The organism is Amycolatopsis sp. NPDC049868 (assembly GCF_044461365.1).
In the GTDB taxonomy this organism is placed as follows: Bacteria; Actinomycetota; Actinomycetes; order Mycobacteriales; family Pseudonocardiaceae; genus Amycolatopsis.
Genome location: NZ_JBITKV010000002.1, coordinates 1 through 109621, shown reverse-complemented (window position 1 = coordinate 109621; position 109621 = coordinate 1). Strand labels below are relative to the sequence as shown.

Here is a 109621-nt window from a genome sequence, read left to right as displayed (position 1 = left end):
AGCCCGTCGCACATGATGCTCTACATCGGAACGGGCATCATGCAGGCCGGCGTGATCATGGGCTGGCTCAAGTACGCCAAGCCCGGCCGCCTGCGCACCGGTGTCCTGATCGGACTGTGGGCCTTCTTCCTGGAGAACACGTTCTTCCCGAACGGTCAGCAGGAGTACGGCATCCTCGGCCTGCGCGCCTGGGAGCGCGGCACGCCCGAGGCCGAACCCGAGCTGCTGAACTTCGCCGCCGACCAGATCGGGCATCCGGTCGACCGGGTGGCCGTCGAGTACTTCACGATGCCGATCGACGACTGGGTGTACCCGCTGTGGGGTATCGGCGTGATGGCGCTGATCTTCGCGCTGGCGCGGCACACGACCGGCTTCCGCTGGGCGGGCACGACGGTCGCCGCCGCGTACCTCGCGTACCGGCTGGTGATGTGGCCGCTGCTGCTCGGGATGGGCTTCCCGGTCTCGGTCGTGCCGTTCTATCTGCTGGCCGTCGGTCTCGCCGTCGACCTGGCGTTCCGCATCGGCCGGGGGCATCCGATGCTGACGGCGGGCGCGGGCGCGCTGCTGGTGACCGCTTTCGGCTACGGGATGCTGTGGGTGCAGTCGCAGTTCCGGCCGTGGATCCTCGGCGACGCGCACACGGAGTCGGCGCCGCCGGTGGCCTACTGGACGGCCGTGGTCTGCCTGGCCGGGGTCGGCGTGCTGTGGGCCGCCGCCGGGCCGGGGACGCGGGCGATGAACTCGGTGCTGGAGAAGCGTCGCGCACGCGCCGCCTGAGGCTCCAAGTACGTGAAGGCCCCCTTCACTGCGTCTAGCGCAGTGAAGGGGGCCTTCACGTACTTCCGCATTCAGAGGACTAAATGCGGGAAGGTCAGAGCTTCTTGCCGGCCGACCCCAGCGACTGGGCCGCCTCGACGACGCGCGTGGCCATGGCGGCCTCGGCGGCCTTCAGGTAGCTACGCGGGTCGTAGACCTTCTTGTTGCCGACCTCGCCGTCGATCTTCAGGACGCCGTCGTAGTTCTTGAAGAAGTGGTCCGCGATGGGCCGGGTGAAGGCGTACTGCGTGTCGGTGTCGACGTTCATCTTCACGACGCCGTAGGACACCGCCTCGCGGATCTCCTCGGGCAGCGAGCCCGAACCACCGTGGAAGACCAGCTCGAACGGCTTCGAACCGGCCGGGAGGCCGAGCTTCTTCGACGCCGCCTCCTGGCCGCCCTTGAGCACGTCCGGGCGCAGCTTCACGTTGCCGGGCTTGTAGACGCCGTGCACGTTGCCGAAGGTCGCGGCCAGCAGGTAGCGGCCGTTCTCGCCGGAGCCGAGCGCGTCGATCGTCTTCAGGAAGTCGCCCTCGGCGGTGTACAGCTTCTCGTTGATCTCGGCTTCGACGCCGTCTTCCTCGCCGCCGACGACGCCGATCTCGACCTCGAGGATGATGTTCGCGGCCGCGGCCTTGGCGAGCAGCTCCTGCGCGATCTCGAGGTTCTCGTCGAGGTCGATCGCGGAACCGTCCCACATGTGGCTCTGGAACAGCGGGTTCTGGCCGTTCTTGACCCGCTCCGCGGAGATCTCGATCAGCGGGCGGACGAAGCCGTCGAGCTTGTCCTTCGGGCAGTGGTCGGTGTGCAGCGCGACGTTCACGTCGTACTTGGCGGCGACGACCTGGGCGAACTCGGCCAGCGCGACCGAACCGGTCACCATGTCCTTGACCTTCTGGCCGGACGCGAACTCCGCGCCGCCGGTGGAGAACTGGATGATCCCGTCGCTCTCCGCCTCGGCGAACCCGCGGATGGCGGCGTTCAGGGTCTCCGACGAGGTCACGTTGATGGCCGGGTAGGCGAATTCGTTCGCCTTCGCCCGGTCGAGCATCTCCGCGTAGACCTCGGGGGTGGCGATGGGCATCGTTTACTCCTCCTCGAAGCAGGCTGGTGCACCTCTCGGCCGCATCGTACGAGGTCGGCCGGGAGGTGCCTACAGCCGTCGCGTCAGAGGAGTACCGCGGCGAGCGCCCGATAGACCGGCAGGGGGTCGGAGTTCAGTACCTGGATGTTGACGTGGTCCGCCCCGGCTTCGATATGCGCGGTGACGCCGCGGGCGACCGTCTCGGCGTCGCCGTGGACCGCCAGCGCGTCGACCAGCTTGTCGCTGCCCTCGCCTGCCAGGTCTTCGTCGGTGAAACCGAGTTTCCGCAGGGAGTTCGTGTAGTTGACGAGGCCGAGGTAGAACTTGACGCTCGGCCGCCCGATCTCGCGGGCCTTCACCGGATCGGCCTCGAGGACGACCTTCTGCTCGGGCGCGAGCAGCGGTCCTTCGCCGAGGATCTCGCGTGCCTGGCGGGTGTGCTCGGGCGTCATCAGGTACGGGTGGGCTCCCGCCGTGCGGTCTCCTGCGAGTTTGATCACCTTCGGGCCGAGGGCGGCGAGAACGCGGTTTTCGACGGGCACCCCGGCGGCGTCGAGAACGTCGAGGTACTCGACCAGCGCCGCGTACGGCTTCTTGAACTCGGCGGTGTGCTCCCGGTGCCCGGCACCGATGCCGAGCAGGAAGCGGCCCGGGTGCTTCGCTTCGATCCGCTTGTACGACTCGGCGACCGTGGCCGCGTCGTCCTTCCAGATGTTGACGATGCCGGTGGCGACCTTGATCGTCTTCGTGGCGTCGAGGAGTTCCTCCGCCTTGACGAGGTCGCCCGACGGTGAGCCGCCGATCCATATGGCGCCGTAACCGAGTTCCTCCACCTCACGCGCGAGCTCCGGGGTGAGCACGCCTTCGAGCTGCCAGATGCCGATCCTGCCGAGTTCGATTCCCATGTTCCGAGCCAACACCACAGGCGTGCGATGTCTTCCCTTATGTTCGAACCATGGCGAAACTCGGGAATACCGACCTCGACGTCCATGGGATCAACCTCGGCGGCAACGTCTTCGGCTGGACCGCGGACAAGGAGCAGTCCTTCGCCGTCCTCGACGCCTACACGGCGGCGGGCGGCAACTTCATCGACACCGCCGACCTCTATTCGGGTGGCGGTTCCGAGACGATCATCGGCGACTGGCTGACCGAACGCGGCCGCCGCGACGACGTCGTCATCGCGACCAAGACCGGCATGTGGGACCAGCGCAAGGGGCTGTCGGCGGCGAACATCGCGGCGGCGGCCGAAGACTCGCTACGACGGCTCCGGACCGATCACATCGACCTCTACTACGCGCACATCGACGATCCGGACACCCCGATCGAGGAGACGCTGCGGGCCTTCGACGCGCTCGTGCGCGCGGGCAAGGTGCGCTACGTCGCGGCGTCGAACTACTCCGCCGAACGACTGAGCGAAGCACTGTCCATTTCGGACCGCGAGGGGCTGGCGAAGTACGTCGCGCTGCAGCCGCACTACAACCTCGTCGAGCGGGACTACGAGCAGGACCTGGCACCGACGGTCGAGCGGGAAGGCCTGACCACGCTGCCGTATTTCTCGCTGGCCAAGGGTTTCCTCGCCGGAAAGTACCGGTCGAAGGACGATATCGGGGACAGCCCGCGCGCCGCCCGCGCTTCGTCCTATTTGGACGAACGGGGTGAGCGGGTGCTCGCGGCGCTCGACGGGATCGCGGCCTCGCGCGGCGTCCCGGTCGCCGCGGTGTCGCTCGCCTGGCTGTTCGCCCAGCCCACCGTCACCGCGCCCATCGCGAGCGCCCGCTCGGTCGAGCAGCTGAACGACCTCCTGCCCGCCGCCGACCTCGCGCTGACCGCCGAAGAGGTCGGCGCCCTCACCGCCGCCTCGCGCTGACCACCCCCGCGTTTCGTCCTCTGAATGCTGTAGTTGGCACCACGAACTACCGCATCGAGAGGGCGGAACGCGGACTTACTTGCGGGTAGCTTACTCCGGGTAGGTTGAGGTACCGTCCGAAAGCCGTAGGGCTCGGACGAGGAGGCAACGTGGCCAAGAACAGCGTGAACGGCAAGGTCGTCCTGATCACCGGCGCCGCGAGGGGCATCGGCGCGGGGCTCGCCGAGCGCCTGGCCGCGCAGGGCGCGAAGGTCGCCTTGGTCGGCATCGAAGCCAAGGAACAGCAGGCGGTCGCCGACAAGATCGGGCCCACCGCACATGCCTGGGAAGCCGACGTCACCAGCTGGGACGACCTCGAACGCGCCACCGCGGGCGTCGTCGAGCACTTCGGCGGGATCGACATCGTCATCGCGAACGCCGGCATCGCGACCTCCGGTTTCGTCCGGTCGGTGGATCCGGCCGCCTTCGAGAAGGTCATCGAGGTCGACCTCCTGGGCGTTTGGCGCACCTTCCGCGTCACCCTTCCGCATGTCATCGACCGCAAGGGCTACCTGCTGGCGATCTCCTCGCTGGCCGCGATCACCCACGCGCCCGGCATGGCCAACTACGCCGCCGCGAAGGCGGGCGTCGAGGCGTTCTGCAACAGCTTCCGGGCCGAAGTCGCCCACCTCGGCGTGAAGGTCGGCGTCGCGCACCCCACCTGGATCCGCACCGACCTCGTCGAGAGCGCCGACCAGCACCCCGTCTTCGGCAAGCTCCGCGCCGGTATGCCCGGCCTGCTCGGCAAGACCTACCCGCTGTCGGTCGCCCTCGACCACCTCCAGGCCGGGGTCAACAAACGCGCCCGCACCGTGCACGTGCCCCGCTGGGTCGGCGGGCTGAAGCTGATCCGCGCGTTCCTGCCGCCGATCATCGAGATCGGCGCGAAGGGCCGGATCAAGAAGGCCGACGCCGCCGCGCTCATGGACATCAAGGAGCGCGGGGCGTACGAATCTTCAGTGACCGGCCAGGCAGGCCGGGCCGCCACACGAAAGGGCTGACAACGTATGTCCCGTCGCGACCAGATCCGCATGTCACCTGACGAACTCGCCGCCTACCTCGACGAGCAGAAGGTCATCAACGTCGCGACGATCGGCCCGAACGGCCGCCCGCATCTGGCGCCCCTCTGGTACTACCCGCACGAGTCCGGCGTCGCGACCTGGACCTACGGCACGTCGCAGAAGGCGAAGAACCTGGAGCGAGACCCCCGCGCCACCGTGCTCATCGAGGACGGCGAGAGCTACGAGAAGCTGCGCGGGGTCTCCCTCGAAGCCGACGTCGAGGTCGTCACCGATACGGCCGCGGTCACCCAGATGGGTATCAGCCTCATGCAGCGATACGCGGGCGCGAAGCCCGGGGACCCGGTACCCGACGAGCTCTCCGGCTTCATCGGCAAGCAGGCCCCGAAGCGGATCGGGCTGATCTTCCGGCCCACCAAGATCGTGAGCTGGGACCACACGAAGCTCGGCGGTACGTACTGATGGGTAGGTAGTACTAGCAAGTAACTGTTACTTCAGGTAACGTCATCTGCGCAAGAAAGCCTCGACGTGGAGGGCGCAGATGACCGAGCGATTCAAGGTCGTGATCGTGGGCACCGGATTCTCCGGGCTCGGCCAGGCCATCCAGCTCGAAAAGGCCGGGATATCCGACTACGTGATCCTGGAGAAGGCGGACGAAGTCGGCGGTACGTGGCGCGACAACTCGTACCCCGGCTGCGCCTGCGACGTGCAGTCCCATATGTACTCGTTCTCGTACGAGCAGAACCCGGACTGGTCACGGTCGTTCTCGCCCGCCCCCGAGATCTTCCAGTACCTCAAGGACGTCACCGACAAATACCGGCTGCGCCGCAAGATCCGGTTCGGTGTCGAGCTCACCGGAGCCACCTGGGACGACACCAAGCGCCGCTGGCACGTGCACACCAAGTCGGGTGAGTTCGAAGCCCAGTTCCTGGTCTCGGGTGTGGGCGGCCTGCACATCCCGCAGGTGCCCCAGCTGCCCGGGATCGAGAAGTTCAAGGGCCAGACCTGGCATTCGGCGCAGTGGAACCACGAGTACGACCTGCGCGGCAAGAAGGTCGCCGTGGTCGGCACCGGCGCGAGCGCGATCCAGTTCGTGCCGCAGATCGCCCCCGAGGTCGACGAGCTGACCCTGTTCCAGCGGACGCCGCCGTGGATCATGCCGAAGCCCGACCACGCGATGCCCGGCTGGGCCAAGACCGCGTTCCGCCGGATCCCCGGTGTGCAACGGCTTTACCGCAACGCGCTGTACTGGTTCCTCGAAGTGCGCGCCGTCGGCTTCAACGGTCACCCCGCGATCATGAAGGCCGGCGAGGTGATCGCGAAGCGCCATATCGGCAAGGCCATCAAGGATCCGAAGCTGCGCAAGAAGGTCACCCCGGACTACACCATGGGCTGCAAGCGGGTGCTGATCTCCAACGACTACTACCCGGCGCTGAATCGGTCCAATGTGGACGTCAACACCGAGGGCGTGCGTGAGGTCAAGGCGCACGGTGTCGTCGACGGGAACGGCGTCGAGCACGAAGTCGACGCGATCATCTACGGCACCGGCTTCAAGGTCACGGATGCCTTGGAATACCTGGACATCACCGGGATCGACGGCCGCGACCTCGCCAAGGAATGGGCGGCCGAGGGGATGCACACGCACAAGGGCATCAGCGTCGCCGGTTTCCCCAACCTGTTCTTCCTCCTCGGCCCGAACACCGCGCTGGGCCACAACTCCGTGGTCTTCATGATCGAGTCGCAGGCGCGGTACGTCGTCGACGCGATCAAGCTCGCCGACTCGCGTGGCGCCGCCGCGCTCGACGTCCGCCCCGGCGTGCAGGAGAAGTTCCAGCGCGAGATCCAGGACAAGCTCGTCAAGGGTGTGTGGACCCAGGGCGGTTGCAAGAGCTGGTACCTCGACGCGAAGGGCGTCAACCGGACGATCTGGCCCGGCTTCACCTGGCGTTACTGGCTCGACACCCGCAAGGTCGACGCGAGCGACTACGAACTCAGCGGGAGGTCGTCGTGACCGACCACGAGCAGATCGTCCTGCACGCCCGCGACGTCGAGTTCGACTGGGCGTCGCTGCCGATGCACTGGATCCCCGGCGAACCGCAGGCGACGCACACGATCAACGTGCTGCACCTGGCGCTGCCGGAGGGTGAGCGCTGGTTCGTCGAGGTGTTCAAGCAGGCCGTGCCGCTGATCCGCGACGAGCGGCTCAAGGAGGACGTCCTCGGCTTCATCGGCCAGGAGGCCATGCACGCCGAAGCACACGACGGTGCCGCGGAACACCTCGAAGCCGCGGGCGTCCACGTGCGGCCGTACATCGCGCAGATGGAGTGGATGTTCCGCCGCCTGCTCGGCGACCGTGAGCTTTCCGCCAAGCGGCGCGAAGAGTGGCTCATCGAACGGCTCGCCGTCATCGCCGCGATCGAGCACTACACGGCGTTCCTCGGCCAGTGGATCCTCGACGCCGAAGCACTCGACAAGGCCGGCGCCGATCCGACGATGCTGGATCTCCTGCGCTGGCACGGCGCCGAAGAGGTCGAGCACCGCTCGGTCGCCTTCGATCTGTTCATGCACCTCGACGGCCGCTACGCGCGCCGCGTGCGCAGCATGCTCGTGGTGACGCCGGTGCTCGCGTGGGTCTTCTTGCGGGGCACCAGGTTCCTCATGAAGAACGACCCGACCCGGCCCGGCAAGACGAGGTTCCGGACCTATCTACGCGTGGCGAAGCTCGGCCTGCTGCCCTCGGGCAGGCAGTTGCGGCGCGAAATCCGGCCGTACTTCCGGAAGTCTTATCACCCCACCGAAACCGGCAACACGGATCAGGCCGTCGCGTACCTCGCGAACTCCCCGGCCGCGTTGGCCGCCGACGAACCCCGATGAAGACGCCGCCGCGGCCGCTACGGCTCGACGGCAGCGGGCGCACCGACCGCGCGATGGCGTCGCTGACCGGTGTCGTCGCGCTGTACCGCAGGCTCAGCGGGGTGAGCGGCCGTCGCCGTCCGCCTGTGGTCGCCGTCGACCGTGACCTCCCGCTGGTCGTCGACGACCTCCGCGCCCAGGCGGACGGCGTCGCCGTCCTTCGGCTGGTGCACGAACACGGCGGGCCGCTGCCCCGGTGGCGGCCCGGCGCGCACATCGATCTCGCGCCGCGGCCGGGACTGGTCCGTCAGTACTCCCTGTGCGGCGACCCGGACGACCGCTCGGCCTACCGCGTCGGAGTCCGGTTGCTCGGCGAGGGATCGGCGGCGATGCACGCGTTGAAGAAGGGCGCGCGGATCACCGCGCGCGGCCCGCGCAACGCCTTCCCGTTCGTCGCGAGCCCGGCTTATCTGTTCATCGCGGGCGGTATCGGGATCACGCCGATCCTGCCGATGGTGCGGCGGGCGGCCGCTTCCGGCGCGGACTGGCGACTGGTCTACACCGGTCGCGACGAGGCTTCGATGCCGTTCCTGGAGGAATTGTCCGAATTTGGGGACCGGGTGTGGATCCGGCCGGACACGGACTACGGAATCCCGGCCTCCGGCGCGGAATTGCTCGAAGGGGCACCGGCAGGCGCGCCGATCTACTGCTGTGGCCCGGTTCCGATGATCGTGAGCGTCCGGACGGACGCGGCGCTGCGCGGTGCGGGACCGGTGTTCTTCGAACGGTTCTCGACACCGCCGATCGTCGGCGGCAAGCCGTTCCGCGTCGAACTCGCCCGCAGCGGCGTGACACTGGACGTGCCGGCCGACCGGACGACGCTCGACGTCCTGCGCGAAACCGTGCCCGGCATCGCTTATTCGTGCCGCCAAGGGTTCTGCGGGACGTGCGAACTGCCGACGGTGACCGGCGACCGCGTCCGGGTCTGCGTCGAACGCGAGCCGGTCACCCTTGATCTCTGAGCCGTCAGGCTTCCTTCGGGATCCAGGCGCCGATCACCGGCTTGAACTCGCGCACGGTCCGCTCCGCCACGACACCTTCGAGGTGGTACGGGTCCTGGTCGATGATCTCCAGCAGCGCCGCCTCGTCGGCCGCCTGGTACATCGAGATACCGCCGGAGCCGTCGCCCAGCGGGCCGCCGAGCGCGACGACGCCCTGGTCGGCGAGGTCGGAGAGGAACTTCCGGTGCCGGGGACGCACGTCCGCCAGCTTCTCCTGCACGTACGTGATCTCCACCAGGAACCAGGCCATCGACATCTCCAAGGTCGTTCCGACAGACGCCACCCAGCTTCTCAGGATCCGACCAGGCAGGACTCACGCCCCACCCGATACGCTGATCGAGCGCCATGCACAGGTTGTGCTTCAAAGGGGTAAATGAACAGGTAGGGGTACATGCTCGAGGGCAATGCGGAACGCAGTGTCGAGGCGACCCTCGGCCACCTGCGCACCATGGACGGACCGGTCACGCCACCGCCGCCTGCGGCACCGCTGACCCTTGAGGATCTCTATCGCCAGCACCGGATGCGGCTCGTGCGGCTGGCCATCCTGCTCGTGGACGAACCGGCGACCGCCGAAGACGTCGTCCAGGAGGCCTTCACCGGGCTGCACCGCAACTGGGGACGCCTGCGCGACGCCGCCGCGGCCGTCGGATACCTGCGCACCGCCGTGGTCAACGGCTCACGCAGCGTGCTGCGCCGCCGCAAGACCGCGCGCGAGTACGTCGCGCCGCACGCCGTCAACGCGCGTTCGGCGGAAAGCCTCGCCATGCTGTCGAGTGAACATCAGGCCGTTGTGAGCGCTTTGTCCAAACTGCCCCCTCGCCAGCGCGAGGTTCTGGTCCTCCGTTACTACGGTGGGCTGAGTGAGGCCGAAATCTCCGAGGCCGCCGGGATTTCGAAAGGTACCGTTAAGTCAACCGCCAGCCGGGCACTCGAAGCACTGCAGAAAGCGATGCAGTCACCGAACTGATGCCCGGCCTTCATCTCGACCGCTGGGTTGTGCCGCCATGCTTGGTCCAGACCAATATATGCTGGGGGGCGTGAGAGGCGCCGGAGATTTCGTGATCGTGGGCGGCCGGGTCGTCGCCCCGGACCGTGTACTCGACGACGGCTGGCTGGCTATCGCCGGCGGCAAGATCGTCCAAGTCGGTTCCGGGACACCCCCGGACATCGATCGCGTCGAGGTCGACGGGTGCCTGGTCGTGCCGGGCTTCGTCGACACCCACTGCCACGGCGGTGGGGGCGGATCGTTCTCCAGCGCGAACCCCGAGGAGCTGTTCCGCGCGGTCCGCGCGCATCGGCGGCACGGGACCACGACCATGCTCGGCAGTCTGGTCTCGGACCCCATCCCGGTGCTCAAGGACCAGATCGCGGCCCTGCGTGAGCTGGTCCAAGAGGGTGAACTTGCCGGAATTCACCTTGAAGGCCCCTTCATCTCGAAGGCGCGATGCGGGGCGCACGACCCGGCGACGCTGATCGAGCCGGACACGGCGACGGTCAACGCGCTGCTCGGCGCGGGCCGCGGCGACATCCGGATGGTCACCCTCGCCCCCGAACTGCACGGCGGGATCAAGGCCGTCCGGCAACTGGCCGAATCGGGGGTCATCGCCGCCATCGGGCACACCGACGGCGTCGAGGACCAGATCATCCCCGCGATCGACGCGGGCGCCTCCGTCGCGACGCACCTCTTCAACGCCATGCGCCCGCTCCACCATCGCGAGCCGGGCCCGATCGGCGCCCTCCTCGACGACGAGCGCATCACCGTCGAGCTGATCTGCGACCTCGTCCACGTGCACCCCACCGTGCTGCGGCTGGCCGCGCACCACGCGGGCAAGGGCCGGACGGTGCTCATCACCGACGCCATGTCGGCCACCGACGCCGCCGACGGCAGCTACATCCTCGGCCGCCTCGAGGTCGACGTCCGCGACGGTGTCGCCACCCTGGCCGGGAACGGTTCGCTGGCCGGCAGCACGCTGACCATGGACGCGGCCTTCCGCAACCTCGTGCGCGGCGCGGGTATCGACCTGCTCGACGCGGTCCGCGCGACCTCCGGGCGCCCCGCCGAACTGCTCGGCATCGCCGACCGGACCGGCTCGCTGCGGGCCGGGCTCGCGGCCGACCTCGTCGTGCTCGACCGCGACCTGCGACCGGTCAAGGTGCTTCGTCAGGGCGAGTGGGTCGAAGACGGCGCTGCGGCTACATTGAGCGCCACGGCCCCGCTCAGCGGCGCGGTCGAAGGCGGTGTGTCGGTCAGCGACGGGTAGCGGCGAAAGGAGTCCCGGATGAGCGAGCCCAAGGACCCGGAGAAACTCCTAGCCGACGCCCTGCGCGCTCAGGCCGTCTTCGCCCCTTCGGCGGAGCGGCTCTCCGAGACGACCTCCGACAAACCGGCCGAAACGGACACCGAGCGTAATCTCAGTTCCGCCGGGGAACACGAACTGCCGCTGCAGTACGGCCTGCTGTCCGGTGCCGGCGCGGACTCGCTCGAACGAGAACGCGTCGCGCTGGAGGACGCGGAAACGGCCAGGCTGGCGGAGCGTCCGGCACCGCCGCCGTCGCCTTCGCCCGGCAGCGCGCCGCTGCCCGCGTACTGGGTGTTGCTGCTGGCCGTGTTGCTGGGGCTCGCCGCCGGTTCGGTGATCGGGCTGCTCACCCTGATCTGAGCGGCGTCTTCCCGCCGGGTCAACGCACTCTGCGTCACCCTGTACCGTTTTGGTGTGATCCTGGCGCAGAACAACGTGACGACGATGGGCCTCCTGCCGGAGTGGCTGGACCCGCAGCACCTGCTGAGCGGGCTGACCGTTCCGGTCATCACCGTGCTCTGCCTGATCATCTTCATCGAGAGCAGCATCTTCCCGGTGCTGCCCGGTGACTCACTTCTCTTCACCGCGGGCCTGTTCATCGCGAACGGTTCGATCGAGGCGCCGCTGTGGCTGGTGTGCGTCCTGGTCACCGTCGCCGCGCTGCTCGGCAACGCGGTCGGTTACGGCCTCGGCTGGAAGGTCGGCCCCTGGCTGTTCCGCAAGCCGGATTCGAAGTTCTTCAACCAGAAGTACGTGGACCAGACCCACGCCTTCCTGGAGAAGCACGGGCCGAAGGCGGTCGTGCTGGCGCGGTTCGTGCCGTTCGTGCGGACGTTCATCACCTGGATCGCCGGTATCGGCAAGATGGACCCGAAGAAGTACTTCACCTACACCGTCATCGGCGGCATCCTGTGGGCCGCCGGGATCACCGCGCTCGGCCACGTGCTGGGCGGCGTCGCGTTCATCCGCGACAACGTGGACGCGATCTTCATCCTGATCGTGCTGGTTTCGGTGGTACCGATCGTGATCGAGTACCTCAAGGCACGCCGCGAGAAGAAGCACGAAGCCGCCGCCCCGGTCGCGGACATGGACGCGACGCAGCAGATCCCGCGCATCCGCGACTGACCCCGCTTCCGGACGTGCCATGAAAGGTCCTTTCCTTGCAAATTTCGCAAGGAAAGGACCTTTCATGGCGTTCAGAGGGCGAACTCTCGTTCAGAACGTCACAGCCCCACCAAACCGCGGTGGTTCCCCGCGTGCTCATGGTCGAGCCGTGTCGCGAAAGCCACTTTCGCGACGTGTTATGTCCCGAAAGCCACTTTCGCGACACGGTTGCCGGAGTCTCGCCCGGGGCGAGCAACTCGTCACGCCGAGCGGACGATTCCCGCACCCCGGCGTTCAGAGGGAGAACATCGAGCCCGGGTTGAAGAGGTTCCCCGGGTCCAGCGCCTGCTTGATCTGCCGGTGCACGCGGATGCCGACCTCACCGATCTCCTTGGCCAGCCACTCGCGTTTGATCCGGCCGATGCCGTGTTCGCCGGTGACCGTCCCGCCCAGCGACAGGGCCACGTCGAGGATCGCGTCGAAAGCGACCCGCGCGCGGGCGAACTCCTCCTCGGAGTCGGGCGCGTAGACGATCGTCGGGTGCATGTTGCCGTCACCGGCGTGGCCGACGACGGCGATCCGCAGTCCCACCTCTTCGCTGATCCGCTCGCAGCCGGCGATCAGTTCGGCGATCCGTGTGCGCGGCACGCAGACGTCGTCGGTCAGCCAGACGCCGTACATCTCCAGCGCGGTGAGCACGACCCGCCGCGCCTGCAGCAGCATCTTGCCCTCTTCGAGATCCTCGGTGGCATAGGCCAGATCCGCGCCGCAGTCGACGCAGATCTGTTCCAGCACGGCGAGTTCCCGCCGCGCGACCTCGCCGCCGGAGTCGGATTGCGCGAGCAGCAAGGCTTTGCACTCCGAGCTCGTGCCGAGGTCGGTCTTGAGGTAGGCCTCGGCGGCCTTGATCGACGTCGCGTCCATGATCTCCATCAGCGACGGCACCAGGCCCTCACGCACGACCCGCGCGACGGCCTCACCCGCGGCCTCCGTGCTGTTGAAGGCGGCGACGAGGGTGGAAGGCAGCTGCGGCAACGGTTTCAGCGCGACGGTCGCCTGGGTGATCACGCCGAGCGTGCCCTCACTGCCGACGAAGAGCCGGGCGAGGTCGTAGCCGGCGACGCCCTTCACCGTGCGGCGCCCGGTCTTCAGCACCGAGCCGTCGGCGAGCACGACTTCCAGTCCCAGCACGGAATCCGTGGTGACGCCGTACTTCACGCAGCACAGTCCACCGGCGTTGGTGGACAGGTTCCCGCCGATGGTGCACCAGTCGTAGCTCGACGGGTCCGGCGGATAGAACAGGCCGTGCTTCTCCACCGCGTTGCGGAAATCGAGGTTCACCACGCCGGGCTGCACGACGGCGAGCCGGTTGCCTTCGTCGATCTCGACGATCTGGTCGAGCTTCGTCAGCACCAGCACGACACAGCCGTCGATCGCGTTCGCGGCGCCGGACAGACCACTGCCGGCGCCGCGGGGCACGATCGGCACCTCGAACTCCGCACAGGCCTTGACCACGGCCTGCACACCTTCCACGTCGGACGGCAGGACCACCGCGAGCGGTTTGCCGCTGGCCGCCAGCGGCATCATGTCGCGCGAGTAGGCGTCCGTGACGTCGGTGTCGGTGAGCACCGCGGCGTCGCCGAGCTGCTCGCGGAGGCGGGTGACCAGGCCATGGTTGTTCATTCCCTCATCGTAGGCCGGATCAGCTCCGCACTGCGGAATTTTTTTTCCGATCTAGCAGAACAAAGGCTTGAACACCTGTATAGACGAGCACGGCGACACCTGCCCATGCGGTCACGTGCATCCCCTGGGTGAAGGCCTCGCGAGCCGATTCCAGGAGCGCCTGTCCCGCGGCGGGGTCGAGCTGCTGCGCGGTCGCGACCGCGCCGCCCAGCGTGTCCCTGGCGGACTCGGCCGTCCCCTCCGGCAGACCGGACCGGTAGACCGCGGTCGCGACACTGCCGAGGATGGCCGTGCCGAGCGCGCCACCCAGCTCGAAGCCGGTCTCGGAGATCGCCGAAGCGGCGCCGGCCCGTTCGGCCGGAGCGGCCGAAATGACCAGGTCGTTCGTCAGGGTCTCCGACAGGGCGACACCGCCCCCGAGCAGCGTGAACGCCACCACGACGTACGCGAGCCCGCCGCCGGACGACACCTGGGTCAAGGCGAGGAAGCCGACCGCCGCGACCAAGAGACCACCGCTGACCAGCAGGGAGACCCGGATCCGCTTCGCGAGCCAAGCCGCGAGGAGCGCTCCGGCGATACCGGCGACCGTCGCCGGCAGCATCCACAGCGCGGCGACGACCGGGCTCAGCCCGAGCACCAGCTGCAGGTACTGCGGCACCAGGAACAGCAGGCCGACCATGGCGAACACGCCGAGCATGTTCGTCACGACGGAGCCGCTGAAGGCCCGGTTCGAGAACAGCTTCAGGTCGAGCATCGGCTCGTCGAGGCGGTTCTGCCTGCGGACGAACACGACGCCGAGCCCGAGCCCGATCAGGACGCTGACCGCGGCCTTCAAGGTGAAACCGTGTTCGGCGACCAGCTTGATGCCGTAGACCACCGGCAGCATCGCGGCCAGCGACAGCAGCGCCGACAGCGGGTCGAAGCGGCCCGGCTTCGGGTCACGCGCCTCCGGCAGCACGAACGGTCCGACGACCAGCAGCACCAGCATCACCGGGACGTTGATGAGGAATACCGAGCCCCACCAGAAGTGCTCCAGCAGCCAGCCGCCGAGCACCGGCCCGAGCGCCATCCCGCCGGAGAACCCGGCACTCCACACCGCGATCGCGATCCGGCGCTGTTTGGCGTCGACGAAGATGCTGCGGATCAGCGACAGCGTCGACGGCATCAGCGTCGCGCCACCGACACCGAGCAGCGCCCTGGCGACGATCAGCATGAACGCGCTGGTCGAGAAGGCCGCGAGCACCGACGCGGCACCGAACGCCGCGGCGCCCATGAGCAGCAGCTTGCGACGGCCGATGCGGTCGCCGAGCGTGCCCATCAGGACCAGCAGCCCCGCCAGCATGAACGAGTAGATGTCGACGATCCACAACTGCTCCGCACCGGTGGGCGCCAGATCCTCGGACAGGAACGGCAGCGCGAACCCGAGCACCGTCATGTCCACGCTGATCAGCAGCACCGGAAGCACCAGTACCGCCAACGCCCACCACTGCTTGCGCCCCGCCATGGCGCACTCTCCTTAAGCTAAACCGTCTGGACGGTACAGTTACCGCCTCGTTCGAAAGTAAACCGTCCAGACGGTATAGTCAACTGATATGGCGAAGCCCACCGCGAAGGAACGCATCCTCGACTCGTACGAGGAGATCCTCATCGAGCAAGGCCCCGGCGGGGTCACCCTCGACGCCGTCGCCGCACACGCCGGGGTGTCGAAGGGCGGCCTTCTCTACCACTTCGGCTCCAAGGAAGCCCTGGTCGACGGCCTGATGGAACGTCTCGCCACGCTTTCGGAAGCGGATCTCGAAGAGGCACGGAAGGCGCCCGAAGGTGTCGTTTCCTGGTATCTGCGGACGGCGATCACCGACGTCACCCAGCAGAAGGCACTGCACCGCACGACCATGGCGACGATCCGGATCATGCTCAACGAGCCCCGGGTCTCCGAGGTCGTGCAGGTCTACAACCAGAAGGTCCACGACCTGATCAGCGAGCACGTCGACGACCCGCTGACCGCCGAACTGGTCATCCTGGTGGGCGACGGTCTCTACCTGCGGGCGGCGCTCGGCCGGGACGACGCGACCCCGCTGCTCGACCGGCTCGACGAGATCAAGGCCCGCATCCAGCGCTGACTCACATCTGGATCCCGTAGACGCGCTCGATCGGGATGGTCAGCAGCACCCGCTGGTCGGCGACCATGGCGTCGCGGAACTCGTCCCAGTCCGGATGCTCACCCCGCGCCCGCCGGTAGTGGTCCACGAGCGCGTCGACGGTCGCGTCGTCACGCGAAGCGGCGGTCGGCGTGAGTACCGCCGGCCCCTCGACGACGACGTAGCCATCGCCGCTCTCGGTCGAAACATGGAAGGTCGCCCGCGGGTCGCGCTGGAGGTTCTTGGTCTTGGCCCGCGGCGCGGTGATCGAGATCAGGATCGCGCCGGCGTCCGCGTCGTAGAGGTAGTTGACGGTCGACAGCTGGGGCCGCCCGTCACGCTTGATGGTGGCGAGGGTGCCGAAGTTTCGGCCGGCGAGGATCGCGTAGAGCGCGGAGTCGGTCATGACTCCATCAAAGCAAAAGTGCAGCTCAGGGCGAACCGGACAAACATGCACGAATAAATGTGCTTGCATGCGGCAACTAAAGTGTTATCCGACACACAACGCCGCTTTCTTCTTGCGAACCCCCTTTGAGAGGAACATCCTTGCTCTAGACAACTAGTTGCAGTGACCAAGCAACCGGCGAGAGAGACCACCATGACACCCACGACACCCGGCACCAGGTCGAAGTCCGACCTCGATCTGGCCGACACCCTCGGGCATGAGCTCGTGCGGCTCGTGCGCCTGGTCAACCGGGCCAAGTCCCAGGTGTCCAAGCAGGGACCGGACGGCATCGAGCGGGCCGCGTACGCGATCCTCTTCTGCCTCATCCACGTCGGCCCCCAGCGGACCAGCAAACTCGCCGAGTTCCTGCACTCCGAGATCTCGACCATCAGCAGGCAGTCGAGCTCCCTCGTCCAGCACGGGCTGGTCGAACGCCTGGCCGACCCCGAAGACGGCCGCGCCTGCCTGCTCGCACCGACCGCCGAAGGGCTCCGGGTGTTCGAGGAGAACCGCAAGCAGCGGAACCAGTGGCTCGCCGAGGTGCTCGGCGACTGGTCCGACGACGACCGGAAGACCCTCAACTCGCTGTTCCACCGGCTGAACGACGACCTCGAAAAAACATCTCCACAGTTCGCCGACCCCGCGTCGGCGTCGAAGGCCAAGGGGGCCTGAAGCAATGAGTTCCACCGTAGAAAGTCCGCCAGCCATCCACGAAGATGGTCCCCGGCTCAGTCACCGTCAGATCGTCACGATCCTGATCGGCCTGATGTCGGGCATGTTCCTCGCCGCGCTCGACCAGACGATCGTGGGCACCTCGATCGTCCGGATCGCGAACGACCTCAACGGGTTCGACCTGCAGGCCTGGATCACCACGGCCTACCTGATCACCTCGACGATCGTCACGCCGATCTACGGCAAGCTGTCCGACATCTACGGGCGCAAGCCGTTCTACATCGCGGCGATCTCGATCTTCCTGGTCGGCTCGATCGCCTCGGCGTTCGCGACGTCGATGTACGAGCTGGCGGCGTTCCGCGCGATCCAGGGCCTCGGCGCCGGCGGTCTGATGTCGCTGGCGATGACGATCATGGGCGACATCGTGCCGCCGCGGGAACGCGCCCGCTACCAGGGCTACTTCCTCGCCGTGTTCGGTATCTCCACCGTGCTCGGCCCGGTGCTCGGCGGCTTCTTCGCCGACTTCGACAAGCTCGGCAGCGTCTTCGGCTACGACATCGCCGGCTGGCGCTGGGTGTTCCTGATCAACGTGCCGATCGCGATCGTCGCGCTGTTCGTGGTGGCCCGGGTGCTCAACGTGCCGCACCAGCGCCACGATCACAAGATCGACTGGTGGGGCGGGCTCGCGCTCGTCGTCGCCGTGGTGCCGTTCCTGATCGTCGCCGAGCAGGGCAACAAGTGGGGCTGGGGCTCGCAGAACGCGATCGTCTGCTACATCATCGGCGGCATCGGCGTGATCGCCTTCATCTTCATCGAGAAGCTGATGAAGGACGCGGCGCTGATCCCGTTGCGGCTGTTCAAGAACTCGACCTTCACGGTCGCGATCGTCGGCGGCGTCATCGTCGGTGTCGCGATGTTCGGCGCGATCATGATGATCCCGCAGTACATGCAGGTGGTTCAGGAGTTCTCGCCGACCGAATCGGGTCTGCTGATGATCCCGCTGATGGCGGGCATCATGAGCGGTTCGATCATCTCGGGCCAGATCACCAGCAAGACCGGCCGCTACAAGGTGTTCCCGGTGGTCGGCACGCTGCTGATCGCGGCGGGCGCGTTCTTCTTCGCGCAGGTCGAGTACAACAGCGCGCTGTGGCACCCGCTGGTCGCGGCCGCGATCATCGGTCTCGGCCTCGGTGCCTGCATGCAGACGCTGATCATCGCGGTGCAGAACGCGGGCCCGCGCAGCGACATGGGCGTCTCGACCGCGTCGGCGACGTTCTTCCGGCAGATCGGTGGTACCGCGGGTGTCGCGGTGTTCCTGACGATCCTGTTCAACGTCCTGCCGGGCAACATCACCAAGGCGTTCGGCGGCAACGCGCCCACCGGACCCGGCGCGGCGGCACTGGGCGACATCCAGTCGAACACGAGCGGTATCGCGAGCCTGCCCGAGGCCATCAAGACCCCGGTGTTGATCGGCTTCACCGAGTCGATCACCACGGTGTTCTACGTGGCGGGCGCGGTCGCGCTGCTGGCGACGCTGGTGCTGATGTTCATGAAGGAGATCCCGCTGCTCGGTGGCTCGGCTCCTTCGGCGGCTTCGGCGCTCGAAGGCGGCGAAGCACTCCTCGAAGAGGAAGACGCGCCTGCCGAAACGGCTTCCGAGAAGACCGTGGTGACCGCGCCCGTCGAGCCGGGCAAGCACTCGCTGGCCAACGGGAACGGGGCCTATCGGGCCGGATCCGCGCAGATCAGCGGGCACGTCCGCCGGGACGACGCCACGAACGTCGCGGGTGCGGCGCTGACCCTGATCGACCACAACGGCAATCAGGTGGCCAGGACGCACACGAACGAGAGCGGCGTCTACTCGTTCCCCGGCATCGTGGGCGGGCGGTACACGATCGTCGCCAGCGGCCGCTGGTTCCGGCCGGTCGCGGCGACGCTGACCGCCACCGGTTCCGGGATGCTGCGCCACGACATCGAACTGGTCAGCACGATCCTGCTGAGCGGGGTCGCCCGCACCGACGGGGACCGGGTGGTGCCGGACGCGCGGATCACCGTGCTCGACTCCTCGGGTGGCGTCGCCGCCGTGGCGAGGACCGACGCGGAGGGCAACTACACGGTCAGCGACCTGCCCGCCGGGACCTACACGGTGATCGCCAGCGGCTACCCGCCCGCGACCAGCCGGCTGGACCTGCTCGGTGGTGACCAGGCCGAACATGATGTCCGGCTGAGCTACGACCAGGCGCTCGACGAACTCGTGGAGCACTAGTCACCAATGCTATGAACGGTCCGTTCCTTGCGAAATTTGCAAGGAACGGACCGTTCATAGCACTCGGAGAAGGCTTGACCGGGACAGTCCGGACACCACGATTCCACCGTTCGGTGAAGTGCGGTTCGCCGAGTACACGTAGGCTCGGGTCGTGAGTGAGGTGTACACCGAGGCCGCGGGCATCGGGGTGAGCTGGCTCGACACCGCCGGGCCGGTGCTCGTCTGGGTGATCGTGCTGAGCTTCATCTTCGTGGAGTGCGCGCTGATCATCGGGCTGTTCCTGCCCGGCGACTCCCTGCTGTTCGCGGCCGGAGTCGTCCTCGCGCAGCACGGCTCCGACCTGAACGCGTGGCTGCTCTCGGCCGCCGCGCTGCTCGTCGCGATCCTCGGCAACCAGGTGGGCTATTACATCGGCCGGGGCACGGGCACGAAACTGATCGCCCGCCGCGGCGGCAAAGTACTGAACCGGCACAACCTCGACCGCGCCAGGGCGTTCCTGGATCGCAAGGGCTTCTTCGCCATCGTCGCCGCGCGCTGGATCCCGTGGATCCGCACGCTGGCGCCGCTCATCGCGGGGACCGCGCGGATGGATCCGCGGCGGTTCGCCCTCGCGACCGCGCTCGGCGGGCTGCTCTGGGTGCCGACGTTGGTGCTGCTCGGCTACTACGGCGCCGGTCTCCTGGACCAGCTGCCGTGGGTCAAGACGGCGGCCTTGTGGGTCAGCATCGCGTTCTTCGTCGTGGGCACGGCCTACGGCTTCATCCGCTACCGCCAGGAGATGCGGCGTCCAGCCGAGGAGCCCGAAGAGAGCACTGCTTAAACCTCGGGATCCGCCCAGATCTCCAGCTGGATCCCGTCGGGGTCACGGAACACGATGACCGACGAGCCTTCCAGGGTCCGCGATCCCTTCGACGGCGAATGGACGACGCCGTATTCCGAGAGCCGCGCTTCCCATTCGGCCAGTTCCGACCGCGACGAGACCTTGAACGCCACGTGGTCCAGACCTGTCCGTCGTTCGTCGAACCGCGGCCGCTCGGTGTCCTGATGCTCGACGAGCACCACGGCGAAACCTTCGCTCGGCGACCTGAGCACGACCTTCCGCAGTCCCGTCTCCGGGTCTTCGCGGCGCGTGAACTCCTCGAGTTCGAGCACACGGGCGTACCAGGGCACGCTCCGGTCCACATCGGTCACGGTGAGTGCCAGGTGGTGCACAGACATGAGCTTGGACATCGGGGATGACCGTCCTGATCAAGAAGCTTGGGGGCGCCACCAGGGTGACACAGGCGCCTCGGGCCACGAGGTGATCCGCCGACTTCCCACATGAATCGTGATATCCGCCGGGAAACAGTGTTAAAAAGTGGCTGAACCGCACGCGGACCCGATATCGCCCCGTGACCGCGCCGTGGCCCCGGGTGTCAACGTCCTCCGCTGACGGTCAGCACCGTCCCGGTGGTGTACGACGCCGCCGGGGAAAGCAACCACAGCACGGCTTCCGCGACTTCGCCGGGTTCACCGGCCCGTCCCATCGGGATGCTGGGGGCGATCCGGTCCATCCGGTCGGGCATCCCCGCCGCGGCGTGCAGTCCGGTGTGGATCATGCCCGGTGCGACGGCGTTGACCCGGATGGACTCTTTCGCGACTTCTTGCGCGACGCCGTAGGTCATCGTTTCCACCGCCGCCTTGGTGCCCGCGTAATGGACCCATTCACCGGGCGAGCCGGTGCGCGCGGCGGTGGAGGACAGCGTCACGATCGCGCCGCCCTCGCCGCCGTACCGGGTGGACATCCTGCGGATGCCCTCGCGGACGCACAGGAAGACTCCCGTGATGTTGACGTCCACCACCCGGCGGACGACGTCGACCTCGTACTCGTCGAAGCGGCCGGGGGTGTTGCCGGTGATCGCCGCGTTCGCGACCACCCCGGCGAGCGGGCCGAGTGCGACGGCGGCGTCGAACAGGGCCACCACGTCGTCTTCGGACGCGACGTCACCGCGCTGGGTGATCGCCTGGACGCCGTGCTTCCGGACGCGCGAAGCGACGTCTTCGGCCGCTTCGGTGTCACCCGCGTAGTTGACGACGACGTCGTAACCGTGCGCGGCGGCCAGTTCGCAGACCGCCGCGCCGATGCCCTTGCTTCCGCCGGTGACGACGAGAACACCACTCATATGGCGAAGTTAACCAGGGGCAGGTTCTCGAGGACCAAGTCGGCCCGGCCACTGGTGGACGCGATCAGATCGGCGTTGCGCTGATCGGAACCGAGCGCGCGGCGACGCGCTTCGACCAGCGAACGACCGTAGCGGCGATGCCGCGAGACGAGCCGCTCGATGCGTTCGGGTTCGTCCGGCGCGAGGAACCACGACTCGGCGAGGATCGGCTTCACACCACTCCACGGGTCGTCCTGCATCAGCAGGTAGTTGCCCTCGGTGATGACCAGCGGGACGTCCGGCGTGACCGCGACGGCGCCGGCGATCGGCTCCTCGATCTCCCGGCGGAACTCGGGCGCGTAGACCGTCTCGCGGCCTTCGGCGAGCCTGCGCAGCAAGTGCACGTACCCGGCGGCGTCGAAGGTGTCCGGCGCGCCCTTGCGTTCCACCCGCCCGAGCCGCTGCAGTTCGACCTGCGCCAGGTGGAAACCGTCCATCCCGACCACGGCCGCCCGCGTGCCCAGCGCCTTCGCCAGGCCCCAGGCCAGTGTCGTCTTGCCGGACGCGGGGGCGCCGACGATGCCGAGCACACTGCGCTGTCCCGGCTTCGCCAGCGTCTGAGCCCTGCTCAACAGGTCCTCGAACACCGGAGGCATGGCACTCATGGCTGTCCTTCTCCCATCTTCGCGACCGCGGCCGTCCACGACCTCGGTCCTTCATGCCGCACCCGTTCGGCGGCCACCTCGTTGGCGAACGCGATCCAGCCCGGGACATCCCCTGTGCCCCTGGCGACCGCGTACGCGAAAGCTCCATGCCAGACGTCGCCCGCGCCCAGCGTGTCACGCGCCCGGGTGACGGGAACGGGAACCGCGCCGGATCCGTCCGTCGCCGACCAGCGGACCGGCTCGGGCCCGGCGGTCGTGATCACCACCGGCACGCCGTGCTCGCGGGGATCGTCGCCCCGGTACAGCGACGAGCACGCGGCGACGTCGACCAGCGGGAGGAGCTCGGGGAAAACCGGCTTCCAGCTCCCGGCGTCGAGGACCACCGGCACCTTCCGGTCCCGCGCCCAGCGCGCGACCGCCAACGCGACCTCCGGATGGTGCCCGTCCAGGAGCACACACCCGGGCATTTCGTCCTCTGAATGCGGTAGTCGCGCGTGCAAGGACCGCATCGAGAGGACGGACCGCGAGGAGGCGTGGGCGTTGCGCGAGACGACGGTGCGTTCCCCGTCGGAGTCACGGACGACGATGGCGCTGATCGCGGGCGGATCGGGCCGTTCGGGATCGAGGTCGACCAGGTCGACGCCGTGCGCTTCGAGGTCGGCGCGGGCGAGTGCCGCCAGCGGATGCGCACCGGCGACCGTCAGCAACGTCGCCCCGGCGCCGAGCGCGGCCACGGTCACCGCCGCGTTCGTCGCCGGCCCCCCGGCGGCGACGTCCATCGACAGCGAACGCACCTTCTCGCCCGGCGCCGGGATCTCGGCGACGCGCTGAATCTGGTCGACGGTGCACAGGCCCGCCAGCAGCACTCTCACTACAGGCCCGTGTGGACGGCTGAAGCGACCTCTTCGACCTCACCGTTCTCACCGATCTTCAGCGCACCCGTGAGCAGGCCGACGACCTGGTTCATAGTGTGCGTCTTCGGCGAGACGACCGCGACCCGCTTGCCGAGGCGGTGCACGTGGATGCGGTCGGCGATGTCGAACACATGCGGCATGTTGTGGCTGATCAGCACCACCGGCAGGCCGCGTTCGCGGATGCGGTTGATCAGATCGAGCACCTTGCCGGATTCGGCGACGCCGAGCGCGGCGGTGGGTTCGTCCATGATCACCGCCTTGGTGCCGAAGGCCGCCGCCCGCGCGACCGCGACACCTTGGCGCTGCCCGCCGGACAACGTCTCCACCGGCTGCGTGATGGATTTGATGTTGATGCCGAGCTCGTCCAGGATCCGCTGCGCGTCGGCCCGCATCGTCGCGGTGTCCAGCTTCCGGAACAGCTGCCCGAACAGGTCCGTGCGCCGCTTTTCCCGGCCGAGGAACATATTCGACGCGATGTCGAGCGCGGGGGCGACGGCGAGATCCTGGTACACCGTCTCGATCCCGTAATGCCGAGCGTCCAAAGGGGACTTGAAGTGGACGGTCTGACCGTCCACTTTGATCTCTCCGGCGTCCGGGATCACCGCGCCCGAAAGGGCTTTGATGAGGCTCGACTTCCCGGCGCCGTTGTCGCCGACGACGGCGAGCACTTCACCGGGGAACAATTCGAAGTCGGCGCCGTCGATGGCGGTGACCCGGCCGTAGCGTTTGACCAGTCCCTGAGCGGACAACGTGGGTGTCGTCATGACTGCCGCCTCCTCGCGAACCGGTCGACGCAGACCGCGCCGATGAGCAGGGCGCCGGTGGCGACGTCCTGGTAGAGCGCGTCCACCCCGAGCTGGGTCAGCCCGGACCGCAGGACCGCGACGACCAGCGCGCCCATCATCGTGCCGAGTACCGAACCCCGGCCACCGAACAGGCTCGCGCCGCCGAGCACCACCGCGGTGATGGAGTCGAGGTTGCCGAGCTGGAAGGCGTTCGGGTCGGCGTTCGGCACGCGGCCGAGCGCCTGCCAGGCGGCGATCCCGACGATCACCCCGGCGACGATGTACACCGAAAGGATCGTGCGGTTGACCTTGATCCCGGACAGCCGCGCGGATTCCGGCGCGTTGCCGACCGCGTAGACGTGCTTGCCCCACGGCGTCCGCGTGAGCGCGTACCAAAGTCCCAGGTACATCAGCAAAGCCAGCGTCATGCCGTAGGTGATCGGGATGCCGCCGAACAGGTACCGGCGGGTGCCGAGCCACTTCAGCAGCTCGTCGGCGACCGGGACGGCCTGTCCGCTCGCGAACAGTTTCGCGGCCGCGGTGAGCACGGTCAGCAGGCCGAGCGTGACGATGAACGGCGGCAGTTTGATCCGGGTGACCAGCGAACCGGTGACCATCCCGATCACCACCGTCGCCACGATTCCCAGCAGCAGCGCCCAGATCCCGGAGACGCCGCCGACCACGAGCTTCGCCATGATCAGCGTCGCGAGCACCATCGCGGCCGCGTTGGCCAGGTCGATACCCGCGGTCAGGATGATCAGCGTCTGCCCGAGTGCGAGCGTGCCGACCACCAGGGACTGTTGCACCACAAGGGAAAGGTTGTCGAGATCGAGGAAGGTGTCCGTCGACAGCGAGAACACCACGATCGCGACGAGCAGGGCCAGCGCGGGCCCGACCGCCGGTGCGCGCAGGAAGAACTCACCGATCGACGGGCGTTCGTTGCCTTTCAGGGTCGCGGTAGTCACTTCGTCCCCCAGCAGTTCTCGAGGCCCCACTTGGTGTCCTGGCTCTCCACACCGGGAATCGGCTTGTCCGTGATCACCGCGGAACCGGTGTCGACGAACCCGCTCGGCTTCTTCCCGGTCTTGGCGTATTCGACCGCGGCGAGGACGCCCTGCTCGGCCATCTTCTTGGGAAACTGCATGACCGTGGCGGCGTACTGGCCGTCGCGGACGTTCTTGACGCCTTCGCAGCCTCCGTCGATCGAGCCCATCACGATCTGGTTCACCAGGCCGCGGGCCTGGAGCGCGGCGTACGTGCCGCGGCCCATCGGCTCGTTCATCGTGTAGACGGCGTTGATGTCGGCGGTGCGCTGCAGCAGGTTCTCCACGCCCTGCTGCGCGAGACTCTGGTCGCCGTTCGCGGGCGTCTTGCCCTTGATCTCCGGCGACGCGTCGGTCAGCCCGATACCTTTGAGGAACCCGGTGTGCCGCTGAGTGTCCACTGTGGACCCGGCGGTGCCGTCCACCATGAACAGCTTCGGCGGTTTGCCGTTCAGGGCGGCCTTGACGTACGCGCCCTGCTGACGTCCGGCTTCGAAGTTGTCCGTGGCGAAGGTGGCGTCGACGGCGGTGTCCGGTTCGGTCGCCGTGTCGAGCGCGATGACCAGCACCCCGGCCTTGCGGGCGCGGTCGATGGCGTCGAGGACACCGGTCGAGGAACTCGGCGTGATCAGGATGGTGTTCGCACCCTGCTGCATGAGGTTCTCGATGGCCCGGACCTGGCCGTCGTTGTCGCCGTCGAACTGGCCGGCGAGCGCGCTGAACTCCGCGCCGTTGGCCTCGGCGGCGGCCTTGGCGGCCGCTCTCAGCTCCACGAAGTAGGGATTGGTGTCGGTCTTGGTGACCAGGCCGACCTTGGCCTTGCCACCGCCGCCTGCGTTCGAGCCGCCACCCCAGTGGCGTTCGACGGTGCACCCGGCCGAGGTCACCGCGAGTGCGGCGGCCAGGCCCAGCGCTAAGAGACGTCGCTGTCTCATGGGGGATGCCCTCCGATTCAAGGCTGTCCGTGATGGACCGGAAGGTAGACAGGGTTATGCTCAGTCGCAAGCGTTTGCGCAAACGCTTGCCAGCTGACTTCACGAGGATTGGTAATGCCGCCGTCTCGCTCGTCCCGTCCCACCCAACGCGACATCGCCGAGCTGGCGGGAGTCTCGATCACCACCGTTTCCCATGTGGTCAACGGGACGAGGGCGGTGGCCGAGGACACCAAGCTGGCGGTTCTCCGCGCGATCGAGCAGACGGGCTATACCGGCGACGCCATCGCCCGCTCGCTGGTGACCGGCGGGACGCGGTCGATCGGCGTCGCGATCTCCCTGGTCGCGAACCCGTACTTCGCCGTGCTGATCCAGGCGATCGAGCGCGAGGCCGCCTCGGCCGGGTACACGGTCTTGCTCGCGGACACGCACGACACCGTCGACACCGAACGTGAGACCGTGCGGACGCTGCGTTCGCGCCGGGTCGACGGGCTGCTGATCACGCCGTCGCCGGGCGACGGTTCGGTAATCGGCGAGCTCGTCTCACTCGACGTCCCGACCGTGCTCATCGACAGGCTTTCCACCCGCACCGACGTCGACCAGGTCGGCGCGGAGAACATCCAATCGACGTCGGCGCTGACGGCGCATCTGGCGTCGCTTGGGCATCAGCGGATCGGCATGATCAGCGGCACGGCCGGGCTGAGCACCAGCGAGGAGCGGATCCTCGGCTATCGCCTGGGGCTCGGGCGCTCGGGTTTGACCTGGTCGGAGGACCTGGTCGCGTGCGGGCAGTCCTCGCAGGCCGGCGGGGCCCTCGCGCTGAGCACGCTGCTCGCGCTGCCGGAGCCGCCGACCGCGCTCGTGGTGGCCAACGACACCATGATGGTCGGGGTGCTGCACGAGTTGCGGCGCCGCGGCCTGCGCGCGGGCGTCGACCTGCCGGTGGTGGTCTACGACGACGTCGAATGGGCCGATCTGGTCGATCCGCCGCTGACCACGATGGCCCAGCCGATCGAGGAGATAGGCACACAGGCGGTGCGCCTGTTGCTGGCCCGCATCAACGATCCGGCACGCAAGGCCCAGACGATGCGGATTCCGCCTACGCTCCGCCATCGCGCGTCCTGCGGATGCGCTCTCGTTCACTCACATTGATGATTGTTGGGAGACTTTCCGGTCTCACCGCCGAGTGACGCTCCGTCAGCCGTTACCGTCATTCAAGCTCGGATGAAGGCGTGGAGCGATGACCGCATTGTCCCCGGCGTTACCCCTGTGGGAGGACACCCCTGTCACCCACCGGTTCGGGGTGGCCATGGCAATGCACGCGAACCCGTATTCGGGGGAACTCATCCGCGCCATCCGCCGCGCCGCGCGCCGTCACGGCTGCGAGATCACCCTCGCCGACACCGGCGACAGCGTCGCCGAAGAGGCCGCGGTCATCCGCGCCCTGCGGGCGGACCGCGTCGACGGTGTCCTGCTCGTCCCGGCGGCCGGCGACGAAGCGGTGATCAACGGACTGGTCCGGATGGGCGTGCCGACCGTGCTCGTCGACCGGATGGCCGGACGCAACGACGTCGACCAGGTCGGCTCCGAGAACATCCAGGCCGTGTGCGCGCTCGTGCGGCATCTCGCGGGGCTGCGGCACCGCAAGATCGGCTTCATCTCCGGCGAAGAGGACGTGACCACCTACGAGGAGCGGGCGCTGGGCTACCGCCTCGGCCTCGGCCGCTCCGGTCTCCGGTGGACGTCGCAGCTGGTCGCGTGCGGGCGGTCGACCCCCGGCGGAGCGGCCGCCGCGACCGCGAAACTGCTCGACAGCTGGCCGTCGCCGACCGCGCTCGTGGTGGCGAGCGAGGCGATGATGATCGGCGTCCAGTACGAGGCGCACCGGCTCGGCATCCGGATCGGGCGTGACCTCGCGATCGTCGGCTACGGCGACATGGAGTGGGCCGGGCAGGTGACCCCGGCGGTCACCACGATGGCGCAGCCGATCGAGGAGATCGGGCGCAAGGCCGTCGAGCTCCTGCTGGCCCGGATCACCGACCCTGAGCGACGACCCGAATCCGTACGGCTCGCACCGCGCTTCATACACCGTCAGTCGTGCGGCTGCTGAGTCACAACTCGCTGGTCAGAACGCCGCCGCCGGGTGAAGATGGCGGAATGACCGACCTGTGGACCGTGCACACCGCCGACCTCGAAGCAGGCGTGCTGACCGCGGCACGTGCTCTGCTGGACGACGCTTTCGACGGCGATTTCAGCGACCACGACTGGGAGAACGCCCTCGGCGGCATGCACACGCTCGTCTGGGAGGCCGGCGAGCTGATCGGGCACGCGTCACTGGTCCAGCGGCGGCTCGTGCACGACGGCCGGGTCCTCCGCACGGGTTATATCGAGGCGGTCGCCGTCCGGTCGGACCACCGGCGGCGCGGGCACGGTGCCGCGATGATGGACGCGCTGGAGCGGGTCTTGAGGAAGGCGTACGACCTCGGGGCGCTTTCGGCCTCCGACGAGGCGCTGGAGTTCTACGCGTCGCGGGGCTGGCTGCTGTGGCGCGGGACGTCGTCGGCCATGACGCCTTCGGGTATCGAGGCGACGAAGGAGGACGACGGGTCGATCCATGTGCTGCCGGTGGGGGTCACCCTGGATCTGGACGGGGAGATCACCTGCGACTGGCGGTCCGGCGACGTCTGGTGACCCGCATTCAGTCCTCTAAATGCGGTGATCCAGGGTGGCCGCGGCTTCGAGCAGCATCCACGCGCTCACCTGGACGGACAGGTCGCGTTCGGGAGCGTCGGCGGCGAGAGGCAGCGAAGGCGCCGGAGTCGCCCAGTCGGCGCTGAAGAGCGGCCCGTGCGGCGTCTCGGTGGCACCGGACCAGCACGCGTCAGCCGACCGGATGACCAGATCACGCGCCACCCCGCTCGGCAGGAGCGGCGCCGCGAGCGCCAGGTACCTGGCCAGGATCCCGGCGAACAGGCCGCCGTCGCCGCCTTCCTGCCCCCGGATCACCCCGTTCGGCGCGACATGTTCCGCGACCGCGTGGATCGTGTGCTCAACTCTGTCCATTTCGGACATTTCCAGGCAGGCGCCGAGGTAAACCCCTTGGCAGTACGTGAAAATATGCTTCACCAGTTCGCCGCTGCCGACACGCAGGCCGTCCCACACCAGCCCGGATCCCGGGTCGACGAGCCGTTCGGTCATCCAGTCGGTCAACCCGCGAGCGTGCTGCGTGGAGCCTTCGCGGGCGTGGAAGATCGCGGCCGGGCCGTTCGCGGGCGCGTTCTTGAAGTCGTCGCCGACGCGCCACCAGATCCCGCCGCCCGCGTCGTCGGTCCAGCCTTCGCGCAGCCGCGAACTGATCGCCTCCAACCCACCGCGGACGTCGAGCCCGAGGTGCCCCACGCGTTGCAGCGCGAGGCCGAGCCAGGCGATGTCGTCGTAGTAGTCGTTGATCCACTTGCCGAAGTTGCGCAGCCGCACGGACACCACGAACCGGTCGATCAGCTTCAGCCGACTCGGTGACGGCGCGCGCAGCTGGGCGTCGACGAGGGTCTCCAGCAGATGCGCCTGCCACCAGTAGTTCCAATGCCAGTGGACGCGCTGACCCGTCGAGGGCGGCCAGCCGCTGCGGCCCAGCACGGTCCCCGGCAGCCCCCACACCCGGCGCAGATGCCGGTCGCGGATCGCGCGCTCGGCGATCGCGGCCCGGTCGGCGAGAGCAGTCATCGGGCCATCATCCCTTGCCCGCTGACATACCGCTCAGTATGTTGGGATGATTCCCGGACCCGCGAGGTGCTTCATGACCACGGCGCACGTGACCTGCCCGCTCTGCGAAGCGACCTGCGGTCTGGAGGTGACGATAGACGAGAAGAGCCTGGTCACCCGGGTTCGAGGCGACAGCGAGGACGTCTTTTCGAAGGGCTACATCTGCCCGAAGGGTGCTTCGCTCGGCGCACTGCACCACGACCCGGACAGGCTCACCGCGCCGTTGGTCAAACGCGACGGCGAGTTCGTCGAGGTCACCTGGGACGAGGCGTTCGCCGAGATCGACCGGCGGCTCCGGCCGATCATCGACGAGCACGGCAAGAACGCCGTCGCCGTCTACGCCGGCAACCCGACGGTGCACAACGCGGCACTGGTGCTCTATGGCCGCGTGTTCTTCAAAGCCTTGGGCACCAAGAACTTCTACACCGCGACCACGGTCGACCAGATGCCGAAGCACTTCTCCTCCGGCTACCTCTTCGGCGACCCGCAGACCATCCCCGTCGCCGACCTCGACCGCACCGGACACCTGCTGATCCTGGGCGCGAACCCGTTGGTGTCCAACGGAAGCCTGATGACCGCAGCCGACACTCGCGGCCGGTTGCGCGGGATCCAGAAACGCGGCGGCAAGATCGTCGTCCTCGACCCGCGCCGCACCCGGACCGCCCAGCTGGCCGACGAGCACCACGCGATCCGGCCCGGCACCGACGCGTTGTTCCTGTTCGCGCTGGTCAACGTCCTGTTCGCGGAGAACCGCGTCCGTCCCGGCGAGCACGTCACCGGTGTCGACGAGGTCCGCGTTCTCGCGGAGCCGTTCACTCCGGAGGCGGTCGCGCCCGCGACCGGAATCGACGCCGCCGAGATCCGCCGCATCGCGCTCGACCTCGCGGACGCCGAGCGGGCCGCCGTCTACGGCCGGATGGGCACGACGACCCAGGCGTACGGCACCATCGCGAGCTGGCTGGTCGACGTCCTCAACACCCTCACCGGCAACCTCGACCGCGAAGGCGGCGTGATGTTCCCGCTACCCGCCCTGTGGCGGCCGCGCCGGTCCTCGCCGTTCACCAGCGGCCGCTGGACGAGCCGGGTGCGCGGGTATCCCGAGGTGCTCGGTGAACTGCCGGTGGCCACGCTCGCGGACGAGATCGAGACGCCCGGTGAAGGCCAGGTGCGGGCGCTGGTGACCATCAGCGGCAACCCGGCGCTGAGCACGCCGAATTCCGCGCGGCTCACGGAAGCGCTGCGGCAGCTGGACTTCATGGTCTCGCTCGACGTGTACCTCAACGAGACCACGCGGCACGCCGACGTCATCCTGCCCGGGCCGTCGCCACTGGAGCGGCCGCACTACGACGTCGCGCTGTACACACTCGCCGTGCGCAATGTCGCGAACTGGACGCCGCAGACGCTCGAAACGGACCTGCCGCAGGAGTGGGTGACCCTGCTGCGGCTGGCCGGGATCGCCGCCGGCCAAGGCCCGGACGTCGACGTCGCCGCCTTCGACACGATGGTCGCGGGCGAAACGGCGCGGCGCACCGGCGTCGACCTCTCGCTCGCCGAAGGCCGCACGGGACCGGCGCGGATGATCGACCTGATGCTGCGTGGCGGACCGTACGGGCTGAGCCTGGCCGACCTCGAAGCCGCCCCGCACGGCATCGACCTCGGCGCGCTGAAGCCCCGGCTGCCCGAGGCGCTCGCCACCGCGAGCGGGAAGGTCGAACTGGCGCCGGAGGCGATCACGAAGGACGTGCCGCGGCTGCGCGCGGAACTGGCCAAGGCCCCCGACGGCGGGCTGCTGCTGATCGGGCGGCGGCATCTGAGCTCGAACAACTCGTGGATGCACAACCTGACGCCGCTGGTGCGCGGCGGGAACCGGTGCACCGTCCAGGTGCATCCGGACGACGCCTCCCGGCTCGGGCTGACCGACGGCGGGCTCGCGTCGGTGACGTCGCGGGCGGGGAAGCTCGAAGCGCCGGTGGAGGTCACGGCGGACGTCCGGCCCGGAGTGGTGAGCATGCCGCACGGCTGGGGGCACGACCTCGACGGAACGCGGACGAAGGTCGCCACCGCGCACGCCGGGGTCAACTCGAACCTGGTCGCCGACGAAACCCTGCTCGACGTGCCGTCCGGGAACGCCGTCCTGAACGGGATCCCGGTGGAGGTGACCCCCGTCTAGCGTGGGGTCACCAGGCCTGGGTGAGGTCGGCGTGCTGCCGGACCCAGGCGTGCATGACGATCCCGGCGGCGACACCGGCGTTGATCGAGCGGGTCGTGCCGAACTGCGCGATCGAAACGACCAGTGACGCCGTCTTCTGCGCCTCGGCCGACAACCCAGGCCCCTCCTGGCCGAACAGCAGGACACACTCGCGCGGCAGTTCGGCGGTCTCGACGGGCTGCGAACCGGGTGTGTTGTCGACGGCGACCACGGCGAGCCCTTCCGTCGCGGCGAAGGTCAGCAGCCCGTTGACGTCCTCGTGGTGGAGAAGATGCTGGTAGCGGTCGGTCACCATGGCGCCGCGCCGGTTCCAGCGTCGCCGCCCGACGATGTGCACGGCCGCCGCGGCGAACGCGTTCGCCGTCCGGACCACCGTGCCGATGTTGTGGTCGTGCTGGAAGTTCTCGATCGCCACGTGGAACGGATGCCGACGGCCGTCCACATCGGACACGATGGCCTCGCGCCGCCAGTAGCGGTACTGGTCGACGACGTTGCGGCGATCACCTCCGGCCAGGAGCTCCGGGTCGTAGCGCTCGTCCGCGGGCCATTCGCCCTCCCACGGGCCGACGCCGACCTCTTCGCGCGCCACCCATTCGGTGGGCCCGGCCTCTTGCTCAGTCACCGGGTGATTGTCACTCAGTGGTTGCCATCGGAAGTCCTTCGGGGGTATTCGGCGGATTCAGGTTTCCGCTGGGCGCGCGGCCGCGAGATCCTCGTACCGGGTTGTACTCGGGTCTCGCGGCCGTGCGTCCAGCGGGAAGCTGGGCCGTCGAGACCCCCGGAGGACTTCCGATGGTGACCACTCAGCCCATGCTGACGCGGTGCGCCGGTGCGTCCCCGTCGTGGTGGCGGTGGCGCCAGCGCTGGTACGCGCCGATGTAGGAGATGATCACCGTCGCCATCGCGATCACGACGACCACCGGCAGCGACGAACGCGGGAACACGGTGTCGTAGAGGTAGTAGGCGTTGAAGCCGCCGGGCAGGTCGCCGAGACCCTGCTGGTGCCGGAAGTAGTTCTCGGCCGCCGTCAGCGGGCAGGGCCACGGGAAGACGTTGACGAGGACGCCCCATGCGGCGAAGAACACATGCACGAAGATCACCTTCGGCCACCGCCACGCCAGAAAACCGCCGAATCCTATGAACAACAGCGCGAAAATATGCACCGCGACTGTCACGTTCGCCAGGAAACCCGCCACCTCAAGCCCCCTTTCACGCCCCTACCAGCGACGTTACCCCTCTCGTATTGAGAAACGCTCACGAAAAAACGGGGCATCCTCCGTTCGTACGGAGGATGCCCCGTTTGGGACGCGTTAGTCAGGACAGACCGAGATCGTCCTTGTTCAGGATGTAACGGTATTCGAGGCCTTCCTTCTCGATGGCCTCGCGCGCCCCGGTGTCCCTGTCGACGACCGTCGCGACACCGACCACGTTCGCCCCGGCCTCACGCAGGGCCTCGACGGCGGTGAGGACACTGCCGCCGGTGGTCGAGGTGTCCTCGACGGCCAGCACGCGCTGCCCCAGCACCTCGACGCCTTCGATCCGGCGCTGCATGCCGTGTTCCTTGACGGCCTTGCGGACGACGAACGCGTCGAGCACGACGCCGTCGGTCGCCGCGGAGTGCAGCATCGCCAGCGCCACCGGGTCCGCGCCGAGGGTCAGGCCGCCGGCGGCGACGTAGTCCCAGTCGTGGGTGAGCTGCCGGAGCAGCTTCCCGATGAGCGGCGCGGCCGCGTGATGCAGCGTCGCCCGCCGGAGGTCGATGTAGTAGTCGGCTTCCTTGCCAGAGGACAAGGTCACCTTGCCGTGCACGACGGCGAGTTCGCCGACCAGTCTCGCCAGTTCGAGTTTCGCCGCTTGATCAACACCGGGGTACGCCACGGCCGAGAGTCTTACACACGGCCCGCCGGGTCCTTCGACGGTAGCTCTAGTCATTGCCGGACGTCGCCGCGTCGACGGCCTGGCCGCGGGTCGCCGCCCAGGCCGGGACCAGGGTGGCCGCCAGCGCGAGCGCCGCGGCGAGCCCGATGATGGTCAGGTAGATCAGCGGCGAGCCCATCGGCAGCAGCGAATCGGCCGCCACCAGGCAGAACGGGACGATCGCGCCCGCCGAGACGACGGTGCCGAGCACGATCCCGACCAGCGCGACGAGCCCGCCTTCGAAACCGGCCATCCGCAGCACCTGCGCCCTCGTCGAGCCGGTGAGCCGCTGGAGGCCGAACTCGCGGCGCCGCCGCACGGTCGCCATCACGAGCGTGTTGGCGACCGAAATCACCGTGTAGGCGATGATCATCCCGACCAGCAGGTAGTTCACCCACGCGCCGACGGCCTGGTCCTTGTCGTGCGCCGCGACGAGCGCCGCCCGGTCGCCGACGGACACCGGCAGTCCGGCCGTCGCCTCGCGCAGCCGCTCGGTGAGCGCCGCCGGATCGACGTCCGGGGCGGCGCGGACCAGCATCTGCGGCGCGAGTCCGGCGGTGGTGTGCGGGGCGAGGAGACCCGCCGGGAGCAGCAGGCTTTCGAAGCCGGGGCGCTGGCTGGTCACCGCGACGACCTTGACGTCGACCGGGGCGCCGTCGCCGAGCCTCAGGCTGAGCGTGTCGCCGACGCCGCGGCCGAAGTCCTTCGCGAAGACCTCGGGGAGCGCGACGGTCAGGCCGGTCAGCGCCGTCAAGTCGCCCTGGGTCACCTTGGTGTCGGTCGTGGCGGCCGCGCCGGAGGCGGTGAGGCCGATCGCCGGGCGGCCCTCGTCGGACGAGTCGTACGGGTTCTCGAGGAACACGCTGCTGGTGACGTACTCGGACGCACCGGCGACGCCGGGCACGGCCTGGATCCGCTGAACGAGGTCCGGCGACAGCCCGGTTTGGTGATTCGCACCGATCACGGCGTCCGCCCGGACGTCTTCGGTGAAGGCCTGGTTCGCCAGCTCCTGCTGGGTGGTCTGCAGGTAGATGTTCGCGGTCGCGATGCCGACGGCGAGCATGATCGGGGTGACCGCGCCCGCCGCCCGGACGATGCCGGCACGGGTGTTGAGCACGGCGAGCCGGGCATCGATGCCGCCGAGCAGGCGCATCGGCCACTGCAGGATCGCCGTCATCACCTTGGCGACGCCGGGCGTGATCATCGCGACGCCGATCGCCCACAGGATCACCGCGGGTCCGGCGGTGCTGGCCGCGATCGGCCCGGTCATCACCGCGACGGTCACGATGGCCAGCGCGGTGCCGCCGCCGAAGCAGAGGGCGGCGACGATGAACCGCGTCGGGGTCAGCCAGCGGCGGGTGACCGCCGCCTCGGCGAGCGCCTCGGTCGGCCGGATCTTCCCGGCGCGGCGGCCCGCGACGAAGGCGGCGATGAACACCGCGAGCATCGCGGCGCCCGCGCCGACGACGGCGGGCAGCCAGCCCTGGTAGAACCGCAGGACCGGGGGCACCACACCGTTCTCGACCAGCTGCCCGAACAGCCACTCGCCGAGGATCGGTCCCAGCAGCGCGGCGAGCGCGGTAGCGAGCAGGCCGACGGCCAGCGCTTCGCCGAGCACCATGCGCCGGAGCTGGCGCGGAGTCGTGCCGATCGCCCGCATCAGCGCGAGTTCACGCGAGCGCTGCTGGGTGGACAGGCTCAGCGTGCTGGCGACGACGAACATCGCGACCATCACCGAAAGCCCACCGGACACCGCGGCGATGACGATCAGGTTGGCCCCGCTCGCGTCGGCCTCGGGGAACTCCGCGACACCGCGGTCGATGCCGGTCAGAACGTTCGCCCCAGCCACGACCTCCGCGACCTTCGCCTGCACCGCTTCGACGTCGGCGCCCGGATCTGTGAAGACACCGATGACGTCGGCCTTGCCGGGGTGCCCGGAGAGCCGGGCTGCGTCGGCGGCGGAGAAGAACACGGCGGCCTGCGTGATCGAACGCGGCGCACCGGCCACCCCGGCGACGCGGAACGATTCGGTCTTGCCGCGCGCGGCGATCTCCACGACGTCACCGGGCTTCGCGCCCGACGAGGACTCGACGACGACCTCGCCCACGACGGGCGCGGCACCCGCGACCAGCGCGTACGGCGTCAGCGCGGCGGAGTCCCAGGCGTGGCCGAGTGCGGGCTCCTTGCCGAGAGCGAGCGGGAAGCTCACTTCGCCGACAACGTCCGAGACACCGGGGACGGACCGCAGCCGGGAGACCAGTCCGCTGTCGAGCCGGACACGCTCGGGAAGCCGCGCGTCCTCGAACTTGCGCTTGTCGTCGGGTTCGAGGGAGGCGGGGTCCTCCTTGGGCAGCTCGAAGGTCTGGCCGCCGGTGACGAGGATCGGGGCGGCCGCGAGCCGCTGCGGTTCCGCGTTGCCGCGGATCCCCGTCTCCATCAGGCCACCGCAGGAGGCGACGATCAGCGCGCCGAAGAAGACGGCGATGAAGGTGCCGATGAAACCGCCCTTGCGCAGGCGCAAGGTACGGAAGGCGAGTCGCAGCATCACGCACCCGCCCTGGCCGGGCTGCCCCAGGCGCCCAGGTGGGTCATGCGTTCGGCGACGACGTCCGCGGTCGGCGCGTGGAGTTCGTCCGCGATCCGGCCGTCGGCGAGGAAGATGACCCGGTCCGCGTAGGAGGCGGCCATCGGGTCGTGGGTCACCATGATCACCGTCTGGCCGGTCGTGCGGACCGAAGCGCGCAGCAGCTCGAGGACCTCGGCGGCGGTGCGGGTGTCGAGCGCGCCGGTCGGCTCGTCGGCGAAGACCACCGCGGGCCGGGTGACCAGCGCCCGCGCGATCGCCACGCGCTGTGCCTGCCCGCCGGACAGTTCACCGGGAAGATGCTTGCGACGGCCGGAAAGCCCGACGCGGGCCAACATCTCCTCGACGACGCGACGATCCGGCCTGGCTCCCGCCAGCTGCTGCGGGAGCGTGACGTTCTGCTCGACGGTCAGCGCCGGAAGCAGGTTGAAGGCCTGGAAGATGAAGCCCACCCGGTCGCGGCGCAGCTTCGTCAGCTTCGTCTCGCTCATCCCGGCCAGCTCCTGCCCGTCGAGCACGACGGAACCCGACGTCGGCCGGTCCAGCCCGGCCGCGCAGTGCAGGAAGGTGCTCTTGCCCGAGCCCGAAGGGCCCATCACGGCGGTGAAGCCGCCGCGCGGGAACGTGAGTGTCACCCCGTCCAGTGCGACGACGCCCTTGCCGTATTCCTTGCGGACGCCGTCGAGCCGGACCGCGTCTCCGTTCCACCCAGAGTTCATGGTGAAAACCCTAGGAATCCCAGGTCGGAAGCACCCTGGGGCGAGCGTGCGTCTCCTTGGTAGGGCGGGCCCTACCTGACCGCTCCGGTCTTGGCGTCCACGTCGAGGTCGTGCTCGATCCCCTTGCCGTCACGCAGCCCGACCTGCCAGACGAGGGCACCGTCGGTGGCGCGGTCGATCTCCATCTCGTCGAGCACACCCGGCTGACGTTGCTGCGCGGTCCGCAGCGCCTTGACCGCGTCGACCTCCGCCTGTGCGATCTTCGCCATGTCGTCGCTCGGCTTCGCGGTCTGCTGGTCGCCGAGGACCTGACCGCCGTCGGGGCTCACGCGGATCTTGTGTTCCTGCCCGTTCGACGCGACCTTGATCTCCCAGCCTTCGTTCGCGGGCTCCACGTCGAACACCCGCCCGCCGGGCACGGCGGCCGCCGCGGCTTGGATCGCCTTCACCGGCTGGGCTTCCGGCCCCGGAGCCGCGGGTCCTGGCGGTTGTTCGGTGGAACAAGCGGCCAGCGTCAGCGCGGCCGCGATGACGAGAAGTGATGACTTCATGATCCACGCGTACCCGCCCGGCGCGAGCTCGAACCGTCGCCGGGCCGGATGGCACTGTGGGGTGATGGTCTCGAACGGACAGGGCTGGCTCCAGATCGGCGAGCTGACGACGGCGTTCGCGCTTTCGGCGGCGATCGGGCTGGAACGGCAGATCAGGGGCAAGAGCGCCGGGCTGCGGACCCAGACGATCGTGGGAACGGCGTCCGCCCTGATCCTTTTGGTCAGTAAGTACGGTTTCGGCGACATCCTCGCGGCCGGGCAGGTCGTACTGGATCCGTCCCGGATCGCGGCGCAGATCGTCTCCGGTGTCGGCTTCCTCGGCGCCGGGCTGATCATCACCAGGCAGGGCGCGATCCGGGGACTCACCACGGCCGCCGCGGTCTGGGAGACCGCGGCCATCGGCATGGCGGCGGGTGCCGGGTTGCTGCTGCTGGCGGTCGTGGTGACGGCCATGCATTTCGTGGTGGTACTCGGTTTCACCTGGCTGACCGGGCATCTGCCGGGCGGCACCGGCACGACCAGGCTGCGCGTGAGCTACGCGGACGGAAAGGGGGTCCTGCGCGACCTGCTGGCGCTCTGCACGAGCCGCCGATGGTCGATCACGTCCTTGCGGATCACCGACGACCGCGACGGCGAGGTGACGGTCTCACTCGACCTCACCGGCCCCGATCACGCCGCCGCCCCGGCCGTGCTCGCCGCGACCGAAGGTGTGCGGTCCATCGAAACCGCCGATGACGATTAGGTACGGCCCTTGCCGCCGAAACCGCCGCCGAGTTTGCGCAGTACCGCCCTCGGCAACAGCCCGCCGACCGCGACGAGTGCCTTGTACTGCAGGCTCGGCACCGAGATCACCTTGCCGCGGCGCAGATCCGCGAGCGCCTCGTCCACGACCTGGTCGACGCCGAGCCAGAACGCCTTCGGCCCGGGCTTGTCCAGCCCCGCCCGCTCGTGGAACTCCGTGGTGGTGAACCCGGGGCACAGCGCCATCATGCGGATGTTCTTCGGCAGCGAGGCGGCGATGCCTTCGGTGAACGAGGTGACCCAGTTCTTGCTCGCGGTGTACGTCGAACCGCGGCCGCTGAAGAAGCCGGCGACCGAGCTGACGTTGATGATCGCGCCCTCGCCGCGGTCGATCATGCCCGGCAGCGCGGCGCGGGTCAGCCGCAGGACGGCCGTGACGTTGACGTCGAGCTGACGTTGCAGCGCGTCCGGCGGGATGGTCCAGAAATCGCCGTTGAGACCGAAGCCCGCGTTGTTCACGAGCAGGTCCACCGGCTCGCCTTCCAGCCGGGCCTCGACCAGCGCCCGTCCGTCCACTTCGGACAGATCGGCGGGCAGGACCACGACGTCGACACCGTGCGCTTCGATCAGTTCCGCCGCGAAGCTCTCCAGCCGGTCGACGTCGCGGGCGACGAGCACGAGGTCGTACGCCTCGGCGGCGAGCCTGCGCGCGAACTGCGCGCCGATGCCGGCGGTGGCGCCGGTGATCAGGGCGGTCTGTGTCATGTCGCCGAACCTACTCCTCGGTCGGATTCCGGGAAGATGCTCGGAAGAGCCGAATGTGGGGGTCACCCACCGTGGGGATTTGACGTGCGACCGCGCTGGTCGGGAAGTATCGTCCGGCCCCATGGGGAAGCACAGCAGGCGCAAGCCGAGCTACCTGCCCAAAGTCGCGGTCGGCGCGGCGCCGCTGGCGTTGTTGCTCGCCGGCCCAGCCACCGCCATCGCCACCCAGACCGACCCATCGATCCCGCTGCCCCTCGACCACCAGCGCGAAGGCAGCCTCGACCGCGGAGCAGGCTTCACCACCGAAGGTGACACGTCCGTCTTTCGCGGTTTCTTGAACAGCACCGAACGGAACGTCTTCGGCAAGGACCTCGGAGACGCGAAGGCCGTCGCGGACGTTCGCCGCTCGGTGAGCGAGACCGTCGAGACCCGCGAGAGTGTCACGGCCCGCCCGGACAAGGTCGGCGCGCTCGGCGCGGCGAAGACCGCCGAGACCCTCAATCAAGGCCAGCGGGAAGCCGTGAAGGTCGACCGCTACGGCAGCGTCGTCGCCGGGAACGAGACCGGAATCGAGCGGACCGGCGCACGGACGACCGAGGTCGCGCTCGACCCGCGCACCGGCGTCCCCACCCTCGTCTCCCAGGACGGTCGCGCTCTCCGCGCGTCCGAGGGGACTTACCACGCCGTCCGCCCGCTGCCCAGGGTCGGCGTGATCAACGAGACGGACCAGCGAGCAGGCGGAGCACTCGACAGGACCGCCCGGCTCGACGGCGCTTTCACGGGCGACCTCGGCGGCGTTCTGGAGGCCGGGCGGTCGTCCGGGCACGCGGTCGACATCGGCGACCTCGCGGCCTTCGGGACGACCTCGACGCAGCACGGCAATGGCCGGTTCAAGGGTGTCCTTCCGCTCGACGTCGGCTCGGGCACCGCCTTCGGCCAGGACCATGCCTTCGGCGGCACCGTCGGCCCGGGAACCGGGCTGGTGACCACCGGGCAGGACGTGGACCTGGCGCAACGCGGCGCCGGCCTCACCGGCTCCGGTTCGCAGACGATCAGCGGCGACCTCGGCATCGGCGGGGTGGCGTCCGTCCGCGGCACCACGGCGTCGTCCGTGCGCGGGGTCCTGCCGACCGCCGATCCGGCGCGGGCGGGGCAGCTGACGCAGTCCGGGACGCTCGACCTGACGCTGCTCGGTCAGCCGGCGCACACCGGCTACACCGCCGGGGCGCTCCCGCTGGAACTCAAGCCGTCCTAAGCCTGCGGCTCGATGTCGTCGGCGGCCTCGGCCTGCCAGTGGCGGCCCGGGGTCGGGGCGTTGTCGTACTCCTCGTCGAACGGGTCGACGATGTCCGCGATCTCGCCGAGGTCGCGCAGCAGCCGCTCAAGCCGCGACGGCCCGGCGGTCGGGGCGACGCTCGCGAGCACCCACTCGTTCTCCAGCCACGCCACGCCGACGTCGCCGCCGAGCGAGTCCGCCGCGTCGACGAGTTCCTGCGTGATCACCTTGCGGGCACCCTCGGAGTCGTCCGCGAAGGCGTAGCGCTGACCGATCGGGCCGAGCATCTCGGGCATGTCCTGGCGCTGGAACGGCACGCTGGACAGCCACATCTCCAGCGGCGTCTCGTGCACCCGGTTGCAGCGCACGGCGACCACGACCGCCGGGATCTGGCCCTCGGTCTCGATGTCGAAGATGAAGACGGGGCGCCGCCCGTCGGAGGTGAAGGTGGACCCGGCCACGACGTTGACCGCCAGCTGCGCGCCGAAGTACCCGATCGCGCCGTTGGACCACTGCCGAGGCAACCGCTCGTCCTCTTCGACGAACTGCCAGCCGCGCAGCTCGGCCCAGCGCATGCGCTCGCGATTGCGCGAGCCCTCCTTCGCCCGGTCGGCCGCGAGCAGCGCCAGCCCCGCCACCAAGGCGACGGCGGCGATGACGAACCAGATCCACGCCGGAATACCCACGACGGTCAGGGTATCCCCCTGCCCTCACCGGATGTGATCGCCGGGCGCCGTGTCGCGCGCCCCTTTCGGTGCGGTGCCCGGGAAAGACCACGAAAGACGCAGGTAAAGGTCGACAAATCGCTGTGTCGCCAACGCTATGAACGGTCCGTTCCTTGCGAAATTTGCAAGGAACGGACCGTTCATAGCGTTCAGGAGCGGAGGATCAGTCCACCCGCGTGACCGTCAGCGCTTCCGACGCCTCCTGGGCCGGGATGTCCACCCGGACCGTGTCGCCGTCCCGGATCTCACCGGCCAGCAGCTGTTTCGCCAGCTTGTCGCCGATCGCCGACTGCACGAGCCGCCGCAGCGGCCGCGCGCCGTAGATCGGGTCGAAGCCGTTCAGCGCGAGCCACTCGCGCGCCCCGTCGGTGACCTCCAGCGTCAGGCGACGCCGCGAAAGCCGCGTGGCGAGCCGCTCGATCTGGATGTCCACAATGGACGTCAGCTCGTCGGTGCCCAGCGCGTGGAAGACCACGATGTCGTCCAACCGGTTCAGGAACTCCGGTTTGAACTGACGCTGCACCACCGACATCACCGCGTCGTTGCGCTGACGCTCGTCGAGCGCCGGGTCGGCGATGGCCTGCGAGCCGAGGTTCGACGTCAGCACCAGGATCGTGTTGCGGAAGTCGACCGTGCGGCCCTGGCCGTCGGTGAGCCGTCCGTCGTCGAGCACCTGGAGGAGCACGTCGAACACGTCCGGATGCGCCTTCTCGACCTCGTCCAGCAGCACCACCGAATACGGCCGCCTGCGCACCGACTCGGTCAGCTGCCCGCCCTGGTCGTAGCCGACGTAGCCCGGCGGCGCCCCGACCAGGCGCGCCACCGAGTGCTTCTCGGCGTACTCGCTCATGTCGATGCGCAGCATCGCGCGCTCGTCGTCGAACAGGAACTCGGCCAGCGCCTTCGCCAGCTCGGTCTTGCCGACGCCGGTCGGGCCGAGGAACAGGAACGAACCGGTCGGCCGGTCGGGGTCGGCGACGCCCGCCCGGGTGCGGCGCACCGCGTCCGAGACGACCTGCACGGCCTCCTTCTGCCCGACGACCCGCTTGCCGAGCTCCTCCTCCATCCGGAGCAGCTTGCCCGTCTCGCCTTCCAGCAGCCGTCCGGCCGGGATGCCGGTCCACGCGCTGACCACGTCGGCGACGTCGTCCGCGCTGACCTCCTCCTTGAGCATGACGTTCTGCTGGCTGACCTCATTGGCCTCGGTCGCGGCCTGGAACTCCTTCTCCAGCGCGGGGATCCGGCCGTAGCGGAGTTCGGCGGCCTTGCCGAGGTCGCCGTCGCGTTCGGCGCGTTCGGACTCGCCGCGCAGCTGCTCCAGCTGCTCCTTGAGCTCGCGGACGCGTTCGATCGAGCCCTTCTCGTTCTGCCAGCGCGCTGTCAGCGCCGTCAGCGTTTCCCGCTTTTCGGCCAGTTCCGAGCGCAGCGCGGCGAGGCGCTCCTTGGAGGCAGCATCGTCCTCTTTGGACAGTGCCATCTCCTCGATCTCCATACGCCGCACGGCGCGCTCGACCTCGTCGATCTCGACCGGCCGCGAGTCGATCTCCATGCGGAGCTTCGAGGCGGCCTCGTCGACCAGGTCGATCGCCTTGTCCGGCAGGAACCTGGCGGTGATGTAGCGGTCGGACAGGGTCGCGGCGGCGACCAGCGCGGCGTCGGTGATACGCACACCGTGGTGCACCTCGTACCGCTCCTTGAGCCCGCGCAGGATGGCGATGGTGTCCTCAGGGGACGGTTCGCCGACCAGCACCTGCTGGAAGCGCCGCTCCAGCGCGGCGTCCTTCTCGATGTGCTGGCGGTACTCGTCGAGCGTGGTCGCGCCGACCATCCTCAGCTCACCGCGGGCGAGCATCGGCTTGATCATGTTGCCCGCGTCCATCGCGCCCTCACCGGTCGCGCCGGCGCCGACGATGGTGTGCAGCTCGTCGATGAAGGTGACGACCTCGCCCGCGGAGTCGGTGATCTCCTTGAGCACGGCCTTCAACCGCTCTTCGAACTCGCCGCGGAACTTGGCGCCCGCGACCATGGAGCCGAGATCCAGCGCCACCACGCGCTTACCGCGCAGCGACTCCGGCACGTCACCGGCGACGATGCGCTGGGCGAGCCCTTCGACGATGGCCGTCTTGCCGACGCCCGGCTCGCCGATCAGTACCGGGTTGTTCTTGGTGCGGCGCGAGAGCACCTGCACCACGCGGCGGATCTCGGTGTCGCGGCCGATCACCGGGTCCAGTTCGCCGGCGCGGGCGCGCTCGGTCAGGTCGACGCCGTATTTCTCCAGCGCCTTGAACGTGCTTTCGGGATCCGCGCTGGTGATCCTCGCGGAGCCGCGCACCTTGGCGAACGCCTCGCGCAGCGCGTCCGGCGTGGCGCCGTGCCGTTTGAGCAGCTCGGCGACCGGCCCGCCTTCGGTGGCGAGGCCGACGAGGAGGTGCTCGGTCGAGACGTACTCGTCGCCGAGTTCGGTCGCGAGCTTCTGCGCGTGCGTCAGCGCCTTCACCGCGTTCGTGTCGAACTGCGGGCTCGACACAGTGGCGCCGGTCGCCGACGGCAGCGCCGCGATCAGCGGCTCCAGCTCCTTGTGCACCTGCGCCGGATCGGCCCCGACCGCGGTCAGCAGCGGAGCGGTGAGCCCCTCACCCTGCGCCAGCAGTGCGCCGAGCAGATGCGCGGCCGCCACATGCGGATTCCCCGCCATCGTGGCCGCCTGCGCCGCCGACGAGATCGCCTGCTGGGTCTTCGTGGTCGGGTTGAAAGCGTCCATCCCTCACCTCGTACTAGGTCTTGCGAATCCTTCTCGACTGGTTCAACGTCAGAAAAGTTGAGTCTGTTCCGCTCAACTTCGAAAAGTTCAACTTCCCGTCGGAGAGACGGCCTCCGCGGGCAGACGCGGACCCACCCGGCCGAGGCCGACGACGGCCGTGCAGGCGCACGCGGCCACGAGCACCCACGGGATCCAGACTGCCACGGAGAACAGCGCGACGACGGCCGGAGCGATCACCGCGGCGAGCGTGAACGCGTATTGGAAGGCCGCCAGATACCGGCCTCGCGCCTCCGGTGGCGCCGCGGCTTCGGCCAGCGCCCCGGAGCGCGGACCGAACGCGAGATCGCCCGCGGCCAGCACGAGGGTCGCGCCGAGCAGGTAAACCGGCTGGAACACCTTCGGCACGAACACCACCACCAGGCAGGCCAGGCACCACACCGCGAACAACGCCGAACCCGCGCGCATCGCGGCGATCCGGGTCAGCTTCCTGGTCAGCCGCAATCCGAGGACTCCACCCAGACTGGTGACGACGGTGAGCAGCGCGATGATCGCACCGGGAAGCCATCGAGGGCCCTGCAAGGCGTTGAAGACGTACACCGGCATCCCGATGAGGAAGAAGTCCATCGTGAGCGCGAAGAGGCCGCTGAACACGATGAGCGCCAGGTACGGACGGTTCCGCCAGACCCGCGCGGACCCCGGGCACCGCGACAGGTGCCGCGGGGGTGGCGTGACGAGCGTCGAGAGGATCGCCGCGGCGATGACGAAAGTCGCGACGTCCAGCATCACGGCGACATAGAGGCCTTCGCGCCCGATCCACACCAGCAGACCCGCCGCCGCGAGCCCACCCAGCCCGAAGCCCGCGGAGCGGACCATCGCGGCTTCGGCGAACGGCCGGTCCTTCGGCCCTTCGCCCGCGACGTCGGCGATGAGCGAGAACTGCGAGCTGTAGAACAGCTGCTGCCCGGCCGAGAGCATGACGGACGCGCCGACGACGCCGGCGAATCCGCCGGCCAGCAGGAAAGCACTCACCCCGGCGGCCTGCAGGACGTGGGCGCAGATCATCACCGTCCGCGGGCCGATCAGGTCGACGAGCCGTCCGGCGAACGCGGGGACGAGGAGGCCGGCCAGTGCACCGAGAGTGACCGCGGCCCCCGCCTGGGCGAGCGGGAGGCCCACCACGCGGACGACGAAGACCAGCCCGAGCGGGAGGAACAGTCCCGAGCCGAAGTTGTCGATTCCCAAGGCGACCAGCAATGCGACCCGGTTACGCACAGATACGACGCTACCGGCGTCACGACGCTACGAAAGGTCCGTTCAGTCAAGACCGGCGGGTAGGAACGGCCGACGTCAAACGTCGCATGCCGGCACGGACAGGGCCGCGCGGACATCGGCGTTCATCTCCGCCAGGCGCGTGGTCAGTTCGAGCACTTTTTCGTCGTCCCAGTCACCGAGCGCACGCTCCATGAACTCCAGATAACCGGCCCGCCTGCGCCCCAGCTCCGCGCGCCCGCGCTCGGAGATGCTGATGATCGACGCACGGCCGTCTTCGGGTGCGGGACGGCGGTCCACCATCCCCGCCGCGGACAGCTGGGAAATTTGACGACTTACGACCGAAAGGTCCACAAAGCGTCGTTTGGCCAACTCGGAAGGCCGCGCCTCGCCGTGCTTCGCCAGGTCCGACAGCAGCATCGCGGCCGCCGGATGCAGACCGGGGTCGTCCTGCCACGCCTGCATTATCCAGGCGTGCTGCAGCTGGGAGGCGGCCTTCAACTCACGCATCAGCTCGACCCTGGCGTCGTCCGCGGAGCTCATCGGTTCCTCCTGGCTACTTGTACAGTACAACTTTATTTGGCGACACTTGCGTAAGACAACTATTTACCTCGTGAGATCGCCCACTACCGGCCGGTTTCGAGTACACCCGTCCGGAGCAACGATGCAGGCAAAAGGTCTCTCGGCGGCTAGTCTCGCGAACGAGCCGGAAAGCAGCCGACCGGCCCGACAGCCACTGACCGGAGAGGTGAATGATCCGTGAATTCTTCTCCAGTGGTCCCTCGTTCGTGAACCTGGGGAACTGTCTTCCGGTATGCGCTTCCCGATCAGCGACTCCCAGCCCGTGACGGCCGACGCGGTCAGCCCGGTCCCGCGGTCTTCGGCGCCGCGTGAAGCCCCGCCCGCGGTCACCGCGATGGTGCGGCTCATCCGGGACACCTGGGCGAAGTCGGAACCCTTCATCCCGGAGATCTCGCAGTTCTTCTACGGGATGCTGTTCACCCTCGCGCCCGCCACCCGCGACTTCTTCCCGATCAACATGGAGGTCCAGCGCGGCAGGCTGGTCCGCGCGCTGGTCCACATCGTGCAGATGGTCGACCGGCCGGACGACCTCGTCCCGTTCCTGACCCAGCTCGGCCGCGACCACCGCAAGTTCGGTGTCATCCCGCGGCACTACGAGGCCGTCGGCACCGCGCTGCTCGCCTCGCTCAAGAACCACCTCGGTCCGGACTGGACTCCCGAGGTCGAACGGGCCTGGGCGGAGGCGTTCACCATCGTCGCCCGCGCGATGCAGGAGGCCGCCGCGGCCGACGTCAACCCGGCGTCGTGGTCGGCGACCGTACTCGAACACCGGCGGCTCACCTGGGATCTCGCGCTGGTCCGCGTCCAGCCCGAATTCCCGGTGCCGTATCAGCCCGGTCAGTACATGAGCGTCGAAGTACCGCAGCGGCCGAGACTCTGGCGCTACCTTTCGCCGGCGAACGCGCCGCGCGAGGACGGCGGTATCGAGTTCCACGTGCGCGCGGTCGACGGCGGCTGGGTCTCGCGCGCCATCGTGAGCCACACGCAGCCCGGTGACGTCTGGCGGCTCGGGCCGCCGCTCGGCAGGCTTTCGGTCGACCGGACCGACGGCCGCGGCGTCCTGATGATCGCGGGCGGCACGGGTATCGCGCCGCTGCGGGCCATTCTGGACGACCTCGCGCAGTGGGGCGAGAACCCGAAGGTCCAGCTGTTCTACGGCGGACCGTCGCGTGAGGACCTCTACGACCTCGACGAGTTGCGCGCCCTGGCGGCCACGAACCCGTGGCTCACCGTGACCCCGGTGGTCGAGCACGGTGAGGAAGCCCCCGGCTGCGTCCAGGGCACGCTCGCGGAAGCCGTTACGCAGCAAGGATCCTGGCCGGGGCACCGGATCCTCGTCGCCGGTTCGCCCGCGATGATCCGGGCGACGGTGTCCCGGATGCTGGTCGCGGGCAGCGCGCTCGACCAGATCGAGTACGACCCCTTCACCATCGACTAGCGAATTCGATTCCACAATGGCGATCAGTCGCGGGACGCATACCGTTACGTGACCCGGTAATCACGCAGAAAAACCCACCCGATCGGCGGATCACGCTTTCCCACAGACGTGGCGAAAAACCCTGGTGGGCAAGGGAAAATTCCGCATGCTTGATCACCTTTACTTAGTGCCAGACGGTGTTGACGGCGCGTATATCGTCTGCTCCGTTCGAGCGGGAAACAAACATTCTTGGATCCTTTGGTGACATTCGGGCATACAGTCGAGAACCCTCGGGGGAACACGAGCCCGGGTCTGGAGAATATGCCCGATCCAACTGGAGAAAATCGTTCACCCATGCCTGCCGAAACAGTGAAGTACGAGCATCCACCGAGTCCGTCCAGATCTTCACCGATTCCCGTCCCGCCCTTGATCGAGACGCCGACGGCGGACAAGTCCGTCCAGCTGGCCAAGCTCATCAGGAAGAGTTTCGCCGCCGTCGAAACGAAGTCCGAGGAGTTGTCCCAATACTTCTACGGGGCGCTCTTCGCCGTTTCGCCCGACGCCAGGGCGTTGTTCCCGATCAACATGGCCACCCAGCGGAATCGTCTGCTGCGCGCCCTCGTCTACGTCGTGCAGATGGTGGACCGGCCCGACGAGCTGGCCACTTTCCTCGGCCAGCTCGGCCGGGACCACCGGAAGTTCGACGTCCTCGGCCGCCACTACGACGCCGTCGGCGTCGCACTGATCGCCGCGTTGAAGAGGTTCCTGAAGGACGACTGGACTCCCGAAGTGGAAGACGCCTGGGTCACCGCGTACGGGGTCATTTCGAAGAGCATGCGCGAGGCCGCGGGCAAGGAGGTCGGGCCGGCGTGGTGGAAGGCGACGGTCGTCGAACACCGGCTCGCCTCCCGCGACGTCGCCATCGTCAAGGTACGCACGGACCAGCCGCTCCCGTACCGGGCCGGCGGCTACGTCAGCGTCGAGGTCCCGCAGCGGCCGCGGATGTGGCGGTACTTCTCGCCCGCCACCGCGCCGCACGCCGACGGGACGATGGAGTTCCACGTGCACGCCGTGCGCGGCGGCTGGGTCTCACGCGCGATCGTGCACCACACCCGGCGCGGCGACGTCTGGCGCCTCGGCCCCGCACTGGGCGCGCTTTCGGTGCACCACACGGAAAGCCGTCCGTTGCTGATGATCGGCGGCGGCACCGGTGTCGCACCGCTGCTCGCCCTGCTCGACGACATGTCGCGCTGGAAGAACAATCCGCCGGTCCACCTGTTCTTCGGCGGCCGCCGACCGGAGGACCTCTACGCCCTCGACGAGCTCCGCGGGCTGACCGTCACCTGCCCTTGGCTGACGGTGACCCCGGTGACCGAGGAAGGCACCATCACCGGCGGCGACCGCGGCACGCTGGCCACGGCGGTCACGCAGCGCGGTGACTGGAAGGAGCGCGACGTGTACGTCGCCGGGTCGCCGTCGATGATCCGGGCGACGGTCGCGAAGCTGCTCGCCGCGGGCACGGATCTGGGGCGGATCAAGTACGACCCCTTCACCCTGGACTGAGCCGATGCTTCGTTCGTATTAGGCCGATCGGCTGTTCCACCTGGGCTCGACGCAGCAGTAGGTCAGTGAATCATTGACCACGGTCACCGGCGGATTTATGGTCTAGACCACATTGCTCCCCTTCACGGGAACACCGTCGTTCCATCCCCAGGAGCCGGCATGACCGTCAAACGCAAGCTCGTGGCAGCCGCCGCCGGTGCGATCCTCGCCCCGATCGCCATCGTGGCCATCCCGCAGGTGGCCAGCGCCCATGGCTACGTGCTGTCCCCGCCCAGCCGCCAGGCGAACTGCGCCCAGGGCAAGGTTTCGGGCTGCGGCAGCATCGTCTACGAACCCCAGAGCGTCGAGGGCCCCAAGGGTCTCCGCAGCTGCAACGGCGGACTTCCCCAGTTCGCCGAACTCAACGACGAGTCGAAGCCGTGGCCCGCCGCTTCGGTCGGTAACAGCGTGACCTTCAACTGGAAGTTCACCGCCTACCACCGGACCACGAACTACGAGTACTACATCGGCGGCACCAAGATCGCCGACATCAGCGGGAACAACTCCGCGCCGAAGGACCCGACGTCGCACACGGTGAGCCTGAACGGCTTCAGCGGCCGCCAGAAGGTCCTCGCCGTGTGGAACATCGCGGACACGCCGATGGCCTTCTACAGCTGCATCGACCTGCAGATCGGCGGTGGCAACCCGCCCACCACCAGCAACCCGCCGACCACCAGCAACCCGCCGACGACGTCGAACCCGCCGACCAGCACCAGCAACCCGCCCACCGGCGGCACCTGGGCGGCCGGGACGGCCTACGCGGTCGGCAGCACGGTGACCTACGGCGGCGCGACCTACCGCTGCCAGATGGCGCATACGGCACTCCAGGGGTGGGAACCGCCGAACACCCCCGCGCTGTGGACCCGGCAGTAAAGGAGACGCGCCGGTGAAGCTGGCCCTCGTTCTCGTCGCCGGTCTCGTGGCCCTCGCGGGCTGCGGGACCGGTGATGGCTCACCCGGTACCGCCGGCGCCCCGATCTCCCCCGTCCCCCAGTCGGCCGGGGCGTCCGCGGAGTACAACGACGCCGACGTGATGTTCCTGCAGATGATGATCGCGCACAACAACCAGGGCGTGGAGATCGTCAAGCTGGTCAAGGACAAGCAGGCACAGAAGCAGGAGCTCAAGGATCTCGCGGCCGCGATCGAGGCGACGCAGCAGACCGAGAGCACCGACATGCGGAACTGGCTGAAGGCCTGGGGCAAACCCGAGACGGGCTCGATGGACCCGAAAGCGCACCACCATCACGGCGGCGACGGGCTCACCGACAAAGGCCTGCTCGAAGCACTGTCCAAAAAGGATGGTTCGGAGTTCACCCTCGACTTCGCCGACATCTTCGTCGCGCATCAGCACAACGGGGTCGCGCTGGCGAGGACCGAACTGAAGGACGGGAAGAACCCCGAGTCGAAGGCATTGGCCCAGCGGATCCAGGACTCGCGCACCGGCGAGGTCCAGCAGATCCGGAACCTGGTTCCCGGCCAGTAACGCATTCTGGTTTTGGGTGCGGCTTGATCGCGTGCCAGGTACATGAAGGCCCCCATCCTTGCGCCTAGGTAAAGGAAGGGGGCCTTCATGTACCTCAGCTCGGGTCGTGAGGCATTCAGAGGACTAATTGCGTTCTTTGGGCTTCCAGACCACGAGTGCCGTCTGCTGCCGCAAGGGAACGAGATCCTTGCGGTACGAGGCGTGCACGGCCGCGGCCGTCTGTTCGGCGGTGAGGTACGCCGCCGTGAGCTCCTCGGTCAGTTCGGCGATCCGCGCACGGAGCGCGTCGACCTGGTTCTCCAGCTCGATGATCCGCTTGATGCCCGCGAGGTTGACACCGTCCTCTTGGGACAGTCGCTGCACTTCGCGCAGCAACGCGATGTCCCGCATCGAGTAACGCCGTCCACCACCGGAGGTCCGGCCCGGCGACACGAGACCCTGGCGGTCGTAGGACCGCAGGGTCTGCGCGTGCAGGCCGGAAAGCTGCGCCGCCACCGAAATGACGAACACCGGGGTGTCCTCGTCCGCACCGTGCGGCAGCCCGCCGAACATCGTGCTCACCTGCCTTCGAGAAGTTCGGTGATCTCCGGTCGCGGGTCGTGGCCGGACACGGCCTCCGCGTACGCCTCCAGCGCCGCACGGGCCTTGTCGTCCAGTTCGGCCGGGATGGCCGCCTGCAGGGTGACCAGCAGATCGCCCTGCGAGCCGTCACGTTTCGCGATTCCCTTGCCGCGCACGCGAAGCACGCGACCGCTCGCCGTACCCTGCGGCACCTTCAGCGAGACCTTGCCCTCAAGCGTCGGCACGGTGATCGTGCCGCCGAGGGCCAGTTCCGCGAAGGACACCGGCACGGTGATCGTCAGGTCGAGGTCCTTGCGCCCGAACAACGGGTGCGGAGCGACGTGCACACGGACGTACAGATCGCCCGGCTGCGCGCCGCCACGGCCCGGTTCGCCCTGGCCTGCCAGCCGGATCCGCTGGTCGTCGGCGACGCCCGGCGGGATCCGCACGGTCAGGGTGCGGGTGCGCGTGCTGATGCCCTCGCCCGCGCATTCCGGGCACGGGTCGTCGATGATCTTCCCGCGGCCGCGGCAGTCACGGCACGGCTCGGAGAACGCGAACGCGCCCTGGCTGCGGCTGACCAGCCCGCTGCCCTGGCAGGTCGCACACGTCCTCGGGGAAGTCCCCGGCTTCGCGCCGTTGCCACCGCAGGTGGAACAGGTCGCCGGGCTCGACAGCCGCAGCGGCAGGGTCGCGCCCTTGACCGCCTCGGCGAAGTCGATCCGGACGTCGGTCTCCACGTCCGCGCCGCGTTGCGGCCGGTTCGCCGTGGCACCGGCCGCGGCGCCGCGGCGGCCGAACAGCCCGCCGAGGATGTCGCCGAGACCGCCGAAGCCGCCCTGCTGCTGACCCGCCTGGCCGAAGATGTCGCCGACGTCGAAACCGCCGCCGCCACCGCCGCCGGGGAAGCCGAAGCCACCGGGACCGCCGGAGCCGAAGAGGCGGCGAGCCTCGTCGTACTCCTTGCGCTTGGACGCGTCGGACAGCACGCCGTACGCCTCGGAGACCGCCTTGAACTTCTTCTCGGCCTCCGCGTTGCCCGCGTTGGCGTCGGGGTGGTTCTCCTTGGCCAGCTTGCGATAGGCCTTTTTGATCTCGTCCGCGGTGGCGTCGGAGGAGACGCCCAGTTCACGGTAGAAGTCCTTACCGATCCATTCCCGTGCACTCACCGAACGTCTCCTCCTTTCACGCCGTATCGCCGATCAGCGGTTGTTCTCATCGAAAAGTTCGCCTTCGAGCGGCAGCTCGCCACCCACAGGCGGGTCCACCGGAGCGGCACCCGGCTCGTGGTCGGTGACCCCGACCATCGCCGGGCGCAGCACGCGCTCGCCGAAGCGGTAACCACGGCGCATGACCATGGTGACCGTCGGGCCGGTGACGTCCGGCGACGTGCTGTGCTGCACCGCCTCGTGAACGCTCGGGTCGAAGGGCTCGCCCTCGGTGCCGAACGGCTCGAGACCCGACCGCTGCAGGCTCCCGACCAGCTTCTCGCCGACCGCCTTGAAGGCACCGGTCAGATCGCCGTGCTGCTCCGCGCGCTCGAGGTCGTCGAGCAGCGGGAGCAGATCACCGACGACCGACGCCTTCGCGCCGACGACGACCTGCTCGCGGTCGCGGTCCACGCGCTTGCGGTAGTTGGCGTACTCCGCCTGGAGGCGCTGGAGGTCGGCGGTGCGTTCCGCCAGCTCCTTCTCCAGTCCGGTGGCCACCGACACCGAATCGTCCACAAGGGACTCCCCGAGGCCGGGGCCCGCGTGGGCCGCGGGCTCCGGCTCGGTCGGTTCGGCAGGGTCCTGCGACGGAGCGGCGTGCTTCGGGCCGTCCTGGGGTTCGGCGGCCGGGGCGGCCGAGCGGACCTCACCGGTCAGCGGGTCGATCCGCCGACGATCCCGCACGACCACCGGTTCCTCCGGGCCCCGGCCCTCGGTTTCGTCGTAGCGTCCCGTCACTTCTTGTCCTTCTCGTCCTCTTCGACGATCTCGGCGTCGACGACGTCGTCCGCCTTGGCCTGCGAACCGGTGCCCGCGCCCGCCGCACCGGCGGCGCCTTCACCGGCGGCACCTTCGGCGCCCGGGGTGGCGTTGGCGTAGAGCGCAGTGCCCAGCTCCTGCGAAGCCGTGTTCAGCTTCTCGATGGACTCGCGGATCTTCGCCGAGTCGGTGCCCTTGAGCGCCTCGTTGGCCTCGTCGATCGCGGACTTCACCTTGCCCTTGAGCTCGTCGGGCAGCTTGTCCTCGTTGTCCTTGACGAACTTCTCGGTCTGGTAGACCAGCGTCTCCGCCTGGTTGCGGGTCTCCGCCTCCTCGCGGCGCTGCTTGTCCTCCTCGGCGTGCGCCTCGGCGTCCTTGACCATGCGCTCGATGTCGTCCTTCGGCAGCGCGGAGCCACCGGTGATCGTCATCGACTGCTCCTTGTTCGTGCCGAGGTCCTTCGCGAGGACGTGCACGATGCCGTTGGCGTCGATGTCGAAGGTGACCTCGATCTGCGGCACGCCACGCGGGGCGGGCGGGAGACCGGTCAGCTCGAACATGCCGAGCTTCTTGTTGTGCGCCGCGATCTCGCGCTCACCCTGGAACACCTGGATCTGCACCGACGGCTGGTTGTCGTCCGCGGTGGAGAAGATCTCCGAACGCTTGGTCGGGATCGTGGTGTTGCGCTCGATGAGCTTGGTGAACACGCCACCCTTGGTCTCGATGCCCAGCGAAAGCGGGGTCACATCGAGCAGCAGGACGTCCTTGACCTCGCCCTTGAGCACACCGGCCTGCAGCGCCGCGCCGACGGCGACGACCTCGTCCGGGTTGACGCCCTTGTTCGGCTCGCGGCCGCCGGTCAGCTCCTTGACCAGCTCGGACACGGCCGGCATCCGGGTGGAACCACCCACGAGCACGACGTGGTCGATGTCGCCGACGGCGACACCCGCGTCACGGATGACGTTGTTGAACGGCTTGCGGGTGCGCTCGAGCAGGTCCGAGGTGATCTTCTGGAACTCGGCGCGGGAGAGCTGCTCGTCGAGGAACAGCGGGTTCTTGTCCGCGTCCACGGTGATGTACGGCAGGTTGATGCTGGCCGAATTCGAGCTGGACAGCTCGATCTTCGCCTTCTCGGCGGCCTCACGGATGCGCTGGAGCGCCATCTTGTCCTTGGTGAGGTCGATGCCGTTGGACGACTTGAACTTGTCGACCAGCCAGGTGACGATCCGCTCGTCCCAGTCGTCACCGCCGAGGTGGTTGTCACCGGAGGTCGCGCGGACCTCGACGACGCCCTCGCCGATCTCCAGGAGCGAGACGTCGAACGTACCGCCACCGAGGTCGAAGACCAGGATGGTCTGTTCCTTCTCGCCCTTGTCGAGGCCGTACGCCAGCGCCGCCGCGGTGGGCTCGTTGACGATGCGGAGCACGTTCAGGCCGGCGATCTGCCCGGCTTCCTTCGTGGCCTGCCGCTGCGCGTCCTCGAAGTAGGCGGGGACGGTGATGACCGCGTCGGTGATGGTCTCGCCCAGGTACGCCTCGGCGTCGCGCTTGAGCTTCATCAGCACGCGGGCGCTGATCTCCTGCGAGGTGTAGGCCTTGCCGTCGATCTCGGTCTTCCAGTCGGTACCGATGTGCCGCTTGACCGACCGGATGGTCCGGTCGACGTTCGTCACGGCCTGGTTCTTCGCCGGCTGACCGGTCAGCACTTCGCCGTTCTTGGCGAAGGCGACGATGGACGGGGTGGTGCGTGAACCTTCCGAGTTGGCGATGACCGTCGGCTCGCCGCCCTCAAGGACAGCGACGACCGAGTTGGTCGTGCCGAGGTCGATGCCGACCGCTCGCGCCATGGTGTGATCCTCCTGCTAGTTCGTGACCTGCACGTTCTCGCCCACCTTGAGTGGGCTCAACGCAAGTTGTATCGGGATGGTGGGGCTGCCGTCAAGCCGGACTTGAGTCACCCTCACTCAACCTTGTATCCGGCTCAACGTGCGGCACGATCGTCTTGTTCCCGGACTACCGGCAGACCGTGCCCGGAGCGGGTGTGACGCCGCTCACCAGGTACTTCGTCTCTTCGGTGCGCACGCAGGCCGAGTTCAGCAGGCCCGTGTGCCCGTACCCGGCGTCGACGAGCAACGTCGAGTTCTCGATGTTCCGCGCGAGCCCTTTCGCCCAGACGAGCGGCGTCGCCGGATCGTGTTCACCGCCGACCACGAGGATCGGCGCCGTACCGGTCACCTTCTGCGGCCGCGGCAGGTACGCCGACGGCACCGGCCAGCCCGCGCACCCGCTCGCCATGTCCCAGAACTCCGAGTACCGCCAGCCGTGCGGCGAGAGCGTCTTCACCAGTCCCTGCATCGCCCTCATGTCGGCGTAGGAGGTGAACGGCGAGCCGAAGTCGTGACAGCCGATCGCGCGGTACGCGCCGTAGGACGGGTCGAGTTGGGAATACGGCAGCAACCCGTCCGCGTCGCCCGCCGTCGCGGCGTCGATCGCCTTCGCCAGACCGGGCCAGAACGCGGGCAGGATGAGATTGCCGTAGACCCCGGACGCCATCTCCTCGGCGGTCACGTTCCGGCCGAGCTGTTTCGACGGCACGCCGCCGGGCGTCCGCATCAACGCGTCATAGGTGGCGAGGACGTCCTTGCCGCGAAGCGCGCAATCGGCCGACGTCGTGCACCACTTCGCGAAGTCCTTTAACGCACCTTCGGTCGCGACGGCTTCTTCGAGGACCGCCTGCCTGGTCGGCCGCGAGTGGTCGACGGCGCCGTCGAGCACCATCGTCCGGATGCGGTCCGGGTACTTCTCCGCGTACACGGCACCGAGTTCGGAACCGTAGGAGACACCGAGCCAGTTCACCTTCGGCTCGCCGAGAGCGCCCCGGATCGCTTCGATGTCGTCCGCGGCATGCCAAGTGTCCATAACGGACAGTGCGCGCCCGGTCCGCTTCAGACATTCCTCACCCGAGGCGCGGTTGTGCGCGAGAAGCTTTTCGTGATCCGCACGGCCGCGCGGGAAACGGCTGACCGCCGGATCGTGCAGATCCGGCCCGCAGGCGATCGACGGCGTGCTTTCGCCGACGCCGCGCGGATCGAACCCGATGACGTCGAACCGCTGCCGCACTTCGGCCATTTCCGGCTTGTCCAGCGCGAAACCGCGGCCGCCGTACTTGAGCACGGTGACCCCGGCGCCGCCCGGTCCTCCCGGATTCGTCAGCAGCGAACCGACGCGGCGGGCGGGATCGGTCGCGGGCAGTTTCGCCAGCGCGATCGAAAAACCACCGCTCACCCGGAGGTTCGCGCATTCCAGCGTCGGCGCGTACTCGGTCGCGCACGGCTTCCAGTCGATCCCGGACGCGGCGGACGCCGGCAGCGCGGTGAGCGGAAGCAGGGTCAGCGCGGCGAGGGCGGCAAGGGCCTTCATACGGGCTTCACCGTGATCGAGCCGGTGCCGGACTGGAGGTCCAGGACGTTCGCCGAAGCCCGGTCCTGCCGGACGCCGCCGGTCTCGACCGTGCCGACCTCCGCCTTCGCGCGGACCTGATACGCGCCATCGGGAACGGTGACGACGACCTTGCCGACCTCCGAGTTCGCGGTGACCGCGCCCGGCTTCGCGAGGCCGACCTCGATGTCGCCGGTGCCGGTGCGCAGGTTGACCGGCCCGGACGTGCTCATCACCTTGAAGTCGCCGACGTCGCCTTTCAGATCGACCGAGGCGGCGCGGGCGAGGGTGATCTTGCCGGTGCCGATGAACCCGGAGATCGCCAGCTCGCGCGGCACCACGACGTCGTAGTCCACGCCGCACTGCTGGCAGCCGCCGAGGACCAGCGTGCCGTTCTCGACGCTGTACGTCTTTCCGGGATTCTTGCCGTTATAAGTCACTTCGCGGCGCAGCGAGACGGGCGCGCCGTCCTCGACCCGGAGCGTGACCGCGCCGACCGGGACGTCCACCCGGATCGCGGTGACCTGCTCGGTGACGGGTGCGCCGTCGCTCAGCTTCTGCTCGGTTTCGCTTGTGCAGCCGACGATCCCGAAGGCGGTCAGCGCGCCGAGAGCAATCGCGCCGAGGACGCGCCGTTCTTTGGTGAATACAGCCTTGTTCCCCATGAGAAAGTGTTTCCCCCGATAAGTCCGTCAGGCCGCTTTGACCTTGACGCTTCCGCTGTCGGTGTTGAGATCGAGCTTGTGCTGTGCCGAACCGGACTGGTTCACGTCGATGTCCCGGCTGCCGCTGTCGCTGGTGCCGGTGACGTTGTACTCGCCCGCCGGGACCGTGACCTCGACCGAACCGCTGTCGGCCTGCGCGGTGACGTCTGCCCCCTTGAGGAGTTCGAGTTCGATGCGGCCGCTGTTGGTGCGGGCTTCGACGTTGCCGCCGAGCCGTTCCCCCTTGATGGCACCGGAAGCCGCCTGCACGGTGACGGCCTGGCCGATGTTCGCCAATTCGACGCGCCCGGAGTCGGACCGCACTTTCACGGTGCCCGGCACGTCGCGGACCTCGACCTGGCCGGAGTCGACCGTGACGTCCACAGTGGACACTCCGGCGATGTCGAGCGCCCCCGAGTCCAGCTTGCCCGAGACCGGGACGCCCGCCGGGACCACCACGTCGTAGCGGACCTCGCAGCTGGTGCCGCAGCCGGCGAGGACCAGGGTGTCGCCTTCCACGCGGAAGGAGTCGCCCGGCTTGTTCCAGCGGTACTCGAACTCCTGGTGGATCCGGACCGGCCCCTCGCCGGCGCGGATCTTGACCCGGCCCTCGTCGTTGTCGATCCGCACGCTGCGGATCGGCTGGGTCACCTCCGCGGTGGCCTCCGCGTCGGACGGCCACCACCAGCCGAGGCCGGTGAGGACACCGACGCCGATCAACGCGATGCCTCCGATCGCGAGGAGTGGGCGCGCCATGGTCTTGAGTCCCTCCAGAGCAGGTTTTCGTGTAGCTCGACGCTAAGGGCGGCGCGGCGGGTTGGACATAGGGGTAACCCCCGGATTCGTCCCTGAACCCGCGCCAGGGTCCTCGGGGTCATAACCTGGCTCCGTCATCTGTTCAACGACCAGGAGGACGCATGCCGCAGGCACCCGACCCGTACGACTTCCTGCCCGATCTGCCTGCCTTCACCCTGAGCAGCACCGACATCGAGGAAGGCGGCTTCCTGCCGACGCCCCAGCTTTCCGGGATCTTCGGCGCGGGTGGCGAAGACCGTTCCCCGCAGCTGTCCTGGGAGGGGTTCCCCGCGGAGACCAAGAGTTTCGCCGTGACCTGCTACGACCCCGACGCCCCGACGGCGAGCGGATTCTGGCACTGGGCGGTGTTCGACATCCCCGCCTCGGTGACCGCGCTGGCCGCGAACGCGGGTGACGAAGCCGGCTCCGGTCTGCCGGAGGGCGCCGTCACGCTGAAGGGGGACGGCGGCGTGCGGCAGTTCCTCGGCGCGGCCCCGCCGCCCGGGCACGGGCCGCACCGGTACATCTTCACGGTGCACGCTGTCGACGTCGAAAAGCTGGACGTCGGCGAGGACGCCACTCCCGCGTTCCTCGGCTTCAACCTCTTCGGCCACGCCATCGCCCGGGCGTCGCTCACGGCCCTGCACGAGAACAAGGGCTGAACGGCTTTCCGTGAAGGCCTCCTTCCCTACCCTGAGAGTAGGGAAGGAGGCCTTCACGGACTTTTCCTAGGCCTGCCCGTTCGCCCGCGTCCGCTCCATGTACTGCCCCTCGGGCGGGTCGCCGAAGCCGAACTGCCGGTACAGCCCGTGCGCGTCGGCGGTGTGCAGCATCCACCGGAACTCCGCGCCCGGCCCGTTGTCGATCATCTCCCGGACCAGCTCCTTGCCGAGCCCCGCGCCGCGCGCTTCGTCGACGACGAAGACATCCGCGAGGTAAGCACTGCCGATGGTGTCCGAGAACGCCCGCGCGAAGCCGACCATCCGGCCACTCGAAGCCTCATACGCGCCTACGACGCGCCAAGCGTTCCTGAAGACCTTCTCGACCAGCTCGCGGTCTCGCCATTTGCCCCAGTAGACGCTGGTGGACAGGTACTTCCACACCACGTCGAGGTCCACCCGTGCCGGGTCGTCATCCAGTTCGTATACGCCGACGGTCCTCATGATCCGCACGCTACCCAGCAGGTCAACGAGGTTTCAGCAGATAGTCCACCACCGGCCGCAGCTCCTCCGCGGACGGCGGCTCGTCGTCGATGAGGCCCTGGATCAGCAGGCCGTCGATACCGGCGAGGAACACCCGGAACGCGACCTCGTCGTCGTGCCGGACCATCGAGGTGAGCACGTCCAGCCAGCGCCGGGCGGCGGGCCGCAGCTCGGGTTTGCGCGCGGCCAGCAGGTACAGCTCGTACTCCGCCATCGTCCGCCCGCGGCGCGGGCCCAGCGCCTCCGCGAGCAGCCCGGCGACCTCTTCCGCGCCGCGGCTGCCGCGTGAGCGGGCGCGGTCGATCATCCAGTAGACCTCGGTCGCCATATCCCGCGCGCACGAGATGAGGGTGGCGATCAGCAGATCGTCGAGGCTCGAGAAGTGATAGGTCGTCGAAGCCGTCGGCACGCCCGCCTCGGCGGCGACCGTCCGGTGGGTGACGCCGGCGACGCCGTCCCGTTCGATCACGCGCAACGCGGCCGCGATGATCTCTTCGCGCCGCTTCTCGCCCCTGGCCTTCCGGCCGTCGACCTGGATCTTCACTTAGTGCGCGCCTCCCGCCTCGATCAACACGACACCGCCGACCACCAGTACCAGACCGGCGATCACGGAGAGGTTGACCGGCTCCTTGAAGAACACGATGCCGACGGCCGCCACCAGCGCGACCCCGGCCGCGGCCCAGATCGCGTAGGCGATGCTCACCGGCACGCCCGCCTTCAGCACGTACGCGAGCGCGACGAACGCGAAGGCGTATCCGGCGACGACGACGATCGACGGTCCCACCTTGCTGAAACCCTCGGAAAGTTTCAACGAGACCGTGGCGGTCACCTCGGCGGCGATGGCGAAAGCGAGGAGAAGGTACGCACCCATGTCACAAAAACTACCTGGACGATCGTCTTGAAACCAAGAGAGGCGTACACCACATCGGTGGGACTTGGGCGCGGTCAGTGGGTTACCCATCAGTAAGAAGCATTAGTCTGCCCGAACCACCACACGCTTCACTCGGACGAAAGGCACCCGAAGATGGGCGCTGTACAGCTGACGCTCGGCGGGATCGCGGTCCTGCTCGGCGTCGCCGCCTGGGGAATGTTCTTCGCGACCATCGCCCGCTTCGTGCGGGTGATCCGCCTCGGTCAGCCGGACTCGACCCGCAACGGCCCGTTCATCCCGCGGATGAAGACCCTGATCAAGGAATTCGCCGCGCACACCCGGATGAACAAGGTCAAGAGCGTCGGTCCGGCGCACTGGCTGGTCATGTGGGGCTTCCTGATCGGGTCGCTCGCCCTGTTCGAGGCATACGGCGAGGTCTTCGTTCCGACCTGGGGCTGGCCCATCCTCGACGATTGGTCGCTGTTCCAGCTGCTCATGGAGCTGCTCGGGGTCGGCACCATCGTCGGCATCCTGGTGCTGATCTGGGTCCGGCAGAAGAACCACCCGCGCCGCGCCGACCGGCAGTCCCGCTTCCAGGGCTCCAATTTCAAGTGGGCGTACTTCATCGAGGCCGTCGTGCTCATCGAGGGCATCGGCATCATCGGCGTCCGCGCCGCGAAGTCCGCGCTGAACGTCCACGAGACCCCGGTCTGGGCCGCGTTCGTCTCGCACCCGCTCGGTGAACTGCTGCCCGCCAGCCCGAACCTGGTCTCGGTGTTCGCGTTCGTCAAGCTGATGAGCGCCACGATCTGGCTGATCGTCATCGCGCGCACGATGACCATGGGCATCGCCTGGCACCGGTTCAGCGCCTTCTTCAACATCTACTTCAAGCGCGAGGCCGACGGCGGCGTCGCGCTGGGCGCGCTCAAGCCGATGATGAGCAAGGGCAAGGTGCTCGACCTCGAAGAGGCGGACCCGGACGAGGACACCTTCGGCGTCGGCAAGATCGAGGACTTCAGCTGGAAGGGCTGGCTGGACTTCTCCACCTGCACCGAATGCGGCCGCTGCCAGTCGCAGTGCCCCGCGTGGAACACCGGCAAGCCGCTTTCGCCGAAGCTCGTCATCACGCAGCTTCGCGACCACGCCTACGCGAAGGCGCCGTACCTGCTCGCGGGCGGCAAGCGCGACATGGCCGGCGACGAGATCGGCCTGTCCGGCGACAACATGTACGCGGGCATCGACGTTCTCGCGATCGCCGAGTCGCAGAAGGCGCTCGTCGGCGACGACGGCGGCATCATCGACCCCGAGGTGCTGTGGTCCTGCACCTCCTGCGGCGCGTGCGTCGAGCAGTGCCCGGTGGACATCGAGCACGTCGACCACATCGTCGACATGCGCCGCTACCAGGTGATGATCGAGTCCTCGTTCCCCAGCGAGCTCAACGGGATGTTCAAGAACCTGGAGAACAAGGGCAACCCGTGGGGCCAGAACGCCAAGGACCGGCTCGCCTGGACCGAGGACCTGGACTTCGAGGTGCCGGTGTTCGACGGCGACCTCGGCGACACCGAGTACCTCTTCTGGGTCGGCTGTGCCGGCGCGTTCGAGGACCGCGCGAAGAAGACCACGCGTGCCGTCGCGGAGCTGCTGCACATCGCGGGCGTCAAGTACACCGTGCTCGGCTCGGAGGAGTCCTGCACCGGTGACCCGGCCCGCCGCGCGGGCAACGAGTTCCTGTTCCAGATGCTGGCGCAGCAGAACGTCGAGATCCTGAACTCGGTGTTCGAGGGCCGCGAACGCAAGGCGCGCAAGGTGGTCGTCACCTGTGCCCACTGCTTCAACACCCTCGCGAACGAGTACCCGGAACTGGGCGGCCAGTTCGACGTCGTGCACCACACGCAGCTGCTCAACCGCCTGGTGCGGGAGAAGCACCTGACCCCGGTGGCCCCGGTCGCCGAGGACGTCACCTACCACGACCCGTGCTATCTGGGCCGCCACAACAAGGTCTACGACGCTCCCCGTGAGCTCGTCGGCGCTTCGGGCGCGCAGCTGCGCGAGATGCCGCGGCACGGCGACCGCTCGATGTGCTGTGGCGCCGGCGGCGCGCGGATGTGGATGGAAGAGAAGATCGGCAAGCGGATCAACGTCGAACGCGTCGACGAGGCGCTCGGCACCGCACCCTCGAAGATCGCGACCGGTTGCCCGTTCTGCCGCGTGATGCTCACCGACGGTGTCACCGCGCGCCAGAGCGACGGGCAGGCGAGCGAGAAGGTCGAGGTCGTCGACGTCGCCCAGCTGCTACTGACCGCCGTCAAACGGAAGCCGGAGCCTCAACTGGTCCCCGCGGGAGCGCCCTCTTTGGACGCGGTCTCGGACGCCGAACTCGACGGAAAGGCCGACGTGCCGACCGACGAAACGGCCACCGGAACACCGCTGCCCGAGGAAGACAAGTAGAACTTCACACTGGAGGAGACATTCTCTCGCACATAATGCGAGAGAATGTCTCCTCTTGTTTTATCCCGGCGCGGGCTATTCCGTTCCCATTACCCGTTCGGCGGTACACCGTGACGATAGGCTGCAGCGGATCCGAAAAAAGGGGCGAGGAATCAATGGGCAACCGTCACGAACTCCGCTCGGCGAGGGAGCACCGGCTCGCGATGCCGGGATCGCCGTCCGTTCGCCCGCCCGCCCGGATCCCCTCGTCCGCGGCCTTCGCCAAAATGGCACAGGAAGCGACCATCCCCAGCATCCCGGCCGCCCGGCGACCGCCGCGCCAGGAACGGAAACGCACACGCGTCCGCCCGTACGTCCGCACGGGCGGACGTACCCAGTCCAAGCGGAACTTCGCGATCGAAGCGATGATTTCCGTCCGGACCGACGCGCCGTGGAACGCGCCGGGGTTCAGCATCGAATTCCATTCCGTGAGATCACTGTGCCGTCGTCCGACTTCCGTCGCCGAAGTAGCCGCGTCACTATGCGTTCCGCTCGGCGTTGCAAAGGTCCTTTTGGGTGATATGGCGGAACTCGGTTTGGTCACCGTTCATGAAACGCAGGCTGAATTCGACGGTCATCCGGCACTCGCCTTGATGGAACGTGTCCTGCAGGGATTGCGTCGCCTGTGAGATCGGCTCACCCGCACTACGCTACGCGAGGTGAGTGAAGAATCCGGTGACGAAAGCACCCTGACGGTGGTGCTGGCGGGTGGGGTCAACCTCGCCATCGCCGTGCTGAAACTGTTCGCCGGGATCATCACCGGCTCCGGCGCGATGCTGTCGGAAGCCGCGCACTCGGTGGCCGACACGATCACCGAGGTTCTCCTGCTGACCGCGCTGAAACGTTCGGACCGCCCCGCCGACCGCGTCCATCCCTTCGGCTACGGCAAAGAGCGGTACTTCTGGTCGCTGCTCGCGGCGGTGTCGATCTTCGCCTCCGGCGCGATGTTCGCGCTCTACGAAGGCTTCTCGACGGTGTTCGGCGCGGAGACCGAACAGACCGATCCGATCGTCGGCTACGTCGTCCTCGCGATCGCGTTCGCTCTCGAATCCGTCTCGTGGTTCCAGGCCGTGCGGCAGGTGCGCCGCGACGCCGCCGACTCCGGGCAGAAGGTCTCGGTCTATCTGCGGATGATCGACGACCCGGCGCCGAAGACCGTCCTGTTCGAAGACTCGGCCGCGCTGATCGGCCTGCTGCTCGCGTTCGCCGGGATCGGCCTGCACCAGCTCACCGGCTCGCACGTCTGGGACGGCGCGGCGTCGATCGCGATCGGGGTCCTGCTGGCACTGGTCGCCTACATGCTCGGGCGGACCAACCGCGGCCTGCTGATCGGCAGGCAGGCGGATCCCAAGCTGGTGCGCGGGGTACGGGACCACCTGAGGAACGCACCGGAGATCGAGGCCGTCGTCGACCTGCAGACCATGTTGATGGGCACCGATCAGGTGCTCGTCTGCGCCCGCGTCGACTTCGACGATTCACTCGGCGCGGCGGACGTCGAACGCGCCTGCGTCCGGATGGCGACCGAGCTGACCCGAACCTTCGGCGACGTCACCGAGGTGTTCATCGAACCGGTCCCGCGCACGGACGCCGAGCTGCGCGCGGCCGTGCTGGCCCGCTATGGCGACATCGCCGAACGATGGGCCAAGGATCAGTAGCCGAAGTTCTGCGTCCAGTACATGCCCTTGGTGTTGACGCCGACGCCGATCTTCGTCAGCTTGCAGTTGAGGATGTTCGCGCGGTGGCCCTCGGAGTTCATCCAGGCGTCCATCACCTTGGCGGCGTTCGACTGGCCCTTGGCGATGTTCTCCGCACCCGGCTTGTCGTAGCCGGCGGCCCGGATGCGCTGGTCGAACGTGACGCCTTCCGGCGTGGTGTGCGAGAAGTAGTTCCGCGCGGACATGTCGTCGCTGTGCCCCTGCGCGGCGGCGGCGAGGTGCGACTCGTTGCTCACCGGCGAGCAGCCCGCGTCGGCGCGCTCGGCGTTGACGAGGTCGATGACCTGTCCGGCGAGCGAGCTGTCCTGCGAGCGAGGCTCCGGCGCCTTGCTCGGAGTGGGTTTGGGAGTCTCGGCAGGCTGAGCGGGCGGCTCGGGCGCGGCGGAGGACGAGCTGGGCGGAGCGGAGGACGACGTGGGAGCCGCCGAAGACGACGTCGGGGCGGCCGAGCCGGGTGCGGAACCCTCAGGCGCCGGAGCGGACGTCTGGCCGAAGTAGGCGGGCGGCTTCGCGAGGGCGTCGCCGGGTCTGCCCTTGGTGTCGGGGACGCTGAGTGAGAGATTGCTCAGCGCGGTGCCCTGGAAGCGATCGGTCACCATCAGGTAGCTCGCACTGGCGATCACCCCACCCAGCAGGACGCTGAGCGTGACAAGCAGTAACCGGCTTCGCGTTCTATTGGGGGACACGGGGCCGAAAACTATCACGAACTGGTTACGGCAATACCCCCAAAAGTAGTAATACCGGTCAGCGGCCGAGGCGGCCCGTGGAGTCGTGCGTGATCGCCGCCGCGTCGGCGAGGAACCGGATCACGGTCTCCAGCTCACCGTCCGTGTAGTTCTCGCAGGCCTCGCGGACCGACTTCACCAGGTGGTCCCACAGCGGCGCGACGGAGTTCATCCTGGCCGCGTCGATCTCGATGAGAACCTTCCTCCGGTCTTCGGGATGTGGCTTCCGGGCGACGATCCCTTTGCCTTCGAGCCTGTCGATGAGCGCGGTGATCGACGCCGGCGCGAGCCCCGAGTGCCGCGAAAGGGCCTTCGGCGTCTGCGGCCCGAAGCGGGCGAGGTAGTCGGCCACCTTGCTTTCGACGGCCGAAAGGCCGCTCAGCTCGGCGATGGCCGTGTGGAACATGACCGTCTCCGTCGACAGCGCGCGCGACCCGTTGAGGATCCGCTCGACCAGTTCCGCTCGCTCGCTTGACACATCGGCCAGCCTAGCGGAATCTTTAGTTCGATAGAACGAATTAGTTTCTAAGAGATTCGATGGGGTGAACGACATGGCGAAGGTACTGATCGCCGGCGGGGGTATCGCGGGCACGATCACGGCGATCGCACTGCACGAGACGGGCCACGAGCCGGTGATCCACGAGGCGTACGACCGGACGGCTGAGGGGGTCGGCGCGTTCCTGACGCTCGCGGTGAACGGCCTCGACGCATTGGGGCCCTTGAGGTTGAAAAGCCTGGTCAAGGGCTTGGGATTCGACACGCCGCGGCTCAAGATGTACCTCGGGGACGGACGCGAGCTGGCGGATTTCGCACTCGGCGGGCAGCTCGAAGACGGCACCGTGAGCCAGACGGTGCTGCGCTCCGATCTGTACATCGGCCTACGCGACGAAGCCGTCAGACGCGGCATCGAGATCCGCTACGGCAAGCGTTTGGCCGACGCGCGCGAGACCGGCGACGGCGTCCTCGCGACCTTCGAGGACGGCTCGTCGGCCGAAGGCGACCTGCTGATCGGCGCGGACGGGCTCCGCTCGCGGGTGCGGACGATCATCGACCCGCGGGCGCCGTCGCCGCGTTACGTGCCGCTGCTGAACACGGGCGGGCTGGCCGAAGGCCTGCGCCTGGACGACGAACCCGGCGTGATGCGGATGACGTTCGGCAAGCGGCTGTTCTTCGCCCACGTCGTCCACCCGGACGGCGGCGTCTGGTGGTTCGCGAACGTCCCCCGGAAACATGACCCGTCGCAGGCCGAACTCGCCACGATGACCGGCGACGCCTGGCGCGAGGACCTGGTCCGCAAGCTGGCGGTGGACCGCACCCCGGCCGCGCGGATCGTGCGCGCGACGCGGGAGATCTACCGGCCGTGGGCGACGTACGACTTCCCGAGCGTGCCGGTGTGGCGGACGGACCGGATGGTCATCATCGGCGACGCCGCCCACGCGACCTCACCCGCGGCCGGGCAAGGCGCCGCGATGGCCATCGAGGACGCCGTCACGCTGGCGCGATGCCTGCGTGACGTGCCCTCGATCCCGAAGGCGCTCGCCGTCTACGAAGGACTGCGGCGCGAACGCGTCGAGGCCGTCGTCGAGCGCGGCAAGCGCAACGGCGACGACAAGGCGGTCGGACCCGTCGGACGGGTGATCCGGGACTTCTTCCTCACGCGGGCGTTCAAGAACCCGCCGGAGGAGGATCCGAACGCCTTCATGTGGCGGCACCGGATCGACTGGGAAGCGCCGGTGGGCTGACGCGCTACCTCCAGGTGTCGACGCGGTGGAAGTTCTTGTACGCGCGGCTCGGGGTCGGCCCCCGCTGCCCCTGGTACCGCGAACCGGCCTCGTTCGAGCCGTACGGGAACTCCGCCGCGCTGGACAGACGGAAGATGCAGAGCTGGCCGATCTTCATACCCGGCCAGAGCGTGATCGGCAGGTTCGCCACGTTCGACAGCTCAAGGGTGATGTGGCCCGAGAAGCCGGGGTCGATGAAGCCCGCGGTGGAATGCGTCAGCAGGCCGAGGCGGCCGAGGGAGGACTTGCCCTCCAGGCGTCCGGCGAGGTCGTCGGCGAGCGTGACGGTCTCGTACGTGGAGCCGAGGACGAACTCGCCGGGGTGGAGGACGAAGGGGTCTTCGCCCTCCTTCTCGACCAGCGAGGTCAGCTCGTCCTGCTGCAGCTGCGGGTCGATATGCGTGTACTTGCTGTTGTCGAACACGCGGAAGAAGCGGTCGAGTCGCACGTCGATGCTCGACGGCTGGACCATCGTCGGGTCGAACGGGTCGACGCCGAGACGGCCGGCATCGAGCTCTTTACGGAGGTCACGGTCGCTGAGGAGCACGCGGTCAGCGTAGTCAAGCGGCCTTCATGTGCCTGCCGTAGGTCGGGTCGAGCCCGAACACCTTCGTGACCTGCCGCAGGTAATGGCGACGGCCGGCGGCCCCGATCAGCTCCTGGAGCGCCGTCGCGCCGGGCACCACCCGCCGGACCGTCTCGGCGGCGAAGTTGACCCCCGCCACCGCGACCACGGCCGCCTGGGCGAGCGGATCGTCGGGCAGTTCGAGGAAGTCGGCGTTGGTCTTGCCGAGCAGGAGCCTGCTGATCGCCCCGTGCCCCGCGACCGACACATGCGCGAGAACCTTGCCGAGCGCGCCCCGGCCGTCGCCGATCCCGGCGTGGGCCTTCATGAGCGCCGCGGCGAGCCGCTTGGAATCGTCGTCGGGAATGAACTCGGTGGTCGCGAGCAGCCACAGCAGACGCCAGGCGTCGTCCTCACCGGCGGGCAGGAGTTCCTCGTCGACGCCCATCAGCCAGCCGACGTATCGCCAAAGATGCAGGATGTCGGCGCGCTCGCGGGCGCTGTAGCGGAGCCCGAGCAGCTGGGTGCCGAAGACGTAGACGAGGGAGAAGAGCAGCAGCGTGCCCGCGGTCTGGACCTGGTTGACCGGCCTGTCCCAAGCCGCGTAATCCCAGTCCTTGCGGCGGTTCATGGCCGCGCGGACGTGCGCGTGCACGATCCGCACCCGCAACGCGGACTCGTACCCGCGCCCGCCCGGCACCAGCGCGCCCGGTGTCGTCACGTGGATCCACCACGTCGCCGTCTCGACGAGACGGCGCGCCGCCTTGTACTCGATCTCGCCGGTGCCGACGAGCGACTTCGTCGCCCGCGATGCGAGATAGCCGCCCATCAACGAGACGTCGCCGAGCGGGAAGAGACCGAGCAACCCGGCACGCGTGATCGCCCGCGCGCCGCGATCCAACCGGTCACGATCGACCCAGTACGGCGTCGCCTCGACGTTGCGAAAGAAGGCTTCGAGCTCTTCCGGCGGGCTCTCGACACTGTCGATGCCTTGCCGCAGCGCCAGTTCGAACTTGGGTTGGCCGCCTTTTCGCAGCAACGGCACCAGCACGTCGGCCGCCGGGTCCTCCCGCTGCGCGAACTGCCGCAGCCGGGCCACCTGGTGCTCGTCACCCCTGATGTCGCCCTCGATGAACAACCTCGACGCGACCCGGAACCCACCTTGACGGAACAGTTCGGGATCAGGCAGCCGCTCGCCCATCCGGATCACCTCCGAGGTAGACAACAAGTGTTGTCACTTTCGGTGGCGACGTCAAGGTCGGCCGGGTCTTGGGCGGGGTCTTGGCAAGGGGAGATCCGGACCATGTATGCTGGCCGAGCACTGCGGATGTAGTTCAATGGTAGAACATCAGCTTCCCAAGCTGAATACGCGGGTTCGATTCCCGTCATCCGCTCAGATGCGAAAGCCCCAGGTCAGTGGATGTCCACTGTGGACCTGGGGCTTTCGCTTTGCTTCGGAGCCCTGATGCCTGAAACCCTGCCGGACGGTCTCCGCGCCGACGTGCAGACGCTCTGGGACTACCACGACATGCACCACGAGCCCAGGCCCGCCGACGTCGGGATCGGACTCGGCAGCCACGATATCGGGGTCGCGATTTTCACTGCGGAACTGTTCCACGCCGGGATGTTTCCGCGCATCGTCTTCACCGGGGCCAACGCGCCGACCACTGTCGAACGCTTCCCGCGCGGGGAGGCGGTGCACTACCGCGAACACGCGCTTGAGTCGGGCGTGCCGGATGACGCGATCTTGGTCGAGCCCGAGGCACGGAACACCGGGGACAACATCACGCTCACCCGGAAGCTGCTGGAGTCTCGCGGCATCGAGGTCGGGTCGGTCGTTCTCATCTCTCGGCCGTATCAGCAGCGGCGTGCTTACGCGACCTGCAAGAAGCTGTGGCCTGAGGTCGACGTCATCTGCGCTTCCCGGCCGTTGCCGCTGGATGACTACGTCGAGAGTATCGGCGATGTGGACCGGGTGATCAACATGCTTGTCGGTGATACGCAACGGATCACCGACTATGCGGAACGCGGTTTCGCTATCCGGCAGGACATCCCGAACAGCGTCACCGAGGCCTACGGCCGCTTGGTCCAGGCTGGATTCAGAGAGCGTCTTCTGCCTCAGGGCTGCTGACTGTGTGGATTTTGGGACATCTGACGTCCCAAAATCCACACAGTCCCGCGTCACCGGCCCGGTCCCGACCTGAGCCGAAGCCGGGGACCTGTCCCCTCACACCGCGGTTACCTTCTGCACCGTGCGGAGAATGTCGAGCGACAGTACGGCGGCGGCCTTGCTGACCGTCCTGGCCGGGTCGCTGATCCTTCCGCTTCTCCTGGTCGGCGGGATCTTCCTCATCATCGGCTTGAACACGGGCAGCACCCCGGGGCCGTACACCGTCGTTTTCGCCAAGGCGGGTGACGAATGCGGGGCGACAGGCCACTATCTCGACGCGTCCACAGGGGAACCGCTGAGGTGCATGGGCCAGGGAGGGCTGCGAGATGCCTCGCTCGAATTCCCCGGTTTCTCCCGTGCGCAGAACGCCGAGGTTCGCCGCCGGCTGGCCACGTTGGCGGAAGACGGCGAGCTGAGTGTCTTCGACCATCGTTCGGTCCAAGCCAAGATCGACGGGATCGTGGCGACCTTGCCGCCAGGAACCCGCGTCGAGCGGGAATCCGGCTCGACCCGGATCTGGATCGGCTCGGGTCTGACGGTCGCCGGTCTGCTCTTGCTTTCCGGCTTCGTCTGGCGGTGGCGCCGGAACCGCCGGACGGGTTTTTGATTTACCGTGCCAGGTATGGAAATCCGGGAGTTCACCGAAGACGACTGGGCGCAGGTCTGGCCGATCGTGCGCGAAGTCGTCCGGGCGGCGGACACGTACACCTACGACCCGAACCTCACCGAGGACGACGCCCGCGGGACTTGGGTCGAGACACCGCCGGGCCGGACGGTGGTCGCGGTCGAGGGCGGCCGCGTGCTCGGTACGGCGAAGATGGGCCCGAACCGCGGCGGGCCCGGGTCCCATGTGGCGACGGCCAGTTTCATGGTGGACAAGGATATTCGCGGCAAGGGCATCGGTGGTGCACTGTGTGCGGATGCCCTGGATTGGGCCAGGGAACGGGGTTTCGCCGGTATGCAGTTCAACGCGGTCGCCGAGTCGAACGCGGCCGGGATCCGCATCTACGAACGGCTCGGGTTCGAGATCGTCGGAACGGTGCCGGGCGCGTTCGAGCATCCGGCGCTGGGGCGCATCGGGTTGCACGTCATGTACTGCGACTTCGGCTGAAACCGTGAACGGGACGATCGAGAGACATGCCGTCATGGCTGTGGTCGCCGTGGCGGCGGCCGTCATCACGTCGGCCTGACTGCTGAACCGCGATGTCACCCGAGGGCAGCTCGAACGGTGACGGCTTCATCTTGGCGGGCGCCCGATGGACCGGACCCGACAACGTCTGGCGTGATGGCTCGTCGGGGCCCACGTGCGTCGGCACGGACACCACGATCGCGACCCGTGTCCAGCTTGGAGTAGGCACGCCGTGTGGCTGCGCTGCCTCTAGCCTTCGACGAGTTCCCAAGGAGCGTCGGCGCTCGGCCGGTCGTACACCTGGCCGGGCGCGGCGCTCAGCACCAGTGCGACGTCCGGGTACAGCGTGACGGCGTGTTCCATCTCAAGGGCTTCGACCTCGAAGTCCTCGCTCTCCGGCACCTGGAAGCCGACGAGCAGCCAGCTTCCGTCGGCCTCGCGGACTACCTGGCGCACGGCGCGGACCGGGGCGGCGGGGTCGGTGGAGATCTCGGCGAGTTCGGTGCTCACCTGGACTTCTTCCAGCGGCGAGCCGGGATGCGTCCACGCGGCGAGGCGGGCGGCGCGCACCAGGAGGTCTTCCTCGTCGTCGTCCGAGTCGGCGACCGAGCTCAGCAGCCACGTACGCCGTTCCGGATCCCAGTCGGCGGCCATGCCGGTGGGGAGGCCGGCCAGCGCGGCGATCTCCGGGATGAGCTCCACCGCGTCCCGCAGGGGCAGCGCGCCGAACGCGTCCTTGTTCTCCTCCATGTCCTCGGAGAACTCGTTGCCGTCGCTGATGAACCAGTCGCCGTCGTCGTCCAGTACGACGAACGCGAGGTTCGACGGGTCTTCCACCAGCGACCGGGAGATGATCACCGGCGACTCGGGATCCTGACTCAGCGGCCAGTTCTCGCTCGACATGCTGGGCTCCCAACGGGGTTGTCCGGCTGTGGGGCACCATCCCACCATCTCCGGCGTTCCCGTCGCGCACCGGACCGGCGGAAGCTCATTCGCTGAGGTCGTACTCGTCGACATCGAGCGCGGCGGCCGCTTCGGTGAGGAACGCGATCACGGCGGGCGAGAGGTGCCAGCCGAATTCCTCGCCGCCGTCACGGTGATGGAAGTAGCGCACCACTTGCAGCACCGCGCTCGCACCTTCGTCGACCAGCTTGCGGATTTCCGGGCGGACGGGGGCGAGCCTGCCGATCACGCTCTCGATCTGGTCGTCGACCGGTTCCGAACCGCGATGCGTCACCTTCCAGGCGTGCATCCGCGGCAACCGATGTTCGGCGGACCGCGAACCCAGTACCAGGACCTCGTCGGGCTCCATGCCGAGCCGCGCGGTGATCTCCCCGGCGGACACGGTTTCGCTCTTCAAGGCGAAGTAGCAGTACTGGTGGACCTTCACGCCCGGGACCCTAGCTTTCGGGCAAGCTGACCAGGTGAAACGTGATCAATCGCTTATCGAACGGCTCGCGCGGGAGCGCAACGCCTGGTTTTGCACGCTCCGCGCGGACGGTTCACCGCATGTCACTCCGGTGTGGTTCGTGTATCTCGACGGCGTCTTCTGGATCGGAAGCGGCGAGCGGAACGTGAAGGTGCGCAACATCGGTGGCGATCCACGCGTCAGCCTCGCGCTCGAGGACGGCGACGCCCCCGCTGTCGCCGAAGGCGTGGCACGCGTCCATCAAGGCGCTTTGCGCGAAGACGTCCTTGCGGCGCTGGCGGCGAAGTACGACGGTTGGGCGGCCGGTGAGGAGATCGCCCCGTTCGGCGCCAGGGTGCTGCTGGAAGTCCCCGTTAAACGCTGGCTGCTCAAGGGTGTCGCCCAATAGTCTGGAAAGTCCGATACCGATCTTGGGATGGACGATGCTGACCGGTGAACTGATCCGCCTGCGCCCGCTCGAACCCGAGGACGCGGACACGCTGTGGCGCTGGCACAACGACCCGGAGGTCACCCGCTGGCTGCCGGCGGACCACCCGGAATCCCTCGCCCAGATCCGCGAACGCTTCGCCCACCGCGAGCCCAACAGCTTCAGCCAGGTGAACTTCGCGATCGAGAGCCTCGCCGTCGGCACGTTGATCGGCACCTGCACCCTGCGCGACGCCACCCCGGAGCGGGGCCGCGCGGAACTCGACATCTACCTCGGCGAGAAGGACCACTGGGGCGGCGGCTACGGCACCGACGCCATGCGCACGCTCTGCCGCTACGGCTTCGACATGATGCGGCTGCACATGATCGCGCTGTGGGTCGTGGTCGACAACGAGGCAGCGATCCACATCTACAAGAAGCTCGGGTTCCAGGTGGACGGCAGGCATCGGCAGTCGTTCCGCGGCCAGAACGGCCAGTGGCACGACGAGTACCTGATGAGCCTGCTCGAAGGGGAACTCCGCTAGGTCAGTCCTTTCGTGAGCCTGGCGGGTGCCTTCATCCGCCAGGCCTCCTCGATCAGCTCGCTCAACTGCGCCTTCTCCACCTTCTCGAGGTCGACGAGGATCGCGCCATAGCCGTCGTAATGCGGAGTGGTGAAGTACGCGGGATCGCCGGAGGCCAGCAGGGCCTCTTTCTCCGCGTGCTCGCACAACAGCATCAGCCCGCCCTCGGCCTCGGTGCGCAGCCGGGCGAAGCTCTTGCCCGCGACCTTGAGCGACGGCGTGCGGTACGACGTGGACTCCTCGACCTCCGGCAACCTGCCCGCCAGAGCCACGACTTCTTCCCAGGTCGTCATGGCGGACATTGTGCCCTGGGTCACTGACAAAACAACCCTGCAAGACGCCATGAACGGTCCGTTCCTTGCAAATTTTGCAAGGAACGGACCGTTCATGGCGCGCGCCGGAGGGGGTTACGGCAGGGCGGTGATCCGGTCCGCGGGCGGCGGCGCGATACCCGGGTGCGCCCCGAAGTACGCGATCAGCGCGTCCAGGTCCACCGGACCACCCGACAGGTTGGTCCCCTTCGTGAACTCGGTGAAGCCGTCCCCGCCGGCGGCGAGGAAGTTGTTCACCGAAACGCGGTACGACGCCGCCGGGTCGATCGGTGCGCCGTCGAGCGTCAGGTTCGAGACGCGCGAGCCCTGAGCGGCCGACGCCGAGTACGAGTACTTCAGCGACTTCGAGATCTGCAGGATCCGCACGACGCCGTTGGCCTGCCACTGCTGTTCGAGCACGTTCTTCAGGTTCGCCCCGGTGAGCGTGATCGTCTGCATGATGTTCGCGAACGGCTGCACGGCGAAGGCCTCGCCATAGGTCACGACACCGTCGCCTTCGCCGGCGGACGACGACGCGTAGGTGAAGTCCGTGCGGATACCGCCGGGGTTCGTCATCGCGATCTGCGCGCCGTTCGACTTCGTGGCTTCGAGCTGGGCGTCGGCGATGACGTCGCCCAGCGGGGACTCGCCGGAGGCCGCGCCCTTGGCGACGAGATCCGCGGTGATGGTGCCGACGGCCTTGTTCGCGATCGGCGCGGCCTTGACCTTGGCCTCGTCGATCAGCTTCACCACGCCGGCGTCCGGCGTGACGTCGCGGGTGACGATCTGGTTGTGCGCCTTGGTCTCGCCACGGATGACGTCGCGGGTCCGGCTGTCGATCTTCAGGTCGACGACCGACAGAAGACGGCCGAACGACGCGCCTTGGATCACCGGACGCGGCGCGCCACTGGGATCGTTGATCACGCAGTTGTACTGCTGGTGGCTGTGCCCGGTGAAGATGGCGTCCACTGTGGACGTCACCTTCTGCGCGATCGCGGTCGCGGCGCCCGGCTTGACCTTGCATTCGTCCGGACCGGCGGTCTCGGAGTTGTCGCCCTGGTGCAGCAGCACGACCTGCGCCTTGATGCCGAACATGTCGAGCAGCTTGGCCGTGCGGTCGATGGCCTGGACCTCTTCGCCGAACTTGAGGCCCTTGATCGCCTCCGGGGTGACGACCTGCGGCAGATCCTTCAGCGTCGCGCCGATGACGCCGATCGGGACGCCGCCGGAAACCTCGATGCTGAACGGCAGCAACGCCGGGACACCGTTCTCGTAGTACACATTGGACCCGAGAAAGGGGAAGTTCGCCCCCTTGAAGGACTCGCGGAACTGGCAGCCGTCGGTGGGGTGGCAGCCACCGTGCTGCATCCGGCGGAGTTCCTTGAGGCCCTCGTCGAATTCGTGGTTGCCCACCACGGAAGCCTCGACACCGAGCTGGTTCAACAGCTCGACGGTCGGCTCGTCGTGGAACAGCGCCGAGATCACCGGCGACGCGCCGATGCTGTCACCGGCGGACAGGACGACCGAGTTGCGCGCTTCGCCGCGAAGCTTCTTCAGATGGGTAGCGAGGTAGGCGGCGCCGCCCGCGTTGACGGTGGTTCCGTCGGGCAGCGTGACACGGCCGCTCGAACCGGACGGCGGTTCAAGGTTGCCGTGCAGGTCGTTGAACGTGATCAGCCGGACGTCGGTGGTCACCGACGCGGCGGACGCGGGCGCGGCGACGGCGGCCAGCGCGGTCAGCGCGGCACCGGTGACCACGGCCAGCCGGGTGGAGAGCTTCATTGTCGGGTGCACGGCGGAGGAGTCTGCCTGGCGAGTTCGACGATCACCAGGGGAAAAAGTCGGACGATAGGCAACCGTCACACGGCGCGGGAGCTGCCGTCGAGCAGTACTCGCGCGACCAGTTCGGGCTCGTCGTTCATCGGCACGTGCCCGCAGCCGCGCAGCACCAGCAGCTCGGCCTCCGGCGCGATCCGGCGCAGTTCGGCGGCCTTCGGGCGGGCGAGGATACGGTCGCGTTCCGCCCACGCGATGGTCACCGGCACGTCACGGACGACGCCGTCGAACCGGAAACCGCCGCGGGCCTGCTCCAGCGTCGGCCGGAAGCCGGGGCAGCCGGCGAGCGCGCGGATGTCCTCCATGACGACCTGCGTGGTGAGCCGGTCCGGGCGGCCGACGATCATCCCGGTGAGCACCGACCGGCCCGCCGGAGTCGCGGCGAGCCGGCGCGCGGTGCGTTCGGGGATCCGCTCGGCGAGCAGGCGATGGGTGCGCAACATGCTCAGCGCGTACCGCTGTTGCCGCGGCGTCCACAGCCCGGCCGGGGACAACGCCGTCACACTGCGGACGAGGCCCGCCTCCCCGAGCGCGAGCGAGAGCAGTCCGCCGAGCGAGTTGCCCGCGACGTGCGGTTTGCCGAGGCCGAGGTCGTCGAAGAGCTTTCCGAACATCTCGACGGCGGCTTCGACGCCGTAACCGCCGGCGTGCGGAGCCGACTCGCCGAAACCCGGCAGGTCGACGGTGATGACGTCGCGGTGCGGGGTGAGCAGGCCGAGCACGGGTGACCAGGCCTGTCGCCGGTGGCCGACCCCGTGGATCAGCACCAGCGGCTCGCCCTTGCCCGCGCGGTCGAAGACGACTTTGTCCATCCCGCGAGGTTAAGCTATTTACTGCTACCGGCGGTAACAGGTAAATAAAGACGCTCGCGCCGCCGGGTGACGTCGTTCGGCATCGGCTCCAGTTCACCCGTCGCGATGAACCCGAGCTTCAGGTACAGCCGCCGCGCCCGGTCGTTGTCCTCCGCGACGTGCAGCCACACCTCGCGCGCGCCGTCCTCCTCGGCGGCCGACCGCACCTCACCCATCAGCCTGGTGCCCAGCCCCCGGCCTCGGGCTTCGGGCGCGACCCACATCGAGTAGAGGATCCAGCCGTCGTCCCGCGCCCGTCCGGCGACGAGGCCCACCGGACGCCCGTCGTCGAAGGCGGCGAACCAGACGTCTCCGGCCAGCTTCGCGAGCCACTCCTCGTCGGATTGCGCGCTTTCGGCCGCGGCGATCGAGCCGTAGTTCTCCGGGGTGTCCGTCAGCGCACGCAGGCGGATCTCACGGAAGACGTCGAGGTCTTCGGGGACGAGCCGTCGAACGAGCAACATCCGGGCAGAATCCCACGCGACCGGCGGATCGGGGAACGAATATCGCCGATCGGCCAAGATCGGGGTCGGCCACTCGGCCGATCCGGACCCGGCCGCCGCGGCCCTTCGACCGAAGTGGCGGGCCCCTCGTGATCCATAACGTCGTGGTCATGACGAACGCACAGGTCACCGCCCTGCAGTACGGCTTGATCGGCTTCTTCGCGCTCTGGGCGACGGTGCTGATCCCGCAGCTGATCGTCCTGCACGCGCGGCACGGCCGGGTGCGGCTTCGTCCCGTCCTGACCACGGCCGCGGTGCTGCTCTACGCGACCATGACGCTGGCGGTGACCTTCCTGCCCCTGCCCGGCCCAGGCGTCAAACGGCTGAGCCAGACAGTGCAGCCGCACCCGTTCCAGTGGGTCGCCGACATCCACACCGAACTGCTCAAGCACGGGCTGCCGATGGCCGACTGGTTCACCACCCAGACCTTCCAGCAGGCCACCATGAACGTGCTGCTGTTCGTCCCGCTCGGCTTCTTCGCCAGGACACTCTGGAAGCGCGGCCTCGTCGGCACGACACTGATCGGCCTCGCCGCTTCGCTGCTGATCGAGGTCACGCAGCTGACCGCGAACTTCGGCACCGCGCCCTACGTCTACCGGATCTTCGACGTCGACGACCTGCTCAACAACACCGGTGGCGCGATGCTCGGCTGGATCGCCGGGGCCCTGCTGCTCAGCCTCGTGCGGAAGCCCGTTCCCTCAACGGTCGAGCTTCAGCTTCCGCGCCGCGAGCGGGTCGACCTCGCCCAGATCCGCTAGCCTCGCCCGCCGTCGCTGGGCCGCGCGCCGCGCGGCCCGCCGGTCTTCCACGATCACCAGCACGGTGGCCACCACGAAGATCAACGCGACCAGGCCGAGGATGAGCGAGAGCTGCAAAACGCCTCCTCGATGACGACCTTGTGCGCGAGATCACAAACAGTACGCATATCGTGCTGAGATGACCACCCCTTGAGACGAAAGTGGGTGTCGCAGGTCACTCGGGGATCGCGGAGAACCACGTCCGGTCTTCCGCGCGCCAGCGTTCGAAGGCAAGGCCGGCGCTGGTCAGAGCGGATTTCAGGGCCATCGAGTCCAGGCGGCGGCAGGTGAACGCCTGGCTCCAGCTCCGGGTGCCCGCCGAATACCGCACGACGGCCGACAGGAGGTCGCCTTCACGGACGACCTGGCCGAGCCGGACGTCGACCTCGCCGAGCCTGCCGCCTTGGCCGTCTCGGACCGAGTCGAACCACTCCGGCGGATGCCATTCGACGAGCACTTGCCCGCCAGGTTCGACATGCGCGCGAGCCGTGGCGAGGAAGGCCTGCCGATCGGCCTCCGAGGCGGTGTTGATCAGGTGGCTGCCGAGCAGCACCACGTCGAAGCCCCTGCCGAGCCGCACGTCTTCGATCTTCGAACACACCGTCTCGGCGCGGACGTGGGCGAGCATCTCCGGCGAGTCGTCCACCGCGACCACCGGATGCCCGAGCTCCAGCAACGCGTGCGTGACCCGTCCGGTGCCGCTGCCGAGCTCCAGGATCGAGGCCCCCGCCGGGACCGCCGCGTGCACGATCCCAGGCTCTTCGCCGGGCGGCAGCAGCCGGTACACCTCGACCGAACAGCCGTCCGCCGCGAACGCCCCCTGATCCATACCCGCCAGCGTGCCGGAAACTGGCCCGGTGAGGACGAAACCGACCAAGGACGAGCTGGCCGCCGCCTACGGCAAGACCATCGACGACGTCATCGCGCCGGATCTGGACGTGCTGTTCTGCGGGATCAACCCCGGCCTCTACTCGGGTGCCCTCGGCCTGCACTTCGCCCGGCCGGGGAACCGGTTCTGGCCCGCGCTGCACCGCGGCGGCTTCACCCCGCGCCTGCTCGATCCCAGCGAACAGGACGAACTGCCCGGCCTCGGTCTCGGCATCACGAACGTCGTCGCGCGGACGACGGCGCGGGCCGACGAGCTGACGCCGGACGAATTCCGGGAAGGCGGCCGTCTCCTCACGGCGAGGGTCGCCGAATACCGGCCACGCTGGCTCGCGGTGGTCGGGATCACGGCCTACCGGACCGCGTTCGGCCTGCCGAAGGCGAAGATCGGCCCGCAGGACGGCGGGATCGGCGGCGCGCGGGTCTGGGTACTGCCGAATCCGAGCGGGCTGAACGCGCACTGGACGCCCGCGACGCTCGGCGAGGAGTTCGGGCGCCTCCACGCCGAAGTCCACTCTGAGTAGCGAACGCGTCAAGATCTTCCGTCGGCGCGCTCATTCGAGCAAGAGATCCACAACCAGCTGATACGCAGAGTTTGCTGCGACGAGGCGATACATCTATGAGGGGGATATCGCGTCACGTGCCCCCGCCTGCCGACTCGTAATAGTTACGAGGTGTCATCTCTGTCCGGTCCCGCAGGGGGGACCGGTTGACGAGGGTGACCACGCCGGGGGGCAGTGGTCACCGAATGGACTTCCGAGTCCTCTCGTCCGGAGATGGCGGGCACAAAAACGGAGGGGTCCGTGATGCGAAGCATCGAGCCGAACCGATCGCAGGCCGGCAGGCCTGGCGGATTGTCGCCGGGTGGCCGCGGACTCGGCGTGGCCGCCGTCGATCCGATCCCGATCTTCTGTGAGGGGTTGAGTTCGCTGGTCCACCGCACGCCGGGGTTGCAGTGGCTCGGCCACGCGGCGAGCCATCACGCCGCGCTCCAGCTGTGCGAGCAGCTCAAACCGGACGTCATCGTGCTGGATTCGGCGCTCGACCCGAACTGCCATCTGTCCCGGCTGCTCAGCGGCGGCGACCCGGCGCTGGTCATCATCACGATGATCAGGGACACCAATCGCACCCAGCAGTACCTCGCCGCGGCGATCGCGGCGGGCGTGCACGCGATCGTGCCGAGAGCGACCGACGGACGGCATCTGGCCGAAGCGATCCGGCGCGCGCACAGCGACCGCCGCTACATCGACCCGACGCTGGCGGCGCTGACGGCGCGGCCGAAGCGCCAGCCCGTGCTCCCGAAGCCGGGCGACGCCACCAAGCCGGCCACCGCGCGCGGCCTGATGCCGCTGTCCCGCCGCGAGTACCAGGTCCTGCAGCTGGTGGCCGAGGGGCTGGAGAACTCCGGGATCGCGAAGATCCTGTTCCTCTCCGTGGAAACCGTGCGGACGCACGTCAAGAGCATCCTGCGCAAGCTTTCGGCCCGCGACCGCACACACGCGGTGACGATCGCGTTCCGCTCCGGCATCCTGATCGCGAATCCCGACGACACGCACACCCCGGCCGAGCCTCCCGCGGCCACTTCGATCGCGCCGTCACCCCGCTGACCCCGGCCCGCCGACGGCTCTGAGACCCCCCGTATTGCTGATTTACACATCACAACAGTGGCCATTCACTTGCCGCCGGTTACCCACAGGTAATATCCTGATGTTACCGGCGAGTAGGGACGTGTGCCCGGCCGGGGAGCCGAACACATTGGAGTGACGAAATGGGCCACTACAAGAGCAACGTCCGAGACCTGGAGTTCAACCTCTTCGAGGTCCTCGGCGTGCAGGACCGCCTCGGCAAGGGCGTCCTCGCGGAATCCGACGAGGAGACCGCCCGCGGCGTGCTGACCGAGCTGAACAAGCTCGCTTCCGGTCCCCTCGCCGACTCGTACGCCGACGCGGACCGCAACCCGCCGGTGTACGACCCGAAGACCTTCTCGGTGAAGATCCCCGAGTCGTTCAAGAAGAGCTACCAGGCGCTGATGGACGGCGAATGGTGGCGGCTGGGCCTGCCGAACGAGCTGGGCGGCTTCGGCCTGCCCCCGACCGTCCAGTGGGCCGCGGCCGAGCTGATCCTCGGTGCCAACGCGCCGCTGTTCATGTACATGGCGGGCCCGAACTTCGCCGGCATCGTCGACAAGAACGGCACCGACGAGCAGAAGCGCTGGGCGCAGATCATGATCGACCGCGGCTGGGGCGCCACGATGGTGCTCACCGAGCCCGACGCCGGTTCCGACGTCGGCGCCGGCCGCGCCAAGGCCGTCAAGCAGGAGGACGGCTCCTGGCACATCGACGGCGTGAAGCGGTTCATCACCTCGGCCGAGAACGACATGGTCGAGAACATCATGCACCTGGTGCTGGCCCGCCCCGAGGGCCCCGGCATCGAGACCAAGCCCGGCACCAAGGGCCTTTCGCTCTTCCTCGTGCCGAAGTTCCACTTCGACGGCGAGACCGGTGAGCTGGGCGAGCGCAACGGCGCCTTCGTCACCAACGTCGAGCACAAGATGGGCATCAAGGCCTCCACCACCTGCGAGCTGACCTTCGGCCAGCACGGCACCCCCGCCAAGGGCTGGCTGCTCGGCGAGGTGCACGACGGCATCGCGCAGATGTTCCAGGTCATCGAGTACGCCCGCATGATGGTCGGCACGAAGGCCATCGCGACGCTGTCGACCGGCTACCTCAACGCGCTCGAGTACGCCAAGGAGCGCGTCCAGGGCTCGGACCTGCCGAACATGCTCAACAAGGCGGCGCCGCGCGTCACCATCACCCACCACCCGGACGTCCGCCGCTCGCTGATGCTGCAGAAGGCGTACGCCGAGGGCCTGCGCGCGGTGTACCTCTACACCGCGACCTTCCAGGACCAGGTGTGGACCGGCGAGGGCGACGAGGCCTCGCAGAAGATCGCGCACGGCGTCAACGACCTGCTGCTGCCGATCGTCAAGGGCGTCGGCTCCGAGCGCGCGACCGAGCAGCTCGTGCAGTCGCTGCAGACCCTCGGCGGGTCGGGCTTCCTGCAGGACTACCCGATCGAGCAGTACATCCGTGACGCGAAGATCGACTCGCTGTACGAAGGCACCACGGCCATCCAGTCGCTGGACTTCTTCTTCCGCAAGATCGTCCGCGACAAGGGCGCTTCGCTTGCCTACGTCGCCGGGGAGATCACGAAGACCATCGAGTCGGAGATCGGCAACGGGCGGCTCAAGAACGAGCGCGGTCTGCTGAAGCAGGCGCTCGAGGACACCCAGGGCATGCTCGGCTCGCTGATCGGCTACCTGACCTCGTCGCAGGAGGACCCGCAGAACATCAACAAGGTCGGCCAGCACACGGTCCGCCTGCTGATGTCGGTCGGCGACCTGCTCATCGGCTGGCAGCTCATCAAGCACGCCGAGGTCGCCATCGGCAAGCTCGACTCGGGCGCGTCGGCGAAGGACGTCCCGTTCTACGAGGGCAAGCTCGCCGTGGCGTCGTTCTTCGCGAAGAGCGTGCTGCCGGAGCTGACGTCGCGCCGCGCGATCGTCGAGGCCGCGGACAACAGCCTCATGGAGATCTCCGAAGCCGCGTTCTAAACGGTTTCGTGACGAAGAGCCCTCTCCGCTCCGGAGGGGGCTCTTCGTGGTTTCGAGGGGGTTTTCCGAGGGCATTCCGTGCTGAGTCCGCCCGTTGGCGGAGACCTCGGCAAAGGAGTCTCAATGACAGTCACCGGCATCATCACGGCGATCGTGGTCGGCCTGATCCTCGGGGTGCTCGGCAGGTTCTTCGCCCCCGGCAAGCAGGCCATCCCGATCTGGCTGACCATCGTCGTCGGTATCGTCGCCGCCTTCATCGGCACCGCGATCGCCCGTGGGCTCGGCTACGCGGAGACGAAGGGCTTCGACTGGCTCGAACTCATCACCCAGATCGTCATCGCCGGTATCGGGGTCACGCTGGCCGCGAACCTCTACGGACGTCGCGGTGTCACCCGGTAAGGGGTCTTGAGGCGCGACGAGCCGGTTTCGGTGTCACCGTGGGTCCAACTCGATTCTCCAGCGAAGGAGGAACCATGTTGGGTGGCCTTTGGGGCATCATCACCACGATCGTGGTCGGGCTGATCCTCGGCGTCATCGGCCGGATGCTGGCGTCCGGCGATCAGAAGATCCCGATGTGGCTGACGATCGTGGTCGGCATCATCGCCGCGTTCATCGGCAACTGGCTGGCCGGGGTGTTCGGGGTCCGTGACACCCCCGGCATCGACTGGATCCGGCACGCCTTCCAGGTCGGCGCGGCCGTCGTCGGCGTCATCGCCGCGGCCGCGATCTACGCCAAGGTCAAGGGCGGGCATCGCGCCGCGACCTGACCGAGGACTACGGTCGGCCCCTGTGACCACTCGGCTCGAACTCGGTGGCCAGGGGCTGACCTCCCTGTCCGGCATCTCCCTTCCGGCGACGCTGGAGTATCTGGACCTGTACGACAACCGGCTGACGTCCGTTCCCGACGAGCTGTGGTCGCTTTCCGGACTCCGCGTGCTGAATCTGGCCACCAACCGGCTGACCTCCGTCTCACCCTCGATCGGCGCCCTGCGGAATCTGCACACGCTGGATCTGGGGCACAACGCGCTGTCCACTCTGCCGGACGAACTCGGCGAGCTTTCCGGGCTGACGGAATACCTCTACGTGAGTGACAACCGGTTGACCGAATTCCCCGCCGCGCTGTGTTCGCTCGGACGGCTGAAGTACCTGGGGTGCACGGACAATCGCATCCCCACGCTGCCGGAAGACCTGTCCGGGCTGGCCTCGTTACGCGAATTCCGCTTGTACGGCAACGGGTTGACCGAGATTCCGGAATCGATGGGGACGCTCACCGCGTTACGCGAACTGCATCTGCGGAAGAACCGGCTGACCTCCTTGCCGTCCTCCATCGGGGATCTGAGCGAACTGCGTCAGCTGGATCTGCGGGAGAACCGGCTCACCTCGCTGCCGGGATCCATCGCCCGGCTGTCCAAATTGGACAAACTGGATCTGCGGTGGAACAAGGAACTGCGCGAGCCTTCGTGGCTCGCGGCCTTCGAAGCGCGGGGCTGCATGGTGCTGCGGTGATGCTCAGGCGCAGATGATCGCGGTCCTCGGCGAGTAGGTCGCGTTACGGGTCTCCCGGCGGACCTCCGTCCCGGTGACGACGTCGACGAGCACGCGGGTGTCCGAGGTGCTGAACCCGGCCGCTCCGGGATCCGGGACGCAGCCGGGCCCCGAGCCCATCTGCACCGGCTGCGGGACGTAGGAGTGCCGCTCACCGCCGACGCTCTGCACCGAAAACCGTTTCGTACCCCAGATCCGCACCGTCACGGAGCCGTTGGCGGGGATCACCTGGATCGCGATCCCGGTCGGGGCGTCGTTGACGATCTGCAGATCGACCGGCGATCCGTCGGTGTTGATCGCCTTGGCGTCGCGCGCGACCGGATAACGGTCCAGATGGTTGTCGTGCTCCAGATGACCGCCATCGGCGAGACCCGCCAGGTACGCGGCGTTGTAGAGCGTCGTCGCGAGCTGTGAGACACCGCCGCCGACCACGACCGGCCCGGTGCCGTCCTCGTTCACCGGCGCGGGCACATAGCCCGCGTCCGCCGTCCTCGGCCCGGACCGCGCGCCGAGGCTGAACCGCTCGTTCGGCTTCACGATGGCGCCGGAGACCCTGGCGGCCAGCGCCTGGACGTTCGTCATCGCCGGCCCGCTCAAACCCGACGTGGTGAACTCGCCGATGACCTCGTTGATGCCGAGGACGTTCGCCGCCTCGGTGCTGACGACCGGGCTGCTGGCGTCGTAGACCGCTTTCAGCTCCCGCTCTTCGCTCTTCGCGAGCGCTGAGGTCAGCGAGGAGAACGTGAGGTCCCAGTTGACCTTTCTCGCGTCCTTCGACGGCTGGACCGCCGGTCTGTCGCCGACGAAGACGATCTGCGCGTCCGCGCCGTCGGTCTCGGTCTCCTTGAGCTGCGGTTGCGCGACCGCCCGCAGTTTGCCCTGGTCGATACGCACTTCGAGGTTGCCGTCGTCGCGGGCGGCGAACTGGAAGGAGCCCGCGATCGCGTCCGGTTTCAGCGTCGCGTCCTTGCCTTCGCCGCGGATGACCAGCGGTTTCGCGACGGCCGGGACGACGATCTTGACGAGCGCCGCGTGCACCCCCGGCGAAGTCGCCTTCACCGGCGCGACGTTCACCTTCAGCTCGACACCGTTGTCGCTCAGCCAGCCGTCGGTGACCGCGGTGACCGCTTCCTTGACGTCGGCGAGGGTCTGCCCGTTCCGCGGTTCGACCGCGGCCGGGACGACACCGCCGTCGGTGCCCGCGACCGGCTGGAAGGTGATGTTCCCTTCGACCGGCGGGCGGTTCAGCTTCGCTGCGGCGAGGTCCGAGACGGCCTTCTCGAGCTTCGGCGCGTCTGTCCAGGTGACGACGCCGACCTCGCGGCTGGTGAAGAACGACATCAGCCGCGTGTACGGGCTCAGCGGCTGATGACCGGCGCGGCCCAGCGTCTGCGGCCAGTCCAGGCCGAGACCGGACGACGTCGGGTACAGCACCGTGCGGACGTCTCCCGCCCGTACCCGGACCGGCTCGATCAACCTCGGCTCCAGCTCACGGCGAAGCTTCGACTCGGCCTCTTTGTGCGTGAGACCGCCGACGTCGATCCCCACGACCGTGACGCCGCGCGGGACGTCCCCGGCGCTGACGATCAGATCGACCGCGTACAGGAGCACGAACAGGCCCATGAGCACGCCGGTGACCATGAGGGCCTTGCCGAGCCCCTTGCGGAACTTCGACGCGGGCGTCGGCGGCGGATGTACCACCCTGTCGCCCTCGAAGAGCTCGTCTACCAGGCCCTCGTCGGTTTCAGGGGCAGAGAGGAGGTCTTCGGTGAACGGGTCGGCGCCCGGCTCGTCATGGTTCTCGCGCACCGCCCCTCACCACCCCTCCCGTGGCTCGAGTTATTCGAGTTACAGGTACAACCCCGTGCCGTGTTCGGTTCGTTCGGTCGCCACCGCGTGGATGTCGCGTTCCCGCATCACCAGGTGCCCCTCGCCCTGGATCTCGACCTCGTGCTGGTCGTCAGGGTTGAACAGCACGCGGTCGCCGGTCTTGACGTTCCGCACACTGTTGCCCACGCCCAGTACATCACCCCACGCGAGCCGCCGCGCCACCTGCGCGGTGGCGGGGATGACGATCCCGCCGGAACTTCGGCGCTCCCCGTCCTCGGGGGACAGCTTCACGAGCACCCTGTCCTGCAGCATCTGAATCTCGAGTTTCGGCCGCTCTGACACAGGTACGACTCTACTTACCCGGGTCGCCCGCCATGACCAGGCTCAGCACGCTTTCTCCGCCGTTTTCGAACCGCACCGGCACACCCCAGTCCTGCCGGGTGATGCGGCAGGCGGGATGCTCGCCGCCGTCATCGCAGCTCGCGGCCTGCGCGACGACCTGCAGCACCCCTCCGGTGACACCTTCGGCGAAGCGGAGCTTGCGGAACAGGTCCGTGCCCACCCCGGCGCCGTCGGCGAGCAGTTCCGGCGGCGACGCGCTGATCTCCAGCCGCGTCGACGGGCCGAACCGGTCGTCCAGCTTCTCGCCGGGCGGCGGGGTGAAGACGACGGAGAACTCCAGCTCACCCGGCGCCAGCACGGTCGGCGGACGGCGGACCGCGTGCGCGTCCCCGGCCACGGCCTGCTCCCCGAGCGGCACCGGCCCGATCCGGCCGCCCGCCGACTCGACGACCAGCAGTTCGCCGTCGTGCACCAGCAGACCGGACGGCTCCGCGAGCCCGGTCGCGAGCGTGGTCACCTGGCGGGTGAGCGGGTCGTAGCGACGGATGGCGCCGTTGTAGGTGTCGGCGATCGCGACGGTGTCGCCGGGCAGCACGGCGAGGCCGAGCGGATGCTGCAGCAGCGCCTTGTCGGCCGGTCCGTCGACGTGGCCGAAGGAGAACAGGTCGACGCCGACCGCGGTGTGCACGGTGAACGTCTCGCCCTCGGGCTGGATCCAGCGCAACGCCGACGTCTCCGCGTCCGCGAGCCACAGCTTCTGCCCGTCGGGCGTCAGGCCGGACGTCTGCGCGAAGAACGCCTCGTGGACGTCGCCGTCACGCAGGCCTTCGACGGTCGTTCCTGCGAAGCGGCGGATGGTGCCCGAGACCGGCTCGAACACGCTCAGCGTGTGGTTGCCCGCCATGGCGACCACGACGCCGCCCGCAGGACCCCACCAGGCGACGTCCCAGGGGCTCGTGAGGTCGATGTCGAGCGCCTTGCCGGTGTCGACGCCGTCGCGCCACTGGCGGCCGGTGCCGGCGACCGTGGAGACCTCGCCGGTGATCAGGTCGATCCCGCGCAGCCGGTGCCCGGCCGTGTCGGCGACGACGGCGTGATAGCCCGCGCGCTCGGCGACCTCGTACGGCAACAGGGTGATCCCGGACGGCTCGGTGAAGCTCGCCAGGTCGAAGGGCCCGTCCTGCGCGCCGCGCGCACCGCTGCCGAACCGGCGGATGATCGTCTCGCCGTCGGACGCGAACTCGACGATGGAGTGGTTGCCGGTGTCGGCGACCAGGATGCGGCCTTCGGCGGTGGTGACGGCCTTGCTCGGGAACCGCAGCTCGGTGCGCTGCTCCTCGGCCGGGACGTACGGGCTGCCGCCGCGGCGCAGCGTGCCCTTGGCCTCGTGGGTCGCGACGAGATCGGCGATCACCCGGCGCAGCGCCTCGGCGTGCCCCTCGCCGGCGGCGACGTGGACGACGTAACCCTCGGGGTCGACGACGACGAGCGTCGGCCACGCCTTGACCGCGTATTGGGACCAGGTGGTCATCTTCGGGTCGTTGAGGACCGGGTGATGCACCTCGTACCGGCGCACGGCGGCCTCGATCGCGGCCGCCTCGCCCTCGTGCAGGAACTTGGGCGAATGCACGCCGATGGTCACCAGGACGTCGGCGAACTCGGCCTCCAGCGGGCGCAGCTCGTCCAGCACGTGCAGGCAGTTGATGCAGCCACTGGTCCAGAAGTCCAGCAGGACGACGCGGCCGCGCAGCCCGGCGAGCGTGATCCGCTCGCCGCCGGTGTTGAGCCACCCGTCACCGGCGAGCTCTGGCGCGCGCACACGGGACTGCGTTCGTGGGGAAGTCACGACATGAGTGAACTACACGCGCGGGCGTGCTGTTCCGAGGTCCAGGCGTTGAGAGGGCGAGCTCACCCCTCGGGAGGAGGCCCATGTGGGTGATGAGGGAGGGGTGTTAAAAGGGAAGGCGTCTTCGCGTTGCGCAATTTAGGCTCGAACACATGTCCACTGTTGAGCACGCCTTCACCATCGAGGAGGCACACGACCTCCAGGCGAGCTTGGCCGAACCCGTGCGTCCCGGGTTGAGCGAGGCCGAGCTCGACGACGTCGAAGCCCGCTTCGGCTTCCGGTTCGCCGCCGACCACCGGACGTTCCTGTCCGCCGGGGTGCCGATCGGCGACCGCTGGCCGGACTGGCGCTGCGGCAACCCCGACCAGCTGCGAAAACGCCTGGACTGGCCGGTCGACGGGGTGCTTTACGACGTCGAACACAACGGCTTCTGGCTGCCGGACTGGGGCATGCGCCCGATCGACCTCGCCGACGCGCTTTCGCGGGCCCGATCGCAGCTTGCGCTCGCCCCGCAGCTGGTGCCCGTCTGCGGGCACCGATATCTGCCGGGGATCGCCGGGAGCACGGGATATCCGGTGCTGTCGGTGTATCAGACCGACATCGTCTATTACGGCTACGACCTGCGGGGATACCTGCAGCACGACTTCTGTGGCCAGCCGCTGGGCCCGCCGCCGGCCGGCGGGCCGCGGCACGTCGAGTTCTGGTCGCGGTTCGTGGAGTGAGCGGCGCTTGGGCGTTCACCGCGGTGCTTCGCTGCCCCCAATGTGGCATTGGGGGCATGAGCCCTGCCGTGCGTCGGCTGGACCGCACGCGGCGCGATCTCGGGACCGCGGCAAGGGTCGATGAACGGTCCGTTCATGCCTTGAGTTCGCGCGGCCCGGCTACTACATGTGGGCGCGTTGCACCTGGACCGTCACCAAATGTGCCCCAGGTGGTAGCAAAGGTCCCTTGCTCTTTTCGGTGATCCGGGGCCCGCCGTGGTATGGGGTCAGGACTCGGCGGCAGCCTTCAGCCGGGCCAGCGTCGCGGCGATGTTCGCCCGGTTGGCGTCGTCCCGCTTCCAGACCCCGGTGAACAGCGACGTCGGCCCGCGCAGCCACCCCGGCCGCCGGTCCCACGTGCTCTCGACGGCCACGCAACCGTCGCCCGAGGCCTCGATGTCGTACTGCCAGCGCGAGACGGGAAGGCCGGCGACAGTGGTCACCTCGAACGCGAACCGCTTGCCCTCGTCGGCGTCCGTGATCGTCGAAAGTGTGCTCCAGCGACGGAACCCGCGGCGATTTCGGCCGCGAAACTTGGCGCCGACGGCTGCACCCGCGGCACCGACCCAGCGGTGTCCCTCGTATTCCTCGGCCATGCCCGCGAGCGCACCCGGGTCACTGACCAGGGAATACACCTTCTCGGGCGGGGCTGCGATCGCGATCTTGCCGGTGGCGCTGGGCTCCGTCATGACATACCTCCGTACTGATGGTATGTGAAGTACCCTCAGTTGTCGCGGCGGAGCATGCGACTGATCCCGGCCGCGACCGTCGTCGCCAGCACCCAGCCCGACGCGGTGAACCCGGCCGCGACCCAGTTGTCCATGCCGTGCATGTACCAGCGCGACTTGTTGCCGAAGTCGACGATCGGGACCAGCAGGTCGATCGTGTACAGCACCGGGTTCCACTGCAGCCCGGTGTCGTCCTGATTGACCAGGCAACGCGGCCCGCTCACCGTGAGATTGGGCTTGGTGACGCAGTCGTCGACCCCGAACCCGAACCACAGACTGCCCAGCACGAGCAGCGTCAGCAGCCAGCCGAGCGCACGCACCGGGCGGAAGCCGTAGCCGACCATCGATCGCTGCAACCAGCTCCACACGTGCACGCCGGGCCCGAAGAACTTGAAGCCCTTCGCAAGCGCCTCATACCGGAACTGCTGCTTCTTCAGCAGCACCGTGGAGGCGTGCTCTTCATTACCGGACGCGCGCAGCGTCGCCGCCAGCTGGTCGTAGGGGCCAGGGCGGTAACCGTCCATCGCCTTGCGCAGCAACACGATCCGATGGTCGATCGCCCGGTCGTCGTCGAGGGCGATGTCCTCTTGTAGTGCGTCGTAACGGAAATCTTCCAGCTCGATCCCCGTCGCCGACGCCCAGAACGCCTCGTTGTCGCCCAGCGTCCCGCAATGCGCGCGGCGCAGCACGATCCGGCCGTCCGGTGGAACGGCGGGCGTGAGCAGGAATTCGTCGGCCGACACGTCACTGCCGTCGAGCGCGATCCCGTGCTGCGGCAGGGAACCGAGCCGCGCACCGCGGAAGTCGACGCGGCGTGCGACCTGTGCGCCGTCGAGGTTGACCCCGCCTTGCGCGACGAACGGGCGTTCCTTGTTCTCGGTGAGGATCAGATCCCGGCCGATCCGCGCGGTGCGGACGTCCAGCGAGTAGCTGGTCCGCGTGCGCGCGCCGGGCTCGGTCAGGCTCGTGCCGAAGAGGTTCACGCTGCCGCCGATCTCGGCGCCCTGCAGCCGCAAGGTGCCCTGGACGGTCGCGTCCGTGAGCTGGAAGTTGCCCGCGATCTTCGCGCGCCGCGCGGAAAAGACGTCGCGACGTGGGTGCAGGAACATCGAGTTCCACGCCAGCACGTTGCCACCGACGGTGATGTCGGCCATGCGCAGCTGCCCGGACGGCACCCGCAGGCTCGTCGCCTCGAGATCACCGCCGATGGTGGTCCCGTCGAGATGGATCGCGCGGTCGTAATAGGGAATGCTCTGCCCGCGGACGACCTGGACCTCGGCGCCAGCCAACCGCAGCGAACCGCCGATGCGGGCGTTGACCATCCGCAGCGTCCCGGTGGCCTGCATGCCGTCGCTCAGCTCGAAGTTTCCGTTGACCGTCGAGCGATCCGCGACCAACGCCGGCCGCGGATCGATGTACGGATCGTTCGACTTCCACGCGTCGACGACGATCGGCCCGGACTGGTTCACCGAGAGCTTGGCCTCACGGAAGATGATGTCACTGTCCACAGTGGCGCTCGGCAGGAACATGATCCCACTGGCGGAGAAGCGTTTCCGCTGCGCGGCTGGCCCATAGTTGTCCACCTCGCACAACAGGCTGCCGCCGATGTGGATGCCGTTGCCGTTGAGCGCGAAGCCGTCCCGGTTGTTCAGTGTCGCGCCGGAGAAGTTGACGTTACCGCCGGCCCGCATACCCGGGATGCGCACTTCTCCGTTGGCCACCAACCGATACGCCAGCAGCGCGCCGACGATGTTGACCCGGTCGGCCTGGATCGCCTTGCCTCGCGGATGGGTGATCACCGTGCGGGTCAGCACGACCGAACCCTCGATGACCGCGTCGGTGAGGTTGACCGCCGCGTTCGGCATCCCGCGCTCGCGATCGTCGCCGCGCTGGACCGTCGTCTCCTCGATCTCGTGCTCGGCGTCGACGTGCACGACACTGCGGATGAGGCGGACGTCGTTGCGGGTGCGGAGGTTGCGCGCCTTGAGCCCGGGCAGCCAGCACTTGCGGAACACGAGCCCGAGCAGATGCGCCTCGCGGACGTCCGGCGGATGCTCGAACCGGCATCGCTCGAAGCGGAACAGATACTTGATGTCGGCGGCGCGCAGATCGAGTGTCCCGGTGATGTACGCGTCCTCGACCTGCACGATCGGCGCGTTGGTCGCCTGACGGCGCCATCGGAGCAGCCCCGTCGTCCCCGGCTTCATCAGCTCGGACGCCGGTACCTCGTACCGCTTGTCGGGGTTCGGGTCGAACGGGTCGAGCGGCGGCAGGGACGTGTCGCCGTTCTGGTCACCTTCCCCCGGGTCGCGCGGCCCGTTGTTGCGCCGAAAACCCGGCATCGTTTCGCTTCCCTCCCCCGTCGTTCCTCGGCCACCAGCGAAGCCGATCACGCACGGGATTCGCAAGTGGCCCAGGACAGTAGACCGGAACCTGCCACGGAATCGCGACGGCAGAACGGCCGCCTCGGGCGCCGGAACAGGCCGTTTGCTTCCGCGGCGGTGATCTTGGCCGGATTCTGCGCCGGGGCGGCGGTTCGCTGCTCCGGTCACCCACCGGAGTCAGGGGAACTCCCGAGCAGGTGAAACCATCGATCTGGACATACCAGACCCGATAGCCGACTTTCGTTGGTGATCTTTCGCGAAGGGGCTGTTCGGCGGTTTACCTGCTGCTATCGTCACCGGTTGGAGTCAGACGTGAACTACGGGTAGGTCGCACCCCAACGCGGCCCGTGCGGGGAGGCACGAAATGACAGGACCGGGAAGCGGCCCTCAGGGGGTCTACAACCAGCTCAACACGACACCGCCGCAGGCCCCACCACCGGGCTCGGGGTTGATCCAGGGCGCCGCCGCGGCACCGCCACCGCCTGGTCCGCCGCCGAACTACACCGAACTGGGTAGCGGCCAGGCAAAGGCCGACTTCGCGGCGGCTTCGGCGAACGGTGGCTGGGAGTTCGATCCAGCGGCTATGGACCAGGTGATCAAGTCCCTCGAAGAGTGCATCGAGAACGACTTCAGCCGAGCTCAAGACCACGCGACCTGGCTGACGCTGATTCAACCTCCAGGTAGCGAAGTCGGTAGCGAAGGCTATGCCGCCGCCGCGAACGCATCCGGCGCGCAGTACCAGGCCTTCCTGCAAGGCGCACGTGCTTACACCGAGTCCTACCTCGGAACCTTGAAGCAGATCCGCACCGCCTACCAAAATCAAGACCAGGCTGCCCTCGACGCCCTCCGTCAGATTGGAAAGACCGCCTGATGCGACCCACCGCCACCTTCCTGACCTTGGCAACACTGGCATCGGTCGCATTGTTCGGAGGTTGCAGCGCCAAGAAGCCCGACACTCCGCCCGCGACCGGCGCGCCGTCGTCGACCGGGCTCCCGTCTGCCGGAGCCCCTGCCGTGACAGATCCGATCGCGAACACCTCGGCGGTCGAATCAGACCCGTGCGCAGCCATTCCCGCCGCCGAGATCGAAACCATCGCCGGAAAGGTCAAGCGGACCCGTGCCGAAGACATGACCGCGGGCAAGGCTTGTACCTGGATCTTCGAAGTGAGCCCGACTACGGTCAATGCAGGCCTTGTCACGGGCAACAAAGGTGGACTAGGCGCGCTCTACGCGCAGCACGCTTCTGGAAGCCTTACGACCTTTAAGCCAGTGGATCCCGTAAACGGATACCCCGCGGTCGTATACGCCAACGGAGGAGAAGGCAAGGGGAACTGCACTCTCGCCGTCGGTATCCGGGACGACCTCATCTACAACGTGATCCCGCGACTTTCCAGCGAGCACCCGTCCTATTCAGACCCCTGCGGCCTGGCAGCCAAGGTGGCCGCCGCTGCGATCAAGAACCTCAAAAGGGCATAGGCCATGACCTACAGCGGCTGGGAGATCTTCACCAAGCTCAACACCAATCCGGCGACAACCGAAACCCTCGACAAGGCTCAGGTGTCATCGCACAAGCTGATGGTCATTCACGAAGACATCAGCAAGGCCATGGGCGACAGTCAAACCGCGCTGAGTTCCTTCTGGAAGGGCAAAGCCGCCGACAGCGGAACAGCGGGCCTCGCCCCGCTCATCGCGACCTCCAAGCTCGCGGGCGAGAACATGGACCGCGCCCGTCAGTCGATGTTCGACCAGAACGCCTCTTTCCATTACACGCGCGGCAATGTGCGCCCGGTCGAGAAGGAGCGCGCGGGGGACAGCGGGCCCGAGGACGTCCTGTCCATCGGCGCGAGTGACGACGAGATCGCGGCGGCGAAGTTCGACGCGGACACCAAGCACAACGTCGAGATCTACGAGCCGTACTACCAGAGCACCCAGCCGCGGCAGCAGTCGCTCGCGCCGGCTTACCCGGCCGCGCACGATCCGAACGTTTCGTCGGGGCCGATCACGCCGGATCCGATCGATCCCGGTCAGACCAAGGTCAGCGGGTTCAGCGGCGGGCCCGGTGATTCCGGGCGGCACAGTGGTCCCGGTGGGTACACCGGCGGGCCGAGTTCGTACAGCGCGCCTCCGGGGGCCGAGGGGTATCAGGCGCCGAGGCCGCCGCAGGTTCCGCCGGCGCCGAGGGTTCCGCAGATGCCGCGGCCACTGCCTTCGCAGCAGCCGGACGATCGGACCAAACTTTCCCGGACGGACGACCGGATACAAGCGAGGCCAGTCGACTATCGCCAACCCGGCTTCGGGCCGGGCACCGGCGGACCCGGTGGCGGCAACGGATTCGGACCGGGATCGGGCGGATTCAGTGGCGGCTTCGGGCCCGGCGGTTTCGGGCCAGGTGGGTCGGCGGGCGGGCCGGGGAGCATGGGGCCCGGTCGCGGCGTCGGCGCCGCCATGCCCGGTGAAGGTGCGATGCGCGGAACCCCGGCGGGAGGCCCCGCGGCGGCGGGACGTCCCGGCGCGCCCGGGATGGGCGGCGGCGGGATGGGCGGCGGCGCCGGCAAGGGCAAGGGTGGCGAGGACGAGGAGCACCAGCGCAAGATCACGCTGCAGGAAGAGGACGGCGACTCCCTCTTCGGCGGCTACGACGGTGACAAGCCGGTCCCGCCGGTGATCGGCGCGTAACGTGCTGCAGAAGCCCGTCGAGCTGACGCTCCAGACCTACGAAACCCTGCTGGACCAACACAATCTCGGCGACATCCATCCGACGCTCGTCCGTGGCGCGCAGTGGTACCTGCCCGAGGAACGCCGTGAGCTCGCCGCGACCGCGCAGTCCGAATTGGACAGACAAGGCCTGCTCACTCGTGGCCGGATCGACGACGAATTCCTCGACACACTGCGTTTCCTGCAGCGTCCGGCGGTGGAGTACTACTCGTGGGTGAAGTCCGAGGGGCGTGAACGGACCGTTCGCGCCGCGGGCAGTGGCCGGGAAGCGGTCAACGTCGTTTTGGTCGACAAGATCGTCTACCTGACGCCGACGCGGCCGGACACGCTGGCGCAGGAATTCACCGGTCTGCTCCCCGAGGCTCCCGCCGCGCGCACACCGTCCTTGAACTGTTCGGAAGCCGATCTTCAGGTCCTGATGAAGGGCGAAATGCTCACCGGCAGCGGCCCGAGCATCCGCGACGCCAAGAAGATCCTCCAGTGGATCCGGTCGCCGCACACCTTCTTCGGCAGGCTTTACGTCGCCATCCGTGACGGTGGCGGCAACCGGAAACGCGTCGAAAGGCCGCCGGGCTGGATGGACACCGAATACGGCCGCGTCGTGTTCGGCCCGGACGCCAAGGGCTGGGTGAGCCTCATGGGCGCCGGGCCGCACGAAATCGTCGCGAAGGTCGTCCAGCTGGAGGCGCAGCTTCGCGGGCGTTAGCCCTGGTGGTTCGGGTTCAGGACCCGCGAGAGGAACGTCTTCGTGCGCTCCTCCTGCGGGTCCCCGATCACCTGGTCCGGCGCGCCCTGCTCGACGACGACGCCGCCGTCCATGAACAGCACGGTGTCGGCCACCTCGCGGGCGAACTGCATCTCGTGCGTGACGACGAGCATCGTCATGCCCTCTTGCGCGAGTTGCCGCATGACCGCGAGGACGTCGCCGACCAGTTCGGGGTCCAGCGCGGACGTCGGCTCGTCGAACAGCATGACGTCGGGATCCATCGAAAGCGCCCTGGCGATCGCGACGCGCTGCTGCTGCCCGCCGGAAAGCTGCGTCGGCAGCGAAGATTCCTTCTCCGCCAAGCCGACCTTCGCGAGGTTTTCCCGCGCGATGCGCTCCGCCTCTTCCTTGCCGCGCTTCAACACCTTGCGCTGCGCGACGGTGAGGTTGTCGAGCACGCTCAGGTGCGAGAAGAGGTTGAACGACTGGAAGACCATGCCGATCTTCGTGCGGGCGCCGTCGATGTCGACGTCCGGATCGGTGATCTCGCTCCCGTTGACCACGATCTTGCCCTGCTGCGGTTCCTCAAGGAGGTTGACGCAGCGCAGGAGCGTCGACTTGCCCGAACCCGACGGGCCGATGATGCAGACGACCTGGCCGCGCTGGACCTCCAGGTCGATGCCCTTGAGCACCTCGAGCTCGCCGAACGCCTTGTGCAGTCCCGAAACCTCGACGATCGTCTGGGTGCTCATACCGTTCCTCCGCCGGGCACTCCGGCTCCGTATTTCTTCTCTAGCCGCTGCTGCAGGATCGACAGCGGAATGGTGATGACCAGGTAGCACAGACCGGCGACGACGATCGGTGTCAGGCCCTTGGCCTCCAGCAGCGCCTGACGGCTGAACTGCGCGAGTTCCTGCTGCGCCGGCGTGGTGCCGAGCAGGAACGCCAGCGAAGAGTCCTTCGTCAGCATGATCAGTTCGTTGGCCAGCGGCGGCAGGATGATCCGGAACGCCTGCGGGATCACGACGGTGATCATCGTGCGCGCTGGCGACATGCCGAGCGAACGCGCGGCCTCGACCTGCCCGCGCGGCACCGCCTGGATACCGGCACGGATGGTCTCCGCCATGTAGGCCGACGACACGATGCCCAGCGCCAGCATGATCGCGACGTTGCGCGGCAGGGTCGTGTCGAACGCGGTCGGCACGCCGATGCCGACGGCGAGGAAGATCAGCAGCGCGGGCAGGCCGCGGAAGAACTCGATGTACCCGCGCGCGAACCAGCGGTACGGGCCGACCGAGGAAAGTCTCATCAGGGCGAGCAGCAGGCCCATCCCGAGGCCGAGCGCGAAGCCCAGCGCGGTGAAGACGATGGTGTTCTTCAGTGCGACGGTGATGACATCCGGGAACTGCTTGGCGGCGACTTCGAGATCGAAGAACGCCTTGCCGATCCTGCTCCAGTCGGCCAGCAGCGCGAGCACGATGACGATCACCAGCAGCAGGACGTACTGCCCGGTCCGGAAGGCCGAACGGCGCTGGCGGCGGCTCAAAGCCATTTCTCTCCTCAAACAGGTGGCGACAAGCCTGTGGCCGGTGCACTGGCACCGGCCACAGGAGAGCTGATTATCAACCGGCGGCCGGGCTGCCCGGCTGCCAGGTCGGCGCCTTGCCGAACCACTTCTGGTAGATCTGCGCGTAGGAGCCGTCCGCCGCGGACGCCTTGAGCACCTCGTTGATCTTGCCGAGGAGGGCGCTGTTGCCCTTCTTCACGCCGATGCCGTAGAACTCGTTCGTCTTGAACTCGGTGACGACCGTCGTGTCCGGGTTCGTCTTGGCGAAGTCGTAGAGCACGCCGTTGTCGTTGACGCCCGCGTCGACCGTGCCGTTCTTGACGGCCTGCTCCAGCAGCGCGAGGTCGTCGAAGGTGACGATCTCGGCGCCCTTCGCCTTCTCCTTGGCGTAGTCGGCGCCGGTGGTGGCCGACTGGACACCGATCTTCTTGCCCGCGACGTTGGAGAGGTCCTTGATCGGCGAACCGGTCTTGACCAGCAGCGCCTGGGTCGCCTCGAAGTACGGGTCGGAGAAGTCGAACTTCTCCTTGCGCTTGTCGGTGATCGTCATGCCCGCAGCGGCGAGGTCGCACTGTCCGGTGTTCATCGCTTCGCCGGACTCGATGGTCTCGAAGGCGATGTCGACGATGCTCTGCTCGACACCCAGCTTCTTGCCGACCAGGTCGACCAGGTCGACGTCGAAGCCGACGATCTTGTCGCCCTGCTTGACCTGGAAGGGCTGGTAGGGCAGGTGCGTGCAGGTGGTGACCTTGCCGGACGCGACGAGCTGGACGCCGCCGGCCGCGGTTCCGCCTTCCTCGCCGCACGCGGACAGCGCACCCGCGGCCAGGGCGAGCGCCGGGATCAGGGCGAGCGCTTTGAATCGAGCCACGTCGTCACTCCTTGTAGTTCCCATGTGTCGAGAGCATGCATAGTGCCACTCATCCGGCGGCAAGCACAGCACCGAGACGTTACAGCGCTGTTTCTAGCGAAGATCGTCCCGACAACGGGATCGAGCCGACCGTGGTCCCGGTGGGTCCCGACAGAGGTTCAACTGGCCCGGCACGTGAAACACGGTGGGGCGCCGAAGCGCCCCACCGCCGCCCTATCTACTTGGGCCAATATTGGAACCTGTAGCCGTTGTAGCAGATACCCGCACAACTGGGATCAACAGGAAAGTACTCGAGCGGCCCGACGTTGTAATAACGGGCGAAGTTGCTCCGCTCACTGACACAGCTATCGTAGTTGTGACCGCACCAACGACTCGTGACATCCGCTACGCCGACACTGGTCGACGGCGCCGCGGCGCCGTCCTGAGCTGCCATCGCGACACCCGGAACAGCCAACGCCGCCACTGCGGCACCGGCCACGATGAACGTCTTCACAAGATTCTTCACAATTCCCCTTGAAAATTGCATGTAAAATTCAGAGCCTGCTTATCCAGCAGGTAATGTGCGAGTTATACGCATGGCGAAACGCCGAACAGAATCCAACCTTCCCCAGTCAGGTTTGAATACGCCCGGCGAGGCTAGCATCAGGCTGATCATTCCAACAAGCCAACCCGGGCATCTCGCGCCGAACGGGGTACATGGGTCACGATGACCCCCATGAACAACAACTCGGCGCCGCGCCTCCCACCCGCGGGTCGCCGCCCGCGGACGACGACGTCGGCTCGGCGCGCGGCGAAGCCCGGGGCGCAGTTCGACGGCTATCTTTCGCCGTCCCGGCCGCACGCGGGCGCGTACGACGAGATGTTCACCGCCGACGGCACGGTCCGCCAGCCGTACCGCGCGCTGTACGAATCGATCTCCGCGCTGACGTCGGCGGACCTTTCGTCCCGGTCGGCGGCGATCGACCGGGCCATGGTCGACCAGGGCATCACGTTCTCGCTGTCCGGCCAGGAACGCCCGTTCCCGCTCGACCTGGTGCCGCGCGTGATCACCACCGCCGAATGGAGCAAACTCGAACGCGGTGTGGCACAACGTGTCCGTGCGCTCGAAGCCTTCCTCGCCGACGTGTACGGCGACCGCCAGATCCTGCGTGACGGCGTGCTCCCGCGACGGCTGATCACCTCGTGCGAGCACTTCCAGCGCGAGGCGTTCGGGATCAACCCGCCCAACGGCGTCCGCATCCATGTGTCCGGTGTGGACCTGGTGCGCGACGAGGAGGGCACCTTCCGGGTACTGGAGGACAACCTCCGCAACCCGTCCGGGGTGTCGTACGTGATGGAGAACCGCCGCACGATGGCGCGCGTGTTCCCGGACCTGTTCGCCCAGCACCGGGTGCGCCCGGTCGGCGATTACGCCTCGCATCTGCTGCGCGCGCTGCGGGCGGCGGCCGCGGCGAACGTCGCCGATCCGATGGTCGTCGTCCTCACGCCCGGCGTGCACAACTCCGCGTACTTCGAGCATTCGCTGCTGGCCCGGCTCATGGGGGTCGAGCTGGTCGAGGGCCGCGACATGTTCTGCCGGGACAACGTCGTCTACCTGCGCACCACCGAGGGCGAGCGGCAGGTCGACGTCATCTACCGGCGGATCGACGACGAGTTCCTCGATCCGGTGCACTACCGGCCGGATTCCGTGCTCGGCGTGGCCGGGATCCTCAACGCGGCCCGCGCGGGCAACGTGGTGATCGCGAACGCGGTCGGCAACGGCGTCGGTGACGACAAGCTCGTCTACACCTACGTGCCCGAGATGGTGAAGTACTACCTCAACGAGAAGCCGCTGCTGCCCAACGTGGACACCTTCCGGTGCTGGCTGCCGGACGAGTTCGACCACGTCATGCAGCATATGGACGAGCTGGTGATCAAACCGGTCGAGGGTTCGGGCGGGTACGGCATCGTGTTCGGCCCGGAGGCGACGCAGGCCGAGCTGACCGCGCTGAAACGGAAGGTCCGGGCGCACAAACGCGGCTGGATCGCGCAGCCGGTGGTCCAGCTGTCCACGGTGCCGTCCAAAGTGGACGACAGGCTGGCGCCGCGCCACGTCGATCTCCGGCCGTTCGCGGTCAACGACGGCAAGGAGATCTTCGTCCTGCCGGGCGGGCTGACCCGGGTCGCGCTCCCGGAGGGCAGCCTGGTGGTCAACTCGTCGCAGGGCGGCGGCTCCAAGGACACCTGGGTGCTGGCACCGCGGTCTTCGACGGCGGAGCGCGAGCTGGAACGGCCCGCGCTCGGCGCACTGTCCCAAGTGGACGGCCTGGTCGCCGAGCAGGGACCGGAGCTGACCACCACCCAGCAACAGCAGCAGCAACAGGCATAAGGGAGGTTGATGTGCTCGCCCGCAACGCGGAATCGCTGTACTGGATCGGCCGGTACGTCGAACGCGCCGATGACACCTCCCGGATTCTCAACGTCTCCGTGCATCAGCTGCTCGAAGACGCGAGCGTCGACCCGGACCACGCGAGCCGTCAGCTGCTCGCCGTCCTCGGCATCACACCCGAGGGTATGGACACCCTCGACGTGTGGAAGCTGACCGAACTGGTCGCCTACGCCAAGGACAATCCCGCGTCGATCGTCGGCTCGATCAACTCGGCCCGCGAGAACACGCGCGGCGCGCGTGAAGTCGTTTCGACCGAGCTGTGGGAATGCCTGAACGCGACGTGGAACGCGGTGCCGGACAGGCAGCGGTACGCGCGCCGCGCCGGGCCGCACGCGTTCCTCTCCTTCGTGGAAGAGCGCGCGGCGATGTTCGCCGGACTCGCCGATTCGACGATGAGCCGCGACGACGGCTGGCTGTTCATGGTGCTCGGCCGCTCGGTCGAACGCGCGGACATGGTGGTGCGGCTGCTGCTCTCGCGAGTCCAGGACAGCGCGTCGTCACCCGGCTGGATCACCGTGCTCCGTTCGGCGGGCGCGCAGGACACCTACCTGCGCACCTATCGCGGCGCGCTCGACGCCGGCCGCGTCGTGCAATTCCTGTTGCGGGACACGCTCTTCCCACGTTCGGTGTTCCACGCGTTGCGGCAGGCCGAGGAATGCCTGGAGCGGCTGGACCCCGGCGTCAACTCGCGTGCCAACGAGAAGTCCGAGGCGCTGCGGCAGCTGGGCCGCGCGCGCAGCGAGCTGGAGTTCCTGCGGCCGTCGGATCTGCTGGAGGACCTGCCGAAACGCCTCGGTGCCCTGCAGACCTCGATCAAGGACATCGGCGACGCGGTTTCGGTGCAGTACTTCCATTCGTCGCCTTGGGTGGCCTGGAGCGGTGCGGAGGTTTCGCTGTGACCTGGCAGCTTCGGGTGGCCCACCGGACCGGATACCGGTACGCGACGCCGGCCACGCAGTCGTACAACGAGGCGCGGCTGACCCCGCGCTCCGACCGGCGGCAGACCACGGTCGTGAACCGGGTCGAAACGACGCCGGCGACCCGTGCCTATCGGTACACGGATTACTGGGGCACCGTCGTGACCTCGTTCGACCTTCACGCGCCGCACACCGAGTTCACCGTGCTCGCGACGTCGGTGGTCGAGACCGCCGACGAGGGCGAGCCGGTCCGTTCGGCCACGTGGAAAGACCTGCGCGGCGACACCGTGGTCGACCACCGCACCGAGTACCTGACGCCGACCGCGTACACGCCCCGCGACCCGGAGCTGTCGAAGGTCGCGCGCGAACTGCGGAAGGGGCTCGACCCGGCGGAGGCCGTGCTCGCGATCTGCGAATGGGTCAACCAGCAGCTCAAGTACCAGCCGGGGACGACCGGCGTGCACAGCACGGCGACCGACGCGTGGCGTGCGCGCGAAGGGGTCTGCCAGGACTTCGCGCATGTCACGCTGGTGATGCTGCGCGCGATCGGCGTCCCCGCGCGCTACGTCTCCGGCTACCTCCACACGAAACCGGAGGCGAAGCTCGGCGAGACGGTCGAAGGCGAGAGCCATGCCTGGGTCGACGTCTGGACCGGCGGCTGGTGGGCCTACGACCCGACGAACGCGATCCCGGTCGGACCGCGGCACGTCTGGGTCGCGTACGGCCGGGACTATGCCGACGTGCCGCCGCTCAAGGGCATCTTCACCGGTGGCGGTCAGTCCACTTTGGACGTCTCGGTGCAGCTGACCCGGCTGACCTAGGCGCGTCGTCGAAGCAGCAGCCACAGCAGGTACGCGCCGCCGAGGGCCGCCGCGACGACGCCCGCGGGCAGCAGTGAAGACTCCAGCAGACGCTGGCCGAGGTAGTCCGCCGCGACGACCAGGGCCGCCCCGACGAAGGCCGAAGCCGCCAGGTTGGGCCCCGGCAGACGCGTCATCCGGCGCGCGAGCTGGGGCGCGGCGAGGGCGATGAACGGCAGCGGCCCGGTCGCGGCGGTGGCGGCGGCGGCCAGCGCGACCGCGGCCAGTATCAGCGTCAACCGAACTCGATGGACGTCGACGCCGATGCCCGTGGCGGTGTCATCGCCCATTTCCAGCATGCGCAGCGCGCGGCCGTTCACGAACACGACCGGGGCGAGCACCGCCACCGCGACCGCCAGCGGCACGAAGTAGCCCCAGTCGCGGCCGGAAAGGTCACCGACCAGCCAGCCGACGGCCTGCGCGGCGGCTTCGAGGTTCGCCTTCACCAGCAGATACGAGTTCACGCCGACCAGCACCGCGCTGACCGCGATCCCGATCAGCACCAGCCGTGAACTCAGCAGGCCGTGCGGCGCGCACAACGCCATCACGACCAGCGCGGTCAGCAGCCCGCCCGCCAGCGCGCCGAGCGACACGAGCCCCGGGCCGGAGCCGAGGAACAGCAGGGTCACGATGCCGCCGGTCGCCGAACCGGTGGTGAAGCCGATGATGTCCGGGCTGCCGAGCGGGTTCCGGGTGATCGTCTGGAAGACCGCCCCCGCGAGCGCCAGTGCGGCCCCGACGAGGATCGCGACCAGCACGCGCGGAAGCCGCCCCATGACGACCAGGTACTGCGCCTTCGTCCCTTGACCGCCCAGGGTGGCGAGCACTTCGCCGGGACTCATCTCGTAGTCGCCCGTGCCGACCGAAAGCACGACGAGTGTCAGCGTCACCAAGGCCAACGCGGCGACGACGACCAGTGATCGTCTGTCCAAACCGGACTCACGACGGACGAACGCGGTCATCGGCGCACCGCCTTCAGTCGCCGGGCCACGATCACGAACGCGATCCCGCCAACGACGTCGGTCATCACGCCGACCTGGATCTCGCCCGGTGAGCCGAGCAGACGGCCGAGGACGTCGCAGCCGAGCAGCAGCACCGGCCCGAGCAACGCCGAAATCAGCATCACCCAGCGTTCGTCCTGGCCGATCAGCGTCCGGACGACGTGCGGGATCATCAGGCCGACGAAGGCGATCGGCCCGCAGGCCGCGGTCGCGGACGCCGCAAGCAGGCCGACGGCGACCATCCCGGCGACGCGGACGAGCGCCGGATTCGCGCCGAGACCGCGGGCCGTGTCCTCGCCCAGCGCCAGCGCGTTCAGCGCGCGGGCCAGCACGATCGCGATCACCACCCCCGCGATGAAGAACGGCAGCAAGACCGACAGCTGATCCAGATTCCGGTTGACCAACGAGCCGACCAGCCAGAACCGCATGGCCTGCAGGTTGTGCGTGTTGATCATCTGCATGCCCTGGTTGATCCCGACGAACACCGCCTGGACCGCGACCCCGGCGAGCACCAGCCGCAGCGGGCTGGTGGCGCCCCGCGTCCCGCCGATCACCGAGACCAGCGCGGTTCCCGCGAGCGCCCCGGCGAAGGCGAACCAGACGTACTCGCCGGGCGAAGTCACCGAGAACAGCGTCGAGCCGAGCACGATCGCGACCGCGGCGCCGTGATTGATGCCGAGCAGGCCGGGTTCCGCGACCGGGTTGCGGGTGATCGCCTGCATGAGCGAGCCCGCCAGCGCGAGCGCCATCCCGACCAGGACGCCGAGCACGGTGCGGGGCAGGCGATCGTCGCGGACGACGACGTCGCTATAGCTCCCGTCGTAGGCGAAGAGGGCGTGGAGGACTTCGCCGAGCGAGAGGCGGTTCGAGCCGAAGCCGATCGACAGCAGGATGACCGCGACGAGCGCTGCCAGAGACCCCACGAGGACCAGCGTTCTCACGGAAACGCTGGTCCTGGGTGATCTGACGCGCTCCGTGACCTGGACCATGGCCCTCAGAGTAAGCGAAGGCTAGCCTAACGACGAAATCCGGTACGACGGCGAAAGAAGATCTCCATGCACCTCTCCCGACGCGGCTTTCTCGCCGGCTCCGCGGCGCTCGGCGCCACCGGCCTCCTGACCGCCTGCGGCTATCAGGACGAGACACCCACGCAGGGAGCGGGCGCGACCTGGTCGTTCACCGACGACCGCGGCCGGAAGCTCGAAGGCGAGCGGCCGGCCCGGATCGTCGCTCAGGTGACCGCGGCGGCGGCGCTGTGGGACCTCGGCGTGAAGTCGGTCGGGATCTTCGGCCCGTCGAAGTTCGCCGACGGCAAGCCGGACCCGCAGGCGGGCGGCGTCGACCTGAACACCGTGACCTCGCTCGGCAACGTGTGGAACGAGTTCAACTTCGACAAGTTCGTCTCGTTGAATCCACAGCTGCTGATCAGCGTGATGTACCTCAAGGACCAGATGTGGTACGTCCCGGACACGCAGGCGGAGAAGATCGACAAGGCCGCGCCGAGCGTCGGCGTCCGGCTGCAGGACATCTCGATGCCCGAAGGGATCGCGAAGTTCATTTCGCTCGCGAAGGCGCTCGGGGCCGACACCGAGACTCCGGCGATCAAGGCCGCGAAGGAGGAGTACGAGAAGGCTGACGCCGCGCTCGGCGAAGCGGCGAAGGAGGCCGCCGGGCTGAAGATCCTCCTCGTGTCCGCGCAGAAGGACGCCGTCTACGTCTCCAACGCGCCGAAGTTCGCGACCTCGAAGCATTACCAGAGCAAGGGGCTGGACTTCGTCAAGCCGGAGGCGCCGGACGAGAGTCAGGGCGGTTACTACCAGCAGATCAGCTGGGAGAACATCGGCAAGTACCCGGCCGACGTGATCATGTACGACAACCGCGGCGGTTCGCTCTCGCTCGGTCCGGACGGGCTCGGCGGCGTGCCGACCTGGGCCCAGCTGCCCGCGGTGAAGGCCGGGAAGCTGATCCCCTGGAACAACGAGACGCCGTTCTCCTACCAGCGCTTCACGCCGCAGCTGACGGAGCTCGCCGCGGCGCTGAACAAGTTCGCATGAGTGGATGCGCCTCGGCACACCCTCCCGCGCGCAATGAAAGGTCCTTTCCTTGCAAATTTTGCAAGGAAAGGACCTTTCATAGCAGCGTGAGCCGGGGGATCAGCTCCGGGCGTGCGCGTCCAGGATGTGCGCGACCGCCTCGGTGACCCGCTGCGCGAAATCGATGTTCAGCCACTCGTCCGGCACGTGGATGTTCGAGTCCGGCCCGCAGGCGCCGGTGACCACGAACTGCGCCTCCGGGTACTTCTCGCCGAGCAGCCCCATGAACGGGATCGACCCGCCCATGCCGTAGCTCTTGTGCGGCGCGCCGAAGACCTCGCCGCTCACGTGGTGCAGGGCCTCGTCGAGCCACGGCGCGGTGTCCGGAGCGTTCCAGCCGTTCTCGGCCTGGAAGTCGCCGAGCTCGACCGAAGCGTCGTACGGCACGTCGGTGGTGAGCACGCGGCGGACCGCCTCCATCGCGGCCTGCGCGTTGGCGGTCGGCGGCAGGCGGAAGCTCAGGGTGAGCGTGGTGCTGTCGCGCAGCACGTTGCCCGCGTCGGCCGGGAGCGGGAAGCCCTCCGCGCCGATCACGGAAAGCGTGGGCCGCCACGAGTTGTTGAGCAGCAGTTCCAGATCGTCGTCGGAGACCGTCCGGCCGACCACCGGGAAGAGCGTCTTCGCCGCGCCGGGCGCGATCTCGACGACGCCGCGCGCCTCGTCGACGCGGTTCTCCGGGATGTCGACACTGAGCTCGGCGAGCTTGATCTCGCCGGTCTCGACGTCCTCGATCCGGTCGATCAGGGCACGCAGGACGCGGAACGAACTGGCCACGATGCCGCTGGCCATACCGGAGTGCTGCGCGGATTCGAGCACCTTCACCGTGACGTTGACGTGCAGCATGCCGCGCAGGCTGGTGGTCAGCCACAGCCGCTTGTAGTCGGTGCCGCCGGCGTCGAGGCAGACGACCAGCGAGACCGCGCCGAGCTTCTCCTTCAGGTGCTCGACGTAGGCGGGCAGATCCGGGCTGCCGGATTCCTCGCCGGTCTCCAGCAGCACGACCGCGCGGGAGTGCTCGCCACCGGCGGCGCGCACGGCCTCGATCGCCGTCGTCGCCGCGTAGCCGGAGTAGCCGTCGTCGACCGCGCCGCGGCCGTACAGCCTGCCGTCGCGGATCACCGGCGTCCACGGGTCGAGCCCCTCGGACCAGCCGCCGACCGGGGGCTGCTTGTCGAGGTGCCCGTACATCAGCACGGTGCCCTTGTCGGCGGCTTCGGACGTCGCCGGGATGTCGACGACCAGCAGCGGGCTGCGGCCTTCGAGCTCCACTACCTCGAGCGTCGCGCCGGGGATCTCCCGTGCGGCGATCCAGGAGCGGACGTGCTCGACGGCGGCGGCGAGATGGCCGGTCTTCGCCCACTCGGCGTCGAACGCCGGCGACAAGGCGGGGATCGCCACCAGGCCGGACAGGCTGGGAAGGACGTCGTTCGTCCAGTTCGAAACCACGGTTTCGCGTACGGATTTCTGCTCCACGTCCGCCATCCTGCCACGGGTGCCGGAGAGTGGGATGGATCACAGCGGCGGGCACGGATCGTCATCGGCCGAGCCGGACAGGACACCCGTCCGGGTCCGTCGTCCGCTGGTCGGCCCGCGAGTGAAACCCCTACTTTCGGCGGCCCCACACTCGGGCTTCCTAGCATTTTCCCTGATCAGACACCCTTTCTCAGCAACAAATCAGCATCCGCCACTGACCAAAACGGCGTCCGGCATGCCAGGATGTGCGCACGAACCGTCAACGCCGATGGTGACCCAGCGCTTCAGATCCGACGCGCTGGTCCCCGCCGGCGCAGTCACTGTGGCCGCCACAAGTGGCCGCCAGAGGCGCCGACATCAAGGAGAGCAGCGCATGCCGTCCGAACACTGGACGCACCCGGAACCTGGAGACGGTCCCGCCGCGGTAGCGGCGCAACCTTCCCCCGAACAGGTGATCGCCGGTTTGCGAGCAACGAGCGAAGGTGGCGCTGAGCTGACTCAGCTGCTCACCCCCGAAGGCGAACGGGTCGCCTCGCCGCGATTCGACCGCTACGTCGACGACATCGACACCGAAGCCCTCAAGGGCCTGTATCGCGACATGGTCCTGGTCCGCCGCGCGGACCGCGAGGCCAACGCGATGCAGCGCCAGGGCCAGCTCGGCATCTGGGTGCCGCTGCTCGGGCAGGAGGCCGCGCAGATCGGCTCCGGCCGCGCGCTGCGGAAGGGGGACATGGCGTTCCCCAGCTACCGCGAGCACGGTGTCGCGTACACCCGCGGCGTGGACCTCAAAGAGGTGCTCGGCATCTTCCGCTGCACCGACCACAGTGGCTGGGACTACCAGGCCCACGGCTTCCACCCGTACACCATCGTGATCGGCAACCAGGTGCTCAACGCCGCCGGTTACGCGATGGGCCAGAAGTTCGAAGGCAAGGTCGGCGACGACGACAGCGAAGCGACCATCTGTTACTTCGGTGACGGAGCGACTTCGCAGGGCGACGTGCACGAAGGCTTCGTCTGGGCCGCCGTCTACGACGCGCCGCTCGTGTTCTTCTGCCAGAACAACCAGTGGGCGATCTCGGAGCCCACCGAACGCCAGTCGCGCCTGCCGCTGTACCAGCGCGCCCGTGGCTACGGCTTCCCCGGCATCCGCGTGGACGGCAACGACGTCCTCGCCTGCCTCGCGGTCTCCCGCTGGGCGCTGGAGGAGTGCCGCCACGGCAACGGCCCGGTGCTGATCGAGGCGTTCACCTACCGGATGGACGCGCACACCACCACCGACGACCCCACCCGCTACCGGCTCTCCGACGAGCTGGAGGAGTGGAAGCTGAAGGACCCGATCGAGCGCGTCCGGGCGTACCTCGCCCGTGGTGGCGGCGCCGACCAGGCGTTCTTCGACCAGGTGCAGGCCGATTCGGACGCGTTCGCGGCCGAGCTGCGCGACTACTGCTTCAACATGCCCGAACCGCCACCGGACCGGATCTTCTCCAACGTGTACGCGGAGTCCACTCCGCTGCTGGACGCGCAGCGTGAAGAGTTCCTGTCCTACATGGACGGTTTCGCCGGGGCGGGTGAGCACTGAAATGGCCGACCTCCAGAAACTCACCATCGGCAAGGCCCTCAACCTCGGCCTCCGTCGCGCCATGGAAGAGGACCCGAAGGTCCTGATCATGGGTGAAGACGTCGGCAAGCTCGGCGGCGTCTTCCGCATCACCGACGGCCTGCAGAAGGACTTCGGCGAGCAGCGCGTCCTGGACACGCCGCTCGCGGAGTCGGGCATTATCGGCACCGCGGTCGGCCTCGCCGTCCGCGGTTTCCGCCCGGTCTGCGAAATCCAGTTCGAAGGCTTCATCTTCCCCGGCTTCGACCAGATCTCCAGCCAGGTCGCCAAGCTGCACTACCGGACGCAGGGCAAGATCAAAATGCCCATCGTGATCCGGGTGCCGTTCGGTGGCGGCATCGGCGCGGTCGAGCACCACTCGGAGTCGCCGGAATCGCTGTTCGCGCACATCCCCGGCCTCAAGGTCGTCTCGGTTTCGAACGCCGTCGACGCCTACTGGGGCATCCAGCAGGCGATCAAGTCCGACGACCCGATCCTGTTCTTCGAGCCGAAGAAGCTGTACCACTCGGGCGCGATGAAGTCCGAGGTCGACACCGACACCACGCCGGACCCGCTGTTCAAGTCCCGCGTCGTCCGCGAAGGCACGACGGCCACCGTCGTCGCGTACGGCCCCTCGGTGAAGGTCGCGCTCGACGCGGCGACCGCCGCCGAGGACGAGGGCAAGTCCCTGGAGGTCATCGACCTGCGGACACTGTCCCCGCTCGACCTGGAACCGGTGTTCGAGTCGGTGCGCAAGACCGGACGGCTCATCGCGCTGAGCGAGGCGCCGTCGGAATCGTCGCTGACCTCGGAGATCGCCGCGCGCGTGCAGCAGGAATGCTTCTACTCGCTGGAAGCCCCCGTGCTGCGGGTGACCGGATTCGACACGCCGTACCCGCCCGCCAAGCTCGAGGAGCACTACCTCCCCGACCTGGACCGGGTGCTGCACACCGTCGACCGTTCGCTCGCCTGGTAAGGGGGAAATCGCTGAAATGCCCGAGTACAAACAATTCCCCCTGGCCGACACGGCGGAGGGGCTGACCGAGGCCGACATCATCGCCTGGCAGGTCAAGCCGGGTGACACCGTGACGGTGAACCAGATCGTCGTCGAGGTCGAGACCGCGAAGGCCGCCGTCGAACTGCCCATCCCGTGGGCGGGCGTGGTCACCGAACTGCTCGTCGAACCGGGCCAGACGGTGGAGGTCGGCGCGCCGATCCTCACCATCGACGTCGACCCCGGCGGCAAGGCGGCCCCGGCACCCACCGCCGCGCCCGCGGCGGAAGAGCCGGCGGAAGAGGAGATGAAGCCGCTGGTCGGCTACGGCTCCAAGGCCGTCGTCACGCAGCGTCGGGCGCGGAAGGGCGCGGCTCCCGCCCCCGCCCCCGCCCCCGCCCCCGCTCCGGTGGCGGTGGCTCCGGCTCCCGTCGCGCCTGCTGCGCCTTCGAAGCCGAAGGGCGGGTACGTGCCGCTGGCGAAGCCGCCGGTGCGCAAGCTCGCCAAGGACCTCGGCGTCGATCTGCACGCGCTCACCGGCACCGCCGACGGCGGCGTCATCACGCGTGACGACGTGCAGGCTGCCGCCAACGGTTCCGCCGCACCGGCCGCCGCCGCGTCCTCTGTGGACAGTGGGTACGACCCCGCGACGCGGGAACGCCGTGTCCCGATCAAGGGCGTCCGCAAGGCCACCGCCGCCGCGATGGTGCAGAGCGCCTACACCGCCCCGCATGTCACGGAGTTCCTGACCATCGACGTCACGCCGATGATGGAATTCCGGGAGAAGCTGAAGAAGTCGCGCGAGTTCGCCGGGGTCAAGGTCACTCCGCTGACCTTCGCGGCGAAGGCCGTCTGCCTGGCGGCCAAGCGCACTCCGGACGTCAACGCGGTGTGGGACGAGGCGGCGCAGGAGATCGTCTACAAGGACTACGTGCACCTCGGGATCGCCGCGGCCACCCCGCGCGGGCTCGTCGTGCCCAAGGTCCGCGACGCGGATTCGATGTCCCTCAAGGAACTCGCGATCGCGCTCACCGAGCTGACCGACGTCGCCCGCGAGGGCAAGACCACTCCGGCGGCCATGCTCGGCGGCACGATCACCATCACCAACGTCGGCGTCTTCGGCGTCGACACCGGTACGCCGATCATCAACCCCGGCGAGTCCGCGATCCTGTGCCTCGGCGCGATCAAGGACACCCCGTGGGTGGTCGACGGCGAGATCAAGGTGCGCAAGGTGCTCCAGCTTTCGCTGAGCTTCGACCACCGCGTGGTCGACGGGCAGCAGGGCTCGGAGTTCCTGGCCGACGTCGGTGCTTTGCTGGCCGATCCGGCGGTCGCGATCACCTACTGACGTTTCGCGCGTGAAGGCCCCCTTCCCTCGGCTGAGCCGAGGGAAGGGGGCCTTCACGCGCTTCGGTCCCTATTTCACTTGACGGAGTGAGCGCTCAC

At 68.3% G+C, this 109621-nt stretch carries 113 protein-coding genes and 1 tRNA gene (1 of these 114 cut by a window edge); 55 read left to right on the top strand and 59 right to left on the bottom strand.

Features of this window, described 5'->3' with window-relative positions; genetic code table 11:
* Positions 1 to 777: the 3' portion of a hypothetical protein gene (locus ACIBTM_RS08570; RefSeq protein ID WP_395875912.1), read on the top strand. 429 nt of this gene lie to the left of the window's left edge; the window shows 777 of its 1206 coding nt (coding positions 430–1206); the start codon falls outside the window, past its left edge; its stop codon occupies positions 775 to 777.
* Positions 778 to 871: 94 nt separating this feature from the next.
* On the opposite strand, the gene fbaA is transcribed toward ACIBTM_RS08570, so the two are convergent.
* Together fbaA and ACIBTM_RS08560 are read right to left on the bottom strand one after the other, a co-directional pair.
* Positions 872 to 1900, bottom strand: coding sequence for a class II fructose-bisphosphate aldolase (gene fbaA, locus ACIBTM_RS08565; RefSeq protein WP_395875911.1), 1029 nt, complete (start codon positions 1898 to 1900; stop codon positions 872 to 874).
* Between the two features lie 83 nt (positions 1901 to 1983).
* Entirely contained in the window at positions 1984 to 2805 is an 822-nt protein-coding gene (locus ACIBTM_RS08560) for an LLM class F420-dependent oxidoreductase (protein WP_395875910.1), read from the bottom strand.
* Positions 2806 to 2855: 50 nt separating this feature from the next.
* On the opposite strand from ACIBTM_RS08560, the gene ACIBTM_RS08555 reads away from it, so the two are divergent.
* The 6 genes from ACIBTM_RS08555 (at position 2856) to ACIBTM_RS08530 (ending at position 8700) form a co-directional block, all read left to right on the top strand.
* Complete coding sequence (locus ACIBTM_RS08555) at positions 2856 to 3767, top strand: aldo/keto reductase (RefSeq protein ID WP_395875909.1); 912 nt, start codon at positions 2856 to 2858, stop codon at positions 3765 to 3767.
* Positions 3768 to 3916: 149 nt separating this feature from the next.
* Positions 3917 to 4807 (top strand): SDR family oxidoreductase, encoded by an 891-nt coding sequence (locus ACIBTM_RS08550; protein ID WP_395875908.1) that lies wholly within the window; start codon positions 3917 to 3919, stop codon positions 4805 to 4807.
* A gap of 6 nt (positions 4808 to 4813) precedes the next feature.
* The gene (locus ACIBTM_RS08545; protein WP_395875907.1) at positions 4814 to 5287 is read left to right on the top strand and encodes a pyridoxamine 5'-phosphate oxidase family protein; all 474 of its coding nucleotides are present in this window, start codon (positions 4814 to 4816) and stop codon (positions 5285 to 5287) included.
* A gap of 79 nt (positions 5288 to 5366) precedes the next feature.
* On the top strand, positions 5367 to 6836 hold the full coding sequence (locus ACIBTM_RS08540; RefSeq protein ID WP_395875906.1) for a flavin-containing monooxygenase: 1470 nt from the start codon (positions 5367 to 5369) through the stop codon (positions 6834 to 6836).
* The gene (locus ACIBTM_RS08535) at positions 6833 to 7699 is read left to right on the top strand and encodes a metal-dependent hydrolase (RefSeq protein ID WP_395875905.1); all 867 of its coding nucleotides are present in this window, start codon (positions 6833 to 6835) and stop codon (positions 7697 to 7699) included. The genes ACIBTM_RS08540 and ACIBTM_RS08535 overlap by 4 nt, the downstream gene beginning before the upstream one ends.
* Positions 7696 to 8700 (top strand): PDR/VanB family oxidoreductase, encoded by a 1005-nt coding sequence (locus ACIBTM_RS08530; protein WP_395875904.1) that lies wholly within the window; start codon positions 7696 to 7698, stop codon positions 8698 to 8700. The genes ACIBTM_RS08535 and ACIBTM_RS08530 overlap by 4 nt, the downstream gene beginning before the upstream one ends.
* A gap of 4 nt (positions 8701 to 8704) precedes the next feature.
* On the opposite strand, the gene ACIBTM_RS08525 is transcribed toward ACIBTM_RS08530, so the two are convergent.
* Entirely contained in the window at positions 8705 to 8989 is a 285-nt protein-coding gene (locus tag ACIBTM_RS08525; protein ID WP_395875903.1) for a YciI family protein, read from the bottom strand.
* A gap of 141 nt (positions 8990 to 9130) precedes the next feature.
* Here ACIBTM_RS08525 and ACIBTM_RS08520 point away from each other — a divergent pair, with 141 nt between their 5' ends.
* The 4 genes from ACIBTM_RS08520 to ACIBTM_RS08505 all read left to right on the top strand — a co-directional run bounded on the left by ACIBTM_RS08520 (position 9131) and on the right by ACIBTM_RS08505 (position 12164).
* A complete protein-coding gene (locus ACIBTM_RS08520) occupies positions 9131 to 9706 on the top strand; it encodes a SigE family RNA polymerase sigma factor (RefSeq protein WP_007032484.1) in 576 nt (191 codons plus the stop codon).
* A 91-nt stretch (positions 9707 to 9797) separates the two neighbouring features.
* Positions 9798 to 11000 (top strand): N-acetylglucosamine-6-phosphate deacetylase, encoded by a 1203-nt coding sequence (nagA, locus tag ACIBTM_RS08515; RefSeq protein ID WP_395876762.1) that lies wholly within the window; start codon positions 9798 to 9800, stop codon positions 10998 to 11000.
* Positions 11001 to 11018: 18 nt separating this feature from the next.
* Positions 11019 to 11399, top strand: a complete 381-nt coding sequence (locus ACIBTM_RS08510) for a hypothetical protein (protein WP_395875902.1) — start codon at positions 11019 to 11021, stop codon at positions 11397 to 11399.
* A gap of 54 nt (positions 11400 to 11453) precedes the next feature.
* Positions 11454 to 12164: a DedA family protein gene (locus ACIBTM_RS08505; RefSeq protein WP_395875901.1), complete on the top strand. Its 711-nt coding sequence runs from the start codon at positions 11454 to 11456 to the stop codon at positions 12162 to 12164.
* 273 nt (positions 12165 to 12437) lie between these two features.
* On the opposite strand, the gene ACIBTM_RS08500 is transcribed toward ACIBTM_RS08505, so the two are convergent.
* Together ACIBTM_RS08500 and ACIBTM_RS08495 are read right to left on the bottom strand one after the other, a co-directional pair.
* Positions 12438 to 13826 (bottom strand): FAD-binding oxidoreductase, encoded by a 1389-nt coding sequence (locus ACIBTM_RS08500; RefSeq protein WP_395875900.1) that lies wholly within the window; start codon positions 13824 to 13826, stop codon positions 12438 to 12440.
* 19 nt (positions 13827 to 13845) lie between these two features.
* Complete coding sequence (locus tag ACIBTM_RS08495; protein ID WP_395875899.1) at positions 13846 to 15330, bottom strand: MFS transporter; 1485 nt, start codon at positions 15328 to 15330, stop codon at positions 13846 to 13848.
* Positions 15331 to 15418: 88 nt separating this feature from the next.
* Here ACIBTM_RS08495 and ACIBTM_RS08490 point away from each other — a divergent pair, with 88 nt between their 5' ends.
* Complete coding sequence (locus tag ACIBTM_RS08490; protein ID WP_395875898.1) at positions 15419 to 15946, top strand: TetR/AcrR family transcriptional regulator; 528 nt, start codon at positions 15419 to 15421, stop codon at positions 15944 to 15946.
* Between the two features lies 1 nt (position 15947).
* Here the strand turns inward: ACIBTM_RS08490 and ACIBTM_RS08485 are convergent, their stop codons facing one another.
* Positions 15948 to 16370 (bottom strand): PPOX class F420-dependent oxidoreductase, encoded by a 423-nt coding sequence (locus tag ACIBTM_RS08485; protein WP_395875897.1) that lies wholly within the window; start codon positions 16368 to 16370, stop codon positions 15948 to 15950.
* Between the two features lie 192 nt (positions 16371 to 16562).
* Between ACIBTM_RS08485 and ACIBTM_RS08480 the strand changes: the two genes are divergently transcribed.
* The 3 genes from ACIBTM_RS08480 (at position 16563) to ACIBTM_RS08470 (ending at position 20167) form a co-directional block, all read left to right on the top strand.
* Positions 16563 to 17081, top strand: coding sequence for a MarR family winged helix-turn-helix transcriptional regulator (locus tag ACIBTM_RS08480; protein ID WP_037336196.1), 519 nt, complete (start codon positions 16563 to 16565; stop codon positions 17079 to 17081).
* 4 nt (positions 17082 to 17085) lie between these two features.
* Entirely contained in the window at positions 17086 to 19347 is a 2262-nt protein-coding gene (locus ACIBTM_RS08475) for an MFS transporter (protein WP_395875896.1), read from the top strand.
* A 151-nt stretch (positions 19348 to 19498) separates the two neighbouring features.
* Positions 19499 to 20167 (top strand): DedA family protein, encoded by a 669-nt coding sequence (locus ACIBTM_RS08470; RefSeq protein ID WP_395875895.1) that lies wholly within the window; start codon positions 19499 to 19501, stop codon positions 20165 to 20167.
* Here ACIBTM_RS08470 and ACIBTM_RS08465 read toward each other — a convergent pair.
* The 7 genes from ACIBTM_RS08465 to ACIBTM_RS08435 form a co-directional block, all read right to left on the bottom strand.
* Positions 20164 to 20577, bottom strand: a complete 414-nt coding sequence (locus ACIBTM_RS08465; protein ID WP_016338116.1) for a VOC family protein — start codon at positions 20575 to 20577, stop codon at positions 20164 to 20166. The two genes, ACIBTM_RS08470 and ACIBTM_RS08465, sit on opposite strands and share 4 nt — an antisense overlap.
* A gap of 185 nt (positions 20578 to 20762) precedes the next feature.
* Positions 20763 to 21509 (bottom strand): SDR family oxidoreductase, encoded by a 747-nt coding sequence (locus ACIBTM_RS08460; RefSeq protein ID WP_395875894.1) that lies wholly within the window; start codon positions 21507 to 21509, stop codon positions 20763 to 20765.
* The gene (locus ACIBTM_RS08455; protein ID WP_016338118.1) at positions 21506 to 22153 is read right to left on the bottom strand and encodes a nucleoside/nucleotide kinase family protein; all 648 of its coding nucleotides are present in this window, start codon (positions 22151 to 22153) and stop codon (positions 21506 to 21508) included. The genes ACIBTM_RS08460 and ACIBTM_RS08455 overlap by 4 nt, the downstream gene beginning before the upstream one ends.
* Positions 22150 to 23019 (bottom strand): PfkB family carbohydrate kinase, encoded by an 870-nt coding sequence (locus ACIBTM_RS08450; protein ID WP_395876761.1) that lies wholly within the window; start codon positions 23017 to 23019, stop codon positions 22150 to 22152. Before ACIBTM_RS08450 ends, ACIBTM_RS08455 begins: the two co-directional genes overlap by 4 nt.
* 5 nt (positions 23020 to 23024) lie before the next feature.
* The gene (locus tag ACIBTM_RS08445; protein WP_192747135.1) at positions 23025 to 23831 is read right to left on the bottom strand and encodes an ATP-binding cassette domain-containing protein; all 807 of its coding nucleotides are present in this window, start codon (positions 23829 to 23831) and stop codon (positions 23025 to 23027) included.
* Positions 23828 to 24817 carry an ABC transporter permease gene (locus ACIBTM_RS08440; RefSeq protein WP_034312398.1) on the bottom strand — a complete coding sequence of 330 codons (990 nt, stop codon included), beginning with the start codon at positions 24815 to 24817 and terminating at the stop codon, positions 23828 to 23830. Before ACIBTM_RS08440 ends, ACIBTM_RS08445 begins: the two co-directional genes overlap by 4 nt.
* Positions 24814 to 25830: a substrate-binding domain-containing protein gene (locus ACIBTM_RS08435; protein ID WP_395875893.1), complete on the bottom strand. Its 1017-nt coding sequence runs from the start codon at positions 25828 to 25830 to the stop codon at positions 24814 to 24816. The genes ACIBTM_RS08440 and ACIBTM_RS08435 overlap by 4 nt, the downstream gene beginning before the upstream one ends.
* A 114-nt stretch (positions 25831 to 25944) precedes the next feature.
* Here ACIBTM_RS08435 and ACIBTM_RS08430 point away from each other — a divergent pair, with 114 nt between their 5' ends.
* The 3 genes from ACIBTM_RS08430 to ACIBTM_RS08420 all read left to right on the top strand — a co-directional run bounded on the left by ACIBTM_RS08430 (position 25945) and on the right by ACIBTM_RS08420 (position 28518).
* Positions 25945 to 26979, top strand: a complete 1035-nt coding sequence (locus ACIBTM_RS08430) for a LacI family DNA-binding transcriptional regulator (RefSeq protein WP_395875892.1) — start codon at positions 25945 to 25947, stop codon at positions 26977 to 26979.
* A gap of 88 nt (positions 26980 to 27067) precedes the next feature.
* The gene (locus ACIBTM_RS08425; RefSeq protein ID WP_395875891.1) at positions 27068 to 27937 is read left to right on the top strand and encodes a LacI family DNA-binding transcriptional regulator; all 870 of its coding nucleotides are present in this window, start codon (positions 27068 to 27070) and stop codon (positions 27935 to 27937) included.
* Positions 27938 to 27984: 47 nt separating this feature from the next.
* Complete coding sequence (locus tag ACIBTM_RS08420; RefSeq protein ID WP_395875890.1) at positions 27985 to 28518, top strand: GNAT family N-acetyltransferase; 534 nt, start codon at positions 27985 to 27987, stop codon at positions 28516 to 28518.
* A 15-nt stretch (positions 28519 to 28533) separates the two neighbouring features.
* Here the strand turns inward: ACIBTM_RS08420 and ACIBTM_RS08415 are convergent, their stop codons facing one another.
* A complete protein-coding gene (locus tag ACIBTM_RS08415) occupies positions 28534 to 29550 on the bottom strand; it encodes a glycoside hydrolase family 76 protein (RefSeq protein ID WP_395875889.1) in 1017 nt (338 codons plus the stop codon).
* Positions 29551 to 29623: 73 nt separating this feature from the next.
* On the opposite strand from ACIBTM_RS08415, the gene ACIBTM_RS08410 reads away from it, so the two are divergent.
* A complete protein-coding gene (locus ACIBTM_RS08410) occupies positions 29624 to 31759 on the top strand; it encodes a molybdopterin-dependent oxidoreductase (RefSeq protein ID WP_395875888.1) in 2136 nt (711 codons plus the stop codon).
* Between the two features lie 7 nt (positions 31760 to 31766).
* Here ACIBTM_RS08410 and ACIBTM_RS08405 read toward each other — a convergent pair whose 3' ends face one another.
* The 6 genes from ACIBTM_RS08405 to ACIBTM_RS08380 all read right to left on the bottom strand — a co-directional run bounded on the left by ACIBTM_RS08405 (position 31767) and on the right by ACIBTM_RS08380 (position 37569).
* Positions 31767 to 32420, bottom strand: a complete 654-nt coding sequence (locus ACIBTM_RS08405; RefSeq protein WP_395875887.1) for a TrmH family RNA methyltransferase — start codon at positions 32418 to 32420, stop codon at positions 31767 to 31769.
* Between the two features lie 181 nt (positions 32421 to 32601).
* A complete protein-coding gene (locus tag ACIBTM_RS08400) occupies positions 32602 to 32994 on the bottom strand; it encodes a DUF2784 domain-containing protein (RefSeq protein WP_016338129.1) in 393 nt (130 codons plus the stop codon).
* Between the two features lie 118 nt (positions 32995 to 33112).
* Entirely contained in the window at positions 33113 to 33676 is a 564-nt protein-coding gene (pyrE, locus tag ACIBTM_RS08395; RefSeq protein WP_016338130.1) for an orotate phosphoribosyltransferase, read from the bottom strand.
* A gap of 46 nt (positions 33677 to 33722) precedes the next feature.
* Positions 33723 to 36260, bottom strand: coding sequence for an ABC transporter permease (locus ACIBTM_RS08390; RefSeq protein WP_395875886.1), 2538 nt, complete (start codon positions 36258 to 36260; stop codon positions 33723 to 33725).
* Complete coding sequence (locus tag ACIBTM_RS08385; protein WP_395875885.1) at positions 36260 to 37018, bottom strand: ABC transporter ATP-binding protein; 759 nt, start codon at positions 37016 to 37018, stop codon at positions 36260 to 36262. The genes ACIBTM_RS08390 and ACIBTM_RS08385 overlap by 1 nt, the downstream gene beginning before the upstream one ends.
* A 71-nt stretch (positions 37019 to 37089) precedes the next feature.
* Positions 37090 to 37569 (bottom strand): PepSY domain-containing protein, encoded by a 480-nt coding sequence (locus ACIBTM_RS08380; protein ID WP_395875884.1) that lies wholly within the window; start codon positions 37567 to 37569, stop codon positions 37090 to 37092.
* A 61-nt stretch (positions 37570 to 37630) separates the two neighbouring features.
* Between ACIBTM_RS08380 and ACIBTM_RS08375 the strand changes: the two genes are divergently transcribed.
* A complete protein-coding gene (locus tag ACIBTM_RS08375; RefSeq protein WP_395876760.1) occupies positions 37631 to 38311 on the top strand; it encodes an MgtC/SapB family protein in 681 nt (226 codons plus the stop codon).
* Here the strand turns inward: ACIBTM_RS08375 and ACIBTM_RS08370 are convergent.
* Complete coding sequence (locus tag ACIBTM_RS08370; RefSeq protein ID WP_395875883.1) at positions 38308 to 39075, bottom strand: SDR family NAD(P)-dependent oxidoreductase; 768 nt, start codon at positions 39073 to 39075, stop codon at positions 38308 to 38310. The genes ACIBTM_RS08375 and ACIBTM_RS08370 overlap by 4 nt on opposite strands.
* 121 nt (positions 39076 to 39196) lie before the next feature.
* Between ACIBTM_RS08370 and ACIBTM_RS08365 the strand changes: the two genes are divergently transcribed.
* Complete coding sequence (locus ACIBTM_RS08365; protein ID WP_395875882.1) at positions 39197 to 40330, top strand: hypothetical protein; 1134 nt, start codon at positions 39197 to 39199, stop codon at positions 40328 to 40330.
* Here the strand turns inward: ACIBTM_RS08365 and ACIBTM_RS08360 are convergent.
* The 4 genes from ACIBTM_RS08360 to ACIBTM_RS08345 all read right to left on the bottom strand — a co-directional run bounded on the left by ACIBTM_RS08360 (position 40327) and on the right by ACIBTM_RS08345 (position 45649).
* Positions 40327 to 41037: a hypothetical protein gene (locus ACIBTM_RS08360; protein WP_395875881.1), complete on the bottom strand. Its 711-nt coding sequence runs from the start codon at positions 41035 to 41037 to the stop codon at positions 40327 to 40329. The genes ACIBTM_RS08365 and ACIBTM_RS08360 overlap by 4 nt on opposite strands.
* A gap of 202 nt (positions 41038 to 41239) precedes the next feature.
* Entirely contained in the window at positions 41240 to 43837 is a 2598-nt protein-coding gene (gene clpB, locus ACIBTM_RS08355) for an ATP-dependent chaperone ClpB (protein WP_395875880.1), read from the bottom strand.
* 87 nt (positions 43838 to 43924) lie between these two features.
* Entirely contained in the window at positions 43925 to 45109 is a 1185-nt protein-coding gene (locus ACIBTM_RS08350) for an MFS transporter (RefSeq protein WP_395875879.1), read from the bottom strand.
* Positions 45110 to 45184: 75 nt separating this feature from the next.
* Entirely contained in the window at positions 45185 to 45649 is a 465-nt protein-coding gene (locus ACIBTM_RS08345) for a MarR family winged helix-turn-helix transcriptional regulator (RefSeq protein WP_395875878.1), read from the bottom strand.
* Positions 45650 to 45920: 271 nt separating this feature from the next.
* Here ACIBTM_RS08345 and ACIBTM_RS08340 point away from each other — a divergent pair, with 271 nt between their 5' ends.
* From ACIBTM_RS08340 to ACIBTM_RS08325, 4 genes are all read left to right on the top strand, one after another.
* Complete coding sequence (locus ACIBTM_RS08340) at positions 45921 to 47126, top strand: globin domain-containing protein (RefSeq protein WP_395875877.1); 1206 nt, start codon at positions 45921 to 45923, stop codon at positions 47124 to 47126.
* Positions 47127 to 47459: 333 nt separating this feature from the next.
* The gene (locus ACIBTM_RS08335) at positions 47460 to 48668 is read left to right on the top strand and encodes a globin domain-containing protein (protein ID WP_395875876.1); all 1209 of its coding nucleotides are present in this window, start codon (positions 47460 to 47462) and stop codon (positions 48666 to 48668) included.
* 159 nt (positions 48669 to 48827) lie between these two features.
* The gene (locus ACIBTM_RS08330) at positions 48828 to 49580 is read left to right on the top strand and encodes a lytic polysaccharide monooxygenase (RefSeq protein ID WP_395875875.1); all 753 of its coding nucleotides are present in this window, start codon (positions 48828 to 48830) and stop codon (positions 49578 to 49580) included.
* Between the two features lie 13 nt (positions 49581 to 49593).
* The gene (locus ACIBTM_RS08325; RefSeq protein WP_395875874.1) at positions 49594 to 50190 is read left to right on the top strand and encodes a DUF305 domain-containing protein; all 597 of its coding nucleotides are present in this window, start codon (positions 49594 to 49596) and stop codon (positions 50188 to 50190) included.
* Between the two features lie 123 nt (positions 50191 to 50313).
* Here ACIBTM_RS08325 and ACIBTM_RS08320 read toward each other — a convergent pair whose 3' ends face one another.
* The 7 genes from ACIBTM_RS08320 to ACIBTM_RS08290 form a co-directional block, all read right to left on the bottom strand.
* Positions 50314 to 50742 (bottom strand): heat shock protein transcriptional repressor HspR, encoded by a 429-nt coding sequence (locus ACIBTM_RS08320; protein WP_395876759.1) that lies wholly within the window; start codon positions 50740 to 50742, stop codon positions 50314 to 50316.
* Positions 50743 to 50747: 5 nt separating this feature from the next.
* Positions 50748 to 51920: a molecular chaperone DnaJ gene (dnaJ, locus tag ACIBTM_RS08315; RefSeq protein WP_395875873.1), complete on the bottom strand. Its 1173-nt coding sequence runs from the start codon at positions 51918 to 51920 to the stop codon at positions 50748 to 50750.
* A 33-nt stretch (positions 51921 to 51953) separates the two neighbouring features.
* Positions 51954 to 52700 (bottom strand): nucleotide exchange factor GrpE, encoded by a 747-nt coding sequence (gene grpE / locus ACIBTM_RS08310; protein ID WP_395875872.1) that lies wholly within the window; start codon positions 52698 to 52700, stop codon positions 51954 to 51956.
* Entirely contained in the window at positions 52697 to 54568 is a 1872-nt protein-coding gene (dnaK, locus tag ACIBTM_RS08305) for a molecular chaperone DnaK (RefSeq protein WP_016338148.1), read from the bottom strand. The genes grpE and dnaK overlap by 4 nt, the downstream gene beginning before the upstream one ends.
* A gap of 166 nt (positions 54569 to 54734) precedes the next feature.
* Positions 54735 to 56141 (bottom strand): alpha/beta fold hydrolase, encoded by a 1407-nt coding sequence (locus tag ACIBTM_RS08300; RefSeq protein ID WP_395875871.1) that lies wholly within the window; start codon positions 56139 to 56141, stop codon positions 54735 to 54737.
* The gene (locus ACIBTM_RS08295) at positions 56138 to 56824 is read right to left on the bottom strand and encodes a hypothetical protein (RefSeq protein ID WP_395875870.1); all 687 of its coding nucleotides are present in this window, start codon (positions 56822 to 56824) and stop codon (positions 56138 to 56140) included. Before ACIBTM_RS08295 ends, ACIBTM_RS08300 begins: the two co-directional genes overlap by 4 nt.
* Before the next feature lie 27 nt (positions 56825 to 56851).
* Entirely contained in the window at positions 56852 to 57619 is a 768-nt protein-coding gene (locus ACIBTM_RS08290) for a DUF4097 family beta strand repeat-containing protein (protein WP_395875869.1), read from the bottom strand.
* Between the two features lie 161 nt (positions 57620 to 57780).
* Between ACIBTM_RS08290 and ACIBTM_RS08285 the strand changes: the two genes are divergently transcribed.
* The gene (locus ACIBTM_RS08285) at positions 57781 to 58320 is read left to right on the top strand and encodes a YbhB/YbcL family Raf kinase inhibitor-like protein (RefSeq protein ID WP_395875868.1); all 540 of its coding nucleotides are present in this window, start codon (positions 57781 to 57783) and stop codon (positions 58318 to 58320) included.
* 66 nt (positions 58321 to 58386) lie between these two features.
* Here the strand turns inward: ACIBTM_RS08285 and ACIBTM_RS08280 are convergent, their stop codons facing one another.
* The 3 genes from ACIBTM_RS08280 to ACIBTM_RS08270 are packed head-to-tail and all read right to left on the bottom strand — an operon-like array spanning position 58387 to position 59731.
* A complete protein-coding gene (locus ACIBTM_RS08280; protein WP_395875867.1) occupies positions 58387 to 58821 on the bottom strand; it encodes a GNAT family N-acetyltransferase in 435 nt (144 codons plus the stop codon).
* 22 nt (positions 58822 to 58843) lie between these two features.
* Positions 58844 to 59404 carry a TetR/AcrR family transcriptional regulator gene (locus tag ACIBTM_RS08275; RefSeq protein ID WP_016338154.1) on the bottom strand — a complete coding sequence of 187 codons (561 nt, stop codon included), beginning with the start codon at positions 59402 to 59404 and terminating at the stop codon, positions 58844 to 58846.
* A complete protein-coding gene (locus ACIBTM_RS08270) occupies positions 59405 to 59731 on the bottom strand; it encodes a DMT family transporter (RefSeq protein WP_395875866.1) in 327 nt (108 codons plus the stop codon).
* 153 nt (positions 59732 to 59884) lie between these two features.
* Here ACIBTM_RS08270 and ACIBTM_RS08265 point away from each other — a divergent pair, with 153 nt between their 5' ends.
* The 3 genes from ACIBTM_RS08265 to ACIBTM_RS08255 are packed head-to-tail and all read left to right on the top strand — an operon-like array spanning position 59885 to position 63873.
* A complete protein-coding gene (locus tag ACIBTM_RS08265) occupies positions 59885 to 62179 on the top strand; it encodes a (Fe-S)-binding protein (RefSeq protein WP_395875865.1) in 2295 nt (764 codons plus the stop codon).
* 35 nt (positions 62180 to 62214) lie between these two features.
* A complete protein-coding gene (locus ACIBTM_RS08260) occupies positions 62215 to 62847 on the top strand; it encodes a DUF742 domain-containing protein (protein WP_395875864.1) in 633 nt (210 codons plus the stop codon).
* A 30-nt stretch (positions 62848 to 62877) separates the two neighbouring features.
* Positions 62878 to 63873 carry a cation diffusion facilitator family transporter gene (locus ACIBTM_RS08255; RefSeq protein WP_395875863.1) on the top strand — a complete coding sequence of 332 codons (996 nt, stop codon included), beginning with the start codon at positions 62878 to 62880 and terminating at the stop codon, positions 63871 to 63873.
* Here the strand turns inward: ACIBTM_RS08255 and ACIBTM_RS08250 are convergent.
* Together ACIBTM_RS08250 and ACIBTM_RS08245 are read right to left on the bottom strand one after the other, a co-directional pair.
* On the bottom strand, positions 63867 to 64556 hold the full coding sequence (locus tag ACIBTM_RS08250) for a CAP domain-containing protein (RefSeq protein WP_395876758.1): 690 nt from the start codon (positions 64554 to 64556) through the stop codon (positions 63867 to 63869). The two genes, ACIBTM_RS08255 and ACIBTM_RS08250, sit on opposite strands and share 7 nt — an antisense overlap.
* A gap of 121 nt (positions 64557 to 64677) precedes the next feature.
* The gene (locus ACIBTM_RS08245; RefSeq protein WP_395875862.1) at positions 64678 to 65136 is read right to left on the bottom strand and encodes a MarR family winged helix-turn-helix transcriptional regulator; all 459 of its coding nucleotides are present in this window, start codon (positions 65134 to 65136) and stop codon (positions 64678 to 64680) included.
* A 73-nt stretch (positions 65137 to 65209) separates the two neighbouring features.
* Between ACIBTM_RS08245 and ACIBTM_RS08240 the strand changes: the two genes are divergently transcribed.
* Positions 65210 to 66400: an FAD-dependent oxidoreductase gene (locus tag ACIBTM_RS08240; protein WP_395875861.1), complete on the top strand. Its 1191-nt coding sequence runs from the start codon at positions 65210 to 65212 to the stop codon at positions 66398 to 66400.
* Between the two features lie 4 nt (positions 66401 to 66404).
* Here ACIBTM_RS08240 and dcd read toward each other — a convergent pair whose 3' ends face one another.
* Positions 66405 to 66986: a dCTP deaminase gene (gene dcd, locus ACIBTM_RS08235; RefSeq protein WP_016338162.1), complete on the bottom strand. Its 582-nt coding sequence runs from the start codon at positions 66984 to 66986 to the stop codon at positions 66405 to 66407.
* Positions 66987 to 66999: 13 nt separating this feature from the next.
* A complete protein-coding gene (locus ACIBTM_RS08230) occupies positions 67000 to 68205 on the bottom strand; it encodes an oxygenase MpaB family protein (RefSeq protein ID WP_395875860.1) in 1206 nt (401 codons plus the stop codon).
* 122 nt (positions 68206 to 68327) lie between these two features.
* Here ACIBTM_RS08230 and ACIBTM_RS08225 point away from each other — a divergent pair.
* From ACIBTM_RS08225 to ACIBTM_RS08210, 4 genes are all read left to right on the top strand, one after another.
* Positions 68328 to 68398 (top strand) — tRNA-Gly (locus ACIBTM_RS08225).
* A gap of 71 nt (positions 68399 to 68469) precedes the next feature.
* Positions 68470 to 69135, top strand: coding sequence for a YdcF family protein (locus ACIBTM_RS08220; RefSeq protein ID WP_395876757.1), 666 nt, complete (start codon positions 68470 to 68472; stop codon positions 69133 to 69135).
* Between the two features lie 130 nt (positions 69136 to 69265).
* Complete coding sequence (locus ACIBTM_RS08215; RefSeq protein WP_395875859.1) at positions 69266 to 69781, top strand: hypothetical protein; 516 nt, start codon at positions 69266 to 69268, stop codon at positions 69779 to 69781.
* 15 nt (positions 69782 to 69796) lie between these two features.
* A complete protein-coding gene (locus ACIBTM_RS08210; RefSeq protein ID WP_395875858.1) occupies positions 69797 to 70285 on the top strand; it encodes a GNAT family N-acetyltransferase in 489 nt (162 codons plus the stop codon).
* 267 nt (positions 70286 to 70552) lie between these two features.
* Here ACIBTM_RS08210 and ACIBTM_RS08205 read toward each other — a convergent pair whose 3' ends face one another.
* Together ACIBTM_RS08205 and ACIBTM_RS08200 are read right to left on the bottom strand one after the other, a co-directional pair.
* Positions 70553 to 71206, bottom strand: coding sequence for a hypothetical protein (locus ACIBTM_RS08205; RefSeq protein WP_395875857.1), 654 nt, complete (start codon positions 71204 to 71206; stop codon positions 70553 to 70555).
* A gap of 85 nt (positions 71207 to 71291) precedes the next feature.
* On the bottom strand, positions 71292 to 71693 hold the full coding sequence (locus ACIBTM_RS08200; RefSeq protein WP_395875856.1) for a DUF4279 domain-containing protein: 402 nt from the start codon (positions 71691 to 71693) through the stop codon (positions 71292 to 71294).
* A 34-nt stretch (positions 71694 to 71727) separates the two neighbouring features.
* On the opposite strand from ACIBTM_RS08200, the gene ACIBTM_RS08195 reads away from it, so the two are divergent.
* Together ACIBTM_RS08195 and ACIBTM_RS08190 are read left to right on the top strand one after the other, a co-directional pair.
* Entirely contained in the window at positions 71728 to 72120 is a 393-nt protein-coding gene (locus ACIBTM_RS08195; protein ID WP_395875855.1) for a pyridoxamine 5'-phosphate oxidase family protein, read from the top strand.
* 34 nt (positions 72121 to 72154) lie between these two features.
* The gene (locus ACIBTM_RS08190; RefSeq protein ID WP_395875854.1) at positions 72155 to 72682 is read left to right on the top strand and encodes a GNAT family N-acetyltransferase; all 528 of its coding nucleotides are present in this window, start codon (positions 72155 to 72157) and stop codon (positions 72680 to 72682) included.
* On the opposite strand, the gene ACIBTM_RS08185 is transcribed toward ACIBTM_RS08190, so the two are convergent.
* The 4 genes from ACIBTM_RS08185 to ACIBTM_RS08170 all read right to left on the bottom strand — a co-directional run bounded on the left by ACIBTM_RS08185 (position 72679) and on the right by ACIBTM_RS08170 (position 76183).
* Entirely contained in the window at positions 72679 to 73014 is a 336-nt protein-coding gene (locus ACIBTM_RS08185) for an MmcQ/YjbR family DNA-binding protein (protein WP_395875853.1), read from the bottom strand. The two genes, ACIBTM_RS08190 and ACIBTM_RS08185, sit on opposite strands and share 4 nt — an antisense overlap.
* A 114-nt stretch (positions 73015 to 73128) precedes the next feature.
* Positions 73129 to 74814 (bottom strand): bifunctional metallophosphatase/5'-nucleotidase, encoded by a 1686-nt coding sequence (locus ACIBTM_RS08180; RefSeq protein WP_395876756.1) that lies wholly within the window; start codon positions 74812 to 74814, stop codon positions 73129 to 73131.
* Between the two features lie 77 nt (positions 74815 to 74891).
* Positions 74892 to 75680 (bottom strand): alpha/beta fold hydrolase, encoded by a 789-nt coding sequence (locus tag ACIBTM_RS08175; RefSeq protein WP_395875852.1) that lies wholly within the window; start codon positions 75678 to 75680, stop codon positions 74892 to 74894.
* Between the two features lie 14 nt (positions 75681 to 75694).
* Positions 75695 to 76183, bottom strand: a complete 489-nt coding sequence (locus ACIBTM_RS08170) for a GNAT family N-acetyltransferase (protein WP_395875851.1) — start codon at positions 76181 to 76183, stop codon at positions 75695 to 75697.
* Between the two features lie 149 nt (positions 76184 to 76332).
* Between ACIBTM_RS08170 and ACIBTM_RS08165 the strand changes: the two genes are divergently transcribed.
* The gene (locus tag ACIBTM_RS08165; protein WP_395875850.1) at positions 76333 to 76980 is read left to right on the top strand and encodes a VanZ family protein; all 648 of its coding nucleotides are present in this window, start codon (positions 76333 to 76335) and stop codon (positions 76978 to 76980) included.
* Here ACIBTM_RS08165 and ACIBTM_RS08160 read toward each other — a convergent pair.
* Together ACIBTM_RS08160 and ACIBTM_RS08155 are read right to left on the bottom strand one after the other, a co-directional pair.
* The gene (locus tag ACIBTM_RS08160; protein ID WP_395875849.1) at positions 76921 to 77097 is read right to left on the bottom strand and encodes a hypothetical protein; all 177 of its coding nucleotides are present in this window, start codon (positions 77095 to 77097) and stop codon (positions 76921 to 76923) included. The genes ACIBTM_RS08165 and ACIBTM_RS08160 overlap by 60 nt on opposite strands.
* Before the next feature lie 97 nt (positions 77098 to 77194).
* Complete coding sequence (locus ACIBTM_RS08155; RefSeq protein ID WP_395875848.1) at positions 77195 to 77848, bottom strand: class I SAM-dependent methyltransferase; 654 nt, start codon at positions 77846 to 77848, stop codon at positions 77195 to 77197.
* 28 nt (positions 77849 to 77876) lie between these two features.
* On the opposite strand from ACIBTM_RS08155, the gene mug reads away from it, so the two are divergent.
* The 6 genes from mug to ACIBTM_RS08125 all read left to right on the top strand — a co-directional run bounded on the left by mug (position 77877) and on the right by ACIBTM_RS08125 (position 83023).
* On the top strand, positions 77877 to 78428 hold the full coding sequence (mug, locus tag ACIBTM_RS08150) for a G/U mismatch-specific DNA glycosylase (RefSeq protein WP_395875847.1): 552 nt from the start codon (positions 77877 to 77879) through the stop codon (positions 78426 to 78428).
* A gap of 282 nt (positions 78429 to 78710) precedes the next feature.
* A complete protein-coding gene (locus ACIBTM_RS08145) occupies positions 78711 to 79511 on the top strand; it encodes a response regulator transcription factor (RefSeq protein WP_395875846.1) in 801 nt (266 codons plus the stop codon).
* A 161-nt stretch (positions 79512 to 79672) separates the two neighbouring features.
* Positions 79673 to 81517 carry an acyl-CoA dehydrogenase gene (locus tag ACIBTM_RS08140; protein ID WP_395875845.1) on the top strand — a complete coding sequence of 615 codons (1845 nt, stop codon included), beginning with the start codon at positions 79673 to 79675 and terminating at the stop codon, positions 81515 to 81517.
* A gap of 123 nt (positions 81518 to 81640) precedes the next feature.
* Positions 81641 to 81916 (top strand): GlsB/YeaQ/YmgE family stress response membrane protein, encoded by a 276-nt coding sequence (locus ACIBTM_RS08135; RefSeq protein ID WP_395875844.1) that lies wholly within the window; start codon positions 81641 to 81643, stop codon positions 81914 to 81916.
* Positions 81917 to 81990: 74 nt separating this feature from the next.
* Positions 81991 to 82284, top strand: coding sequence for a GlsB/YeaQ/YmgE family stress response membrane protein (locus ACIBTM_RS08130; protein ID WP_016338182.1), 294 nt, complete (start codon positions 81991 to 81993; stop codon positions 82282 to 82284).
* 22 nt (positions 82285 to 82306) lie between these two features.
* Positions 82307 to 83023, top strand: coding sequence for a leucine-rich repeat domain-containing protein (locus ACIBTM_RS08125; RefSeq protein WP_395875843.1), 717 nt, complete (start codon positions 82307 to 82309; stop codon positions 83021 to 83023).
* A gap of 3 nt (positions 83024 to 83026) precedes the next feature.
* Here the strand turns inward: ACIBTM_RS08125 and ACIBTM_RS08120 are convergent, their stop codons facing one another.
* Genes ACIBTM_RS08120 through ACIBTM_RS08110 form a run of 3 tightly spaced genes read right to left on the bottom strand, consistent with a single transcriptional unit; the run spans position 83027 to position 87053 of the window.
* Positions 83027 to 84871: a VanW family protein gene (locus ACIBTM_RS08120; protein WP_395875842.1), complete on the bottom strand. Its 1845-nt coding sequence runs from the start codon at positions 84869 to 84871 to the stop codon at positions 83027 to 83029.
* Between the two features lie 39 nt (positions 84872 to 84910).
* Positions 84911 to 85204, bottom strand: coding sequence for a co-chaperone GroES (locus tag ACIBTM_RS08115; protein ID WP_007032412.1), 294 nt, complete (start codon positions 85202 to 85204; stop codon positions 84911 to 84913).
* A 40-nt stretch (positions 85205 to 85244) separates the two neighbouring features.
* Positions 85245 to 87053, bottom strand: coding sequence for an NHL domain-containing thioredoxin family protein (locus tag ACIBTM_RS08110; RefSeq protein WP_395876755.1), 1809 nt, complete (start codon positions 87051 to 87053; stop codon positions 85245 to 85247).
* Positions 87054 to 87232: 179 nt separating this feature from the next.
* Between ACIBTM_RS08110 and ACIBTM_RS08105 the strand changes: the two genes are divergently transcribed.
* Positions 87233 to 87802, top strand: a complete 570-nt coding sequence (locus ACIBTM_RS08105; protein ID WP_395875841.1) for a hypothetical protein — start codon at positions 87233 to 87235, stop codon at positions 87800 to 87802.
* Positions 87803 to 88068: 266 nt separating this feature from the next.
* Here the strand turns inward: ACIBTM_RS08105 and ACIBTM_RS08100 are convergent, their stop codons facing one another.
* Both ACIBTM_RS08100 and ACIBTM_RS08095 read right to left on the bottom strand, forming a co-directional pair.
* The gene (locus ACIBTM_RS08100; protein WP_395875840.1) at positions 88069 to 88530 is read right to left on the bottom strand and encodes an SRPBCC family protein; all 462 of its coding nucleotides are present in this window, start codon (positions 88528 to 88530) and stop codon (positions 88069 to 88071) included.
* A gap of 35 nt (positions 88531 to 88565) precedes the next feature.
* Entirely contained in the window at positions 88566 to 90911 is a 2346-nt protein-coding gene (locus ACIBTM_RS08095) for an oxidoreductase (RefSeq protein WP_395875839.1), read from the bottom strand.
* Between the two features lie 406 nt (positions 90912 to 91317).
* Here ACIBTM_RS08095 and ACIBTM_RS08090 point away from each other — a divergent pair, with 406 nt between their 5' ends.
* Genes ACIBTM_RS08090 through ACIBTM_RS08075 form a run of 4 tightly spaced genes read left to right on the top strand, consistent with a single transcriptional unit; the run spans position 91318 to position 94374 of the window.
* Positions 91318 to 91824: a PE domain-containing protein gene (locus tag ACIBTM_RS08090; RefSeq protein WP_395875838.1), complete on the top strand. Its 507-nt coding sequence runs from the start codon at positions 91318 to 91320 to the stop codon at positions 91822 to 91824.
* The gene (locus ACIBTM_RS08085) at positions 91824 to 92429 is read left to right on the top strand and encodes a DUF3558 domain-containing protein (protein ID WP_395875837.1); all 606 of its coding nucleotides are present in this window, start codon (positions 91824 to 91826) and stop codon (positions 92427 to 92429) included. Before ACIBTM_RS08090 ends, ACIBTM_RS08085 begins: the two co-directional genes overlap by 1 nt.
* Before the next feature lie 3 nt (positions 92430 to 92432).
* A complete protein-coding gene (locus ACIBTM_RS08080) occupies positions 92433 to 93629 on the top strand; it encodes a hypothetical protein (protein ID WP_395875836.1) in 1197 nt (398 codons plus the stop codon).
* A gap of 1 nt (position 93630) precedes the next feature.
* Positions 93631 to 94374, top strand: coding sequence for an ESX secretion-associated protein EspG (locus ACIBTM_RS08075; RefSeq protein WP_395875835.1), 744 nt, complete (start codon positions 93631 to 93633; stop codon positions 94372 to 94374).
* On the opposite strand, the gene ACIBTM_RS08070 is transcribed toward ACIBTM_RS08075, so the two are convergent.
* The 4 genes from ACIBTM_RS08070 to ACIBTM_RS08055 all read right to left on the bottom strand — a co-directional run bounded on the left by ACIBTM_RS08070 (position 94371) and on the right by ACIBTM_RS08055 (position 97317).
* Positions 94371 to 95126, bottom strand: coding sequence for an amino acid ABC transporter ATP-binding protein (locus ACIBTM_RS08070; RefSeq protein ID WP_395875834.1), 756 nt, complete (start codon positions 95124 to 95126; stop codon positions 94371 to 94373). The two genes, ACIBTM_RS08075 and ACIBTM_RS08070, sit on opposite strands and share 4 nt — an antisense overlap.
* Positions 95123 to 95926 carry an amino acid ABC transporter permease gene (locus ACIBTM_RS08065; protein ID WP_125679484.1) on the bottom strand — a complete coding sequence of 268 codons (804 nt, stop codon included), beginning with the start codon at positions 95924 to 95926 and terminating at the stop codon, positions 95123 to 95125. Before ACIBTM_RS08065 ends, ACIBTM_RS08070 begins: the two co-directional genes overlap by 4 nt.
* 70 nt (positions 95927 to 95996) lie before the next feature.
* On the bottom strand, positions 95997 to 96812 hold the full coding sequence (locus ACIBTM_RS08060) for a basic amino acid ABC transporter substrate-binding protein (RefSeq protein ID WP_395875833.1): 816 nt from the start codon (positions 96810 to 96812) through the stop codon (positions 95997 to 95999).
* 217 nt (positions 96813 to 97029) lie between these two features.
* Positions 97030 to 97317, bottom strand: coding sequence for a hypothetical protein (locus ACIBTM_RS08055; protein WP_395875832.1), 288 nt, complete (start codon positions 97315 to 97317; stop codon positions 97030 to 97032).
* Between the two features lie 201 nt (positions 97318 to 97518).
* Here ACIBTM_RS08055 and ACIBTM_RS08050 point away from each other — a divergent pair, with 201 nt between their 5' ends.
* Genes ACIBTM_RS08050 through ACIBTM_RS08040 form a run of 3 tightly spaced genes read left to right on the top strand, consistent with a single transcriptional unit; the run spans position 97519 to position 100978 of the window.
* A complete protein-coding gene (locus ACIBTM_RS08050; protein WP_051972750.1) occupies positions 97519 to 99180 on the top strand; it encodes a circularly permuted type 2 ATP-grasp protein in 1662 nt (553 codons plus the stop codon).
* An 11-nt stretch (positions 99181 to 99191) separates the two neighbouring features.
* The gene (locus ACIBTM_RS08045) at positions 99192 to 100139 is read left to right on the top strand and encodes an alpha-E domain-containing protein (protein ID WP_378366479.1); all 948 of its coding nucleotides are present in this window, start codon (positions 99192 to 99194) and stop codon (positions 100137 to 100139) included.
* The gene (locus ACIBTM_RS08040; protein ID WP_395875831.1) at positions 100136 to 100978 is read left to right on the top strand and encodes a transglutaminase domain-containing protein; all 843 of its coding nucleotides are present in this window, start codon (positions 100136 to 100138) and stop codon (positions 100976 to 100978) included. The genes ACIBTM_RS08045 and ACIBTM_RS08040 overlap by 4 nt, the downstream gene beginning before the upstream one ends.
* Here the strand turns inward: ACIBTM_RS08040 and ACIBTM_RS08035 are convergent.
* Complete coding sequence (locus tag ACIBTM_RS08035; RefSeq protein ID WP_395875830.1) at positions 100975 to 101979, bottom strand: FecCD family ABC transporter permease; 1005 nt, start codon at positions 101977 to 101979, stop codon at positions 100975 to 100977. The genes ACIBTM_RS08040 and ACIBTM_RS08035 overlap by 4 nt on opposite strands.
* Positions 101976 to 102941, bottom strand: coding sequence for a FecCD family ABC transporter permease (locus ACIBTM_RS08030; RefSeq protein WP_395875829.1), 966 nt, complete (start codon positions 102939 to 102941; stop codon positions 101976 to 101978). Before ACIBTM_RS08030 ends, ACIBTM_RS08035 begins: the two co-directional genes overlap by 4 nt.
* A gap of 132 nt (positions 102942 to 103073) precedes the next feature.
* Here ACIBTM_RS08030 and ACIBTM_RS08025 point away from each other — a divergent pair, with 132 nt between their 5' ends.
* A complete protein-coding gene (locus ACIBTM_RS08025; protein ID WP_395875828.1) occupies positions 103074 to 104072 on the top strand; it encodes an ABC transporter substrate-binding protein in 999 nt (332 codons plus the stop codon).
* A 99-nt stretch (positions 104073 to 104171) separates the two neighbouring features.
* Here ACIBTM_RS08025 and ACIBTM_RS08020 read toward each other — a convergent pair whose 3' ends face one another.
* Positions 104172 to 105584, bottom strand: a complete 1413-nt coding sequence (locus ACIBTM_RS08020) for a M20/M25/M40 family metallo-hydrolase (protein ID WP_395875827.1) — start codon at positions 105582 to 105584, stop codon at positions 104172 to 104174.
* A 373-nt stretch (positions 105585 to 105957) separates the two neighbouring features.
* Here ACIBTM_RS08020 and pdhA point away from each other — a divergent pair, with 373 nt between their 5' ends.
* From pdhA to ACIBTM_RS08005, 3 genes are read left to right on the top strand one after another with little or no spacing between them, the layout of a single operon-like run.
* The gene (pdhA, locus tag ACIBTM_RS08015; RefSeq protein ID WP_395875826.1) at positions 105958 to 107163 is read left to right on the top strand and encodes a pyruvate dehydrogenase (acetyl-transferring) E1 component subunit alpha; all 1206 of its coding nucleotides are present in this window, start codon (positions 105958 to 105960) and stop codon (positions 107161 to 107163) included.
* Between the two features lies 1 nt (position 107164).
* Positions 107165 to 108157 carry an alpha-ketoacid dehydrogenase subunit beta gene (locus ACIBTM_RS08010; protein WP_125732971.1) on the top strand — a complete coding sequence of 331 codons (993 nt, stop codon included), beginning with the start codon at positions 107165 to 107167 and terminating at the stop codon, positions 108155 to 108157.
* Between the two features lie 16 nt (positions 108158 to 108173).
* Positions 108174 to 109523, top strand: coding sequence for a dihydrolipoamide acetyltransferase family protein (locus ACIBTM_RS08005; protein ID WP_395875825.1), 1350 nt, complete (start codon positions 108174 to 108176; stop codon positions 109521 to 109523).
* Positions 109524 to 109621: the final 98 nt, after the last annotated feature.

What these genes read in the sequence shown, in the direction of transcription:
- fbaA (WP_395875911.1), bottom strand. Translation starts at nt 1,900, where the DNA reads ATGCCCATCGCCACCCCCGAGGTCTACGCGGAGATGCTCGACCGGGCG.
- ACIBTM_RS08560 (WP_395875910.1), bottom strand. Translation starts at nt 2,805, where the DNA reads ATGGGAATCGAACTCGGCAGGATCGGCATCTGGCAGCTCGAAGGCGTG.
- ACIBTM_RS08555 (WP_395875909.1), top strand. Translation starts at nt 2,856, where the DNA reads ATGGCGAAACTCGGGAATACCGACCTCGACGTCCATGGGATCAACCTC.
- ACIBTM_RS08545 (WP_395875907.1), top strand. Translation starts at nt 4,814, where the DNA reads ATGTCCCGTCGCGACCAGATCCGCATGTCACCTGACGAACTCGCCGCC.
- ACIBTM_RS08540 (WP_395875906.1), top strand. Translation starts at nt 5,367, where the DNA reads ATGACCGAGCGATTCAAGGTCGTGATCGTGGGCACCGGATTCTCCGGG.
- ACIBTM_RS08530 (WP_395875904.1), top strand. Translation starts at nt 7,696, where the DNA reads ATGAAGACGCCGCCGCGGCCGCTACGGCTCGACGGCAGCGGGCGCACC.
- ACIBTM_RS08525 (WP_395875903.1), bottom strand. Translation starts at nt 8,989, where the DNA reads ATGGCCTGGTTCCTGGTGGAGATCACGTACGTGCAGGAGAAGCTGGCG.
- ACIBTM_RS08520 (WP_007032484.1), top strand. Translation starts at nt 9,131, where the DNA reads ATGCTCGAGGGCAATGCGGAACGCAGTGTCGAGGCGACCCTCGGCCAC.
- ACIBTM_RS08510 (WP_395875902.1), top strand. Translation starts at nt 11,019, where the DNA reads ATGAGCGAGCCCAAGGACCCGGAGAAACTCCTAGCCGACGCCCTGCGC.
- ACIBTM_RS08500 (WP_395875900.1), bottom strand. Translation starts at nt 13,826, where the DNA reads ATGAACAACCATGGCCTGGTCACCCGCCTCCGCGAGCAGCTCGGCGAC.
- ACIBTM_RS08495 (WP_395875899.1), bottom strand. Translation starts at nt 15,330, where the DNA reads ATGGCGGGGCGCAAGCAGTGGTGGGCGTTGGCGGTACTGGTGCTTCCG.
- ACIBTM_RS08490 (WP_395875898.1), top strand. Translation starts at nt 15,419, where the DNA reads ATGGCGAAGCCCACCGCGAAGGAACGCATCCTCGACTCGTACGAGGAG.
- ACIBTM_RS08485 (WP_395875897.1), bottom strand. Translation starts at nt 16,370, where the DNA reads ATGACCGACTCCGCGCTCTACGCGATCCTCGCCGGCCGAAACTTCGGC.
- ACIBTM_RS08480 (WP_037336196.1), top strand. Translation starts at nt 16,563, where the DNA reads ATGACACCCACGACACCCGGCACCAGGTCGAAGTCCGACCTCGATCTG.
- ACIBTM_RS08475 (WP_395875896.1), top strand. Translation starts at nt 17,086, where the DNA reads ATGAGTTCCACCGTAGAAAGTCCGCCAGCCATCCACGAAGATGGTCCC.
- ACIBTM_RS08465 (WP_016338116.1), bottom strand. Translation starts at nt 20,577, where the DNA reads ATGTCCAAGCTCATGTCTGTGCACCACCTGGCACTCACCGTGACCGAT.
- ACIBTM_RS08460 (WP_395875894.1), bottom strand. Translation starts at nt 21,509, where the DNA reads ATGAGTGGTGTTCTCGTCGTCACCGGCGGAAGCAAGGGCATCGGCGCG.
- ACIBTM_RS08455 (WP_016338118.1), bottom strand. Translation starts at nt 22,153, where the DNA reads ATGAGTGCCATGCCTCCGGTGTTCGAGGACCTGTTGAGCAGGGCTCAG.
- ACIBTM_RS08445 (WP_192747135.1), bottom strand. Translation starts at nt 23,831, where the DNA reads ATGACGACACCCACGTTGTCCGCTCAGGGACTGGTCAAACGCTACGGC.
- ACIBTM_RS08435 (WP_395875893.1), bottom strand. Translation starts at nt 25,830, where the DNA reads ATGAGACAGCGACGTCTCTTAGCGCTGGGCCTGGCCGCCGCACTCGCG.
- ACIBTM_RS08430 (WP_395875892.1), top strand. Translation starts at nt 25,945, where the DNA reads ATGCCGCCGTCTCGCTCGTCCCGTCCCACCCAACGCGACATCGCCGAG.
- ACIBTM_RS08425 (WP_395875891.1), top strand. Translation starts at nt 27,068, where the DNA reads ATGACCGCATTGTCCCCGGCGTTACCCCTGTGGGAGGACACCCCTGTC.
- ACIBTM_RS08420 (WP_395875890.1), top strand. Translation starts at nt 27,985, where the DNA reads ATGACCGACCTGTGGACCGTGCACACCGCCGACCTCGAAGCAGGCGTG.
- ACIBTM_RS08415 (WP_395875889.1), bottom strand. Translation starts at nt 29,550, where the DNA reads ATGACTGCTCTCGCCGACCGGGCCGCGATCGCCGAGCGCGCGATCCGC.
- ACIBTM_RS08410 (WP_395875888.1), top strand. Translation starts at nt 29,624, where the DNA reads ATGACCACGGCGCACGTGACCTGCCCGCTCTGCGAAGCGACCTGCGGT.
- ACIBTM_RS08390 (WP_395875886.1), bottom strand. Translation starts at nt 36,260, where the DNA reads ATGCTGCGACTCGCCTTCCGTACCTTGCGCCTGCGCAAGGGCGGTTTC.
- ACIBTM_RS08385 (WP_395875885.1), bottom strand. Translation starts at nt 37,018, where the DNA reads ATGAACTCTGGGTGGAACGGAGACGCGGTCCGGCTCGACGGCGTCCGC.
- ACIBTM_RS08380 (WP_395875884.1), bottom strand. Translation starts at nt 37,569, where the DNA reads ATGAAGTCATCACTTCTCGTCATCGCGGCCGCGCTGACGCTGGCCGCT.
- ACIBTM_RS08370 (WP_395875883.1), bottom strand. Translation starts at nt 39,075, where the DNA reads ATGACACAGACCGCCCTGATCACCGGCGCCACCGCCGGCATCGGCGCG.
- ACIBTM_RS08365 (WP_395875882.1), top strand. Translation starts at nt 39,197, where the DNA reads ATGGGGAAGCACAGCAGGCGCAAGCCGAGCTACCTGCCCAAAGTCGCG.
- clpB (WP_395875880.1), bottom strand. Translation starts at nt 43,837, where the DNA reads ATGGACGCTTTCAACCCGACCACGAAGACCCAGCAGGCGATCTCGTCG.
- ACIBTM_RS08345 (WP_395875878.1), bottom strand. Translation starts at nt 45,649, where the DNA reads ATGAGCTCCGCGGACGACGCCAGGGTCGAGCTGATGCGTGAGTTGAAG.
- ACIBTM_RS08340 (WP_395875877.1), top strand. Translation starts at nt 45,921, where the DNA reads ATGCGCTTCCCGATCAGCGACTCCCAGCCCGTGACGGCCGACGCGGTC.
- ACIBTM_RS08335 (WP_395875876.1), top strand. Translation starts at nt 47,460, where the DNA reads ATGCCTGCCGAAACAGTGAAGTACGAGCATCCACCGAGTCCGTCCAGA.
- ACIBTM_RS08330 (WP_395875875.1), top strand. Translation starts at nt 48,828, where the DNA reads ATGACCGTCAAACGCAAGCTCGTGGCAGCCGCCGCCGGTGCGATCCTC.
- ACIBTM_RS08320 (WP_395876759.1), bottom strand. Translation starts at nt 50,742, where the DNA reads ATGTTCGGCGGGCTGCCGCACGGTGCGGACGAGGACACCCCGGTGTTC.
- dnaK (WP_016338148.1), bottom strand. Translation starts at nt 54,568, where the DNA reads ATGGCGCGAGCGGTCGGCATCGACCTCGGCACGACCAACTCGGTCGTC.
- ACIBTM_RS08300 (WP_395875871.1), bottom strand. Translation starts at nt 56,141, where the DNA reads ATGAAGGCCCTTGCCGCCCTCGCCGCGCTGACCCTGCTTCCGCTCACC.
- ACIBTM_RS08295 (WP_395875870.1), bottom strand. Translation starts at nt 56,824, where the DNA reads ATGGGGAACAAGGCTGTATTCACCAAAGAACGGCGCGTCCTCGGCGCG.
- ACIBTM_RS08290 (WP_395875869.1), bottom strand. Translation starts at nt 57,619, where the DNA reads ATGGCGCGCCCACTCCTCGCGATCGGAGGCATCGCGTTGATCGGCGTC.
- ACIBTM_RS08285 (WP_395875868.1), top strand. Translation starts at nt 57,781, where the DNA reads ATGCCGCAGGCACCCGACCCGTACGACTTCCTGCCCGATCTGCCTGCC.
- ACIBTM_RS08280 (WP_395875867.1), bottom strand. Translation starts at nt 58,821, where the DNA reads ATGAGGACCGTCGGCGTATACGAACTGGATGACGACCCGGCACGGGTG.
- ACIBTM_RS08270 (WP_395875866.1), bottom strand. Translation starts at nt 59,731, where the DNA reads ATGGGTGCGTACCTTCTCCTCGCTTTCGCCATCGCCGCCGAGGTGACC.
- ACIBTM_RS08265 (WP_395875865.1), top strand. Translation starts at nt 59,885, where the DNA reads ATGGGCGCTGTACAGCTGACGCTCGGCGGGATCGCGGTCCTGCTCGGC.
- ACIBTM_RS08260 (WP_395875864.1), top strand. Translation starts at nt 62,215, where the DNA reads ATGCGAGAGAATGTCTCCTCTTGTTTTATCCCGGCGCGGGCTATTCCG.
- ACIBTM_RS08240 (WP_395875861.1), top strand. Translation starts at nt 65,210, where the DNA reads ATGGCGAAGGTACTGATCGCCGGCGGGGGTATCGCGGGCACGATCACG.
- ACIBTM_RS08230 (WP_395875860.1), bottom strand. Translation starts at nt 68,205, where the DNA reads ATGGGCGAGCGGCTGCCTGATCCCGAACTGTTCCGTCAAGGTGGGTTC.
- ACIBTM_RS08220 (WP_395876757.1), top strand. Translation starts at nt 68,470, where the DNA reads ATGCCTGAAACCCTGCCGGACGGTCTCCGCGCCGACGTGCAGACGCTC.
- ACIBTM_RS08215 (WP_395875859.1), top strand. Translation starts at nt 69,266, where the DNA reads ATGTCGAGCGACAGTACGGCGGCGGCCTTGCTGACCGTCCTGGCCGGG.
- ACIBTM_RS08210 (WP_395875858.1), top strand. Translation starts at nt 69,797, where the DNA reads ATGGAAATCCGGGAGTTCACCGAAGACGACTGGGCGCAGGTCTGGCCG.
- ACIBTM_RS08205 (WP_395875857.1), bottom strand. Translation starts at nt 71,206, where the DNA reads ATGTCGAGCGAGAACTGGCCGCTGAGTCAGGATCCCGAGTCGCCGGTG.
- ACIBTM_RS08190 (WP_395875854.1), top strand. Translation starts at nt 72,155, where the DNA reads ATGCTGACCGGTGAACTGATCCGCCTGCGCCCGCTCGAACCCGAGGAC.
- ACIBTM_RS08185 (WP_395875853.1), bottom strand. Translation starts at nt 73,014, where the DNA reads ATGACGACCTGGGAAGAAGTCGTGGCTCTGGCGGGCAGGTTGCCGGAG.
- ACIBTM_RS08180 (WP_395876756.1), bottom strand. Translation starts at nt 74,814, where the DNA reads ATGAAGCTCTCCACCCGGCTGGCCGTGGTCACCGGTGCCGCGCTGACC.
- ACIBTM_RS08175 (WP_395875852.1), bottom strand. Translation starts at nt 75,680, where the DNA reads ATGGACAAAGTCGTCTTCGACCGCGCGGGCAAGGGCGAGCCGCTGGTG.
- ACIBTM_RS08170 (WP_395875851.1), bottom strand. Translation starts at nt 76,183, where the DNA reads ATGTTGCTCGTTCGACGGCTCGTCCCCGAAGACCTCGACGTCTTCCGT.
- ACIBTM_RS08165 (WP_395875850.1), top strand. Translation starts at nt 76,333, where the DNA reads ATGACGAACGCACAGGTCACCGCCCTGCAGTACGGCTTGATCGGCTTC.
- ACIBTM_RS08155 (WP_395875848.1), bottom strand. Translation starts at nt 77,848, where the DNA reads ATGGATCAGGGGGCGTTCGCGGCGGACGGCTGTTCGGTCGAGGTGTAC.
- ACIBTM_RS08145 (WP_395875846.1), top strand. Translation starts at nt 78,711, where the DNA reads ATGCGAAGCATCGAGCCGAACCGATCGCAGGCCGGCAGGCCTGGCGGA.
- ACIBTM_RS08140 (WP_395875845.1), top strand. Translation starts at nt 79,673, where the DNA reads ATGGGCCACTACAAGAGCAACGTCCGAGACCTGGAGTTCAACCTCTTC.
- ACIBTM_RS08135 (WP_395875844.1), top strand. Translation starts at nt 81,641, where the DNA reads ATGACAGTCACCGGCATCATCACGGCGATCGTGGTCGGCCTGATCCTC.
- ACIBTM_RS08130 (WP_016338182.1), top strand. Translation starts at nt 81,991, where the DNA reads ATGTTGGGTGGCCTTTGGGGCATCATCACCACGATCGTGGTCGGGCTG.
- ACIBTM_RS08115 (WP_007032412.1), bottom strand. Translation starts at nt 85,204, where the DNA reads ATGCTGCAGGACAGGGTGCTCGTGAAGCTGTCCCCCGAGGACGGGGAG.
- ACIBTM_RS08105 (WP_395875841.1), top strand. Translation starts at nt 87,233, where the DNA reads ATGTCCACTGTTGAGCACGCCTTCACCATCGAGGAGGCACACGACCTC.
- ACIBTM_RS08100 (WP_395875840.1), bottom strand. Translation starts at nt 88,530, where the DNA reads ATGACGGAGCCCAGCGCCACCGGCAAGATCGCGATCGCAGCCCCGCCC.
- ACIBTM_RS08095 (WP_395875839.1), bottom strand. Translation starts at nt 90,911, where the DNA reads ATGCCGGGTTTTCGGCGCAACAACGGGCCGCGCGACCCGGGGGAAGGT.
- ACIBTM_RS08090 (WP_395875838.1), top strand. Translation starts at nt 91,318, where the DNA reads ATGACAGGACCGGGAAGCGGCCCTCAGGGGGTCTACAACCAGCTCAAC.
- ACIBTM_RS08085 (WP_395875837.1), top strand. Translation starts at nt 91,824, where the DNA reads ATGCGACCCACCGCCACCTTCCTGACCTTGGCAACACTGGCATCGGTC.
- ACIBTM_RS08080 (WP_395875836.1), top strand. Translation starts at nt 92,433, where the DNA reads ATGACCTACAGCGGCTGGGAGATCTTCACCAAGCTCAACACCAATCCG.
- ACIBTM_RS08070 (WP_395875834.1), bottom strand. Translation starts at nt 95,126, where the DNA reads ATGAGCACCCAGACGATCGTCGAGGTTTCGGGACTGCACAAGGCGTTC.
- ACIBTM_RS08065 (WP_125679484.1), bottom strand. Translation starts at nt 95,926, where the DNA reads ATGGCTTTGAGCCGCCGCCAGCGCCGTTCGGCCTTCCGGACCGGGCAG.
- ACIBTM_RS08050 (WP_051972750.1), top strand. Translation starts at nt 97,519, where the DNA reads ATGACCCCCATGAACAACAACTCGGCGCCGCGCCTCCCACCCGCGGGT.
- ACIBTM_RS08035 (WP_395875830.1), bottom strand. Translation starts at nt 101,979, where the DNA reads ATGACCGCGTTCGTCCGTCGTGAGTCCGGTTTGGACAGACGATCACTG.
- ACIBTM_RS08025 (WP_395875828.1), top strand. Translation starts at nt 103,074, where the DNA reads ATGCACCTCTCCCGACGCGGCTTTCTCGCCGGCTCCGCGGCGCTCGGC.
- pdhA (WP_395875826.1), top strand. Translation starts at nt 105,958, where the DNA reads ATGCCGTCCGAACACTGGACGCACCCGGAACCTGGAGACGGTCCCGCC.
- ACIBTM_RS08010 (WP_125732971.1), top strand. Translation starts at nt 107,165, where the DNA reads ATGGCCGACCTCCAGAAACTCACCATCGGCAAGGCCCTCAACCTCGGC.
- ACIBTM_RS08005 (WP_395875825.1), top strand. Translation starts at nt 108,174, where the DNA reads ATGCCCGAGTACAAACAATTCCCCCTGGCCGACACGGCGGAGGGGCTG.